The following is a 113539-nucleotide window of genomic DNA, read 5'->3' on the forward strand; positions in this document are numbered from 1 at the left end:
CAGGCAACTCCCCTTCACCGAACAGACCTTGTTGGGTCTGCTCACCCTCGTCTCCAACCGTCGTAGCGTCCATGCAATGCTCAACGGTTCAGGGGCGCATTTCGTTCACACGTTCTGAGCCGCCCCCCGCCCGCGCCATCCGCCCGCCGGCGTCCCTTCTCTTCCGCGACACGGAGACACACGATGCCCCCGACCCGCAGCCAGACCCTGCCCTCCCTGACGAATGGCGCTCCCGGTGAGCGCCCGGCCGCTCCCATGCCGCGCTGGATGCGCGGTGTGTTGCCGCTGCTGCAGCGTCTGCAGCACGGCCAGCTCGAACTGCACCTGCCCGACGGCCGGGTGCTGCACTGTGGCCGCACCCAGGCCCAGGCCGAGGCGTCCGGCGGCACGGCCCCGGCCCCGGCCTGGGCGCCGGCGCACGCGGTGCTGCGGCTGCAGGACTGGCAGGTCGTCGGTGACGTGCTGCGCGCGGGCGACATCGGCCTGGCCGAGGCCTGGATCGACGGCCGCTGGAGCACGCCGGACCTGCCCGCCCTGCTCAAGCTGCTGCTGGCCAACCGGGACGCGCTCGAACGCCTGGTCTACGGCAGCTGGTGGGGCAGCCTGATGCACCGCGTCCGGCACTGGCTCAACCGCAACGACCGACGGGGCAGCGAGCGCAACATCCACGCCCACTACGATCTGGGCAACGCCTTCTACCGCCTGTGGCTCGATCCGACGATGAGCTATTCCTGTGCCTGGTTCGACGGCCGCCAGGACCTGCCGATGGCCCAGGCCCAGCAGGCCAAGATCGCGCGGGCCCTGCGGGCCTGCGGCCTGCAGCCCGGGCAGGGCAGCCGGCGCGTGCTCGAGATCGGTTGCGGCTGGGGCGCGCTGGCCGAGGTCGCGGCGCGCGACTTCGATGCGCGCGTCAACGGCGTGACGCTGTCGCACGAACAGCTGGCCTGGGCCCGCGAGCGCATCGACCGCGCCGGTCTGGCCGACCGTGTCGACCTGCGCTACCAGGACTACCGCGACATCGCCGACGGTCCCTACGACGCCATCGTCTCGATCGAGATGATCGAAGCCGTCGGGCGCGAGTGGTGGCCGACCTACTTCTCGACCCTCAAGCGTCTGCTGGCGCCGGGTGGCCGTGCCTGCGTCCAGTCGATCGTGATCCAGGATCAGCTGTTCGAGCGTTATGCCGCCGGCACCGACTTCATCCAGCAGTACGTGTTCCCCGGCGGGATGCTGCCCTGTCCGGCCGAGGTGCGGGCGCAGGCCGCGCGCGCCGGGCTGACGGTGGTCGACGAGCTGTGCTTCGGCCGGGACTATGCCGAGACGCTGCGCCGCTGGCGGGCGGACTTCCTGCAGCGCCAGACGGACGTGCGCGCACTGGGCTTCGACACCCGCTTCCTGCGCATCTGGGACTTCTATCTGGCCTATTGCGAGGCGGCCTTCGATGCCGGCAACACCGATGTCGTGCAGTACACGTTCGCCCATGCCTGAGCGCACGACCGTGACCGCCGCGCCCGGGCGGCGCGGTGTGCTGCGCCGTGGTGCGGGACTGCTGGCGCTGAGCGCGGCCGCGGTGGCGGGCTACCGTCCCGCGGCGGTGCGGGCGCAGGCCGACGGGGCGGGGCGTGGCGCGTCAGCGGCGGTGGCTGCTGCTGTTGCGTCAGCGGCGCCGCCCGAGGTCATCGAAGCCCTGCCCGCGGCCCGCCTGCAGGGCCAGGGCAGCCTGCGCATGCTCGGCCTGCGCATCTTCGATGCCCGGCTGTGGCTGGACGCGCCCTGGCGCGGCGAGGCGCCGGCGCAGCCGCTGGCGCTCGAACTGCGCTATGCCCGGGCCCTGTCCGGCGCCCGCATCGCCACGCGCTCGATCCAGGAGATGCGCGGCATCGGCGCCTTCGACGACGCCCAGGCCGCGCGCTGGGAGCTGGCGCTGCGGCGGCTGTTCCCGGACGTGGAGGCCGGCCAGCGCCTGACCGGCGTCTGGCGGCCCGGCGCCGCCACCCGCTTCGCCCATGACGGGCGCTGGTTGGGGCAGGTCGACGATGAGGCGTTCGGGCCGCTGTTCTTCGGCATCTGGCTGGCGGCCCGCAGCAGCGAGCCGGCGCTGCGCGATCGTCTGCTGGGGCGCGCTGGTGGCTGATCCGGCGCATCGCGGGCCCGGCCCGGCTGCTGGCCCGGCCGCTCGCCCGGTGTCGCCGGCGATGGCCGGTGCGGCATCCGCGTCTGCCGCGGCCGCTGCATCCGCACCCCAGGTTGCGGCGGGGACGCCACGCACGCACCTGGATGCCTCGGCCACGCCCGGCGCCGGCGCGCTGGCCACCTACGGCCTGTTCGGTGCGCCGCTGGCGCTGGCCGCCCTGCCGCTGTACGTGCAACTGCCCGCGCACTGGTCGGCGCAGCTGCAGGCGCCGCTGGCCGGGCTCGGGCTGGTGCTGCTGGCCTGCCGGGCCACCGACGCGTTCGTCGACCCCTGGCTGGGCCGCTGGGCCGATGGCCTGTTGCAGGGCGCGCGTGGCCCGGCCCTGCGCCGCTGGGTGCCGGCCCTGCTGCTGCTGGTCGTGGGCCTGGGCGCGCTGTTCCTGCTGCCCGCCGCCTGGGTGACGGACTGGAGCACGGCCACACGGCTGGCCTGGTGCGCGGTTGGCGTGCTGGCGGCCAGCCTGGGCTACAGCGCGCTGGCCATCGCCCACCAGGCCTGGGGCCTGCGGCTGGGCGGTGGCGCAGCGTCCCAGGCCCGCTGGGCCGCCGCACGCGAAGGGGCGGCGCTGGCCGGTGTGGTCGGCGGCAGCGTGCTGCCGGTGGCCATCGGCATGCCGGCGACGCTGGCGGTCTGGCTGCCGCTGCTGCTGCTCGGCGTGGTTCTGCTGGCCTGGCGGGCCCCGTGGCCGGCGGCCGTCGTCGGTGGCACGGGCCCGAGCACGGCGGCGATGGTGGGGGCTGCGGCTACAGCGCCGGCCGCGGCGTCCGCTGGCCTCGCGGCGCCGTCCCGCGGCGCGCTGGCGGACGGTGAGGCCGGTGAGGCCGGTGAGGCCGGTGAGGCCGGCGCGGCGGTCTCGTCCTGGCGGCCCTGGCGGCGTGCCGACTTCCGCGCGCTGTACGCCGTCCATGTGCTCAACGGCGTGGCGGCGGCCGTGCCGGCCACCCTGCTGCTGTTCTATGTGCGCGACGGCCTGCAACTGGGGCCCGTCTGGGAGGCCGGACTGCTCGGCCTGTATTTCCTCGCGGCGGCGGCCGGTCTGCCGCTGTGGGTCGCTCTGGTGCGGCGCCACGGCGCGCGGCGGGCCTGGGCGGCCGGCATGCTGCTGGCGCTGCTGGCCTTTGCGCTCGTGCCCTGGCTGCCGGTGGGCGCCGGACCCGCCTTCGCGCTGGTCTGTGCGCTCAGCGGTCTGGCGTTGGGGGCCGATCTGGTCGCGCCTCCGGTGCTGCTGGAGCGCCTGCTGCACACCGGCGACGGCGCCGAGCGGCAGCACGCCGCCTTGTACTGCGGCTGGTGGGCGGCCGCGGCCAAGCTGAACCTGGCGCTGGCCGCCGGCCTGGCCCTGCCGCTGCTGCAATGGGCCGGTTATGCGCCCGGCGTGCGCACGGCGGCCGCCGTCCAGGCCCTGGTCTGGAGCTATGCCGGCCTGCCCTGGCTGCTCAAGCTGCTCGCGCTCGGCGTGCTGGTCCGGGCCGGGCGCCGTCATCCCGGCTTGCGCGACCGGGCCCTGGCGGCCCAGGCGGCGGATGCCCGTCAGTCGCCGCCGGGCGCCGCATCCGCCATCACCCACCGGTCCGTCGGGCAGCCGTCGCCCGGTCAGCCTGGAGTCCACCGATGAACCGTCTCCTCGATTCCCGCCGGCCGCGCCGACACTGGCTGGCTCGGGCCGGCCTCCTGCTGGGGGCGGCTGCGCTCGGAGGCTGTGCCTCGCCCTCGGTCGACGATCTGGCCGACCAGCGCCCGGCGCTCGATCTGCGCGCCTACTTCAACGGCCGCTTGCGCGGGCACGGCATCGTCACCGACCGTGACGGCGCGGTGATCCAGCGCTTCACCGTCGAGATGGTCGGCCGCTGGGACGGCGAGCGCGGCACGCTGGAGGAGGACTTCCTGCACCACGACGGCCGGCGCGAGCGCCGCGTCTGGCAGCTCGAACACCTGGGCGCCGGCCGTTGGCGCGGGCGTGCCGGCGACGTGATCGGTGAAGCGCTCGGCCGCACCGCGGGCAATGCCCTGCACTGGAACTACACGCTGCGCGTGACCACCGACGGCGGCCGCCAGTGGGATCTGCAGCTGGAGGACTGGATGTTCCTGGTCGATGACCAGGTGCTCCTCAACCGCGCTGTCATGCGCAAGTTCGGTCTGCGCGTCGGCGAGGTGCTGCTGTCGATGCGGCGCCTGGACGTCGGCGAGCGCTGAGCCCGCCCCCACCGGAGGTCAAGACCATGGCTCTGAATGCCCCGTTGCGAGACTGGAGCGGCCGCACCGTCTGGCTGATCGGTGCGTCCACCGGCATCGGCCGTGCGACGGCGCTGCGCCTGCATGCGGCCGGCGCCCGCGTCTGCGTGTCGGCCCGCAACCCGACGACGCTGCAGACCCTGGCCGAGGCAGCACCCGGCCTGCAGATCCTGCCGCTGGACGTGACCGACGCCGCGGCGGTGCAGGCCGCCACGCGCACGCTGCTGGCGCGCCACGGCGCCATCGATTTCGCGCTGTACTGTGCCGGCCACTACCGGGCGATGCGGGCCACCGCCTTCGACCTGGCCGAGGCGCAGCGCCACGTCGACATCAACTACCGCGGCGCACTGCACCTGCTCGACGCGCTGCTGCCCGTGCTGCTGCGCCAGGCCGCCAGCGGACGCGGCGCGCACCTCAGTCTGGTGGCCAGCGTGGCGGGCTACCGGGCACTGCCGCAGGCGCTGGCCTACGGTCCGACCAAGGCCGCGCTGATCCATCTGGCCGAGGGCCTGTACCTGGACCTGCACACGCGCGGCATCGGCGTCTCGGTGGTCAATCCCGGCTTCGTCGAGACCCGGCTGACGGCGGCCAACCGCTTCCGCATGCCGGCGCTGATCAGCCCCGAGCAGGCCGCCGAGGCCATGCTGCAGGGCTGGGCCGAGGGCCGTTTCGAGATCGCGTTCCCGCGCCGCTTCACCGGCGTGCTCAAGGCGATGCGGCCGCTGCCCGACAGCCTGTACTTCCGGGCGGTCAGCCGTGTCACCGGGCTCTGACGGGGGATCCCCGGTGCCGGTCGGCCGCCCCGACGCCCACCCCACCGCGGCGGCCTTGCCCCTGGCCGACGTGGCGGCTGGGCACCGCGGCGATCTCGTCAATCTCGCCGATGCCGCCGATGCCCGCGCCGTGGCCGCCGGACTCGACCGCCTGCTCGACTGGTACGCCGGCCTCACGCCGGCACGGCTGGCCGAGGTCGACCGCCACTACCACCCGCAGGCGCGCTTCCGTGACCCGTTCAACGACGTGTGCGGCACGGCGGCCATCGCCGGCATCTTCCGCCACATGTTCGAGACCGTGCGCGAGCCGCGCTTCGTCATCATCGAGCGTCTGCTCGACGGCCGACGGGCCTTCATCCGCTGGGACTTCCACCTGCGCCGCGACGACGGCCGCGCGCTGACCATCCACGGCGGCAGCCTGCTGCATTTCGAGCCCGATGGCCGGGTGCGCGAGCACATCGACTACTGGGACGCCGCCGGCGAGCTCTACGCCCAGCTGCCGCTGCTGGGGGCGCTGATGCGGTGGCTGAAGCGCCGCCTGGCGGCGCCATCGCCGCGGGGCGGCGGATCAGCCTGAGCGTCGCGGTCGACACCCCACGCGGCCGAGCGCCTCAATCCTGGCCTTCGGTCAGCGTGTCGAGCTGGAAGCGGCCGCCCTTGTGCACCAGCCAGACGTCGACGTACTGCGTGGGCCCGATCTGGCGCGGCGCGGGAAACGGTGCCGCACGCCGGATCATCTGCTGGATCCAGGGCGCGACCTCGGGCGCGGCCGGCGGGCGCTTGAAGCGCACGTCGGTGACCTGCCCCTCGGCGTCGACATCGACCTCGACGACCGCCACCCCGTGCAGCAACGGCGGCAGCCGGCCTTTCCAGACCTGCATCGGGTAGCTGGCGTACAGATGGCGGGCCGCGTCCTGGCGGTAGGCCTGACCGCTGGCGGCTGCGCTGGGCTCACCGGTGCCGGGCAGGGCGGGGGGCGTGGAGCGGAACTGTGCGTTGGCCGGCGCCGCCGCCAGCAGACCGGCCAGGGCCAGCCCGCTGCCGACGCGGCCGAGGGCGGCCGTGCAGCGCCGCCCGCACCGACGGCCGGGCGGGCGCAGCGGCCCGGTGGTGACCGGCGGGACCGGGACGGTCGATGCCGCGGGAATCGCGGAGAAGCTCGGGACGCGCATCGCGGCAGGCCCGCCGGCGGGCGGGCATCGGGTCAAGGACGATGCAGTGCAGCCTAGCACCGCCCTGTGGCCGACGCATCATCAGGACGCCCGGGGTTCGGCCCTTGTTCGCGCCCATCGCGGGCGCGGTGGCGCTTCAGCGCATCCAGCCCTTGCGGCGGAAGTACAGCAGCGGCGCTGCCACCGAGCACACCATCAGGCCGAGCGCGAACGGGTAGCCCCAGGGCTGCTGCAGCTCGGGCATGTGCGCGAAGTTCATGCCGTAGACGCTGGCGATCAGCGTCGGCGGCAGCAGCGCCACCGAGGCCACCGAGAAGATCTTGATGATCTTGTTCTGGTTGATGTTGATGAAGCCGACGGTGGCATCCATCAGGAAGTTGATCTTGTCGAACAGGAAGGCGGTGTGGCTGTCCAGCGAGTCGATGTCGCGCAGGATCTGCCGCGCCTCCTCGAACTGGTCGGCGCTCAGCATGCGGCTGCGCATCATGAAGCTGACCGCGCGCCGGGTGTCCATCACGTTGCGGCGGATGCGACCGTTCAGGTCCTCCTCCTTGGCGATGGCCGACAGCGCGGCGCTGGCCGCCTGGTCGTCGACATCCTGCTTGAGCACGCGGGCGCTGACCTTCTCCAGCGCGTCGTAGATGCCCTCGAGCGCGTCGGCCGAGTACTCGGCGTCGGCGTCGTAGAGCTTGAGCAGCACGTCCTTGGCGTCCTCGATCAGCGCCGGGATCCGGCGTGCGCGCAGACGCAGCAGGCGGAACACCGGCAGGTCCTCGGCATGGATCGAGAACAGCACACCGTCCTTCAGGATGAAGGCCACGCGCACGTTGCGCGGCGTGACGTCGTCGTCGATCAGGAAGTCCGAGCGGATGTGCAGCTCACCGTTGTCCTCCTCGTAGAAACGGGCGGACTCTTCCAGATCGTCATCGACGATGTCGTTGGGAATGCTCAGGCCGAAACGGGACGCGATCCAGCCCTTTTCCATGGCCGTCGGCGCTTCCAGGTCGACCCACACCGGCGTCGCGCGCGCCAGCGCCTCGGGGTTGTCGATCTCTTCCTGCACCAGCCGGCCGTTGGCCAGTGCGAACACGTTCAGCATCGATGCCAGCTCCAGCAGGTCGTCCGCGCGGCGCAGCGCAGTGCGGCAACCGGGACGATCGGGCGATCAGGGGGGAAGGGGCAGACCGTCCCGCTCCGCCCGGCCCGGCGGTCGACGCTCGACCGGCGATCAGGCGGTGCCGGAGCGGACGGTCACCGAGGGTGACTCTGGTCCAAGGGCAGGCTCCCGAGTGAGGGAAAAGAACGATTATGGCACCCGTGTCCGGGCCGGCGACGGCCGCGGCTCAGCCCGGACCGAGCAGGCGCTCCAGGGTCTCGACGAGCTGCAGCGGGCTGAACGGCTTGATCAGATAGGCGTCGGCACCGGCCCGGTTGCCGGCCTCCAGATCCTGGCTCTGGCCACGGGCGGTCAGCAGCACGACGCGGGTGCTGGCCAGGGCCGGCAACTCACGCACCCGGGCACAGACCTGCAGGCCGTCGAGGCGGCCCGGCATCATCACGTCCAGCAGCATCAGATCGGGCTGCAGCGCCTGTGCGAGGGCCAGCCCTTCGTCGCCGCAGGCGGCCTCGTGGATCTCGTAGGGTTCGAATTCCAGCGTCATCCGGATCAGCATCCGGATGTCGGCCTGGTCCTCGACGATCAGCACGCGCGTCATGGTGTCATTCCCGGACGAGGCGCTCGCGGCCCCGTGACCGACCCGCGGTCCACCCCTGTGCGGGTCGTCCGGTGCCGTGGCCGGATTGTCGTGTCTGCGGGCGGACGGGACCTTGTCTCCGGCTTCGGCCGATCGACGGCGAGGTTCAGGCGGGCTGGGCCGTGCCCACCAGCTCGATCGGCAGCCAGCCGAGTGCGGCCAGGCCGCTGCGCACATGCTGCTCCAGTGCGTCGAACGGGACGGGCTTGTTGTAGACCCGCACCGCCGCGGGCAGACCGCCGCGCTCGGCGATGTTCGCGCTGTCCAGTGCCGTGACGACGATGATCTCCATGTCGTCGCAGCCCTGGCCTGAACGGCACAGCGCATCGATCATCCGGAAGCCGTCCATGCCCGGCATGTTGAGGTCGGTCAGCAGCATGTGCGGACGCTGGCGTCCGATCGACAGCAGGGCTTCGAAGCCGTCGCTGGCGGTGCTGACGTCGATCGGCAGCTCCCAGCGCTCGATCACCAGGAGGAACAGGCGCCGCAGTTCGGGTTCGTCCTCGACGACGAGCAGGCGGAGCCGGCGGGGGGCATCGCTGGCGCTGGACGCCGGGTCCTCGGCCGGCACGGCGCCGCCATTGAGGGCGGCCTGTCGCTGTTCGAGCAGCTTCTCGACCGCCTGGCGCGAGATGCGGCGGTGGCCGCCGGCGGTCTTCCAGGCGGGCAGCACGCCGTTCTCGACCCACAGCTGCACCGTGCGCAGCGCGACGCCGAGGCGTTCCGCGGCTTCGCGGGTGGACAGGACGTCGTCGTTGGCGGCGCTCTTGCGCATGGTGATCCGGTGATGCGATGCAGGTGTGCGCACGGTGCCGATCCTGGTGTGTCCCCGGACTTTGCGACCTAGCGCAGTTTTTGCACTTTACCGCGTTTTCGCCCTGTAAAAGTTCGTATCCCTAGGACGGGTAGGCGGGGCCTCCCCTGCTTGCGCGGGACCCTTCCGGCGCATCGAGAGATCCCCACCCGACCCAGGGCAGAGAAACCCTGCCGGACTTGCTGCAACGGACTTGTCATGGCCGCGCTTTCGGGCGCACACTGGACTCGGACAGCGCGTCTGCCGGTGCCTCGAAAAGGCCGGCCGGTCAGCGGTCCTGCCAGGGCGGCCTGCCTTCCTGGCAGCCCTGGCGGGCGGCAGACCTCCACTGCCTTTCGACAGTCTCTCTCGCTTGAAAGGAAGCCCTGATGAACCTGACGATCAGCGGTCACCACCTCGACGTCACGCCTGCGCTGCGTGAATACGTGCTGAACAAGCTCGAGCGTGTCACGCGCCACTTCGACCAGGTGGTCGATGTCAGCGTGCTGCTCACCGTGGAGAAGCTCAAGGAGAAGGAGCGGCGCCAGAAGGCCGAAGTCACCTTGCACGTCAAGGGCAAGGACATCTTCGTCGAACAGTCCCATGAGGACCTGTACGCCGCGATCGACCAGCTGATGGACAAGCTCGACCGACAGGTCTGCCGCCACAAGGACAAGCTGCAGGATCACCACCACGAATCGGCCAAGAGACTGGCCGCGGCGGAGGCCTGAACCGGGTGCGCCGCAGGGCCGCCCATCGCGCCGGACGCCGCCACCTGCGGGTGTCGTGTGCGTCCTGGTGCGAGCACGGGGCGACGGGTCCGCTGACCTGTCGCCGATGACGGACCGGGGTGACGCCCCATGATCGCGACGGCCCTTCGAGGGCCGTTGTCGTTTCCGGGCATCGCGGTGCTGGCGTGTGCCGACGCAACGTGACAACATCCTTGCAGACCGGAACGGCCGGATGGCCGGAGCCCGTGTCGGGGATTTCTATAATTGCCGCTCGTTTACTAGGCCCGAAGTAGCGCCGGTGTCTGCTGTCGTCCGGGGGTCCACGCCATGAACCGTCTCGCCGCGATCCTCCCGGCCAGCAATGTGCTGGTCGATGTGGAGGCCACCAGCAAGAAGCGCGTCTTCGAGCATGCCGGTCTCGTCTTCGAGAACCAGCATGCGATCGCACGTGCCACCGTCACCGACAACCTCTTCGCCCGCGAACGTCTGGGTTCGACCGGCCTCGGGCATGGCGTGGCCATCCCGCACGGCCGGATCAAGGGGCTGAAGAATCCGCTGGCGGCGGTCATCCGCACGGGGCAGCCCCTGCCTTTCGATGCGCCTGACGACGAGCCGGTGGGTCTGCTGATCTTCCTGCTGGTGCCCGAGGCCGCGACTCAACGCCACCTCGAGATCCTGTCCGAGATCGCCGAGATGCTGTCCGACCGCGGCCTGCGTGAGCAGCTCAAGACCGCGCCTGACGCCGCCGCGCTGCACAAGCTGATCTCCGACTGGGCGCCGCTGCGTTCGGTGGCCTGATGCAGCGCCTGCACGGATGAAGCCGACCTCGATCAGCGCCGAGGCCCTGTTCGAGGCCCAGCGCACGACGCTGCACTGGGAGTGGATCGCTGGCCATGCGCATCCGGAACGCCGCTTCGATGACGCCGCCGTGCGCGATGCGCAATCGGCGGCCGACCTCGTCGGCTACCTGAACTACATCCACCCCTACCGGGTGCAGATCGTCGGCAGGCGCGAAGTCGCCTACCTGCAGTCCTCGCACCCCGAGGACCAGGAGCGCCGCATCCAGCGCATCGTCACGCTGGAGCCCCCGGTGCTGATCGTCGCCGATGGCGTGACGCCGCCGGACCGGCTGGTGGCGATGTGCGACCGGGCCGAGATCCCGCTGTTCGTCACCGGCGAGTCCGCTGGCCAGGTCATCGACATCGTGCGCGCCCATGTCGCGCAGCTGTTCGCCGACCGCATCAGCCGCCACGGCGTGTTCATGGACATTCTCGGCCTGGGCGTGCTGCTGACCGGTGAGTCCGGCCTCGGCAAGAGCGAGCTCGGGCTGGAGCTGATCAGCCGCGGCCACGGTCTGGTGGCCGACGACGCGGTCGATCTCTACAAGGTCAGCCAGAGCGCGCTCGAGGGCCGCTGCCCCGAACTGCTGCAGAACCTGCTCGAGGTGCGCGGCATCGGCCTGCTCGACATCAAGGCCATCTTCGGCGAGACGGCCGTGCGCCGGAAGATGCGGCTGAAGCTGATCGTGCACCTGGTGCGGCGCGAGACCATGGAGCGCGACTTCGAGCGCCTGCCCTACGAGCCGCTGTACGAGGAGATCCTCGGCATCCGCGTGCGCAAGGTGGTGATCCAGGTCGACGCCGGCCGCAACCTGGCGGTGCTGGTGGAGGCCGCGGTGCGCAACTCGATCCTGCAGCTGCGCGGCATCGACACCTACCAGGAGTTCATCCAGCGCCACCAGCGGGCGATGGAAATGCCGCAGGACGACTGAAAGGCGGCCGGCGGGGCCGGCACGCCGCAGCGCAGGCCTTACTTGCTGCCCCGGTGCGGGCAGGCCGGCTTGTTGCAGACGGCGTACAGCGCCAACGCATGGTCCTGCAGGTCGAAGCCGTGGCGCTGGGCGACCTCGCGCTGGCGGCGCTCGATCTCGGGATCGAAGAACTCCTCGACGTGGCCGCAGGTCAGGCACACCAGATGGTCGTGGTGTTGGCCCTCGTTGAGCTCGAACACCGATTTGCCCGACTCGAAGTGGTTGCGCGACAGCAGGCCGGCCTGCTCGAACTGCATCAGCACACGGTAGACGGTGGCCAGGCCGATGTCGGAGTCTTCGGCCAGCAGCACCTTGTAGACGTCCTCGGCCGTCATGTGGCGCTGCGTGGCGCGCTGGAACACCTCGAGGATCTTGATTCTCGGCAGGGTGGCCTTCAGGCCGCTGCTCTTGAGTTCCTCGGCGTTCGTCGTGGGGGAGGGGGCCGAATGGGGCATGGTCGTCTCGCTAGAATCGGCAAATCATATCCAGCCCGCCGTCCTTCGGGGCCCGGGCGTCTACAGCGTCCTGATCGCATGGCTGGCCATTCGCGTTTTCTGGTTCGAGGCTGGGCGGTGGTCGCCCTGGTCTTGTTGCTGCCCGCCTGCAGCTCCACCCGTCTGGATGCCGCCTCGTCCTATGGCTGGATGCCCTCGTGGCTGCGGCCCTACCGCATGGACATCGTGCAGGGCACCGTGATCACCCGCGAGCAGGTGCAGCAGCTCAAGACCGGCCAGACGCGCCCGCAGGTGCGCGAGATCCTGGGCTCGCCGCTGCTGGCCGATCCCTTCCACGCCGCCCGCTGGGACTACGTCTTCACGATCGACCGCCCGGGCTTGCCGCCGCAGCGCCGCAGCGTGGTCGTGCATTTCGATGGCGAGCGGCTGGACCGGGTCGAGGCCAGCGATCTGCCGTCGGAGCGCGAGTTCATCGCCGCCATCAGCCGTCCCGCCCCTGACCGGGCGCCGCCGGCCCTCGTGCTGACGCCCGAGCAGCTGCAGGCCCTGCCGCGGCCGGCCGCCTCCGCGGCATCGGCCACCGCGGCCACCGTGCCCGGCGTGCCGCCGCGCGTCTATCCCCCTCTGGAGCCGTCTTGACCTCTGAATCGAACACCGCCGGCCAGCCCCTGCGCATCGCGATCGCCGGCGCATCCGGCCGCATGGGCCGCATGCTGATCGAGGCCGTGCTGGCCGCGCCCGACTGCGCGCTGGCCGGTGCCCTCGACCTGCCGACCAGCCCCGCGCTGGGCCAGGATGCCGGCGCCTTCGCCGGTCGCGAGACCGGCGTGCCCATCACGGCCGATCTCGACGCCGGCCTGTCCGGCGCCGACGTGCTGATCGACTTCACCCGCCCCGAGGGCACGCTGGCCCACCTGGCGGCCTGCCGCCGCCACGGCGTCAAGGCCGTCATCGGCACCACCGGCTTCACGCCGGAGCAGAAGGCCGAGATCGCCGCCCACGCGCAGTCGGTGGCCGCCGTGCTGGCGCCGAACATGAGCGTCGGCGTCAACGTCGTGCTCAAGCTGCTGGAGGCGGCCACGCGCGCGCTGTCCACCGGCTACGACATCGAGGTCATCGAGGCCCACCACCGCCACAAGATCGACGCGCCCAGCGGCACCGCGCTGAAGATGGGCGAGGTCATCGCCCAGGCCCTGGGCCAGGACCTCAAGGACTGCGCCGTCTACGCCCGCGAGGGCGTGACCGGCCCGCGCGATCCGTCGACGATCGGCTTCGCCACCATCCGCGGCGGCGACATCATCGGCGACCACACCGTGCTGTACGCCGGCGAGGGCGAGCGCATCGAGATCAGCCACAAGAGCTCCAGCCGCGCCGGCTATGCCCAGGGCAGCCTGCGCGCCGCGCGCTTCCTGGCCACGCAGGCCACCGGCCTGTACGACATGGACCAGGTGCTGGGTCTGGCCTGAGGCCGCCCGCGCCGAACCGGACACCGCAGGCAGGCGATGGGCGAGTTCTGGGAGCAGACCGACGCGGTCGGCCGCGCCGTGGCACTGGCACTGCTGGCGATGTCGGTGGCGGCCTGGGTCGTCATCCTCTGGAAGACCTGGTTGTTGCGCCGCGTGCGCGCCGACATCGGCCGCGCGTTGCCGGCCTTCTGGGACGCGGCCGGCTGGTCGGCCGGCGCGCAGCGCGTGCAGGCGCTCGACCGTGAGCAGCTGCTGACGCCGCTGGTGCATGCGGCCGCACCGGATGCGCAGGCGGCCCGTGGCACGCTGGCGGCCGTCGCCGAGCCCGAGGCCCGGCTCACCCGCGCCCTGCGCGATGCGCTGCACCAGGGCCTGGCCCGCCTGCAGCAGGGCCAGGTGCTGCTGGCCTCGATCGGCTCGACGGCGCCCTTCATCGGCCTGTTCGGCACCGTCTGGGGCATCTACCACGCGCTGGCCGGCATCGCCGGCGAGGGCGCGCTGAGCATCGACCGCGTCGCCGGCCCGGTCGGCGAGGCGCTGATCATGACCGCCGCCGGCCTGGCCGTGGCCATTCCCGCGGTGCTGGTCTACAACCTGCACGGCCAGTGGGTGTCGGCCTGCGAGGCCGAGCTGGAGGGCTGGGCGCACGATCTGCGGGCCTTGGCGCTCGGGCCGCGGGCGGGCGATCGGGCCGAGGCGCACCTCGGTGCCGGTGCCGGTGCCGATGTCGGTGCCGGTGCGGCCGCACGCGGGGCCGTGGCCCCGGGTGCCTGACGCGGCACCGCAGGCCGCTGGAGCGACCCGGATCATGGCCTTCGGACGCCTGGAACGCCACCGGCCCGCCCCGCCGATCGGCGAGATCAACATGACGCCGCTGATCGACGTCATGCTGGTGCTGCTGGTGATCTTCATCATCACCGCACCGCTGATGGCCAGCCGGCTGGCGCTGGACCTGCCCAAGGCCGACGGCGCGCAGCCGGCCACCGAGGCCGTCGTGCCGCTGGTGCTGGCGCTGGATGCCGACGGGCGCCTGCACTGGGGCGACGAGCCCGTGGCCGAGGACGAGGCCCAGCGCCGGCTGCTGGCCGCCGCCACCCGCGATCCGGCCACCGAGGTGCAGTTGCGCGCCGATGCCCGCGTGCCCTATGGCCGCGTGGCCGCGCTGCTCGACCAGATCCAGCAGGCCGGCCTGAGCCGCATCGGCTTCGTCACCGCGCCGGCTGCGGCCGCGCGCTGAACGGTCCGGCGGACGCGGGCCGCCAGCCCCCGGCCGCGGCCGCATCGCCGTCACCGAGCCCCCCGCGTCCTCCGCTCCCGAGGCCGGCGCCGCCGCGCCGGACCCCCCCTCCTACAATCACCGCCATGAACGAGAAATACAGCCCCGCCGAGGTCGAATCCGCCGCCCATGCCCACTGGACGGCCTCCGATGCCTACCGTGTGCACGAGGACGCGCGCGACGCCGCCGGCCAGCTGCGCCCCAAGTTCTACGCCTGCTCGATGCTGCCGTACCCGAGCGGCAAGCTGCACATGGGCCATGTGCGCAACTACACCATCAACGACATGCTGGCGCGCCAGCTGCGCATGAAGGGCTGGAACGTCCTGATGCCGATGGGCTGGGACGCCTTCGGCCTGCCGGCCGAGAACGCGGCGATGAAGAACCAGGTGCCGCCGGCGGCCTGGACCTACTCGAACATCGCCCACATGAAGGGCCAGATGCAGGCCATGGGCCTGGCCATCGACTGGTCGCGCGAGGTCGCCACCTGCAAGCCCGACTACTACAAGTGGAACCAGTGGCTGTTCCTGAAGATGCTGGAAAAGGGCATCGCCGAGCGCCGCACCCAGGTCGTCAACTGGGACCCGGTGGACCAGACCGTGCTGGCCAACGAGCAGGTCATCGACGGCCGCGGCTGGCGCTCGGGCGCGCCGGTGGAAAAGCGCGAGATCCCCGGCTACTACCTGAAGATCACCGACTACGCCGAGGAGCTGCTGTCGGCCGTCGCGAACCCCGAGGATCCGCATTACCTCAGCGGCTGGCCCGAGCGCGTGCGGCTGATGCAGGAGAACTGGATCGGCAAGAGCGCGGGCGTGCGCTTCGCCTTCCCGCACCAGATCCGCGAGGCCTCCGGCACGCTGATCCAGGACGGCAAGCTGTTCGTCTTCACGACCCGTGCCGACACCATCATGGGCGTGACCTTCTGCGCCGTGGCGCCGGAGCACCCGCTGGCCGCGCACGCCGCCGCCAGCCAGCCCGAGGTGGCGGCCTTCATCGCCGAGTGCGCCCAGGGCGGCACCACCGAGGCCGAGATCGCCACGCAGGAGAAGAAGGGCGTCCGCACGAACCTGCTCGTCACCCACCCGCTGACCGGCGCCCAGGTGCCGGTGTGGGTCGGCAACTACGTGCTGATGAGCTATGGCGACGGCGCGGTGATGGGCGTGCCGGCGCATGACGAGCGCGACTTCGCCTTCGCGCTGAAGTACGGCATCGAGATCAAGCAGGTCGTCGCCGTCGAGGGCGAGACCTTCAGCACCGCCGCCTGGGCCGACAGCTACGGCGACAAGCAGCGCGGCGTGTGTGTCCACAGCGGCGTGCTCGACGGCCTGTCGCACAAGGCCGCCGTCGACCAGGTCGCCGAGCTGCTGGCAGCGAAAGGCCTGGGCGAGAAGAAGACCACCTGGCGCCTGCGCGACTGGGGCGTCAGCCGCCAGCGCTACTGGGGCACGCCGATCCCGATCATCCACTGCGAGGCCTGCGGCCCGGTGCCGGTGCCCGAGAAGGATCTGCCGGTGGTGCTGCCCGAGGACTGCATCCCCGACGGCAGCGGCAACCCGCTGAACAAGTCGGCCGCCTTCCTGAACGTGGACTGCCCCTGCTGCGGCAAGCCGGCCCGCCGCGAGACCGACACGATGGACACCTTCGTGGACAGCTCGTGGTACTACATGCGCTACTGCGACCCGACCAACCCCGAGGCGATGGTGGCCGGCGGCACGCAGTACTGGATGGGCGCAGGTTCGGAAGGCCGGGCCGGCACGCCCGGCATGGACCAGTACATCGGCGGCATCGAGCACGCGATCCTGCACCTGCTCTACGCCCGCTTCTGGACCAAGGTGATGCGCGACCTGGGCCTGGTCACGATCAGCGAGCCCTTCACCCGGCTGCTGACCCAGGGCATGGTGCTCAACCACATCTACAGCCGCCGCACCGACAAGGGCGGCATCGAGTACTTCTGGCCGCACGAGGTCGAGAACGTGCTGGATGCCGGCGGCAAGACCATCGGCGCCACGCTCAAGAGCGACGGCTCGGCCGTCGACTACGGCGGCATCGGCACGATGTCGAAGTCCAAGAACAACGGCATCGATCCGCAGGCCCTGATCGACCAGTACGGCGCCGACACCGCCCGTCTGTTCGTGATGTTCGCCAGCCCGCCCGAGCAGACGCTGGAGTGGAACGACGCGGCCGTCGAAGGCGCGCACCGCTTCCTCAAGCGCGTCTGGGGCTTCGGCGCCAAGCACCGCGAGGCGCTGCAGCGCGCCACCGCTGGCGACCTGTCGCAGGCCGCGCTGCGTGCCGATGCCAAGGCCCTGCGCCGCGAGGTCCATCTGGTGCTGCGCCAGATGAGCCACGACTACGAGCGCATGCAGTACAACACCGTGGTGTCGGGCTGCATGAAGCTGCTCAACGCGCTCGAAGGCCACAAGCCCGACGGCAGCGAGGGCGATGCCGCCGTGCTGTGCGAAGGCTTCTCGGTGCTGCTGCGCGCGCTGTACCCGGCCTGCCCGCACATCACCCACGGCCTGTGGGCCGACCTCGGCTTCGCCGCCGCGGTGGGCGATCTGCTGGACGCGCCCTGGCCGGCCGTCGACGAGGCCGCGCTGGTGCAAGACGAGATCGAACTCGTGCTGCAGATCAGTGGCAAGACCCGCGGCGCCGTCAAGGTGCCCGCCGGTGCCGACAAGGCGGCGATCGAGGCCGCGGCGCTGGCCTCGGCCGAGTTCGCCAAGTTCAGCGAGGGCAAGCCGGCGAAGAAGGTCATCGTCGTGCCGGGCCGCCTCGTCAACGTTGTCGTCTGAGCGTGACGGGCGACACTGGCGCGGCCGTCGACGGCGTCCCGGGCCGCCGGGCGCTGCTGTGTGCGCTGGCGCTGTCGGTCGCCGGGCTCGGCGCCTGCGGCTTCACGCCGCGGCGGCCGGCCGCGCTGTCCTTCCAGCGGCTGCAGCTGCAGGGGCTGGACGCCCGTTCGCCGATGGGCCGGCAGCTGCGGCTGCAGCTGCTGGAGGCCGGCGTGCAGGTGGTCGAGACGCCGCTGTCCGCCGAGGTCGTGCTGCACACGCTGACCGACCGGCGCGAGCGCATCGTCGCCGCGTCGACCTCGGCCGGCCAGGTGCGCGAGCTGACGCTGCGCGCCCGCTACCGCTTCCGCCTGGCCACCCCCGACGGCCGCGAGCTGCAGCCGCCGGCCGAGCTGCAGAGCCAGCGCACCCTGACCTACAACGAGACCCAGGCCCTGGCCAAGGCGCAGGAAGAGGCCGAGCTGTTCGCCGCGCTGGAGGCCGATCTGGCCCACCAGGTGCTGCGCCGGCTGGCCAGCGTCAGCCTGGCCCCGGCACCGCGTTGAGGCCCGAGCGGCCGCACCCGCCATGCAACTGACCTCCGATCGCCTCGACGCCCATCTGGCGCGCGGCCTGCAGCGCATCTACACCGTGCACGGCGACGAGCCGCTGCTGCTGCAGGAGGCCACCGACGCGATCCGCGCCGCCGGCCGCGCCGCCGGCTACACCGAGCGCCAGGTCTTCGTCGTCAGCGGCGCGCATTTCGACTGGTCGGGCGTGCTGGGGGCGGCGCAGGAGATGAGCCTGTTCGCCGACCGCCAGATCATCGAGATCCGCATCCCCTCGGGCAAGCCCGGCAAGGACGGCGGCGAAGCGCTGCAGCGCTATGCGCAGCTGGTCAGCGAGGACGTGCTGACCATCGTCCACCTGCCGCGGCTCGACCGTCAGCAGCTGCAGAGCGCCTGGTTCACCGCGCTGGACGGCGCCGGGGTGTCGGTCGCGCTGCAGCCGGTCGACCGCGGGGCGCTGCCGCAGTGGCTGGCGCGCCGGCTGGCGGCCCAGGGCCAGCAGGTGGCGCCGGGCGAGGCCGGCGAACAGACGCTGGCCTTCTTCGCCGACCGGGTCGAGGGCCATCTGCTGGCCGCCCACCAGGAGCTGCAGAAGCTCGCGCTGCTGCACCCGCCGGGCGAACTCAGCTACGAGCAGGTCGAGGCCGCGGTGCTCAATGTCGCCCGCTACGACGTGACCAAGCTGGTCGAGGCGGTGATGATGGGCCACGTGCCGCGCCTGCTGCGCGTGCTCGACGGCCTGCAGGCCGAGGGCGAGGCGACGGTGATGGTGCTGTGGCATCTGTCGGACACCATCGGCGCGCTGCGCCGTCTGCGGCGCGCGATCGACGCCGGACGGCCGATGCCGGTGGCCTTCAACGAGGCCCGCGTCTGGGGCCCGCGTCAGCGCCAGTTCGAGCGCGTGCTGCCACTGTTCGACGAGGCCGCGCTGGCGCGGCTGCTGGTGGCGGCCAGCCACTGCGACGGCATCGTCAAGGGCCTGAAGCAGCCGGACTGGCCGCTCGACCCCTGGCTGGCGCTGCGCCGCCTGGCCCTGCTGCTGGTGCAGCCGATGGCCGAGGCGCGCCTGGCCGCGGCGGCCGCCCAGCGGGGCGCCCGCGGCCGTGGCGCGGCGCGGCGCCTGGCGCCGCTGGCGCTGTCGGCGCACTGACGCGGCGGCTGTCTCGCCTTGTCCGGCCCGGCCCGGCCCTGTCCGGCCGCGGCCGGACCGTGGCTCAGTAGCCGCGCCCGCGGTCGACGGTGTGGCGCAGCGGCCGTCCGGCCAGCGCGTCGGCGATCTGCTCGGCGGCGATCCGTGAGGCGCTGCGCGGATCGGTCTGCGCCGCCGCATGCGGCAGCACCGTGATCCGCGGGTGGCGCCACCAGGGGTGGTCCGCAGGCAGCGGTTCCTGATGGAAGACGTCGAGCACGGCGCGGCTCAGGCGGCCGCTGTCGAGCGCGGCCTGCAGGTCGGCATCGACCACATGGGCGCCGCGCGCGAGGTTCACCACGCTGGCACCGTCGGGCAGCGCGGCCAGCAGGCGGGCGTCGATCAGGCCGCGGGTCTCGGGTGTCAGCGGCAGCAGGTTGACGACGATGCGCGCACCGGCGCAGGCGGCCATCAGCGCCGGCCGGCCGTCGATGCGGCGCGGTGCGGGGGCCTGGGCGGTCCCGGGCGCTGCGGCGGTCCAGGGCGTGGCTGGCGCCGCGGGCATCGTGGAGGGCTCTGCCGGGCCTGCGTCGGCGCAGGCCTCGTGCATCGCGGCCGTCGTCTTTTCCTCTGCCGCGGGTGCGGCCTGTGTCCCCGCCGCACGCCCCCAGACCGTCACCGGATAGCCGAGCGCCATCAGCTGGCGGGCGGTGGTCAGGCCCATCTGGCCGGCACCGAGCACCAGCACCGGCACCTCGTCGGCGCGGCACTGTGGCAGCGGCTGCCAGCGGCCGGCGGCCTGCTGGGCCTGGTAGTCGAAGAAGCCGCGGTGCAGGCCGAGCACGGCCCAGCAGGCGGTCTCGGCCATCGCCGCGTTCATCGCCGGATCGACCATGCGGGCCACCGGCACGCCGGCCGGCAGGTCCGGGTCGGCCAGCAGGCGGTCGACGCCGGCCCACAGGCTCTGGATCAGGCGCAGCCCGGGCAGCCCGTGCAGGCTGCCGGGCGGCGGATTGGCCGCGATCACCACCGCGATGTCCTGCGGCCGGGGCGCGGCCTCCCGCTGGGTGATCAGCCGGGCCTGCGGCAGCGCCGCGGCCAGCGCCGGCTGCAACTCGGCCTGCCAGCGCGCGGCCTCCGCGGCATCGGTCCATTGGCCGGCGAGCAGGATGTACAGGGGATCGGTCGGCATGGGCGGATTCCGGCGGGTTCGGACGTGCGGCGCTGGGCTGGGCGACCGCTCAGCGTGGCGCCGGCAGCGACAGCGCGTGCAGCGCCAGCTCGCCCGGCTGCGGCGCGGTGGCCAGCTCCAGCAGGCCCCGCAGGGCCAGCGCGACGGTGGCCGAGCGCACGGCCGCGCGGTCGCCCGGCAACTGCACCTGCTGGGCCGCGACCTGTGGCGTGCCGCCCGCGCCCAGCCAGGACCAGGCCAGCCAGACCGTGCCCACCGGTTTGTCGGCGCTGCCGCCGCCGGGGCCGGCCACGCCGGTCACGCCGACGGCCAGGTCGACCCGTGCGTGGGCCAGGGCGCCGAGCGCCATCGCGCAGGCCACCGGCTCGCTGACCGCGCCGTGGTGGGCGATCAGCGGTGCCGGCACGCCCAGCAGCTCGTTCTTGGCCGCGTTGCTGTAGCTGACGTAGCCGCGCTCGAACCAGTCGCTGCTGCCGGCCAGATCGGTGCAGTGGGCGGCGATCAGGCCGCCGGTGCAGCTCTCGGCGGTGGCCAGGCGCCAGCCGCGCGCGCGCAGGGCGTCGGCCAGACGGCTGACGAGCAGGGCCGCGTCATCGGCGCGGGTGGGCAGGGTCTCGGGGGTGTGCATGGGCGGCCTGTGGACGGAGAGCGGTCAGGGGCGGTCTTGAGGGGCGCGCGCCGGTCGCGGCGCCTTGGGTCCGGGGGCGTCCTGCGCGCATCCCGCTGCAGATGGCGTTCCTGGGCGGCGCTTCAAGCCACCTGTCGCCACAGCGCCATCAGCAGCAGCGTGCAGCCGGCGGCCACCAGATCGTCGACCAGGATGCCCAGGCCCTGGCGCCAGCCGATGGCCTCGCCCGGGCGCAGCTTGTAGCGGCGGTCGGCCCAGCCCACGGGCCCGGGCTTGACCGCATCGAAGAAGCGGAACAGCGCGAAGGCGGCGGCCTGCTCGCCCAGGCCCGACGGGGTGACCAGCCACAGCACCAGCCAGAAGGCGACCACCTCGTCCCAGACGATGGCGCCGGGGTCGGCGGTGCGCAGGTGCTGGGCGGTGCGGGTGCAGGCCCACCAGCCCACGGCCAGGCTGATGGCGATCAGCAGGCCCCAGCCGCGCTCGTCCAGCCAGATGCTGCCGACGATGAAGGCCAGCCAGGCCCACAGCGTGCCGGCCGTGCCCGGCGCCACCGGCGACAGACCGGAGCCGAAGCCCAGCGCCAGCCAGCGGGCCGGGTGGGCCAGCATGAACAGCGCGGTGGGGCGGCGCGGCGGCAGGGCGGCCGCGGCCGGATCCACCCGGCCGGGCGTCTCGGGCCCTGCCGACGACGGGGCAGGGGTGTCCGCCGCCGGGGGGCACGGCGGGGAGGGCGGCGCGCTGGTGGGCGTATCGGTGGGCATCGCGGACAGCCCTTCCGCCGGGCTGTCGGGCCGGGGGATGGCGTCGGCGCTCATGTCGCCGCTCCGCTGAAATGGTCCCAGGCGCGGGCGGTCAGCGGTGCGCAGCGGCCGTCGGCCTCCTGCAGGCGCAGACCCGGCTCGGCGTCGATGCGGCCGATGCGGCGGCAGCCCAGGCCGAGCGTGTCGGCCAGGCGCTGCACCTGGGCGTGGGTGGCCGCGTCGTCGGCGGTGCAGAACAGCAGCTCGTAGTCGTCGCCGCCGTGCAGCAGCGCGCAGCGCTGCCAGGCCTCGGTCTGTGCGGCCAGCACCGGGCTGCGCGGCAGGGCGGCGGCCTCGATCGTCGCGCCGACGCCGCTGCGCGTCAGCACATGGCCGAGGTCGCCGGCCAGGCCGTCGCTGAGGTCGATCGCCGCGGTGGCCAGGCCGCGCAGGCCGCGGCCCAGCACCACGCGCGGCTGCGGCCATTCCATCGCCCGGCGCACGCGCGCGAAGTCCTCGCCCGGCAGGCTCAAGGTGCCGCGGAAGACCTCCAGCGCCAGCCGGGCATCGCCGATGCCGCCGTCTGCCGGGTGGCTGACCCACAGCGCATCACCGGGCCGCGCGCCGTCGCGCCGCAGCGCCTGGCCGGCGGGCACCTCGCCCATCACCGTCAGCGTCAGCGCCAGCGGCCCGCCGGTGGTGTCGCCGCCGACCAGCTCGATGCCGTGCGCATCGGCCAGCGTGTACAGCCCGTCGGCCAGGGCCTGCACCCAGGGCAGGTCGATGTGCGGCAGCGTCAGCGCCAGCGTGCAGGCCACCGGCTCGGCGCCGCAGGCGGCCAGATCGCTCAGGTTGACCGCCAGCGCCTTGTGGCCGAGCGCGGCCGGCGCGACGGTCGACAGGAAGTGGCGGCCCTCGACCAGCGTGTCGGTCGAGACGGCCCAGTGGTGGCCGGCGCGCGGCGCGAGCAGCGCACAGTCGTCGCCGCCGCCGAGCACCGCGCGCGGGGTCGGGCGGCTGAAGCAGGTCGCGATCAGGTCGAATTCACCGAGGGCCATGGGGGGATTGTCGCCCGCGGGCCGTCGGGATCGATGGGGGCCGGGTCGCCGTGCGACCGGGGCGGGCGGCCGGCCGGCGGCCCCGTCCGCCACCGCCCGATGCCGGGCGCCACCGGGCGCGCTCAGCGCTGGGCTTCGCGCAGCAGGTTGGCCAGCTCGACGGCCGAGCGCACGCCCATCTTGTCGAAGACCCGCGCGCGGTGGACCTCGACCGTGCGCACGCTGATGTCCAGCGCGTCGGCGATCTGCTTGTTGGCCAGGCCGTCGATCACGCGGTCCATCACCTCGCGCTCGCGGTCGGTCAGCTCCGCCAGCAGGCGGCGCAGGCCGTGTTGCTGCTGGCGGGCACGGATGGCCGCGGCGCTGACCTCCAGCGCACGTTCGACGCGGTCGACCAGCGCGTTGTCGGAGAACGGCTTCTCGACGAAGTCGAAGGCGCCGCGCTTGACGGCGGCCACCGCCATCGGCACGTCGCCGTGGCCGGTCAGGAAGATCACCGGCATGCGCGCGGTCAGGCCGCGCTCGACCAGGCGTTCGAACAGCACCAGGCCGCTGGTGCCGGGCATGCGCACGTCCAGCAGCACGCAGCAGGGCGCGTCGGGCCAGGCGCCGTCGAGGTCGCGCGTGGCCAGCCAGGCCTCGAAGGCCTCGGCATGGGCATAGCCCTCGGACAGCAGCCGGCGCGAGCGCAGCAGCCAGGCCAGCGCGTCGCGCACCACCGGTTCGTCGTCGACCAGATGCACCACCGGCAGACCGAGCGGCGGCAGATGCGGGGTGGCGGGGCTGGCGGTGCTCATGGGGGCCGGATTGTCAGTCATGACCGGGCTCCGGTGGACGGACGGATGCCGCACGGCGCGGGGTCTCGACCAGCGGCAGCGTGAAGCGGAAGACCGTGCCGTGGGGCGCGGCAGGTGTGGGCGCGGACGTGCCGGCCAGTGGATCGGCCGCGGGCGCGACGCTGGATTCGCCCGTGGCCGGCACCGGCAGGGCGCCGGGCTCGGCCGGCGGCGCACCGCCGGCCGCATCGCGGGTGCGGAAATCCAGCGCGCCGCCGTGCTGCTCGATGACGGTGCGGCACAGCGACAGGCCCAGCCCCATGCCCTCGATCTTGGTCGTGAAGAACGGCGTGAACAGCTGGGCCGCGACCTCGGCCGGGATGCCGTGGCCGGCGTCCTCGACCTCGAAGGCGGCCCAGGGGCCGGGGCCGCGCAGCACGCGCAGCGTCAGCTCGCGGGCGGCCAGCGGGGTGTCGGCCTCCATCGCCTGCAGGCCGTTGCGCGCCAGGTTCAGCAGCACCTGTTCGAGCATCGTGCGGTCGACGCGGATGCGCGGCGCCGGCTGGGCGATGTCCAGCGTGATGCGCGCGCCGCACTTGCGCGCCTGCAGCCGCACCAGCGGCAGCACCGATTCGACCAGCACGTCGGCGCCGATGATCTCGTGCGCCTGGTGCCGGCGGCGCACGAAGTCGTGCACGCTCTTGATCACGCGGCCGGCGCGCTCGGCCTGCTCGGCGATGCGTTCGAGCGCGTGGCGCAGCAGGCCGGGCAGCTCGGGGTCCCAGGCCGCGGGGGGCTCGCCCGGAGCCGGCGCCGGCCCCATCAGGTTCAGCGAGCCGGTCGCGTAGCTGGCAATGGCCGCCAGGGGCTGGTTCAGCTCGTGGCTGAGCAGCGAGGCCATCTCGCCGACGCTGGCCAGGCGGGCGCTGGCCTGCAGCTTCTCCTGCTGCTGGCGGGACAGGTCCTCGACCCGGCGCTGGGCCGAGAGGTCGAGCACCGCGCCCATCCAGCCGGTGTGCCGGCCCTGGCCGTCGACCAGCGGCGCCTCGTAGACCATGACCGGGAAGCGCTCGCCGTTCTTGCGCACGAACTCCGTCTCGTAGCCCTCGCGCGAGGGCGCGCCGGCGGCGCCGAGCGCCAGCCGCTCGGTCTGGCGCTGCAGGTAGATCGGGGCCTGGTCGGGCGGCCAGTACGGGGGCTGGCTGGCCGCCATCAGCTCGGCCGCGTCCCAGCCGGTCATCGCGCAGAAGGCCGGGTTGACGTAGACGATGCGGCCGTCGCGGTCGCGCGCGCGCAGCCCGGTCAGCAGCGAGTCCTCCATCGCCTTGCGGAAGGCCAGCGACTCGGCCAGCGCGGCCTCGGCGCGGGCGCGCCGGCGTCCGTCGCGCGCCAGCAGCGCGACCACGCCCGCCAGCGCCAGCGACAGGCCCAGCACCAGGGCGGTGGCCAGGTTGGGGATCAGGCTGGGCCGGCGCTCGGCGGCGTCCAGCCGCAGCTGCAGCGTCAACCCGGGCAGACTGACCAGGCGATCGGTGACGTAGACACCGGCGCCGCGCACCGAGCCGGCGCGCGCCAGCCGCGTGCCGTCGGGCTCGACGAAGGACATCTCGTGGCTGCGGCCCAGCGTGCTGTTGCTGAGCTCGTCGAGCAGGCCCGACAGCAGCACGGTGGCCACCGTGTAGCCGACCAGGCGGCCGTAGCGCTGGGTCGGCACGCAGACGTCGACGACCTCGGCACCGCGGCCGTCGGCCAGCGGCACGAACTGGCTGCGCGAGAAGCTGGGCAGCAGGCCGTGCTGGGCGGTGTTGCAGGCCAGGCCGGTCTCGGTCTGCATCTGCTCGCGCGGCCAGCGGGCGTACAGGCCCGGCCACAGGGCCCAGTCCTGGGCGCGGCGCAGGTGCAGGTTCTCGTCGCGCCACTCGATGCGGCCGACCTCGGGATGGCGGCGCATCAGCGCCGTCGCGTCACGGCCCCAGTGCGTGGTGTCGTTGCCGTTGTCCTGCAGGGTCTGCAGTTCGAGCAGGCCCTGCAGCAACTGCTGCACGCGGCGGCGGATCTCGGCCTGGGCCAGCTGGGCGGCGTCGTCGGTGCGCTCCTGCGCCCGGGCGTCCTCATGGCGCACGGTCAGCACCACGAGCAGGCTCTGCGCGATCATCAGCAGCGCGATCAACGCGCCCCACAGCAGCGGTCGCCCCAGCCGGCGGCGCGGGGCGGGGATCGGCGGTGGCGGCCCCAGCGTGGACGCTGCGGGCGCGGGCGTGGGGGGCGACGGAGTCACGGCAGGCGGAGCGCCACGCGGGCGCCAGAAAAATCAGGGCAAGGGCAGGATCCGCCCGCGGTGAGCGCGGGCAGCCCGGCGTCCGGGACGATCGTGGCGCGCAGTATCGGCACAGGCGATCGGTGGCCGGTACGCAGTTTCGCGCATGACAGGGCCGGGGCCCCGGCGCAGACTGCGGCATCCGGCCAAGGTCATGCGCGCTGTGCATGACCGCATGCGCCACCGGGATCACGGGTCCGGCCCCCCCTGCCTAGAATGACCGGCTCATTCCTGCGCAAGTTTCGTGTCAGCCTGATGGCGGGTCGTCGACGGAACTCGCTGCGGGGCCGGAACTCCGGAACCTGTCGCCGGCGCGTCATGCGGTCCCGGCGGGGCGCGCCACCCTTGGTCCGCCCTGATGGCCGGCATCGCTGTCGCGTCCTACCGTGCGGACGGCCTCTCCCCTTTCCCCCCTGACGGCCTGCCTGACAGGCCCTGCCCTCGATGAACACTGCGGAAGAAAAGCGCGCCCAGCTGCGCCTGGCGGCCCTTGAGTACCACGAGTTCCCGACGCCGGGCAAGGTGGCCATCGCCCCGACCAAGCAGCTGGTCAACCAGCGCGATCTGGCGCTGGCGTACTCGCCGGGCGTGGCCCATGCCTGCGAGGAGATCGTCGCCGACCCGGCCAACGCCTTCCGCTACACCAGCCGCGGCAATCTGGTGGCCGTGGTCACCAACGGCACGGCCGTGCTGGGTCTGGGCGACATCGGCCCGCTGGCCTCCAAGCCGGTGATGGAGGGCAAGGGCGTCCTGTTCAAGAAGTTCGCCGGCATCGACGTCTTCGACCTCGAGATCAACGAGAAGGACCTCGACAAGCTCGTCGACATCATCGCCGCGCTCGAACCCACCTTCGGCGGCATCAACCTCGAGGACATCAAGGCGCCCGACTGCTTCTACGTCGAGCGCAAGCTGCGCGAGCGGCTGAACATCCCCGTCTTCCACGATGACCAGCACGGCACGGCCATCGTCGTCGGCGCGGCGCTGCTCAACGGCCTGAAGGTCGTCGGCAAGAAGATCGACGAGGTCAAGCTGGTGACCTCGGGCGCCGGCGCCGCGGCGCTGGCCTGCATCAACCTGCTGGTCAAGCTGGGCCTGCCGAAGAAGAACATCTTCGTGACCGATCTGGCCGGCGTGGTCTGGCAGGGCCGCACCGAGCTGATGGACCCGGACAAGGCCGAGTTCGCGCAGGAGACGCCGCACCGCACGCTGCGCGAGGTGATCGCCGGCGCCGACGTGTTCCTGGGCCTGTCGGCCGGCGGCGTGCTGAAGGCCGACATGGTCGCCAGCATGGCCGCGCGCCCGCTGATCTTCGCGCTGGCCAACCCGACGCCGGAGATCATGCCCGAGGAGGTCAAGGCGGTGCGCGACGACGCCATCATGGCCACCGGCCGCACCGACTACCCGAACCAGGTCAACAACGTCCTGTGCTTCCCGTACATCTTCCGGGGCGCGCTGGACTGCGGGGCGACGACGATCACCGACGCGATGGAGATCGCCGCCGTCCACGCCATCGCCGAGCTGGCCCAGGCCGAGCAGAACGACGTCGTGGCCGCCGCCTATGCCGGCGCGACGCTGAACTTCGGCCCTGAGTACCTGATCCCCAAGCCGTTCGACCCGCGGCTGATGATGAAGATCGCGCCGGCGGTGGCCCGGGCCGCCGTGGCCGCCGGCGTGGCCTCGCGCCCGATCGCCGACTACGAGGCCTACGAGGAGAAGCTGCAGAGCTTCGTCTACGCCTCGGGCAACACGATGAAGCCGATCTTCGGCGTCGCCAAGCGCGCGACCCGCAAGAACGTGGCCTTCGCCGAGGGCGAGGACCGCCGCGTGCTGCGCGCCGTGCAGATCGTGGTCGATGAAGGCCTGGCCCGGCCGTGGCTGCTGGGCCGCGCCAGCGTGATCGCCGCGCGCATCGAGAAGCTGGGCCTGCGCCTGCAGGCCGGCCGCGACTACGAGGTCGTCAACGTCGATGACGATCCGCGCTACCGCGACTACTGGCAGACCTACCACCGCCTGACCGAGCGCAAGGGCGTGACGGAGCAGTTCGCCAAGATCGAGATGCGCCGCCGCCTGACGCTGATCGCCTCGATGCTGCTGCACAAGGGCGAGGTCGACGGCATGATCTGCGGCACCTGGGGTTCGACCGCACAGCACCTGAACCACATCGACCAGATCGTCGGCCGCCGTGCGGGCGTCAACACCTACGCCTGCATGAACGGGCTGATCCTGCCGAACCGGCAGATCTTCCTGGTCGACACCCACATCAACTACGACCCGACGGCCGAGCAGCTGGCCGAGATCACCATCCTGGCCGCCGAGGAGATGCTGCGCTTCGGCGTCGCGCCGAAGGCGGCGCTGCTCTCGCACAGCAACTTCGGCTCGTCGAACCAGCCGTCGGCGGTGAAGATGCGCGAGGCCCTGGCCCTGATCCAGCAGCGTGCGCCGTGGCTGGAGATCGACGGCGAGATGCACGGCGACGCCGCGCTCGACGCCGCCTACCGTGCCGAGCTGATGCCGCGCAGCACGCTGACCGGCGAGGCCAACCTGCTGGTGCTGCCCAACATCGACGCCGCCAACATCAGCTACAACCTGCTGAAGACGGCCGCCGGCGGCGGCATCGCCATCGGCCCGGTGCTGCTGGGCGCGGCCAAGCCGGCGCACATCCTGACCCCGTCCGCCACGGTGCGCCGCATCGTCAACATGGCGGCGGTCACGGTGGCCGACGCCAACGCCGCACGCTGACCGGTCCACGGCCGGTGCGCGCTCGGTCGCGCGCCGGCCGTCGCCCCGCGGGTGCGGCGGACACCTCGGTGTGTCCGTCCGCCGGGGCCTCGCCGCCTCGGCCGGCGTGGGCCCGTCACGGGCGACGCGCCGCATCGCCCTGGCTTGGGGCCGCTCCGCCCGGTGCCGGGCTGCAAGGCAACTTGGCATCCGGTGGTCACTCGGTTGTCAGTCCGGTCCGATTCCTGTGTCGGGCCGCGTCGGCGTGCTGCATTGCAAGATTTTTGATCAGCCCCCCTTGACACGCCTGGAAACTCTGAAAAATCAATCACTTGCGATGATGTGAGCGCCTACTCGTTCGTTGGTGGACGGGGGCTCTCCGGGCATGGTCTTGAAAGATAGGGGGGGTTCCGCTAACATTTGTGGCTCAGATTTCAGGGCCCATTCCGTGAAACCCGAGCAACCCGTGAAACCTGCGCGCACTCCTGTGGTGCGTCCGCGGCGGCGGCAAGACTCGGCTGCGGCGCGGTCCCGCTCCTGGATCAGCGTCGTGGCGCTGCTGGTCACGGTCGGTGCCGCGGCGCTGTCCAATCCGGCGCTGCTGGCGCGCTCACCGTGGTCCGGCGGCGATGATGCTCCGGCCGCGGTCTCCGGCCAGCCTGCCGGTGGTCGTTCCACCGAGCCGGTTGCACTGCAGTCGCTGCCGACCGAGGCCAGAAGTACCCATCGGTTGATCCTGTCCGGTGGTCCGTTTCCCTACGACAAGGACGGCACGGTGTTCGGCAATCGCGAACGTCTGCTGCCGCGTCAGGATCGGGGCTATTACCGCGAGTACACGGTGCCCACGCCCGGTTCGCGTGACCGGGGCGCCCGCCGCATCGTTTGCGGTGGTGCCCAGCGGACGCAACCGGACGCCTGTTTCTACACCGCCGACCATTACGCGAGCTTCGTGCGTTACGCGTGGTGATCGGCACGGAACCTCTCATCACAGAGCCACTCTGGAGGAACGTGACCATGCAACTGCAATCCGTCCGTCCGAACATCGTCCAGGCCATCCGCGCGTACCGCGTGGAGGATCTGATGCGTGCGGCCGAAGCCGCCGGACAGCACTTCCTGTACGCGGACCTGACCGACGCCGAGTCGAAGCAGGACGTGCTCGACAAGATCGCCGAGTCCTTCCTGTTCCCTGCGCATTTCGGCAAGAACATGGATGCGTTGTACGACTGCATGACCGACCTCGTGCACCGTGCCGGTTCGCAGCCGGGCTTCGTCGTCGTGCTGGAGCAACTGCCGGACCACATCCGTTTCGACCGTGAGGCGCGCGAGCAACTGCTCGACGTCTTCCGCGACACGGCCGACTTCTGGGCCGAGCGCCGCGTGCCCTTCCGCTGTTTCTACTCGTTCGCCGTGGCCCGCAACAGCGAAGCCACCGCCTGGGACCGCGTCAAGGAAGCCGCCGAAGCCGCGCAGAAGACGCCGCCCAAGGCCCCGCCCAAGAACGGCATCAACCCGAACTTCGGCGTCAACATGCCGATGATGAGCAGCGCCTTCGACACGGCGATGTGGGTCAACGTGGGCTGAGCCCCGGCCGCCCGCGCCACCTGTCCGTGCGCGGCGGGCGGCACCCACGATGAAGGCGACCTGCGGGTCGCCTTTTCGTTTTCCGGTCGCGAGGAGGCCGGTGCCGTGCGGCCGGCCCCGGCCCCCGGGCCATGGCCGGCGGTCTCAGGCGGCGGGTGCGGCGTCAGCCGTCTGGGCCAGCGCCTGCGCCAGCGCGACGAACTCGGCCACCGGCACCTCCTCGGCCCGGCGTTGCAGGTCGAAGGCGGCGGCTGCCGCCGGCAGCGGCTGCGGCCGCTCCTCCATCCAGCGGCCCAGGCCATGGCGCAGCAGCTTGCGCCGTTGCGAGAACGCGGCGGCCACCAGCGCGCCCAGCAGCGTCTCGTCGACCGCTGGCGGTGCCGCCAGCGGCACCATGCGCACCACGGCCGAATCCACCCGCGGCGGCGGATCGAAGGACGCCGGCGGCACGTCCAGGATGGACTCGATGCGGTAGCGCCATTGCAGCATCACCGACAGCCGGCCGTAGTCCTTGCCGCCGGGGCCGGCGGCCATGCGGTCGATCACCTCTTTCTGCAGCATGAAGTGCTGGTCCTGCACCCGGTGGGCCCAGGGCAGCAGGTGGAAGAGGATCGGCGTCGAGATGTTGTAGGGCAGGTTGCCGACCAGGCGCAGCGGGCGGCCGGCGCGGGCCGGCTCGTCGGCCAGCGCACCGAAGTCCACCTTCAGCACGTCGGATTCGACCACCGTCACGCCCTGGCGCGCGCGCCAGCGCTCGGCCAGATCGCGGTCGATCTCGACCACCGTCAGCCCGCCGGTGCGTTCCAGCAGCGGCTGGGTGATGGCGCCGAGGCCGGGGCCGATCTCGACCAGGGCATCGCCCGGGCGCGGGCCGACCGCGCGCACGATGCCGCCGATGATGGCCTCGTCGGTGAGGAAGTGCTGACCGAAGCGCTTGCGCGCCTGGTGGCCGCCGCCGGCCGGGCCGGACAGCAGATGGGGGGCGGGACGACGACTCACGGGCGCTTTCATTGCGGGGTCTCGCGCAGCTCGACGTAGGCGCGCAGCCGCAGCTCCTTGACCCAGTCGAGGTAGGCCTGCTCGTACTTGCGTTCGCGCAGCTGGTTGCGGGCCTGTTCGCGGATGGCCTTGGGCTCGGGCGTGACGTCACGCCGCTCGTCGACGCGGATCAGGTGGACGCCGAAGCGGGTGCGTACCGGCGCCGAGACGGTGCCGGTGCCCAGGCGGTCCATCGCCTGCTCGAACTCGGGCACGAAGGTGCCCGGGTCGGTCCAGCCCAGGTCGCCGCCGGACTCGGCGCTGCCGTCTTCCGACACCTCGCGGGCCACGGCCTCGAAGCTGCGGCGGCCGCTGTCGATCTGCGTGCGCAGATCGGCCATGCGGCGCAGCACGGCCTCGGCCTGATCGGCCTCGCTGACGCGCAGCAGGATGTGGCGGGCATGGGTCTGGGTCACGCGGAAGGCCGCGCTGTCCTGGCGCTCGACCAGCTTGAGCACGTGCAGGCCGGCGCCGCTGCGCACGGCCGCCGGGGCGAGCTGGCCCGGCTGCAGCGGGCGCACCGCGTCGACGAACAGGTCGGGCAGGCGGTCGGGGGTGCGCAGGCCGAGCGCGCCGCCGCTGTCCTTCTTCGGATCGTCGCTGAGCTCGCGGGCGACCCGCTCGAAGGCCTCACCGGCCCGCAGCCGGGCCAGCACCGCATCGACCCGGGCCTGGGCGCGGGCCAGCTCAGCCGCCGAGGCGTTCTCGGGCAGGCTGATCAGGATCTGGGCGATGTTGATCGGGGCCTGGGCGGCGCCCTTGATCTTCCACTCGTCGATCAGCGTGTCGATCTCGGCATCGCTGATGCGGATGCGGGCGGCCACCTCGCGCTCGCGCACCCGCTCGACCAGCAGCTGGTCGCGCAGGTTGCTGCGGAAGCGCGGCTCGTCCATGCCGTCGGCCCGCAGGCGCTCGCGCAGCTGGGCCACGCTGAGCTGGTTCTGGGCAGCGATGTTGGCCACCGCGCGGTCGAGCTCGGCCTCGTCGACCTTGGCGCCGAGCTCGCGGGCGTAGGTGATCAGCACCCGCTCGTCGATCAGGCTGTCGAGCACCTGCTGGCGCACCGTCTGTTCGTCGGGCTTGCTGCCGCCGGCGCGCCGCAGTTCGGCCTCGGCGCGCTCCAGGCGCTGCTGCAGCTCGACCTGGGTCACCAGCTCGGTGTTGACGACGGCGACGATCCAGTCGCCGCTGCGCAGGTCGCGGCCCAGCGTGCTGCCGGCGATGCGGGCCGTCGGGGCGGCGCTGGCGCTGCCGGCCGCCTGTGCGTGCGCCGTCGTCCAGGGCTGCAGCGCGGCGAGGGCCAGCGCGGCGGCGGCACAGGCGTGCACGGCGCGGCGGGGGGCGGGGCGGCGGGGCGGAACAGGGCTCATCGGGGCGGCGCCCTGGCGACAGGGCGGTCGGGCGGAATCAGGTCGGGACAGGGGCGGCGGGCCGGCCAGTCGGCCGTACGGCCAAGGCAGCGCCGCCGCGGCGTTCAGCGGTAGGACTCGTCGGCCTCGCGCAGCAGCTGGTAGCCCGGCACATTGTCCTTCAAGGTCTGCAACGGGCTGGAGCCGATGCGCGACAGGCCGGTGAACTCCAGCTGCCACATCAGTGCGGTGGTGGCCTGGTCGCTGCCGGTGGACTGGCGGCGCAGCGCGACGCGGCCGATCCAGCAGCCGGCGTCGTACTCGACCCCCAGCAGTGCGTCGGTGGCGCGCGCCTCGCGCAGGCTGTAGTTGATGCGGCCGACCGCGTAGACGGTGCCGCCGCAGCCGTCGGCCGCTCCCAGCGGGCGGGCGCTGCCACGCCACACCGGCCACTGCCAGCCGGCCTGCAGCTGCTCGGAGGCGGCGCGCGTCATCGAGTAGCCCATGCTCAGCGTGCGGTAGGGGCCGGGCTGGTAGCGCACCTGGGCCACGCTGCGCACGATGCTGTTCTGGTCCGGGCTGTACTGCAGCGTCAGCTCCTGGTGCCAGGGCTTGAACAGCGAGGTCGCCCCTTCGAGCAGCACGTCGGAGAAGCGCTGGGTCAGCGGCTCGCCGCTGAGGGTCGTGCGCTGGTCGGCGAAGCGCAGGCGCTGGGCGGCGCCCAGGCGCAGGGTCTCGGCGCCGCTGGCCACGTCGACCCAGCGCAGCGTGGTGCCCAGCGTCAGCATCTGCGCGTCGGCCACGCGGTCGCCGCCCAGATACGGGTTGGTGGCGAACAGCGAGACGAGGTTGAAGTCGCGCTCGGCGGTGTCGAACAGCGGCAGGCCGCTCTGGTCGACGCGCGGGGTGTGGACGTAGAGCAGCCGCGGCTCCAGCGAGACCTGCTGATCCAGGCCGAAGTAGCGGCCCTGGTGGTCGAAGGCCAGGCCGCCCTCGATGCTGGCCGTCGGAATGATGCGTTGGGCGTGGCGCAGTGCGGGGCTGCCGTCGGCATCGAGCTCGTAGCGGGTGAGCTGGGTCTGCAGGCGGGGCGTCAGCCAGGCGCCGGAGTGACCGAAGCGGCGCTCCAGCGCCAGCGAGGCGCGGGCCCGCCAGCCCTGCGGATGGCTGCTGTCGGGGGCCAGCCCGTCGGCGCGCTGGAAGCGGTCGAGTTCGCCGCCGGCCTGCAGGCGCAGGCCCATCGGCAGTGCCGGCGCCAGGGCCATGCCCAGCTGCGGGGCGCGCTCGTAGGGCACGTCGATGCGGTCGGCCGCGAGCGCGGTCTGCAGCACCTGCCAGCGCTGGACGGCGGCCCAGGCCTGGCCCTCACCCCAGGCGGCCGGCAACTGCCATTCGACGCGGCCGGACTGGTTGAGCAGGCGCGGCGTGCGGCTGTCGAGCGCGCCGGAGAAGTCCTTCCAGTAGTCGTCGTCGGAGGCGCGCAGCCAGTCCAGCGTGTAGCGCCAGCCGCCGTCGCGCGTGCCGTCCAGGCGCAGGCGCTCGTGGTGGCGGTCGGTGCCGGCCACGCGGTCGTGCGGCAGCCAGGCGCCGTCGAACTGGCCCTCGTCGCGCGGGCGCAGCCAGCGGGCTTCGCCCTGCAGGCCCAGGCCGAGCCGGCTGTAGAACACCGGTGTCAGCGTCGCGTCGTGGTCGGGCGCGATGTTCCAGTAGTAGGGTGCGCCGATGGTCAGGCCGTTGCGCGAGTTGACCGGCACCAGCGTCGGCGGCAGCCAGCCGGACTTGCGCTCGTCGCCGAGCGGAAAGCTCAGCACCGGCGCGCCGAGGATGGGCACGCCGAGGAATTCGAGCACCGCGCCGCGGGCCACGCCCTCCTGCGCCGCCAGATCGAAGCTGACCGAATCGGCCCGCAGCAGCCAGTCCGGCTGCAGGCCGCTGCCGCGCGGGCAGCTGGAATAGCGCGCGCCCTCGACCTGCAGCTGCTCGCGGCCCTGCAGGTCCAGCCGGCGGGCGCTGCCGCCGGCGCCGAGGGCCGTCAGCTCGAACTCGGGGGCCAGCACATGGCCCTGCAGCCGGCTGACCTGCATCTGCAGCGACTGGCCACGCACCCGGGCGGCCGGCGATTCCAGCTCGACCGGACCCTGCACCTGCACCGTGTCGCGCACCGCGTCGTAGTCGAGCTGCTCGGCGCGGATGCGGGTCGCGCCCTGGCGCAGGTCGACGCCGCCGGCGGCCTGGGCGGCGATGTCGGGGCGCAGCGTCAGCTGGCCGGCACTGAGGAACAGCGGCCGCTGGCGGTCGTCACCGGTGCCGGCCGGGGCCAGTGCCGGATCGCTGCACAGGCGCAGGCCCGGACCGGCGACGGTGGGCGCGGGGGCCGCGTCCGCGGACGCGCCGCCGGACGCAGGCGTTGCGGGATCGGTCGTGGTGGTCGTGGCCGTCGCCGCGCCGGCCGGTGCCGCGACGGTCGCCAGACCGAGCAGGGTGGCCAGGGTCGCGACCGCCTGTCGGACCGGCGTGGCCCGCGCCGGATGCAGGCGCCGCCCGCGGGCCTCGGCCACGGTGCTGCGGGTGTCGGACGGCGGGCGCTCGGGGGCGGTCTGGGCGGCGGAGGACGACACGGGCTCGGAGGCGGACGGTGGACAGGCGTGGCGGCCGCCGCGCGGCGCCATGCTCAGCCCGGCGCGGTGCGCTCCCTAGAATCCGGGGATTATCCATGAGGCCTGTCGCGGGCCGGCCCTGCGCCCGGGGCGTTCCCGGGCCGTGGCCGGCGTGCGTCAGGCCGGCGCGGCCGTGGTGCCCGAGCGGTGTGCGGCCCTGGCCGGGCACGCCGTTCCCGCCCCTGTCCGTGTCCACGCCCCGGCGCGGCCTCGTCCGCCCTGTCCGGCCCTTCGCCGTCCCGCAACCCCGGCCACCATGACCGCATCCTCCGCCCCGTCCGCCTCCCCGTCGCCGATCCTCTGGGCCGATCCGGCGCGCGAGGCCGCCTTCGACGCCTGGCTCGCGCCCTTGCTCGACGTCCACGGCCTGCGCCGCGAGACGCTGGTCGCCGCCTCGGCCGACGCCAGCTTCCGCCGTTATTTCCGCATCACGGCGCTCGATGGCGGCAGCCGCATCGTGATGGACGCGCCGCCGCCGCTGGAGGACGTGCGCCCCTTCGTCGACATCGCCGCGCGCATCGGCCGGGCCGGTCTGTGCGGACCGCAGGTGCTGGCCGCCGACGTGGACCAGGGCTTCCTGCTGCTCGATGATCTCGGTCGCCAGCTCTACCTGGCGGAGCTGAAGGCGGCCGCGCCCGAGCGCGCCGACACGCTGATGCGCGGCGCGATCGGCGCGCTGGTGCAGTGGCAGCAGCGCATGGACGCCACCGGCCTGCCAGCCTATGACGAGGCGCTGCTGCGCCGCGAGCTGGGCCTGTTCCCCGAATGGTGCGTGCAGCGCGAGTTCGGCATCACCTGGACCGAGGCCCAGCGCAAGACCTGGGACACGCTGTGCGACCGCCTGGTGGCCAGCGCGCTCGACCAGCCGCGCGTGGTCGTGCACCGCGACTGGATGCCGCGCAACCTGATGGTCCGGCCCGAGGCCGCCGGCCCCGGCCCGGCCATCCTCGACTTCCAGGACGCCGTGCTCGGCCCGGTCACCTACGACATCGCCTCTCAACTGCGCGATGCCTTCATCAGCTGGGACGAGGCGCAGGAGATCGACTGGGCCGTGCGCTGGTGGCAGCAGGCCCGCGCGGCCGGCGTGCTGGGCGATCCGGAAGGCCCGTACGCGACCGACTTCGGCCACTGCTGGCGCGCGCTGGAGTGGATGGGCCTGCAGCGCCACCTGAAGGTGCTGGGCATCTTCTGCCGCCTCAAGCACCGTGACGGCAAGCCGGCCTATGCCGCCGATCTGCCGCGTTTCTTCGCCTATGCGGCGCGGGTGGCGCTGCGCTATGTCGAGCTCAAGCCGCTGGTCGCGCTGATCGAGCCGATGAGCGGGCCGCTGACCTCCACCGGCTTTTCGCTGCGCTGAGCGACCCGCCGCCTGACGCGGCGGCCGCGGTCCACCTGACGGGCCACCTGACGGGCCACCGGAGGCCTCGCCTGACCGCCCGTCTCAGGGGCAGGCGGCGATCACCTGCGCCACCGCGGCGGTCAGCCGCCGGGCGTAGTCGATGTGCAGGAACTCGTTCGGGCCGTGGGCATTGCTCTTCGGGCCGAGCACGCCGCAGACCATCATCTGCGCCTGCGGGAAGCCCCGCTGCAGCAGCCCCATCAGCGGGATGGTGCCGCCCTGGCCGATGTAGGCCAGCGGTGCGCCGTACTGGGCCTGCGAGGCGTCCTCCAGCGCGCGCTCCAGCCAGGGCGCCAGCGTCGGTGCGTTCCAGCCATCGGCGCCGAGCGCGCCGGCGCGGCCGTCGGGCGCGAAGGTGACGCACGCGTTGTAGGGCGCGTTGTCCTCCAGCAGCGTCTTGAGCTGCTGCGAGGCGAGGTGGGCATCGGCCGTCGGCGGCAGGCGCAGGCTGAGCTTGAACGCGGTGTGGGGCCGCAGCACGTTGCCGGCACTGCCCAGCGGCGGCAGGCCGTCGACGCCGGTGACCGACAGCGTGGGCCGCCAGGTGCGGCGCAGCAGGGCCTCGGTCGGGTCGGTCGTCGTCGGCAGCGTGGGCGTGCCGTCGGCCCCGCAGGCCCAGGGGAAGTTGCGCCAGGCGGCCTCGCCCAGGATGGCCGCGGCCTGGCGCGCCTGTTCGACGCGCTCGACCGGGATCTCGACATGGAAGCCGCGCGGCAGCAGCTCGCCGGTGGCGCTGTCCTCCAGCCGGTCGAGCACCTGGCGCAGGATGCGGAAGCTCGACGGCACGACGCCCGAGGCATCGCCCGAGTGCACGCCCTCGCTCAGGATCTCGACCTTCAGCTGGCCCGAGACCATGCCGCGCAGGCTGGTCGTCAGCCACAGCTGGTCGTAGTTGCCTGCGCCCGAGTCCAGGCAGACGACGAGGCCGACATCTCCGAGGCGCGCGCGCAGCGCGTCGAGGTGGACCGGCAGATCGCCCGAGCCGCTTTCCTCGCCGGTCTCGATCAGGCCGACGATGCGCGGGTGCGGCAGGCCCTGGGCCTTGAGCGCCTCGACCGCGGTGATCGCCGCATAGGCGGCATAGCCGTCGTCGGCGCCGCCGCGGCCGTAGAGCAGGCCGCCGTCGATTTTCGGTGTCCAGGGGCCGAGATCGGCGCGCCAGCCGGAGAACTCGGGCTGCTTGTCCAGGTGGCCGTACATCAGCACGGTCTGGGTGCTGCCGGCGCGGGTGGCGTCGATCTCGAAGCACAGCAGCGGCGTGCGGCCGGGCTGGCGGATCACCTCCAGCCGCAGACCCGGCACGCGACGGGCCTCGATCCAGGCGGCGGCGTCCGTCACCACGCGGTCGAGCAGGCCGTGCGCCTGCCAGTCGGCGTCGAACAGCGGGCTCTTGGCGGGGATGGCGATGTAGTCGGTCAGCGCCGGCACGATGGCCTCGTCCCAGCGCTGGCGGCTGTAGGCGGCCAGGGCCTGGGCGGCGTCGTCGGACAGCGGGGGCAGCGGGTCGCGGGCGTTCATCGGTCGGGCCTGTGGTGGAGGACGGGGGGGCGGTCGGGCCGAGGCGGTGATCCGCCCGGGCGGCGCCGGTGGCCCGCGGCCATCGACCACGGCGCGGCGGCGCGCCACCGCGGACGCAGTGTGCCTGCTCGCCGGGCCTGCGCCTACACTGCCACGTCATGAGCCTGAGCGTGCCTGGGTCTGTGCGCCTTCCGCGTCGGCGTCCGCGTCGGCGGTCGGCTGGCGTGTGCCGCGGCGCCTCCTGGCGGATGCTGGCCCTGGCGGCGGTCGTCGGGACGGCCGGCTGTGCCGGCACCGCGCCGGTGGCGCCGTCGCCCGCCGCGGCGATGGTGCGCCATGCCGGGCCGGCCGCCGGCCAGCCCTCCGCGCAACTGCTGTGGCGGGCCGACGTCGCCCCGGGCGACCGCCTGCTGCTGCTGCGTGCCGTCGATGCCGAGCGCTGCGCGCCGATGGAATGGCTGCAGGCCGGTGTCGGGCCGCAGCAGCCCGGCCTGGCCGGTGCGGCGGCCGTGCCGCCGGCCGCCGCGCCATCGGCGCCGGGCCCGCGCGCCGACGCGTCGCCGCCGCGCGTGGTCGCTGGCGTGCCCACCACGCTGGAGTTCCGCCTGCAGCGCGCCGACCGCAGCGGGTGTGCCGCGGTCTTCACCTACACGCCGCAGGCCGGCCACCGCTATCTGGTGCAGGCCGCCAGCGTCGGTGCCGGCTGCCGGGTGCAGCTGCTGGACATCACCCGGCCGGAGCAGGCCCGCCCGCCCGATGACCTGCTGCAGCGCAGCGTGGACAACCAGCGCTGCGTGCCGCTGGCGCAGGCCCGCGGCGTCGGCGGTGGGCCGTCGGTGGGCGGGGGTCAGCTCGATGGCGAGCCGGTGCTCGATCCGCGGGCCACCGATGCGCCGCTGCGCGGGTTGATCGTCCGATGAGCGGGCTGCGCCGTCCTCCCCGTCGCGTGGCGCCCGGGCTGCTCGCCGCCTGCGGTGCCCTCGCCCTGGCGCTGACGGCCGTGCCGCGTCCGGCCGGGGCGCAGACGCGGGGGGCCGTGCAGGTGCCGGCACAGGGGCGGGATCCGGTGCGTGAGGCGGCGCGTGAGCCGCAGCCCGCGGGCGACGCCGGCCCGGCGCTGAGCCCGGCCCAGGTCTACGCCCGGGTCGCGCCCTCGGTCTGGCGCGTGCAGTCGCTCGATGCGCAGGGCCTGCCGCTGGGCCAGGGCAGCGGCGTGGTCATCGCCCGCGGCCGGGTCGTCACCAACTGCCATGTGCTGGCCCACGCGCGCCGGGTGCAGCTGCGGCGCGACGGCCCGGAGCCCGGCATCGCCGCCCGGCTCGAGGCCTGGGATCCGCCGCGCGACCTGTGTCTGCTCGACGCCCCCGGCATCGCCGATGCCCCGGCGGTCGAGCGGGTGCCCACCACCGGCGTCGTCGTCGGCCAGACCGCCTACGCGATCGGCCATCCCAAGGGCCTGGACCTGACGATGAGCGCCGGGCTCGTCTCGTCGCTGCGCCGCAACACGGCCGGCCAGCTGGTGCTGGTGCAGACCTCGGCGGCGATCTCCGGCGGCAACTCGGGCGGCGGCCTGTTCGACGAGCGCGGCCGCCTGATCGGCCTGACGACGATGGTGCTGGTGGCCGCCGATGCGCAGAACCTGAACTTCGCGATCCCGGCGGACTGGATCGGCGAGCTGCCGCGGCGCCATGCGCAGCGGCAGGCGGCGGCCCCATCGGTGCCGCCGGCCGCGCCGACGCCCGTGCCCACGCCCGCGCGCTGACCTGCCCGGCGACTTCAGGCGCCGTTGCCGCCCTGGGTGATGTGGAACACCGCCACGCTGGCCAGCAGGTTCGGCCACTGGCGCACGCTGCGGCCCTCGTGCAGGCCGAAGGCATCGACGATGGCCAGGCCGTTGCGCCGCGCCAGCACCTCGAAGTCGGTGAAGGTGCCGACGCGGATGTTGGGCGTGTCGTACCACTGGTAGGGCAGGGCGCGCGTGACCGGCATGCGCCCGCGCAGCACGGCCAGGCGGTTCGGCCAGTGGGCGAAGTTGGGGAAGCTGACGACGCCGCTGCGGCCCACGCGCGCCGTCTCCTGCAGCATGCGCTCGGTGTTGCGCAGGTGTTGCAGCGTCTGCAGCTGCAGCACGACGTCGAAGCTGTGGTCGGCGAACAGCGCCAGGCCCTCTTCCAGGTTCAGCTGGATCACCGGCACGCCGCGGGCCGCGCAGGCCAGCAGTTTGGCGTCGTCGATCTCGATGCCGTAGCCGGTGCAGCCCTTGTGGTCGCGCAGCCAGGCCATCAGCTCGCCGTGGCCACAGCCCAGGTCCAGCACGCGCGAGCCGGCGGGCACCAGCGCGGCGATGGCCGCCAGATCGTCCGGCGGCGTGGCGCTGGACGGGGCGGCCGGGGCCGCTGGCGCCGTCAGGCGCGGGCCGGCCGCCCCGACCGCACCGGCCGGCCGCCGCGGATCCTGCGCCAGCGCGCCGGCCGTGTCCGTGGTGCGGCCGCGGCCCAGGCCGAGCTCGCCGGCGATGCGCTCGAAGGTCGCGCGCAGCAGGCCGTGGTAGCGCGAGTCCTCCAGCAGGAAGGCGTCGTGGCCGTGCGGCGCGTCGATCTCGGCGTAGCTGCAGGGGATGCGGTTGTCGACCAGCGCCTTGACGATCTCGCGGCTGCGCGCCGGCGAGAAACGCCAGTCGGTGGTGAAGCTGGCGATCGTGAATCGCTTGCCGCGCGCGGCGGCGAAGGCGGCCGACAGGTCGCCGCCGTGCTCGCGCGCGGGGTCGAAGTAGTCGAGCGCGCGTGTGATCAGCAGATAGGTGTTGGCGTCGAAGTACTCGCTGAACTTGTCGCCCTGGTAGCGCAGGTAGCTCTCGATCTGGAACTCGATGTCCTGCGTCGTGTAGCCGAGCTCGGCGGCGCGCAGCTCGCGGCCGAACTTGGCCTCCATCGCGTCGTCGCTGAGGTAGGTGATGTGGCCGATCATGCGCGCCACGCGCAGGCCGCGCCGCGGCAGCACGCCGTGGGCGTAGAAGTGGCCGCCGTGGAAGTCCGGATCGGTGACGATGGCGCGCCGCGCGACCTCGTTGAAGGCGATGTTCTGCGCCGACAGGTTGGGCGCGGTGGCGATCGCGATGCACTCGCGCAGGCGCTGCGGGTGGCGCAGCGACCAGCTCAGCGCCTGCATGCCGCCCAGGCTGCCGCCGATGACGGCGGCCAGCTGCTCGATGCCGAGCGCGTCCAGCACCTGCGCCTGGGCGTCGACCCAGTCCTCGACCGTGACGACGGGGAAGTCCGCGCCCCAGGGCCGCCCGGTGGCCGGGTTGAGGTGCATCGGCCCGGTCGAACCGAAGCAGCTGCCCAGGTTGTTGACGCCGATGACGAAGAAGCGGTCGGTGTCCAGCGGCTTGCCCGGGCCGACCAGGTTGTCCCACCAGCCTTCGCTGCGGGGCTTGCCCTCGTGGGTGCCGGCCACATGGTGGCTGGCGTTGAGCGCGTGGCAGACCAGCACCGCGTTGCTGCGCTCGGCATTGAGCGTGCCGTAGGTCTCGTAGACCAGATCGTAGGACGACAGGGTCGCGCCGCTGCGCAGCGTCAGCGGGGTGTCGACATGCAGGGTCTGCGGGGTGACGTGGCCGAGGGAGCCCATGAAGCAAAAAACCGGTGGCCGCCATGACGGACACCGGTTGTGCTGGAGTCCTGGTTTAGCGGCATTTGTTGAAAGCGCCCGCAATCGGGATCAAATCGGCGCTGTTGGGCGCGGAGTATAGCCAGAGCCTTCCCGGCCGGTCCGCGGCGGTGGCGGGCCGCCGGTTCGCAGGGGTGGCGAGGCCGTGAGCGGGGGGATGTGCGGGGCCGCACCGTCCCGTCATCATCGGGTGACGGACCGGGCCCGGCGAGGGTCAGGATCCCCGTGCCGGAGCCGCTGGACGCAAGACCCTGCCGGCCCCCCGGGCAGGGGCTGTTGGTCGCTCATCGGCTGATGCATGATTGCCGAGCTTGTGGATTTTTATCATTCCTTGGCGGGCAGATGAGGCGTGTGGTGCTGGCCGGCGAAGACCCGGCGTTGTTGGGCAACTGGGCCCGGATGTTGGGCGACGATCCGCGCTGGCGGGTGCTGGCCGAGCACACGATGATCGGTGCGCTGCGCGAGGCGGTCGAGCGCGAGCGGCCGGACGTGATGGTCTGCGGCATGGGCCTGGCCGATGCGCTGCTCACCGATGCCCTGACCCAGGTGCGCCGTCTGGGCTGCTGGGTGCAGGTGCTGGTGGTGGCCCCCGGCGGTGACCAGCCGCTGCTGCTGGACGCGCTGCTGGCCGGGGCCGACAGCGTCTGGGTGCCCGATCAGCCGGATGCGCCGCCCTTGGGTGACGCCATGGCCGAGCTGCAGGCGGGCGGCGGGCGCATCACGCCCTGGATGGCGCAACACGTGCTGTCGCACTTCGGCCTCGGCAAGCTCGAGGTGCCGCGCCACCAGGTCGAGGACCTGTGCAACCCGCTGGCGCTGACCTCGCTCGAGATCCACGTGCTGCAGCGCCTGGCCGGCGGACAGTCGCTGGGCGTGCTTGCGTCGGAGCTGGGCCAGAGCGTGCCGGCGATGATCGACCGCCTGCGCGGCGTCTGCCGCAAGCTGCAGTGGTCGCGGCGCGCCGGGGAACTGGCGCTGGCCTGAGCCTGCGCCCAGGCCGCGGCCGCCGGGCGGCGGCCGGCCCCGGACGATCAGGCGTCGGCCGGCGGCAGGGTGTCGACGAAGCTCGGGCGGGTGGCCAGCTTGGCGGCCAGCCGGGCCAGGTTCGGATGGGTGCCGCGCCAGTCCAGGCTGGCGAAGCGGAAGTCCAGATAGCCGAGCGCGCAGCCGACGGCGATGTCGGCCAGCGACAGGTGGTTGCCGCAGCACCAGGGTTTGTCGCCCAGGCCGTGGCTCATCGCGGCCAGCGCGCTGTCGACGCGCGACATCTGGCGGTCGATCCAGGCCGGGCTGCGGGCGCCTTCGCGCGGCGCCCAGACGGCCTCCATGCGGGCGGCCACCAGCGCGTCGCAGACGCCATCGGCCAGCGCTTCCCAGGTGCGCACCTCGACGCGCTCACGGCCCGAGGCCGGGATCAGCTTGCCCACCGGCGACAGCGTCTCCACGTACTCGGTGATCACGCGCGAATCGAACACCGCCTCGCCGCCTTCCATCACCAGGCAGGGAATGCGGCCGAGCGGGTTGGACTGCAGGATCGCGTCCTGGCCCCAGACGTCCTCCAGCACGAACTGGTACTCCAGCTTCTTTTCAGCCATCACGATCCGCACCTTGCGGACGTAGGGGCTGGTCAGGGAACCGATGAGTTTCATGCGTGGTCGGGGGGAACGGCGGGACGGGGTGGAGCGGTGCGGTGGCGACCGCCGCGGGCACGGGCGTGGCGCCCGGCTCCAGGGGCAAGCAGCATGCATGCCCGGCGCGGCCCGGACATCGGCCGGGCCCTGTGCGGCGGATTCTAGCCATGCGTCCCGCCCGCGGCGGGGGGCTGCGGCGCCGGGTCGGTGACCGGATGCGGGGGGCCGGCCGCACAGGCGGCGGCGGCCCGGTCGCGCCACGCCGCCGGCAGGAAGGCCGCCCGGGCCGCCGCCACGCCCATGGCCTGCAGATCGGCGCGGCTGAAGCCGTGGCGCCGCAGCGCCAGCGCCTCGTCGCTGTGGCGGGTGCGCGAGATCAGCCGGTTGTCGGTGTGGAAGGACAGGCTGAGGCCGGCGCGCCACAGTGCATGGATCGGGTGCGTGGCCAGATCGCGTGCCGCGCCGGTGTGCAGATTGCTGGTCGGGCAGATCTCCAGGTGCACGCCGTCGGCGCGCAGCCGCGCCAGCGCGTCGGCATGCGCCGGGGCGTCCAGCAGCTCGGCCAGCCGCACGCCGTGGCCGATGCGCCGCGCGCCGAGCGCGGCGGCCTCCAGCACCCGCGTGCCGGCATCGGCCTCGCCGGCGTGCAGCGTCAGGCCGAGACCGGCGTCGCGCACGCGGCGCAGCAGCGCGGCATGGGGCGCGGCCGGCCAGCCGGCTTCCGGGCCGGCCAGATCGAAGCCGACCACGCCGCGGCCCTGCCAGCGCAGTGCCAGATCGGCCGCCGCGGCGATGCGTGCCGGTGCCTCCTGGCGCATCGCGCAGACGATCAGGCCGCTGGGCAGCGGGCTGCGCGCCAGGCCGGCCAGCAGGGCCTCGACGGCCGCGTCGCCGTCCACGCCCCAGGGCTCGAACAGCAGCGGTGCGATGCGGAACTCGGCCAGCACCACGCCGTCGGCGCGGGCGTCCTCGGCCGCCTCGACGGCCACGCGCTCCAGCGCGGCGGGCGAGGCCATCGCGGCCACCGTCAGCGCGAAGCCGCGCAGGTACTCCTCCAGCGAGCCGGCGTGGGCGCGGGCGTCGAACCAGGCGTCGAGGCCGGCCACGTCGGCGGCCGGTGCGGGCAGGTTGCGCGCACGCAGCAGATCCATCAGCGTGGTGGTGCGCAGGCCGCCGTCCAGGTGCTCGTGCAGCAGCACCTTGGGACAGCGGCGGGCCCAGGCGGCGTCATCGTCATCGGCCGTGACGTGGGCCGCCGCCTGGCGTGGCGGCGCCGCGGCCTGTGCGGGGGCTGGGATGTCGCTCATCGGCCGATGTTGCGCCGGCGCAGGTGCGGGCGCAACCCGGCTGGGCGCAGGGTCCGACTCTTGCTATCCTGACCGGACGATCCACTTGCGCCCCATGCCGCCATGATGTCTTCTGCCCGTCACGCCCTGTCGCCGCTGCTGGTGGCCCTGTCGGTCTGTTCGCTGATGGCCGCACCGGCCGCCCGTGCCGAGCCCGGCGTCGTCTACGACATGGGCGGCAAGTTCGACAAGTCCTTCAACGAGGCCGCGTACAACGGCATGGAGAAGTACAAGAAGGACACCGGCAAGGGCTACGTCGACTTCGAGATCGCCAACGAGAGCCAGCGCGAGCAGGCGATGCGCCGCATGGCGCAGAAGGGCGTCAGCCCGATCATCGGCGTGGGCTTCTCGCAGGCCAGCGCGATCGAGAAGACGGCCAAGGAATTCCCCAAGCTGCAGTTCGGCATCATCGACATGGTGGTCAAGGCGCCCAACGTCGAAAGCGTGGTGTTCAAGGAGCAGGAGGGCAGCTTCCTGGTCGGCATGATCGCCGCGCTGTCCAGCAAGACCGGCAAGGTCGGCTTCATCGGCGGCATGGACATCCCGCTGATCCGCAAGTTCCAGTGCGGCTACGAGCAGGGCGCCAGGTACGCCAACCCCAAGGTCGAGGTGACGGGCAACATGACCGGCACCACGCCGGCGGCCTGGGGCGACCCGACGCGCGGCGGTGAGCTGGCCAAGGCCCAGTTCGCCAAGGGCGTGGACGTGATCTTCGCGGCGGCCGGCGGCACCGGCATCGGCGTCTACCAGGCGGCCAAGGACGCCGGCAAGTACGCGATCGGCGTCGACAGCAACCAGAACCACCTGCATCCGGGCACCATGCTGACCAGCATGGTCAAGCGGGTGGACGTGGCGGTGCTCAACCTGAGCCAGAAGACCACGCCGGGCATCACCGTGCTGGGCCTGAAGGAAGGCGGCGTCGACTACGCGATGGACACCCACAACGCCAAGCTGATCGGCGCCGACCTGAAGAAGAAGGTCGACGCGGCCAAGGCCGACATCATCGCGGGCAAGATCAAGGTGGCCGACTACATGGCCGACAACGCCTGCAAGTATTGAGGGCCCCCGGCGTCTGGCGCCGGCCCCCGAGGGGCTGATCCGGCCCGACCGGGGGACCCGGATCGGGCCGGACGCTTCGTTCGGCGGGGCGCCCCCTGGCCTGCGGCCGGTCCCCCTCCGGGGGGCTTCCCTTCGGTGCTGATCCGGGTCGGGCACGGCTGTCCTGTCGCCTGGCCCGGCGCGCTTCCATCGTTTCCATCATCACCGGCACGGGGCGTGCCGACGCTGTCATGACCCTGGCTGTCGAGATGAAGGGCATCTGCAAGCGCTTCGGCGCGGTGCAGGCCAACCGTGCGGTGGACCTGCGGGTCGCGCGGGCGACGGTGCACGGCATCGTCGGCGAGAACGGCGCGGGCAAGTCCACGCTGATGTCCATCCTCTACGGCTTCTACCAGGCCGACGAGGGCGAGATCCGCATCGAGGGCCGTGCCGTGCGCATCGACGGCGCGCGTGCGGCGATGGGCCACGGCATCGGCATGGTGCACCAGCACTTCATGCTGGTCGACAACCTGAGTGCCCTCGACAACGTGATGCTGGGCGCCGAGCCGGACTGGCGGCTGGGCCCGGCCCGCGAGCGCGTGCGCGCCGACCTGGAGCGGCTGATGGCCGACACCGGGCTGCAGGTGCGGCTGGACCAGCCGGTCGAGGCGCTGCCGGTGGGCGAATGCCAGCGGCTGGAGATCCTCAAGGCGCTCTACCGCGGGGCGCGCATCCTGATCCTGGACGAGCCGACCGCGGTGCTGACGCCGCAGGAGACCGAGCAGCTGTTCGCCACCTTGCGCCGCCTGCGTGCGGCCGGCACCACGCTGCTGCTGATCACGCACAAGCTCAAGGAGATCATGGCGCTGTGCGACCAGGTCACCGTGATGCGCCAGGGCGCGGTGGTGCTGGACTGCCCGATCGGCCAGACCAGCCTCGACGGCCTGGCCCAGGCCATGGTCGGCCGCCAGGTGCAGCTCGGCCGCCAGGATGCGCCGCCGGTCGCCGCCGCGTCCGCGGGCGCGCCGCTGCTGCGCGCCGAAGGTCTGGGCTGGCGTGATGCGCAGGGCGTGCCGCGGCTCGACGGCGTGTCGCTGGCGCTGCATCCGGGCGAGATCGTCGGCATCGCCGGCGTCTCCGGCAACGGCCAGAGCGAGCTGCTGGAGGTGCTGGCCGGGCTGTGCGCGCCGCAGGCCGGCACGCTGGATCTCGGCGGCCGGCGCTTCACGGCCGGTGGCCGCTGGCTGGATCCGCAGACCGCCCGCGCGCTGCGCCTGGCCCATGTGCCGGAAGACCGCCACCGCCTGGGCCTGGTGCTGCCCTTCGCGGCCTGGGAGTCGGCCGTGCTCGGCCATGAGCGGCGCGCGCGCTACAGCGGCCCGCTGGGCTGGCTGCGCCGCACCGTGATGCGCGAGGACACGCGCCGCATGATGGAGGACTGGGACGTGCGCCCGCGCGACCCGCAGCTGCGCAGCGCGAAGTTCTCCGGCGGCAACCAGCAGAAGCTGGTGCTGGCCCGCGAGGCGATGGCGCCGGAGCAGCCGCCGCAGCTGCTGCTGGTGGGCCAGCCCACGCGCGGCGTGGACATCGGCGCCATCGAGTTCATCCACGGCCGCTTGCGCGCGATGCGGGCGGCCGGCGGCGCGGTGCTGCTGGTGTCCTCCGAGCTCGACGAGATCCTGGCCCTGGCCGACCGCGTGATCGTGATGGACCGCGGCCGCATCGCCGGCGAGCTGCCGATCACCGACTGCACCGAGACCGCGCTGGGCCGCCTGATGGCCGGCGCCAGCGCCCACGAGGGTCCGTCCCCGAGCCCACACCCGAGCCCGACATGAGCCTGCTGCATTTCCTTCCGGCGCGCCTGCGGCGCGCCGCCGCTGCCGCTGTCGGGGCCCGCATCCGATGAGCCGTCCCGTCGAACTGCCGCGCTGGCTGGAGCTGGGCGTGCTGCCGCTGCTCAATCTCGCGCTGGCGCTGGCCGTCAGTGGCGTGGTGGTGGCCGCCATCGGCCTCGATCCCCGACAGGTCATCACGCTGCTGGTGCAGGGCGCCTTCGGCTCGGCCGCCGGCCTGAGCTACACGCTGTACTACGCGACCACCTTCGTCTTCACCGGGCTGGCGGTGGCGGTGGCCTTCCACGGCGGGCTGTTCAACATCGGCGGCGAGGGCCAGGCCATGGTCGGCGGGCTGTGCGCGGCGCTGGCGGCCCTGGCCTGCGACCGCGTGCTGCCGGCCGGCCTGATGCTGCCGCTGATGGTGGTGGCCGGTGCCTTCGGCGGCATGGCCTGGGCCGCGGTGCCGGCCGCGCTGCAGGCCTGGCGCGGCAGCCACATCGTGATCACCACCATCATGTTCAACTTCATCGCCTCGGCGCTGCTGGCCTGGCTGCTGGTCAACGTGCTGCGCGAGCCGGGTTCGATGTCGGTGGAGTCGCGCGGCTTCGCCGAGTCGGCCCACATGCCGGGCGTGCACGAGCTGCTGGCGCGGCTGGGCATCGAGTGGCCGAGCACGCCCCTCAATCTCAGCGTGCTGCTGGCCGTGGCGGCGGCCGTCGGTGTCTGGCTGTTCCTGTGGCGCACGCGCGCCGGCTATGCGCTGCGGGCGGTCGGCCATGCCCCGCAGGCCGCGCATTACGCCGGCATCGCACCGCGCTGGCAGCTGATGCGCGCGATGATGATCGCCGGTGCGCTGGCCGGCTGCGTCGGCATCAACGAGCTGGCCGGCGTGCAGCACCGGCTGCTGCTGGACTTCGTCGTCGGTGCCGGCTTCACCGGCATCGCCGTCAGCCTGATCGGGCGCAACCATCCGGTGGGCATCGTGCTGGCGGCGCTGCTGTTCGGCGCGCTGTACCAGGGCGGCGCCGAGCTGAGCTTCGAGATCCCGGCCTTCAGCCGCGACATGGTGACCACGCTGCAGGGCTTCATCGTGCTGTTCTCGGGCGCGATGGCGATGGTGCTGGCGCCCACGCTGGCGCGGTTGCACGGCTGGTGGCGGCGGCGCGGCGCGGCCGCGGGCGTCGCCGGGGAGGCCGGCCATGGCTGACACCCTGTGGCTGGATCCGGTGTTCTGGGGCGGGCTGCTGGGCTCGACGCTGCGCGTGTCGGTGCCGCTGGTGCTGTGCGCGCTGGCGGCCACGCTCAGCGAGCGCGCGGGCGTGATCGACCTCGGGCTCGAAGGCAAGATGCTGCTGTGCGCGTTCACCGCCGGGGCGGTGGGTGCGCTCGGCGGCTCGATGGCGCTGGCGCTGCTGGCGGCGCTGGCCGTGGGCATCGTGCTGTCGATGGTGCATGGCTACGGCTGCGTCAGCCACACCGGGGACCAGGTCGTGATGGGCATGGCCATCACCATGATCGCCGCCGGGCTGACGGTGGTGCTGGGCATCGCCGGCTTCCATCAGGGCGGCCAGACCCCGCCGCTCAGCGATGCGGTGCGGCTGGCGCCGCTGGGCGGCGGGCTGCGCACGGCGCTGGCCGGCGTGCCGGGCCTCGGGCCGCTGGTGGGCGATGCGCTGCTGGGCCACAACGCGCTGGTCTATCTGGCCTTCGCGCTGGTGCCGGCGGTCTGGTGGCTGCTGTTCCGCACCCGCTACGGCCTGCGCCTGCGGGCCACCGGCGACAACCCGGCGATGGTGGATGCCGCCGGCCTGAGCGTGCGCGGCCTGCGCTACTCGGCGCTGGCGCTCAACGGCGGGCTGTGCGCGTTGGCCGGCAGTTATCTGGTGCTGGCGCAGAACGCCAACTTCGTGCCGCACATGACGGCCGGCCGCGGCTACATGGCGCTGGCGGCGATGATCTTCGGCAAGTGGCATCCGGTGGGGGCGCTGTGGGCCTGCCTGCTGTTCGGCTTTCTCGATGCGCTGGCGATCCGGCTGCAGGGCGTGGCGCTGCCGGCGGCCCTCGGCGGTGGCGCGGTGCCGGTGCAGGCCATCCAGGCCCTGCCTTATGTGCTGACGGTGGTGCTGCTGGCCGGCTTCATCGGCCGCGCCCGTGCGCCGGCGGCCCTCGGTGTGCCCTACGTGAAGGAGCGTTGACGATGCGGCCCGATCCCATGGACGCCACGCCGTGGCAGACGGTGGCCGATTCGCCGCTGCTGCGCCCGGGGGACGATGCGGCGCTCGTCGAGCGCCTGCTGCAGGCCGCGCGCGATGTGCGGCGCCGTGCCTGGGCCCCTTATTCGGGCTTCCAGGTCGGCGCCGCGCTGCTGGACGAGCACGGCCGCATCCACGCCGGCTGCAACGTCGAGAACGCGGCCTATCCGCAGAGCCAGTGCGCCGAGGCCACGGCCATCGGCGCACTGGTGGTGGCCGGCGGGCGGCGCATCGTCGCCGCGGCGGTGGTCGGCGTCGCGCCGCAGCCGGTCAGCCCCTGTGGCGGCTGCCGCCAGCGCCTGCGCGAGTTCGCTGCCGACACGGTGCCGATCTGGCTGGCCGACGAGCAGCGTCTGCGCGTGCGCCACACCCTCGGCGAGCTGCTGCCGGCCAGCTTCGGGCCCGATCACCTGGCGGTGCGGCCATGACGGACGACGGCGCGCAGCCGGGTGCCGGCCGACCCGGCGCGGCGCTGGGCCCTGACCGCCCGTCGGTCGTGGCGTCACCGCGGGCGGTGGGCGCCGATGGCGGCGGTGAAGATGCGGGCGGCGGTGCGGGTGATGCCTGCGGCGAGGCCGTGCCGCTGCCGCGGCGCATCGACGCCAGCCTGGCGCGGCTGCGGGCGGCCGGTGTCGGCCCGGGCGCGGCCACACCGTTTCCGGCCGTGGCCGTGGTCGCCGGCTCGGGCTGGGATGCGCTGGCGCCGCTGCTGGAGGATCCTCAGGACATCGCCTATGCCGAGCTGCCGGCCTTTCCGCGCCCCGGCGTGCATGGCCATGCCGCGCTGCTGCGCCTGGGCCGGTTGACGGCGGCTGACGGCACGGCCGTGCCGCTGGCCCTGCTGCGCGGCCGCGCCCATGCCTACGAGCACGGCGACGCGGCCGCGATGAAGGGCGCCATCCGCACGCTGGCGGCCGCCGGCTGCCGCACGCTGGTGCTGACGAATGCCGCCGGCAGCCTGGATCCGGCGCTGCCGCCGGGCCGGCTGATGCTGCTGGCCGACCATCTGAACCTGGTGCAGCGCACGCCGCTGCACGTGGTGCCGGCCGATGATCCGCCCGGGCTCGATCGCTTCGTCAGCCTGGTCGACGCCTATGACCCGGCCCTGCGCGCGCTGGCCCGGGCCGCTGCCGCCGAGGCCGGCCTGCCGCTGCGCGAGGGCGTCTATGCCTGGATGCTGGGCCCGCAGTTCGAGACCCCGGCCGAGATCCGCATGCTGCAGCGCCTGGGCGCCGACGCGGTGGGCATGAGCACCGTGCCCGAGACCATCCTGGCGCGCCAGGCCGGCCTGCGCGTGCTGGGCCTGTCGATGATCACCAACCTGGGCGCCGGGCTCGACGATCAGGCCCTCAGCCATGCCCACACGCTGGCCCAGGCGCAGGCCGGCGCGGCCGACGCGCTGCGCCTGCTGCGTGCGTTGCTGCCGCGGCTGGTGGTCGAGGCGCAGGCACAGGCACAGGGCGCAGGCGGTCCCGAGGCCGGATGCGGGTCGCGGCCACCGCAGCCACCGCTGGCGCAACCCGTCCGCGATCCGGCCCCCGAGCCCTGAGCCCGTTCGTCCGCTCGCCGCGTCCGGCTCCCGGCCGCAGCCGCCCCCCGCCCCTTGCCGTCCATCCGTTTCCTGACTGTCCGAACGAGGAGTGCGTCGATGTCCGTTCCGCAAGCCGGCCGCAGGCCGTTTCCTTCCGTGGCGCTGCCGCTGGCCGCCGTCGGCGCACTGCTGCTCGCCGGCTGTGCCGGCCTGCGCACGCCGCCCGCACCGCTGAAGCTGACGGTGCTGCACACCAACGACCACCACGGCCGCTTCTGGGCGAATGCCGATGGCGAGTACGGTCTGGCCGCGCGCAAGACGCTGATCGACCAGGTGCGCGCCGAGGTGGCGGCCGCCGGTGGCCAGCTGCTGCTGCTCGACGGCGGTGACGTCAACACCGGCGTGCCCGAGAGCGATCTGCAGCAGGCCGAGCCCGACTTCAAGGGCATGGCCGCCATCGGCTATGACGCGATGGCCGTCGGCAACCACGAGTTCGACAAGCCGCCTGCGGTGCTGCAGCGCCAGCGCCAGTGGGCCGGCTTCCCGCTGCTGTCGGCCAACATCCGCGATGCGGCCAGTGGCCAGCGCGTGTTCGAGCCCTACCGCATCTTCGAGCGCGGCGGCCGGCGCATCGCCGTCATCGGTCTGACCACCGACGACACGCCGCGCCTGGTGATGCCCGCCAACGTCGCCGGCCTGCGCTTCAGCCGCCCGGCCGACGAGGCGCGGTCCCTGGTCGGCGAGCTGCGCGGCCAGGTCGACATGGTGATCGCGGCCACCCACATGGGCCATTACGTGGACGGCAAGGCCGGCGTCAACGCCCCGGGCGATGTCGAACTGGCGCGCGCGGTGCCGGGGCTGGACCTGATCGTCGGCGGTCACAGCCAGAACCCGGTGTGCATGCTGGCCGAGAACCGCCGCAACGAGGCCTACAAGCCCGGCGAGCCCTGCGCGCCCGACCGTCAGAATGGCGCCTGGATCGTGCAGGCCCATGAATGGGGCAAGTACGTCGGCCGGGCCGATTTCGTCATCGACGGCGGCAAGGTCGAGCTGCAGCGCTACCAGCTGCTGCCGGTCAACCTCAAGGTCAAGGCGGCCGATGGCAAGAAGGTGAACGCCACGGCGCTGATCGCCGAGGACCCGGCCCTGCGTGCGCTGCTGGAGCCCTTCCAGCAGGCCGGCCAGCGCCAGCTCGGCGTGGCCGTCGGCCAGAGCGACGGCGTGCTCGATGGCGACCGCACGCGGGTGCGCGCGCAGCCGACCACGCTCGGTGGCTTCATCGCCTCGGCGATGATGGCGCGCACCGGCGCCGATCTGGCGGTGATGAACTCGGGCGGCGTGCGCGACAGCCTGCCGGCCGGCGTCATCAGCTACCGCGACATCCTGAAGGTGCAGCCCTTCGCCAACACCGTCTGCACGGTCGACTTGAGCGGCGCCGAGCTGCAGACCTGGCTGGCCGCCGCGGCGAAGATGACCCCCGGCAGCGGCGCCTTCCCGCAGACCGCCGGTCTGCGCCTGCGCATCGCCGGCGGCGTGATCGAGTCGCTGAGCATCGGTGGCCAGCCCGTCGATCCGCAGCGCCGCTACCGGCTGGCGATCAACAACTTCATGGCCGCCGGCGGTGACGGTTATCCGCGCCTCGACCAGCATCCGGGCTTCGTCAACACCGGCTTCAACGATGCCGAGGTGCTGCGCGGCTACCTCGCCGAGCGCAGCCCGCTGCGCGTGGCCGATTTCGAGCCCGGTGATGCCGTCCAGCGGCGCTGAGCACGGCCGGACGGGCTGGCCGGCCGCATCGGCCGCCGGCCCGCTCGGCCACCCGGCCCGGATCTCCGCGGCCCCGGTCGCCGGGCCTGCGACCTGCCGATCCCGCCGAATGTCCCGCGGCCCCGTTTCCGTCCTGACCCACCGATGAACGCCTCCGCCTGCCCCGACCTGACCGATCCCGTCACCCTGGCCCGGCTGGCCCTGTCCTGCCTGGACCTGACCAGCCTGGGCGACGATGACGATGCCGCGCGCATCGACGCCCTGATCGCCCGCGCCGCGGCCGCGCCGCTGCCGCCGGCCGCGTTGTGCGTGTGGCCGCGTTTCGTCGGGCAGGTGCGTGCCCGCGTGCGCCCCGGCGTGGCCGTGGCCGCGGTGGCCAACTTCCCCGCGGGCAGTACCGACATCGCCCGCGTGCTCGACGAGGTGCGCACCATCGTCGCGGCCGGCGGCGACGAGGTCGACCTCGTGCTGCCCTGGCGCGCGCTGCGCGAGGGCCGGGCCGACGAGGCGGCGGCCCTCGTGCGGGCGGTGCGCGCGGCCTGCCCCGGCCGCGGCCTGAAGCTGATCCTGGAAAGCGGTGAGCTGGGCGCGGGCGAGGTGCTGGATGCGGCCTGCCGCATCGGCCTGGACGCCGGCGTCGACTGGCTCAAGACCTCGACCGGCAAGGTGGCGGTGGGCGCCACGCCGCAGGCCGCCGACGTGATGCTGGCCGCCATCGCCGCCCATCCGCGCGGCGCGGCGGTCGGCTTCAAGGCCTCGGGCGGGGTGCGCACGCTGGCCGACGTGGCCGTCTATGCGCAGCGCGTGCAGGCCGTGCTCGGCGCGGACGCGCTGGGGCCGCGGCGCCTGCGCTTCGGCGCCAGCGGCCTGCTCGACGCGATCGAGGCGGTGCTCGGCGGTGATGCCGCCGCGGTGGCGCCCACGGCCGGATACTGATCCGCACCGCAGCACCGCAGCACCGCAGCACCGCAGCACCGCAGCACCGCGTGCCGCCGTGGGCACCTGCACCGGTCCGTCCGCCGGCCTGACGTCCGTCTCTCCGAACGACTCCAGCGCCGCCGCGCTTCCGACCATGGATGACGACCTTCCCGCCGGCCGCCCGGCCGACACCGCCACGGCCCGTACGGACCCGCTGACCACGGCCGCAGCCGCCGCGACCGCAACGACAACTGCAACCGCGACCGCGACCGCGACCGCGACCGCGACCGCGACCGCGACCGCGACCGCGGCGCCAGCCCTGCTGCCCGCCGAGATCATCCGCCGCAAGCGCGACGGCCAGGCGCTGGATGACGGCCAGATCCAGGCCTTCGTCGACGGCCTGGTCGCCGCGCCCGGCACCGCCGGCCACTGGGGCGATGCCCAGGTCGGTGCGCTGGCCATGGCCACCGTGCTGCGCGGCATGGCGCCGGCCGAGACCGTCGCGCTGACGCGCGCGATGACCCGCTCGGGCCGGGTGCTGGACTGGTCGGACGCGGCGCTGGCGCGCGCCGTCGGCGACCGCGGCCCGGTGCTGGACAAGCACTCGACCGGCGGCATCGGCGACAAGGTCAGCCTGGTGCTGGCGCCGCTGGTGGCCGCCTGCGGCGGCTGCGTGCCGATGATCAGCGGCCGCGGCCTGGGCCACACCGGCGGCACGCTGGACAAGCTGGAGGCGCTGCCCGGCTACGCGGTCGATGCCGCGCCCGCGCGCTGGCAGGCGGCGCTGCGCGAGGCCGGCTGCGCGATCATCGGCGCCGGGGCCGATCTGGCGCCGGCCGACCGCCGGCTCTACGCGATCCGCGACGTCACCGCCACCGTCGAATCGCTGCCGCTGATCACCGCCAGCATCCTCAGCAAGAAGCTGGCGGCCGGCCTGCAGGGCCTGGTGATGGACGTCAAGACCGGCAACGGCGCCTTCATGGCCCGTGCCGAGGATGCCCGGGCACTGGCCCGCACGCTGGTGCAGGTGGCCGCCGGCGCCGGCCTGCGCTGCGAGGCCCGGGTCAGCGACATGTCGCAGCCGCTGGGCTGGACCGCCGGCAACGCGCTGGAGGTGGCCGAATGCCTGGACCTGCTGTGCGGCCGCGCCGCCGAGCCGCGCCTGCGCGCGCTGACGCTGGCGCTGTCGGCCCGCCTGCTGTGCATCGGCGGGCTGGCGGCCGACGAGGCCGATGCGCAGGCCCGTCTCGCGCGGGCGCTGGACAGCGGCGCCGCGGCCGAGCGCTTCGCCCGCATGGTGCGCTCGCTCGGCGGGCCGGCCGACGTGCTGCGCGATCCGCAGCTGGCGGCCGCGCCGGTGGTGCGTGACGTGCCGGCGCCGCACGACGGCGTGCTGGCGGCCATCGACACCCGGGCGGTCGGTCTGGTCGTGGTGGCGCTCGGTGGGGGCCGGGCGCGGGCCGGGCAGGCGATCGACGGCCGGGTGGGGCTCTCGGCCTGGCGGCCACTGGGCGCCGGGCTGGCGCGCGGCGAGCCGCTGTGCCGCGTCCATGCGGCGGACGCGGCGGCGGCGCAGGCCGCGGTCGCCGCGTTGCAGGCCGCCTGCACGCTGGCACCGGTCGGCACGCCGGTGGTGTTGCCGCCGGACGGGGACTGGGTGAACGCGTGAGGCCCGGCCCGCCCCGCGCCGCCCCCTAATCTCCATCCGGCGCGGACAGCTAGACTGCGGGCCGTGCGCGTCCGTCCCGGTGACGCGGGAAAGAGGTGTGGGTGTGAGTCGCGAGTCCCGTGCGCAACGGCCGATGTCCGTGCCGTCCGTCGCGCTGGCCACCCGGCTGACCGTGGCCTTCGAGGGCCGGCCGCTGGATTACGCGCTGCTGTGGTGGCGTGGGGCGCTGCTGACCTTGCTCAGCCTCGGCCTGTACCTGCCCTGGGCCTGGCAGAGCTGCCGCCGGTGGCGGCTGGCCCACACCCGCATCGGCGGCCATGCGCTGGACTGCACGCTGGCCCCGCGCCAGCTGCTGCCGCTGGTCGTCGCGCTGCAGTTGCAGGGGCTGCTGACCTGGCAGTCCTGGGCGCTGTGGGGCGGGCCCGGGCTGCTGGGGGGCCTGCTGCTGCTGCTGTCGAGCCTGCCCGGGCTGCAGTGGCGGTTCTGGCGCCTGAGCTGGGGCCATCTGTGCTGGCGCGGCCGGCCGCTGAGCTTCGATGGCCCGCTGCGCCGGGCCTGGTGGATGCTGGGGCCCTTGCCCTGGCTGGGCGCCGTCGGCCTGACCCTGCCCTGGCTGACCTCGCAGGTCGCGCTGCACGCACCGGCCCAGCTGCCACCGCTGCTGTCGGCGCTGCTGCTGGGGGCGCTGCCGGTGGCCTTGCTGCTGTGGCCCTGGCTGTTGTGGCGTCGCCAGCGCTGGCTGGCCTGTCACCTGTCGTACGCCGGTGAGCGCCTGCACTGCGGCCTCGAGGCCGCCGAGGTCTATGCGCTGTGCCTGGACCTGGCGCGCGGGCCCTTCCTGCTGCTGTCGGCGCTGCTGCTGGGGGCCGCGCTGCTGTGGCCGTGGGCCGGGGCCCTGCCGCCCTTGCTGGCCGGCGGGCTCGACGGCCTGGGCCTGGCCGGCGCGGACTGGGTCGCCCGCGGGCTGCGCATCGGGGGGCCGACGCTGGTCCTGACCGCCGCTCTGCTGTTGCTGCCGCTGGGCTGGCCCTTGGCCGCCGGCCTGCAGGACCTGACGCTGTCGAAGGTCCGCACCGACCGGTTGCAGATGCACAGCCAGACCCGCACCCCCCGGCTCGCGCGCATGGCCTGGCAGGAGCTGGCGGCCGTGGCCTGCAGCGCCGGCCTGTGGTGGCCGCTGGCCCAGCTGCGCTGGTGGCGCCGGCGCATCGCCGGGGTCAGCGTGCTGGTCCAGGGCGACCCGGCGCGCTGGCACCTGCCGCAGGCGCTGCCCGCGCCGGGGCCCCGTCCGCGCGGTCGTGCACGCGGTGTGCGACCGGTGGCCGAGGCCGCAGCCTAAAATCCCGCGCTTCCCCCTCCACCGAACGCCCGGACCGGCGCGCCTGATCCTTCGTCGGGTGCCTGCCGGCTGCCATCGCCATGCCCTTCAGCACCCCGACCCCCCTGACCGCTCTTTCTCCGCTGGACGGCCGCTATGCCGGCAAGGTCGCCACGCTGCGCCCGCTGATGTCGGAGTTCGGCCTGATGCACCGCCGCGTGCAGGTCGAGGTCGAGTGGTTCATCGCGCTGTCGGATGCCGGCTTCGCCGAGTTCGCCCCGCTGTCCGAGGCCTCGCGCGGCTATCTGCGCGGCGTCGTCACCCGCTTCGGCGAGGCCGATGCCCAGGCCATCAAGGACATCGAGCGCACGACCAACCACGACGTCAAGGCGGTCGAGTACTGGCTCAAGGGCAATGCCAAGCTGGGCGTCAAGGGCGTCTTCGACGGCCATCCCGAGCTGATCGCCGCCGGTGAGTTCGTCCACTTCGCCTGCACCAGCGAGGACATCAACAACACCAGCCACGCGCTGATGCTCAAGGCCGCCCGCGAGCAGGTGCTGCTGCCCGCGCTCGACAAGGTCATCGACAAGCTGCGTGCGATGGCCCATGCCCAGGCCGGCCAGCCCATGCTCAGCCGCACCCACGGCCAGACCGCCAGCCCGACCACCGTCGGCAAGGAGATCGCCAACGTCGTGGCCCGTCTGGCGGCCGCCCGTGCGCGCATCGCCGACGTGAAGCTGCTGGGCAAGATGAACGGCGCGGTCGGCAACTACAACGCCCACCTGGCCGCCTGGCCCGCGCACGACTGGGAAGGCTTCGCCCGCACCGTGGTCGAGGAGCGCCTGGGCCTGAGCTTCAACCCGTACACGATCCAGATCGAGCCGCACGACTACATGGCCGAGCTGTTCGACGCCGTGACCCGCGCCGACACCATCCTGATCGACTTCAGCCGCGACGTCTGGGGCTACATCAGCCTGGGCTACTTCAAGCAGCGCCTGAAGGACGGCGAGGTCGGCTCGTCGACCATGCCGCACAAGGTCAACCCGATCGACTTCGAGAATGCCGAGGGCAACTTCGGCCTGGCCAGCGCGCTGCTGACCCACCTCAGCCAGAAGCTGCCGATCAGCCGCTGGCAGCGCGACCTGACCGACTCCACCGTGCTGCGCAACATGGGCGTGGCCCTCGGCTACGCGGTGCTGGGCCTGGACGCGCTGGCCCGCGGCCTGGACAAGCTGGAGATCAACCCCGCCGCGCTGGCCGCCGACCTGGACAGCGCCTGGGAGGTGCTGGGCGAGGCGATCCAGACGGTGATGCGCCGCCACGGCCTGCCCGAGCCCTACGAGCAGCTCAAGGCCTTCACCCGCGGCCAGCCGATGACGGCCGAACTGATGCGCGGCTTCGTCGCCGGTCTGGCGCTGCCGGAGGCCGACAAGGCCCGCCTGCTGGCCATGACCCCGGCCAGCTACACCGGTGCCGCCGAGGCGCTGGCGCGCCGCATCTGAGCCCCGTCCGATCCAGACCCTGACCGCCGAGGCCGACGCGATGCGCTTCACCGACATGCTCCAGGCCGCCAGCGTGCGCGCCGACTCGATGCTCTGCGTGGGGCTGGACCCCGAGCCCTCGAAGTTCCCCGCCGCCTGGAAGGGCGATGCCACGCGCATCGCCGACTTCTGCTGCGGCATCGTCGACGCCACCAAGGACCTGGTCGGCAGCTACAAGCCGCAGATCGCCTACTTCGCCGCCCACCGCGCCGAGGACCAGCTCGAACGCGTGATGGCCCACATCCGGCGCGTGGCACCGGGCGTGCCGGTGATCCTCGATGCCAAGCGCGGCGACATCGGCTCGACCGCGGCCCAGTACGCCCGCGAGGCCTTCGAGCGCTACCAGGCCGACGCGGTCACGCTGTCGCCCTACATGGGCTTCGACTCGATCGAGCCCTACCTGAAGTACGACGGCAAGGGCCTGATCCTGCTGTGCCGCACCAGCAACCCCGGTGGCTCGGACCTGCAGGCCCAGCGCCTGGCCGACGGCAGCCTGCTCTACGAGCAGGTGGCCCGCATGGCCGCCGGTGACTGGAACCGCAACGGCCAGCTCGGCCTGGTCGTGGGCGCGACCTTCCCGGCCGAGATCGCCCGCGTGCGCGAGCTGGCGCCGACGCTGCCGCTGCTGATCCCGGGCGTCGGCGCCCAGGGCGGTGATGCCGAGGCCACGGTGCGCGCCGGCTGGCGCGGCGCGGCCGCCGGCGACCTGTCGGGCACCACCGGCGCCATCATGGTCAACTCCTCGCGCGCGGTGCTCTATGCCAGTGCCGGCGAGGACTGGGCCAGCGCCGCACGCGCGGCCGCCATCGCCACGCGCGATCTGCTGCGCCGGGCCGGCCGCGCGGCCTGAGTCCGTGCGCCCGGGCGCGCCCCGGCGTCCGCAACAAGGCGTAAAGATCGCGTCCGGACCTACGGCCGGATGCCGGCCCGTTTCGGGGCCGCGCCGGGCCTGAACCGCGGTTTCCAGGCTGCGCCAGCGCGATCGCTCATCGATGGAGCCTGTGCCATCGGTCACGCCGGGGTCGTGCGGCAGGGTCGCCGATCCACGGGGGACCTGCCTGCCGTGCGGGGGGTGCCAAGGTGATACTGACCGCGACCGATCCTCCGTCGGCGGCTGCTCCGGCCGTGACGTCGCGGACCGGCTGCACCGAGTCGCCTCCGTGGACACCCCCTTGTTCGCCCCTCCGAGTTCCAGCGCCGCGTTCGACGCCCTGCGTCACCGCGTGCTGCAGGCCTACTGCCGCGCGGTCGCGGTGATCTCGGGGCTGGGCCTGCTGACCTGGCTGGCGCTCGGCGAGCTGGACTCGCTGGCCGCGCGCTGGCCCCTGCTGCTGGCCTATGGCGCGATCGCCCTGCTGGCGGCCGCCTGTGCCCGGCTGGAGCCGGCACAGGCCGAGCAGGCCCTGCTGCCGGTGGCGCTCGGCAGCGTGGTCTCGATCGCCGCCGGGGCGCTCTACAGCCCCTGGTCGCTGGACACGCCGGGCCTCGTCTTCTACTGCCTGCAGATCGTCGTCGTCTGGGCCGTGGGCAGCGGCGGCACGGCCTGGACCGTCACGCTGGCCTCGCTGGCGGCCGTCGGCGCACTGGCCGTCAGCGACTGGCTGCAGGTGCTGCCGCAGCAGCCGCCCACCCCGGCCACGCTGCAGGCCTGGGGGCTGCGGCTGGCGGCCTGGCTGCTGTCGCTGTTGTTCGGGGTGTCGATCGGCCGTGCGCTGGCCCGCTTGATGGACCACCAGGTGCAGACCGTCTCCAGCCGCGAGCGGCGCTTCCACGCGCTGCTGGACATCGCCTCCGTCGCCTACTGGGAGACCGATGCCAAGCTGCGGCTGCGGCGCGTGGTCTACCGCAGCGGCGCGGGTTCGCTGGCCCATCTGACCGAGGCCGAAGGACGCCTGCCCTGGGCCTGGACCGCCCTGCAGTTCGAGCCCGATGCGCTGGATGCGCTGCGCGCCGACATGGAAGGCCGCGAGGCGGTGCGCGAGGTCACCGCCCGCCTGGCGCGGCCCGACGGGCGTGGCTTCACGCTGCTCGTCAGCGGTCAGCCCCGGCGCGATGCCCAGGGGCGCTTCATCGGCTACTGGGGCGTGGCGCGTGACGTCAGCACCGAGCACCGGGCGCGCGCCGCGCTGCAGGCCACCGAACGCCGCTACCACGACCTGTTCGTGCGTCTGCCCACGCCCTTGCTGCTGCACCGGCGCGGCCAGATCATCGACGCCAATCCGGCGGCGGCGCAGTTGCTGGGTTATGCGTCGGTCGCCCGCATGCTGGGCCACGATCTGCTGGCCGAGCACATGGACGAGGGCGGCCGGGTGCAGGCCCGCACCCGGCTCGACCATCTGGAGCAGCAGCCGCTGGGGGCCGCGCTGCCGCCGCAGCCCTTCCGCCTGCTGACCCACCAGGGCACCGAGCTGCAGGTGCGCGCCTCGGCCGCGCGGGTCGAGGACGCCCAGCTGCCGGCCGTGCTGTCCATCCTGCTCGACGAGACGGCCTCGGTGGCCGCCGCGCGCGCGCAGCAGCGCACCGAGGTGCTGTTCGCCCAGGTGCTGGCCACCAGCCCCGACGTCATCGCGCTGATCGATCTGGCCAGCGGCCAGCTGCTGGTGGTCAACGAGGCCTTCTGCCGCCTGACCGGCTGGAGCGTCGAGGAGGTCGCCGGCCGCAGCGCCGCCGATCTCGGCCTGTGGCGCGAACCGGCCGAGTACGAGCGCCTGCTGGCGCTGCTGCAGCAGCGCGGCGGCACGGTGCGCGATGTCACCGTCCATCTGCAGACCCGCCATGGCCAGGGCGTGGCGCTGCTGGTCTCGGCCTCGCGCTTCGAGCGCGACGGTCGCGAGCGGCTGGTGCTCAATGCCCGCGACGTCAGCGATGTGGACCGGCTGCGCCTGGAGCGCGAGGCCATCCTGGACAACGCCTCGGTGGGCATCGCCTTCGCCCGCGATGGCCGCTTCGAGCTGGTCAATCCGCAGTTCGAGCAGATCTACGGCTGGCCGGCGGGCGAGCTGGCCGGCCGGCCGACCGCGGCCATCTGGTCCGGCGCCCAGGAAGATGCCGCCCTGGCCGAGGAGCTGGGCGCCGCCCTGCGCCGCGGCGAGGCGGTCGAGCTCGAACGCCTGGGCACGCGCCACGACGGCGGGCTGTTCCTCGTGCGGCTGCGGGCCAAGGCCATCGACGCCCTGCACCCGGCCGAGCACGGCACGATCTGGATCGCCGAGGACGTCACCCGCCAGCGCCGCGACGAGCAGGCCCTGGCCCGCGCCCGCGACGAGGCAGAGGCCGCCAGCCGGGCCAAGAGCGCCTTCCTGGCCAACACCAGCCACGAGATCCGCACCCCGCTCAACGGCCTGCTGGGGCTGGCGCGCCTGGCCCGTCAGCCCGGCGTGCCGGCGGCCCGTCAGCGCGAGTACCTGGACCAGATCGCCGAGAGCGCCGAGGCGCTGTCGATGATCATCTCCGACATCCTCGACCTGTCGAAGATCGAGGCCGGCCGGCTGGAGATCGAGTCGGTGGCCTTCGACCTGCGCGAGCTGCTGCATGCGCTGCAGCAGGGCTATGCCGCGCTGGCCGCCGCCCACGGCCTGGCCTTCTCGGTCGAGGTCGACCGCGGCCTGCCCGCGCGACTGGCGGGCGATCCGCTGCGGGTGCGCCAGATCCTGGCCAACTTCCTGCACAACGCGCTGAAGTTCACCGCGGCCGGCAGCATCCGTCTGGTCGCCCAGTGGCGCGCCGACGAGGGCGTGCGCTTCGAGGTCCACGACACCGGCCCCGGCATCGACGAGCCGACCCAGCAGCGCCTGTTCAAGCCCTTCACCCAGGGCGACGACTCGACCAGCCGGCGCTATGGCGGCACCGGTCTGGGCCTGTCGATCAGCCGCGAGCTGGCCCAGCTGATGGGCGGCCGCATCGGCGTGATCAGCGCGCCGGGCCGGGGCAGCAACTTCTGGGCCGAGCTGCCGCTGCCGCCGGCGCCCGAGCCCCCGCCCGACACCGTGCCCGATGCCCAGGACGATCTGGTGCTGCGCGGCGCCCGCGTGCTGCTGGCCGAGGACAACCCGGTCAACCAGATGATCGCGGTGGCCATGCTCGAACAGTGGGGGCTGGTGGTGACGGCGGTCGACGACGGCACGCAGGCGCTGACGGCCGTCGAGCAGGCGGACGCGGCCGGCCGGCCCCTGGACCTGGTGCTGATGGACGTGCAGATGCCCGGCCTCAGCGGGCACGAGGTCACCGAGCGCCTGCGCCACACCCACGATCCGCGCCGTCTGCCGGTGATCGCGCTGACCGCCGCGGCCCTGGTCTCCGAGCGCGAGCGCGCGCTGGCCGTCGGCATGAACGACTTCGTCACCAAGCCGATCGATCCGCCGCGGCTGCGCCGCGCGCTGGTCAGGGCCCTGCGCGCGCGGCGCTGAAGGCGCCGGCCACGTCCGGTGGCTGCCACGCCGGGGCCCGTGCCGCACCCGACCGCAGGGTCGGCGTCAACGCTGTCAGCGCCGTCAACGCCGCCAGCGGCGGGGCGCCGCGCAGCGACAGCGCCCGCGGCCGCCAGTCGCCCTGTGCGGGCGCCTGCAGCGCCGCCGCCGGGACCTGGGTGTTGCCGGCCAGCGCCGCCGTCTCGGGCAGTTGCCAGCGGCCCGTGCCGACCTGCAGGTTGTTGAGCACCTGCACCGCCACCGTCGGCGGTGCCGGCGCACGGCCATCGCTGACCCGCAGCCAGACGGCGTCATCGCCCGACCGTTCGTTGACCAGGGTGTTGTGCACCAGGTCCAGCCGGTGGGCGGGGCCCTGCAGGCCTTCGGCGCCGTAGGACACCAGCACCGGATTGCGCGTGGCCGGGCCCTGGCGGATCAGGTTGCCGAGGGCCCGCACCTGGCCGCCGTTCGGGAACTCCAGCTCGTAGCTCGCGCTGCCGCCGTCGTCGCTCAGGCGGTTGCCGATCACGTCGCTGACGTGGGCGCGCGACTTCAGCAGATGGCCGACGCGCACGCCACCGAAGTGGCAGCCGAGGACCGTCAGCCGCGCGATCGCGCCGACATAGAGGTGATGGGTGCGGCCGTCGCCAGCGCCGTTGCGGTCGAAATGGCAGTCCTGCAGCCACAGCTCGGAGACGCCGTCATTGCCGCTGAGCAGGCCGTTCTCGCAGTCCTCGAAGCGGCAGTCCTGCAGCGCCAGCGTGCCGCCCTCGAAGCGGATGCCGGCGCCGTTGCGGTCGGCCACGCGCACGCCACTGAAGGCCAGGCCGCGCAGGCGCAGCGTGCTGCCGCGCACCACCCACAGCGCCTTGCCCTCGGCGGCCTGGCCGTGGGCGGGCAGCCGGGTGCCCGGTCCGCGGGCACGCACGGTCAGCGCGCGCCGGCCCTCGATGAGCAGCGGCTCGGCCGGATGGTCGCCGGGATCGAGCTCGATCAGCGCACCGTCGGGCGCGGCCTGCAGGGCCTGGCCCAGCCGCGTGAGGCGGCGGCCCGGACCGACCTGCAGCACCGCGCTCCAGCCGCCGGGGGGCGGGGCGTCGAGGTCGACGCCGAGGCTGGACGGCGCGGCCCGCGCGGACGTGGCCCAGCCTGCTGGGCCCACGCCCATGCCCACACCCACGCCAAGGCCCACCAGCGCGAGCAGCGCCTGGCGCCGGCCGGGATCGTGCGCCGGACCGGGGTCTGGCCGTCGGGCGGGCGGCAGGGGCGGCTGTGGTGGCTGTGGCCGCGGGTCCGGGCTGCGGGTGGGGGGCATCGCCAGGTCTCCAGACCGGGTCACCGGTCGGTGGTCGGTGGGGCGGATCGCTCAGCGGGCGGCGGCCGGGCGCGGCGCCTGCAGCGCGACGGCCGTCAGCAGGCCCAGCAGCAGCGCGATGCGCGGCATGTCCAGCAGGCTGTCGATGGCGCCGACGGCCTGCACCGCCACCAGCGCGGCCAGCAGGGGCGCGGCCAGCGGCCAGGCGGGCGCACCGGTCGGGCGGCGCAGCGCGCGGGCGGCCATCCACAGTGCGCCCAGCAGGCCCGCCAGCCAGGCGCCCAGACCGATCAGGCCCTGCTCGTACAGCAGGTGCACGGCCAGGTTCTTGGCATGCCAGGGCATGTGGTGCTTGTCGCTGCTGAAGAACCAGGCGGCGCCTTCCGCGCCGAAGTCGCCGTTGCGCAGCAGGGGGCGGCCGCTGGCGTCGCTCAGCGTGATCTCGCGCAGGTCGACCGCCACGCCGGCGGCCTCGGTGGCCAGCGACAGCACGCGCTGGCCGGGCCAGGGCGAGCGTCCTTCCGCGGGCTCGCCCGGGCGCCAGTCGACGGTGAGCGTCTGCCAGGCGCCGGGAACGTCGGTCGGCCGCAGCGGCACGCTGATGCTGTTGCAGCCCCCGTCGTAGATCAGGTGGCGGTCGCACAGCTCGACGATCAGCGGTGTCGTGCCCGCGGTGCGCAGCGTCAGACCCAGCTGCAGCGGGCCGGGTGCGGGCCGCGTGCGCAGGCGCTGCGACAGGCGCAGCAGCTCGCCGTGGCCCATCACGTGCTGGCCGGCGACCAGCCGCATCGTGGCGCGGCCGTCGCTCGGGTCGTGCAGCAGGCGGATGTCGCCGGGCCGGGTGCCGGGCGCGGCCTCCAGCGCCCAGCGGTCGACGAAGCGGCCGCTGCCCACGCCGCTCAGCAGCCGGCCCTCGGTGCGCAGGCGCTGCACGATGTCGCCCCAGTGGCGACCGCGCAGGTCCTCGTCGCCGCCGGTCTGGCCGATGCGGTCGCTGAAGTACGTGCCACCGCCGAAGCTGCCGACCAGCAGCGCCAGCCCGGTCAGCGCGGTGGCGGCGCCGGTCTGCCAGCGCAGGCCGCCGGGCCACGGGGCCCGGCGTGTGTGCAGGGGCCGGCTGCCGCGGGGGGCGGTGCGGACGCCGGGCGCGCCCTCGGGCATCGCACGGGAGGGGCCTGCCGCCGGTCCTGACGTGCCGCGCGTTGCCGTTGCCGCCGCCGCCGCCGCCCGGCTCAGCGCCCAGGCGCCGAGACCGGCCGGCAGCAGCGCCACCAGCGCGCCGCGCAGGCCAGCGTCCGGCCCACCCCAGTGCAGTGCGACCCAGGGCAGCGTGGCCAGCAGCAGCCACCAGCCGCTCCAGGCGAGGGCGGGTGACCGCCGGCCGGCGCGGGCGGGCGGTCGGGTGGGCGGACGGGCCGCCGCCGCCAGTCCGGCCAGGCACAGCAGGCCTGCACCGGCGGCCGCCAGATAGGGCCCCTTGGGCAGCAGCAGGCCGATGGCGGCCAGCACCGGCGCGCCGGTCAGCAGGCCGGCCGTCAGCGGCCGCGCCAGGCCGGTGGCGGAGGGCTGCGGTGGTGCGGCCACCGGCAGCAGCAGGGTCAGCAGCGCCAGCAGCAGCAGCAGGCCGCGCCAGCCGGCGAGCGGGAACAGGGCCCCGCCGGCCAGCACCAGCAGCAGCGCCAGCAGCGTGCCGGCGGCCCACGGTGACAGCCACGGGCGCGGGTCCGCGGCCCGGGCGGGCGGTTCCACCGCCGGGCCGGGGCTGGCGATGGGCGGGTGGCCGGGGCGCGCGCCGGATGCGGGGGCCTGGGCGCGCTCGTCCGGTGTCGCGTCCAGCCAGGCGCACAGCAGCAGGCCCAGCGGCAGCGTCAGCAGCACGATGCGCGAGAACGTCGTCAGCCCGGCATAGATCCCCAGCGCCATCACGCCGCCCCACAGGGCCAGCGCCGGCAGGCCGCGCGCATGGCGCAGGCGCTGCAGCGCGAACGGCGCGGTGACGGCCAGCCAGGCGTCGAGCGCGGCGCCGCCGACGTGCATCTCCCAGAACGGGCCGGTGGTGCGGTAGTCGCTGGAGAAGTCCAGCAGGCCGGGATAGGCCAGCCGCTCCAGCAGGCAGCTGGCACTGACGACGGCAAAGCCGCACGCCAGGCCGCCGCCCAGCGCCAGGGCGGCGGCGCGCGGCTGTGCGGCCTGCTCGCGCCGCCACAGCGGCACCAGCCACAGCAGCAGCAGCGCCGGCTTGAGCAGGCGCAGCACGTTGGCCGCGCCCCGGTAGCCGTCGTACCAGGTCCAGGGCTGGGGCCAGCCGCCGGCGTCCTGCCCGCCGCGCCAGGCCGCCAGCGCCTGCACGGCCAGCCAGGGCAGACCGACCAGCAGCAGCGGGACGAGCGGTGCCGCGGTGGCGCCGCGTCCGCCGTGACCGGCCGCCACGCCCCCCGCGCCGGCCTGTGGCCACAGCGCATGGCGGGCCCAGGCGCCGGCGGCCAGGGCGGCCAGCAGCAGATCGGATTCCTCCAGCGTCAGCCAGCCGGTCCAGGGGGCCAGGCCGGCCAGCGGCAGCAGGGCCGGCCACAGCCACAGCCAGGCGCGCGGTGCGGCGCCCGCGGCCAGGGCCAGCACGGCGGTGGCCACCAGCGCCACGGTCGGCGACAGCGGATGCAGCGCCGCGATGGCGCCGGCGACCGCCAGTGCGGACAGCGCGGCCACGGCCGCGCGCAGACGGGCCGCGGGGCGGCGAGGATCGGACATCAGGGACAACTCCGGGAGGACCGCGTCAGCGCAGCGGCAGCATCAGCTTGAACAGCCCGCGCAGCGTGATCAGCTGGTCGGGGCTGCGGGTTTCGTCCAGCACCTCGGCCATGCGGCGGCGGATGCCGGGGCTGCGGCGGGCGCGCCAGATCAGCAGGTCGGCCAGCCAGGGCCGGGCGCTGATGCGGTCGGCCTTGCGGTAGAGCGCGAAGCGTGGCTGCAGCGCCTGCAGGCGCTGCGCATAGTCCTGCAGCAGCCCGGCGTCCGCCGCGGCCGATGCCGATGCCCGATCGTGCGGTGCGGCCAGGGCCCCGTGCAGGGCCGCGGCCGCCAGCAGGCCGGTCTCCATCGCCTTGCCGATGCCCTCGCCGGTGAAGGCATAGGTGCTGCCGACGGCCTCGCCGGTGGCCAGCAGGCCGGGGCGACCCCAGCGCGCGCCATCGAGCGAGCAGCGCAGCGGGGCGCCCTTGAGCGGCGCGACGACCTCGCCCTCGCGCAGCAGGCGGCCGGCGTCGGCATGCACCTCGCCGAAGATCTGCATCACGTCGCGCAGGTTGACGTCGGCCATGCGGGCGCGGCCCTGCGCGTCGATCGAATGGCTGCCCGACAGGCCGACGCCGACGTTGAACAGATCGTCCGGCCCCGGGAACACCCAGCCGTAGCCGCCGCGCAGCCGCGGGTGCCAGACCACCTGCAGTGTCCGCAGCCGGCCGGCGAGCTCCGGATGGCGGACATGGGTGCGCACGGCCATCGCGCTCGGTGTCTGGCGCTCGCACAGGCCGGCGGCCAGCATCGCGCGCGGACGGGCGCCGGTGGCCAGCACGGTCCAGCGCGCCGGCAGCTCGATGCTGCGCCCCCCCTGGCTCAACCGCGCGCCGCACACGCGGCCCGCCTCGTCCAGCAGCGGCCCATCCCAGCGCCAGGGCGCCGCGAAGCGGGCACCGGCCCGCACGGCGGCCCGGCACAGGATGTCGTCGAGCACCCGCCGGGGCAGCACGGCCAGCTGGCCCGGTACATCGACCTGCCCGCCACGCGGTGCGATGCAGGTGACGGCCTGCAGCCGGCGGGCCCGGGCCATCACCTCCTCGTGCACGCCCAGATGGTGCAGGGCGGCATGGGCATCGGGGATGAGGCCGTCGCCGCAGACCTTGTCCCGCGGGAAGGCCTGCTCGTCGATCAGCAGCACATCGTGCCCGCGGCGGGCCAGGGCCTGGGCGCAGGCGCTGCCGGCCGGGCCGGCGCCGACCACCAGCACCTCGCAGGAGGGCGGCAGGGCCGTCGGTGGCGGATCGCCCGGCCCGGCGTGCGGGCCGTGGCCAGCGGCCGGTGCAGGGGGGAGGAGAGGCGCGGCGGGCGAGGCGGAGGTCATCGGCGGCGGTGCGGTCGGCCATCCTGCGGGGCCGCCGGGTGGGGCGACTCGAAGCATTTCATTGTAGGCAGCCCCCGGCCGGCCCCCGGCGCGCACGCCGCTGGCCGCATGCCCCCGGGTGTGTGCCCCCGCACGCTTGACACGGCTCAAACAGGCCCGGCCGCCACAGTGCCACGATGGGCCCAAGGAGAACGCGATGACCCCCTCGAGCCCCGCCCCCCTGGACCCTGAACAACGGCGTTGGCTGCACGAGACCCTGCAGCAGCGTCGCCTGGAGCTGCAGCACGCGCAGCAGGCCCATCTGGGCGGTGGCAGCCGTGCCGAGCATGCCCGCGAGGTGCTGCTGCAGGACGGCGACGACGCCACCCAGCGCGATGCCGAGCGCGAGCTCGACCTGGCGCTGACCGACCGCGAGGTGGTCGCGCTGGCCGATGTCGATGCCGCGCTGCGGCGGCTGGAGACCGGTCGCGCCGGCCAGTGCGAGGCCTGTGGCGAGCCGATCGCCTGGCCCCGCCTGCGCCTGCAGCCGACCGCCACGCACTGCATCGACTGCGCGAGCGGACTCGAACGCGGCCGGCCACGACCGGCCACGCTCTGAGCCGGCGCGGCCGCCTCACCCACCCGGTCACGACGCCGCCGCGGCGCCTGACCTCCCACCCCCAACCGGAGATCCCATGACCCTGTTCCACGCCGTCGTCACCGTCGACCACCATCAGGCCCAGGTGCTGCAGTTCGATGCCGAACATGTGCTTGCCCAGAAGGTCAAGAGCCACAGCCACCACACCAAGCAGCATGGCAACACGGTGCGCACCGAGCACGAGTTCTATGCCGACGTCTGCGATGCACTGGCCGGCATTCCCGAAGTGCTGGTCACCGGTTCGCGCAACGCGATGGCCGACTTCCGCCACTACGTCGAGAAGCACCGCGCGCCGCTGGCCGCCCACATCGTCGGTTGGGAGACCATCGATCATCCGACCGAAGGCCAGCTGATCGCCTTCGCGCGCCAGTACTTCGTCAAGTACGACCGCATGGCCGGCACGCCGATCCCGAGCTGATCCCGAGCGGATCCCGGCCCCGCGGTTCCGGCGTCAGGAGCCCGCCGCCCGGCGTCCGGTCAGGCCGCCGGCAGCGTGAGGCGGAAACAGCTGCCGACGCCCGGCTCGGAGCGCGCATCCAGCCGGCCGCCCATGGCTTCGGCCAGGCCGCGCGCGATGCTCAGGCCCAGGCCGGTGCCGCCCACCGCCGTGCGTTCGGCACCGAGCCGGTTGAAGGGCTCGAACAGGTGTTCGAGCTGCGCTTCGTCGAGCCCGATGCCGCCGTCGGCGATCTCGATCCAGACCCGGCCGGCCGCGGTGTCGCGGCCGCAGCGGGCCTCGACCCAGCTGTCGCGCCGGTTGTACTTGATCGCGTTGCTGACGAGGTTGGTCAGCACCTCCCAGATGCGGCGGCCGTCGCCGCGGGCCAGCACCTCGTCCGGCGCGGCGGCGCCGTCTTCGGTCCCGTCCTGCGGGGTCGGCCCGGCCACCCGCAGACGCAGACCCAGCGCCGTGGCCGCGGCCTCCTGCAGCTGCATCACGTCGCGCACCGTCTGCCGCAGTGGCACGGCTTCCTCCTGCAGCTGCAGCGCGCCGCATTCGAGCCGCTGCAGCTCCAGCACCTCGTTGACCAGGCCCAGCAGGTGTTCGCTCGCCTGGCGCATCAGGCTCAGCCGGCGCTGGCCCTCGCTGCTGCACACGTCGCCCTGCAGCTGCAGCAGATGGGTGAAGCCGATGACGGCGTTCAGCGGCGTGCGCAGCTCATGGCTCAGGCGCGACAGCAGCTTGGACTTGGCGCGGCTGGCGGCCTCGGCCAGGGCCTGCTCCTGCTGGGCCCGCAGCGCGGCCTGGTGGGCCTGCTGGGCCTCGACCCGCGCCGTGCGGTCATTGAACAGGCACAGGAACAGCCCGGCCGGCGGGCCGTCGCGCCGCGCGAGGGTCGCCCCCGGTGCGACCAGCCCCTCGCGCAGCGGCAGGCGGCACAGCCGCAGATCGGCCCAGCGGCGGCGGCGGTCGAAGGTCAGCACGGCCATGTCGTCGAGGGCGACGCTGACGCCCTCGTCACGGCAGCGCAGCAGGGCCAGCGCCAGTTCGCGTTCGGCCTCGGGCTGCACCAGCAGCCGGCGCAAGGGCAGCGGCATGCTGCGCAGCGCGCCGGCCAGCGCGTAATCCTCGGTCGCCCGGGCATTGGCGTCGACGATCACGCCATGTTCGTCGATCAGCAGCGCCGGCTGCGGCAGCAGGCGGAACAGCGTGCTGAACCAGTCCAGCGTGCGCGACATCCGCAGCTGGGTCTCCTCCAGCTGCTGGTTGCGGGTCTCGAGTTCGAGCTGGTAGAGGCGGAAGACCTGCTCCAGCGGCGCGCTCAGGCGGGCATCGGTGCCGAGCAGGGTCTGGGCCGCGACCGTCTCGCCGGCGCGCAGGTGGTCGAGCGCCGTCTGCAGCAGATCCTGCAAGGCGTCGTGGCGGTGAGGGCCGGGGCCGGGCCCGTCCTCGATCGTGACCCGGCTGTCGGCCAGTGGCGCGACGGGCCGCGTGGCGGGCAGGTACGACGACGGACCGGGCAGGGTGTTCATGGTCGATCAGGTCCGGAGTCTGCATCCAGGGCCGCGGCGGATGCCGGCGACGGACGGTACCAGCGGGTGATGTCCAGGTGCGAGACCACCGCACCGCTTCCCTCGCCGTGGGCCGCGCCGTCCAGCGGCAGGGCCTGCAGCGCGAACCAGCGGGGCTCGTCCGGGGCATCACAGGGATAGATCAGCTCGACGCGGTCGCGCTGGCCGGCCAGCAGCTGCTGCAGCTGCAGCAGCACCTGCCCGGCGTCCGGGGTCGTCGAGCGGGCGACCACGCCGAGGTAGTTGACGCCGATCTCGGTGTGGGCCTCCAGCGGCCGGCCTTCAGCGTCGCAGGCGGCATTGGCCTGCGCGAACGCGCGCCAGGCGCGGTTGACCTGGGTGATCGTGCCCAGGCGGTCGAGCACCGCGATGTGCTGCGGCAGCGAGTCGATCAGCCGCTGCAGCCGGCGCGCGTCGTGCAGCCGGGAGACGTCGACCAGGCTGAGCACCGCCCGTCGCCGTGCGCCGCCCTCGGCGTAGCCGACCACGCGGGCCAGGTGGCGCTGGCCCTGTGGGCCCATGAGCTCGCGCTCGATCAGCGACTCGCCGGCCAGGGCACGGGTCAGGTCGCCGACCAGCTCGGGGTAGTCGATCTGGCAGTTGAAGTCGCCGATGTGGCGGCCGACGTCCTCGCGCCGCAGGCGGAACAGCGGCTGCGCCTCGGGCGTGAAGCGCACCAGGGCGAGCGCCGGATCGACGAACAGCGTGGCGATGCCGGTGGCCTGCGACATGCCTTCCAGGTCGGCGTTCAGCGCGTTGACCAGGTCGAGCTTGGCGTTGTATTCGGCATTGACGGTGTAGAGCTCCTCGTTGACCGACTGCAGTTCCTCGTTGGTCGACTGCAGCTCCTCGTTCGAGGACATCAGCTCCTCGTTGGCGGCCTGCAGCTCCTCGTTGGCCGCCTCCAGCTCCTCGATGCTGCCCTGCAGCGTCAGCCGGGTGTCCGACAGCTCGCGCTCCAGCCCGGCCAGACGGTCGAGTTCGGCGCTGTCGAGTGGCCGCTCGTGGGCGCGCGGGCCGTCGTCGTCGGGCAGCGTCTCGATGCTGGCCAGCACGCAGCCCTGGCCTTCCTCGCTGGCGGGCAGCGGCCGCGCGACGACGCGCACGCGCAGCTCGCGGCCGTCGAGCTCCATCCACAGCGGTGGCGCGGTGCAGGGCTGGCGTTCGCGCAGCGCGCGCTGCACCGCATTGCCCACCACCGCGCCCAGGCGCGGCGGCAGCAGGCGGATCGCGTCCAGGTTCGGCTGGCCGCCGGACACGCGCAGGAAGCGCTCGGCCGGGCCCCAGGCATGCAGCAGCTGGCGCTGCGCGGTGATCAGCAGCGAGACCGGCACATAGGCCTGCATCAGCGCCTGCTGGGCGAGATCGACCGCCGTGGCGCCGCTGCCCACGCGTGCGGTGCGCTCACCGCTGCCACGCAGGCGCGGCGGCAGGCCGCGCGGGCCGGCCGGTGCCTGGCGCGGGCCGAACTCGCGCAGCGTCTGGGTGATCAGCACCGGCCGCATCAGGCGGTAGAGCTTGTGCAGGCCGTCGACGACCTGGAAGTCCGGCTGCAGCGCGCCCAGCGATTCGCTCGAACCCAGCATCAGCAGCCCGCCCGGGTTCAGCGCGTACTGCAGGCGGCGCATCACGTGTTCCTGGGCATCGGCCTGGAAGTAGATCAGCGTGTTGCGGCAGACCACCAGGTCCATGCGCGTGAACGGCGCGTCCTCCATCAGGTTGTGGCGCGCGAACAGCACCATCTGCCGCAGCTCGGGCCGCACCGTGATGCGCTCGTCCTGACGCACGAAATGCTGGGCCAGACGCGGCGCGCTGAGCCCGTCGCCCGCGCCGGCCGGATAGCTGCCGCTGCCGGCCTGGGCCAGCGAGCGGGTGTCCACGTCGCTGGCGAAGACCTTGATGCCGGGCCAGCGCTGCTCGGCCTGGCAGGCCTCCAGCGCGAGCATGGCCAGCGTGTAGGCCTCCTCGCCGGTCGCGCAGCCGGCGCTCCAGATGCGCAGCGGCGCGTTGTCGGCCCGCTGGCGCAGCAGCTGGCGCAGCGCATCGGACAGCGCCTCCCAGGCCGTCGCATCGCGGAAGAAGCTGGTGACCGGGATCAGCAGCTCCTGGCGCAGGGCCTCGCACTCCTCGATCGAGCCCTGCACCCGGTCGGCATAGTCCGACATCGAGGCCAGCGCCAGCGCCGCCATGCGCCGCTCGATGCGCCGCATCATCGTCGGCAGCTTGTAGTGCGAGAAATCGATGCCGCAGTGGCCCCGCAGGGTGTCGAACAGGCGCTGCAGCGCCGGCCGCGTCGATGGCGCGTCGATCAGCCCGCCATCGCCCAGGCGGCCGCATTCGCCGCGGGTGATGCGCAGCGTGCGGTCGGCCAGTTCGGTCGGCGGCAGCACCGCATCGATGCGGGTGGCGGCGATCGCGTTGCGCGGCATGCTGTCGAAGCGCGCGGTGTCGGGCTGCTGCGCCATCACGTAGCCGCCGCTGTCGCGCAGCACGCGTGCGCCCTGGCTGCCGTCGGAGCCCGAGCCCGACAGGATGACGGCCAGGGTACGCGGCGCCAGCGCGGCATCCAGCGTCGACAGGAACTGGTCGATCGGCAGCGAGACGCCGTGGCGTGGCCGCGGTGCGAAGGCCAGTTGCTCGCGCTCCAGCGTCATCAGCACGCCCGGCGGCATCAGGTAGACCCGGTCGGCCAGCAGGCCTTCACCGGCCTCCGCCTGGTGCACCGGCAGGCAGCAGTGGCGCGACAGCAGCTCGGGCATCATCGAGCGGTGGTCGGGTGCCAGGTGCTGGATGATGACGAAGGCCGCCTGCGTCGGCGGCGTGATCGCCTCGAAGTAGCGCTGCAGCGCCTCCAGCCCGCCGGCCGAGGCGCCGACGACGACGATCCAGGGCATGGCCGTGGCGGCTTCCTCGGTCGCTCCGTCGTCGGCCATCGCCGATGGCCCGTGCCGCGTCACGGCAGGGTCGGCGTACGTGGTCAGGGGCGGGGCTTCCGCGGTGGGGTCGAGGTCGGAATCCGGGTGCAAGGTGTCGCTTTCAGCGCGACCCCTCGGCAATCGGACGTGCGGGCCGGGTGGGCCGGTGCACGCGGGACGGACGGTGTCTGCGGCGGCGCCCTGATGCCGGCCTGCCGCAGGATGACCATCACGGAATCGGGGTCAGACGGACAGCATAGCGCCGTCCGTCGAATCGTCCTGTAAGGGACTCTTTGCCGGGCTGTCAGGAGATCTTGTGCGGCGGGTCGTCGCCGGGCCCGTCGGACAGGGCGGACGCGCCGGACCGGACCCGACACCGAGGTCGGCCGGCCCGGTCGCTCATCCCCTCAGCCTCAGCCCGCCTTGACCTTCAGCCGCCACGCATGCAGCAGCGGCTCGGTGTAGCCGCTGGGCTGGGCCTTGCCCTGGAACACCAGGTCGAGCGCGGCCTGATACGCCGCACCTTGCGGGTTGGCCACCAGGCTCCTGTAGGCGGCGTCACCGGCGTTCTGAGCGTCCACCTTGGCGGCCATGCGGGCGAAGGACGCGCGCACCTGCTCTTCGGTCACCACGCCGTGGTGCAGCCAGTTGGCCACGTGCTGGCTGGAGATGCGCAGCGTGGCGCGGTCTTCCATCAGGCCGATGTCGTTGATGTCGGGCACCTTGGAGCAGCCCACGCCCTGATCGACCCAGCGCACCACGTAGCCCAGGATGCCCTGGATGTTGTTGTCGATCTCCTGCTGCTTCTCGGCGTCGCTCCACGTGGCTTCGGCCACCACGGGGATGGTCAGCAGGTCGGTCAGCAGCTTGTCGGTGATGGCGGGGTTCTCGGCGTCACCGCTGGCCTCGATCTGCTTCTGGATGTCCGACACCAGCACCTCGTGGTAGTGCAGCGCGTGCAGCGTGGCGGCGGTGGGCGAGGGGGTCCAGGCGGTGTTGGCGCCGGCCTTGGGGTGGCCGATCTTCTGCTTGAGCATCTCGGCCATCAGGTCGGGCATGGCCCACATGCCCTTGCCGATCTGGGCGCGGCCGCGCAGGCCGCAGGCCAGTCCGATCAGCACGTTGCGGCGCTCGTAGGCGGCGATCCAGGCGCTGGTCTTGATGTCGCCCTTGCGCATCATCGGGCCGGCCCGCATGGCGGTGTGCATCTCGTCGCCGGTGCGGTCCAGGAAGCCGGTGTTGATGAAGGCCACGCGGCTGGCGGCGGCGGCGATGCAGGCCTTGAGGTTGACGCTGGTGCGGCGCTCCTCGTCCATGATGCCCAGCTTGACGGTCGAGTCGGCCAGACCCAGCAGCTGCTCGACGCGGCCGAACAGCTCGCTGGCGAAGGCCACCTCATCGGGGCCGTGCATCTTGGGCTTGACGATGTAGACCGAGCCCGTGCGGCTGTTGCGGATGCCCGGCGTGCCCAGACCCTTCAGGTCGTGCAGCGCGATGGTGGTGGTGACCACCGCATCCAGGATGCCCTCGGGGATCTCCGAGCCGTCGCCCAGCAGGATGGCCGGGTTGGTCATCAGGTGACCGACGTTGCGCACGAACATCAGGCTGCGGCCGTGCAGGCGCACCTCGCCCTGGCCGTTGGGGGCGTGGTAGACGCGGTCGGCGTTCAGGCCGCGCGTCATCACCGTGCCGCCCTTGGTGAAGGACTCGGTCAGCGTGCCGCGCAGGATGCCCAGCCAGTTGCGGTAGCCGACCAGCTTGTCCTCGGCGTCCACGGCGGCCACCGAGTCCTCGAGGTCGAGGATGGTCGACAGCGCGGATTCGAGCACCAGGTCGGCGACGCCGGCCGGGTCGCTGCGGCCGATGGCCGTCGAGCGGTCGATGCGCAGGTCCAGGTGCAGGCCGTGGTGCTGCAGCAGCACCGAGGTCGGCGCCGCGGCATCGCCCTGGAAGCCGACGAACTGCGACGCATCGGCCAGACCGACGACGTGGCCGTTGGCCAGGCGCACCTGCAGCGCGCCGTGCTGCACGGTGTAGGCGGTGGCGTCGGCATGGCGGGTGCCTTCGGCCAGCGGGGCGGCCTGGTCCAGCACCGCGCGTGCGCGGGCGATCACCAGCGCGCCGCGCACCGGGTTGTAGGCCCGGCCCTTCTCGGCGCCGCCGGTCTCGGCGATGGCGTCGGTGCCGTACAGCGCGTCGTACAGGCTGCCCCAGCGGGCGTTGGCGGCGTTCAGCGCGTAGCGGGCGTTGAGGATGGGCACCACCAGCTGCGGGCCGGCCTGCACGGCCAGCTCGGCGTCGACGTTGGCGGTGGTCGTCTGCACCTGGGCCGGCACCGGCTTCAGGTAGCCGATCTTCTCCAGGAAGGCGCGGTAGGCCTGCATGTCGGCGATCGGACCGGGATTCGCGCCGTGCCAGCCGTCGATCTCGGTCTGCAGGCGGTCGCGTTCGGCCAGCAGGGCCTTGTTCTTCGGCGCCAGATCGTGGGCGATGGCGTCGAAGCCGGCCCAGAAGGCCTCGGCACTGACGCCGGTGCCGGGCAGCACCTCGGTGTCGATGAAGCGGGCCAGTTCGGCGTCCACCTGCAGGCGGTGGATGGGGGTGCGGGTGCGGCTCATGGTGTGGTCCTCCGGATGTCGCGGGTGGGATGCGGGAAAGGCAAGGCGAGGGGATCAGGCGGCGGTGCGGCGCGCGGGGGCGTCGCCCGCCGGGGCGGGAAAGGCGTCGAGCACGTCGCGCAGGCTGTGGCCGCTGCGCGTCGGGCGGGTGTCCAGCGGGTCCAGCGGCAGGCCCTGGCGGTCGACCCACAGCGTGGTGTAGCCGAACCAGGTGGCGCCGATCGCGTCCCAGCCGTTGGCCGAGACGAACAGGATGCGGCGCGCCGGCAGGCGCAGGTGATCGCAGCCCAGCTGGTAGACGGCCGGATCGGTCTTGTAGCGCTGCACCGCATGGGCCGACAGCACGCAGCCCAGCAGATCCTGGAAGCCGGCCGAGCGCACCGAGACCTCCAGCATGGCCGGGTCGCCGTTGCTCAGGATGCCGGTGGGCACGCCGCGCGCGCGCAGCGCCTGCAGCACGCCGAGGGCCTCGGGGAAGGGCGACAGGTGGCGGTACTCGTTCATCAGCGCGGCCTCGGCCGCGTCGTCCAGCGCCAGGCCGAGCTGGGCGCAGCCCTGGCGCAGCGCGGCGCGGGTCAGGTCCCAGAAGGGCTGGTAGCGGCCGCTCATCGACACCAGACGGGTGTAGCTGATCTGCCGCTCCCGCCAGGCGGTCGACAGCGCCTGGCCCTGGCCCGGCCAGCGCTGCTCGGCCGCCAGCGCCACGCTGTGGACGTCGAACAGCGTGCCGTAGGCATCGAACAGCACGGCCGCCGGCGCGGCCGGGCCGCGGGCCGGGGCGGGCGGGGTGCTGGAGCGCGAGGGCAGGTGGGCCATGGTGCTTCGCATCGTATTGCGAACCGATGCGGCCATTGATTGCGAGAAAGTCGATTGATTGGTGACCGAAACGTACGTAATCTGCCGGCCATGGATCGCCTGAAACAGATCGAGTCCTTCGTCGCCGTGGCGGCCAAGGGCAGCCTGACGGCCGCTGCCGTGGCCGAGGGCATCGCGCCGGCCGTCATCGGGCGGCGCATCGACGCGCTGGAGGAGCGCCTGGGCGTGAAGCTGCTGCTGCGCACCACGCGCCGGCTGTCGCTGACGCACGAGGGCGCGGCCTTCCTGGAGGACTGCCAGCGCATCCTGGGCGACATCGCCAATGCCGAGGCCAGCGTGACGGCCGGCGGGGTCAAGGCCAGCGGCCATCTGCGCATCACCGCGCCGGCGGGCTTCGGCCGCCGCCACGTGGCGCCGCTGGTGCCGGCCTTCACCGCCCGCCATCCCGAGGTCAGCCTGTCGCTGAACCTGTCGGACCGCGTGGTCGACATCGTCAACGAGGGCTATGACGTGGCGGTGCGCGTCGGCGACATGCCCGATTCCAGCCTGGTCAGCGTGCGCCTGGCCGACAACCGCCGGCTGTGCGTGGCCACGCCGGCCTATCTGGCGCGCGCCGGCGAGCCGCGCCACCCGTCGGAGCTGGCCCGCCATGCCTGCCTGACGCTGTCATCGGATGCCAGCCAGACCCGCGGCTGGGCCTTCGTCGTCGACGGCCAGGTGCAGCATGTGCGGCCGCAGGGCCGGCTGGACTGCAGCGACGGCCAGGTGCTGCACACCTGGTGTCTGGCCGGCCTGGGCCTGGCCTGGCGCAGCACCTGGGAGGTCGAGCACGATCTGGCCGCGGGCCGTCTGCAGGCCGTGCTGCAGGATCACGCCGCGCCGCCCAACGGGATCTTCGCCGTCGTGCCCCAGCGCAAGCATCTGCCCTTGCGGGTGCGGCTGTGGATCGATTTTCTGAAGCACCATTACGGGGACGCCGCCTACTGGCGTGCGCCCCCTGCCCTCTGAGCGGCCCGGCCGCCACCGTCCCCATGATTCCTGCTGACTGGCTGCCCTGGACCGACGCCCTGCTGACCTGGCTGCACCTGAGCGCGGTGCTGGGCTGGGCGGTGTTCATGACCAGCTGCACCGCGCTGCTGCGGCCGGACTGGCTCAATGGATCGGCCCTGCAGCGCCTGCAGCTGACGCAGCGCCTGGCCACCGGTGCCGGCGCGGCGACGCTGCTGACCGGCGTGCTCAAGGCGCTGCTGGGCGCCAAGGGCGCGGCGTGGCTGCTGGGCCAGCCGCTGCTGGGCTTCAAGCTGCTGGCCGCCCTCGCGATGGTGGTGGTGTGCTGGCGGGCCGGCACGCCGCTGCGGCGCTGGCTGGCGCGCTGGCGCAGCGAGGCGCGCCTGCCGCCGGCCGGTGAGGTCGACCGCCTGCGCCAGCGCCTGCTGCGGGCCGCGCACGGCATGCTGTGGGTGACGGCGGCCGGCGTGCTGCTGTCGCGCGGCCTGCTGGCACTCTGAGGCGGCCCGGGGCGGCCGGCGGACCGGGATCGGTCCCGGCCGGCGCCTTCAGTGGACCCGCATCGGCTGCTGGGCGAGCCCGCTGTAGCCGGCGATGTAGGCGTCCAGCGCCTCGGGCGTCGGATCGCTGTCGGCCAGCGCATCGACCCCGGCGCGGAACTGCTCGGCCAGCGCGCCCTCGATGAAGATCTCCTTGCGCGCGGACTTGTCGACGATCTCGTAGCCGCCGCGGTGCAGGGCCGGGGCGGCGGCATCCTCGGCCGGCAGCTCGATGGCGACGACGACGAAGCTGTCCGAGTTGTAGAGCATCTGCATGGCGAACTCTCCTTGGCGAGGACGTGAGGCCGCGGGCGGGCTTTTCAAGCCGGCGGGCACCGGCCGGCCGCCGCACCGCTGCGGACAGGGCCAGCTTGCCATGCACGGGGCGTGCCGTGATCCGCCGATCGCCGGGAGCGTGCAGATGCCGCACCGTGGCGCCCCCGGCCTGCGGGGGGCGGCCGGGCGCAGGCCCTGGTGTGGCGTGGGGGCGCGCGTTAGCGTCAGGGGGTGCGCTTTGTCCGCCCTTTGCCACGCCCCTGCGAACGCTCCTGCGACCGCCTGCCATGACCGCTGCCCTGTCGTCACCGCCCCCGTCCGCGCCGCGCCGTGCCGCGCGGGTGTCGGCGTCCGTGCTGGCCTGTCTGCTGGCGGGCCTGCCGTCGGCGGCCGGGGCGGTGCCGGACACGGCCGGGCGGATGTGGGTGACCGCACAAGTGATCGGGCAGGTGACTGGGCAGGTGACCGCCCCGGTGACCGCGCTGGCCGGCGCCAGCTGGTCGGAGGCGGCGCAGGCGGGCACCCGCGCGCCGGCCGATCCGGCGGCCACCCTGACCGCGACGGTGAGCGTGCCCGATGCGTCGGATGCACCGGATGCGTCAGCAGAGCCACCGGATGCCCCGACGGCCCGTCTGGCGGCCCCTGCGCCGGCCAGCGCCGGGCGTGCGCTGCTGGCCAGCGTCGCCGGCGGCCTGGTGCTGTGCGTGCTGGGCTGGCGGCACGCGCGCGCGCCGCGTCGCGGCGGCGTCCGCCCGCGCTGAGCCCCGGGCGCAGGCGCGCGTCGGGCCTGCCGCGGCGCTGGGCGCCCGGCGCTCAGCCCCCAGCGCTCCGCTCTTCGCGTTCCGCGCTCCGCGCTCCGGCTGCGACCGACGCCAGCCTCACGGCCCCGGTGCGCCGGCCGCGAACCAGCGGCCGAGCAGCGCGCGTTCGTCCTCGGTGATGCCGGTGGCGTTGTTCAGCGGCATGGTGCGCGCCTGCACCGCCTGCTGCTGGATGGCCGCGGCCTGGCGCTGGATCAGCTCCGGCGTGTGCAGGGCCACGCCCTTGTTCGCCAGCTGGGCGTTGTGGCAGAGCACGCAGCGCTGCTGCACCACCGCCTGCACGGCGGCGAAGGCGGCCGGTGCGGCCGTCGCGGCGTCGGCCGCCGGCCGCGGCGCCGGGCGCAGCGCCACCACCAGCCCGATCAGCAGCACCACGCCGCAGGCCGCCGCCCACCACGGCGCCGGCCGGCCCTGCACCTGCGCCGCATGGCGCATCGCGAAGCTGTGGCGGATCAGCGCGCCGGCGGCCATCAGCACCACCAGCACGGCCCAGGCGTGGCGGCCCTCATGCAGCCAGCCGTAGTGGTTGGACAGCATCGCCACCAGCACCGGCAGCGTGAAATACGTGTTGTGCAGGCTGCGCTGCTTGCCGCGCTGGCCGTGCACCGGATCGGGCGCCTGCCCGGCGCGCAACTGGCCCACCACCGTGCGCTGGCCGGGGATGATCCAGAAGAACACGTTGGCGCTCATGGCCGTGGCCAGCATCGCGCCGACCAGCAGGAAGGCCGCGCGGCCCGGAAACCACCGGCAGGCCAGCCAGGACGCGCCGACCACCAGCGCGGCCACGCCCAGGCCCACCCAGCGGTCACCGTGGCGGCGCTGGCCGAGGCCGCGGCAGATCAGGTCATAGGCCAGCCAGAACACGGCCAGGAAGCCGAGCGCCGCCGCCACCGCCGTGCCCGCGCTCCAGTCCTGCAGCCGGCGGTCGACCAGATAGGTGCCGGCGTTGAACAGGTAGAGCGTGGTGAACAGGCCGAAGCCGGTCAGCCAGGTCGAATAGCTCTCCCAGAACGACCAGTGCAGCGCGCGCATGCGCCCCGGCGCCGGCCGCCCGTCCTCGGCCGGCAGGCCGATCCAGCGCGGCGCCACACGGTACTTGGTCGCGTGATAGAAGCCGCCGCCGTGCACCGACCACAGCTCGCCGTCGACCCCGCGGTCCTTGAGTTGGGCGTCCTCGGGCGGCGTCAGGCTGTTGTCCAGCATGACGAAGTGGAAGGACGCGCCGATCCACGCGATCGCGGTGATCACGTGGGCCCAGCGCAGCAGCAGATTGGCCCAGTCGAGCAGGTAGGCGGTGTCCATCGTGGCGTGCGGGCTTCGGGGCGATGCGGCTCAGGATCCGCGGTAGGTCGAATGCGACCAGGGCGTGCACAGCAGCGGCACGTGGTAGTGGCCGGCCGCGTCGGCGATGCCGAAGTCCAGCGTCACCACGTCGAGAAAGGGCGGCTCGGGCAACTCGACGCCGCAGCCACGGAAGTAGTCGGCGACGTGGAAGCGCAACTGCCAGCGGCCGCGCGCCATCGTCGTGGCATCCAGCAGCGGGCCGCCGGGCGCGCGGCCGTCGGCGTTCAGCTGCAGGTCGCGCACGGGCTGCGGCGTGCCGTCATCGGCCAGCCGCCACAGCGTGACCCGCAGGCCCGCGGCCGGGCGGCCGTGCATGGTGTCGAGGACATGGGTGCTCAGGTGGCCCATCGGTGCGGACTCCGCGTTGGCATGGCGGGATGATCGCCCATCGGGGCCGGCATGCCGGTCCGGGCGGGGCAGCACGGGTCTTGCTGGGACCCGGCCGACTGCCGGGTTGCAAGCCGCGTGCGCGGCTGCATACTCGTGCAGGACAGCGGGCCGACCCGGTCGGGACGGCCCTGACCGGGCCGGTCCAGGCCCGTGATGCACCAAGATGATGCCTGATCTGCCCGTCCCGAACGCCCCATCCTCGCCCGCCTATCCCCGTGACCTGCGCGGCCATGGCCGCTGCCCGCCGCCGGCCGACTGGCCGGGCGGTGCCCGGGTGGCCGTGCAGTTCGTGCTGAACTACGAGGAGGGCGGCGAGAACTCCGTGCTGCATGGCGACGCCGGCAGCGAGCAGTTCCTGTCCGAGATGGCCAGCCCGGCCAGCTACCCGGCCCGGCACCTCAGCATGGAGGGCATCTACGAGTACGGCAGCCGCGTCGGCGTCTGGCGCATCCTGCGCGAGTTCGAGCGCCGCGGCCTGCCGCTGACGGTCTTCGGCGTCGGCATGGCGCTCGAACGCTGCCCCGAGGTGACGGCCGCCTTCGTCGCGCTCGGCCACGAGATCGCCAGCCACGGCTGGCGCTGGATCCACTACCAGAACGCCGACGAGGACACCGAGCGCGAGCACCTGCGCCTGGCGATGGAGGCCATCGCCCGCCTGACCGGCGACCACGGCCAGCAGCTGCACGGCGCCGGCTGGTACACCGGCCGCGACAGCCCGAACACCCGCCGCCTGGTGGCCGACTGGGGCCAGCGGCACACCGCCTTCACCTACGACAGCGACTACTACGGCGACGACCTGCCGTTCTGGCTGCAGGTGCGGCGCACCGATGGCAGCCTGGCGCCGCACCTGGTGGTGCCCTACACGCTGGACTGCAACGACATGCGCTTCGCGCTGCCGCAGGGCTACAGCCACGGCGACCCGTTCTTCCAGTACCTGAAGGACGCCTTCGACGTGCATTACGCCGAGGGTGAGGAGCGCCCGAGCATGATGAGCATCGGCATGCACTGCCGGCTGCTGGGCCGGCCCGGGCGCATGCGCGCGCTGCAGCGTTTCCTGGATCACGTCCAGGGCCACGACCGGGTCTGGATCACGCGGCGCATCGACATCGCCCGCCACTGGCAGACGCGCCATCCCTTCGATCCGGCCACCGCCTTCGTCTGGGCCTGAGGCACGCGCACCCTGATGACGACCGTGATGACCCCTTCCGCTGCCGCCGGGCCCGAGGCCCGCGCCCCCTCCGGCCCCACCGTGGCCGCACTCGCCGCGCAGCAGCGCGCGCCCCGGCCCGACGCGCTGACGCTGGCCCGGTTGCATGCCGCCGATGTCGAGGGTTTCGTCCGCCTGCTCGACGGCATCTACGAGCACTCGCCGTGGATCGCCGAGCGGGCCGCCGCGCGGCGCCCGTTCGCCAGCCTGGCCGCGCTGCACCGCGCGCTGGTCGAGGTCGTGCGCGAGGCCGGCGAGGACGTCCAGCGCACGCTGATCCGCGCCCATCCCGAGCTGGCCGGCAAGGCCATGGTCGCCCGCACGCTGACGGCCGAGAGCACGCACGAGCAGGGCCGTGCCGGCCTGAGCGACTGCACACCCGAGGAGTTCGCGACCCTGCAGCGGCTGAACGCCGACTACAACGCGACCTTCGGCTTTCCCTTCATCCTGGCCGTGCGCGGGCCGCGCGGTGACGGTCTGCACCGCACGCGCATCATCGAGACCTTCGCGCGCCGGCTGCAGGCCACGCCCGAGGCCGAGTTCGCCGAGTGCCTGCGCCAGATCCACCGCATCGCCGGCATCCGCCTGGCCGAGCGCTTCGACCAGCCGCCGCTGGCCGGCCGCGGCGTCTGGGACCGTGCCGAGGCGCTGGCCGCCCACAGCGAGCCGCCGTGGGCCGAGCGCGGCGAGCTCACCGCCACCTACCTGAGCGACGCCCACCGCGCCGCCGCGCAGGACCTGCTGCGCTGGATGCGCGAGGACGGCTTCGACGAGGTCGGGCTCGATGCGGTCGGCAACGTGGTCGGCGTCTACCGGGCGGACCCGGCCGTGGCCGCGCCGCGCCGGCTGCTGACCGGCAGCCACTACGACACCGTGCGCAATGCCGGCAAGTACGACGGCCGGCTCGGCATCCTGGTGCCGATGGCGCTCGTCGGCGCGCTGCACCGTGCCGGCCTGCGCCTGCCCTTCGACCTGGAGGTCGTCGGCTTCGCGGAAGAGGAGGGCCAGCGCTACCAGGCCACCTTCCTCGGCTCGGGCGCGCTGGTCGGCGCCTTCGATCCGGCCTGGCTGGAGCAGCGCGACGCCCAGGGCGTGACGATGCGCGAGGCGATGCACGCCGCCGGCCTGCCCGGCACGCGGGAGGCGATCGCCGCGCTGGCGCGCGACCCGGCCCGCTACCTCGGCTTCGTCGAGGTCCACATCGAGCAGGGCCCGGTGCTCGACGACCTGGACCTGCCGCTGGGCGTGGTCTCGTCGATCAACGGCAGCGCGCGCTACCTGGGCCGTTATGTGGGTGTCGCCAGCCATGCCGGCACGACGCCGATGGACCGCCGCCGTGACGCCGCCGCCGCCGCCGCCGAGCTGCTGCTGGCGGCCGAGCGGCGGGCCGGTGCCGATGCCGATTCGGTGGCCACCGTCGGTCTGCTGACGGTGCCCGGCGGCTCGCTGAACGTGGTGCCCGGCCGCTGCGACTTCAGCCTCGACCTGCGCGCGCCCACCGATGCCCAGCGCGACGCGATGGTGACCGACGTGCTGGCCGGTGCCCAGGCCATCGCCGCGCGCCGGCGCGTGCAGCTGACGCTGGAGCGCACGCTGCTGGCCGCCGCCGCGCCGTCCGATGCCGCGCTGTGCGGGCGTTGGGCGCAGGCGGTGCAGGCGCTCGGGCTGCCCGTCTTCCGCCTGCCCAGCGGCGCCGGCCACGACGCGATGAAGCTGCACGAGCGGCTGCCGCAGGCCATGCTGTTCGTGCGCGGCGGCAACGCCGGCATCAGCCACAACCCGCTGGAGACGGTCAGCGACGCCGATGTCGAGCTGTGCCTGCAGGCCTTCGCGTGGCTGCTCGACGGGCTGGCCCACGACCTCCTGCCGGTGCCTGCCGGCCGCTGACCGCTGACCGCACGTCCTGTCCCGCGCCTTTCCTTCCTTGTCCTGTCTGCCTGATGCCCGCGGTCTTCCGGATCGACGGGCCCCTCCGATGACCTCCGCTGACGCTTCCGCCCTGCCCGACGACCTCCACACCGCGCTCGACGCCTGGATCGACGCCCACTTCGATGACGAGGTGCGCTTCCTGCAGGCCCTGGTGCAGGTGCCCACCGACACGCCGCCCGGTGACAACGCGCCCCATGCGGTGCGCACCGCGCGCCTGCTGGCCGACATGGGGCTGGCGGCCGAGGCCCATCCGGTGCCCGCCGATCAGGTGCAGGCCCAGGGCATGGTGTCGATCACCAACCTCGTCGTGCGCCGTCCGTATGCGGCCGGTGGCCCGGTGATCGCCCTCAATGCCCACGGCGACGTGGTGCCGCCGGGCGAGGGCTGGACCCAGGACCCGTATGGCGGCGCGGTGGTCGACGGCTGCCTCTACGGCCGTGCCGCGGCCGTCAGCAAGAGCGATTTCGCGACCTACACCTACGCGCTGCGTGCGCTGGAGGCGGTGGCGGCCGCGCGCGGCCGGGCGCTGCGCGGTGGCGTCGAGCTGCATTTCACCTATGACGAGGAGTTCGGCGGCGAGCTGGGCCCGGGCTGGCTGCTGCGCCAGGGGCTGACGCGGCCCGATCTGCTGCTGGCCGCCGGCTTCAGCTGGCAGGTGGTGACCGCGCACAACGGCTGCCTGCAGATGGAGGTGACGGTGCACGGCCGCATGGCGCACGCCGCCTACCCGGACACCGGCGTCGATGCGCTGCAGGCCGCGGTCGCGATCCTGAACGTGCTGTATGCGCAGAACGCGCGTTACCGCGCCGAGCTGCGTTCACGGGTGCCGGGCATCGACCATCCGTACCTGAACGTCGGCCGCATCGAGGGCGGCACCAACACCAACGTGGTGCCGGGCAAGGTCGCCTTCAAGCTCGACCGCCGCATGATCCCGGAGGAGGACGTGGCGCAGGTCGAGGCCGATGTGCGCGCGCTGATCGCCGAGGCCGCCGCGGCCTGCCCGGGCATCACGGTCGACGTGCGGCGCCTGCTGCTGGCCCACAGCCTGCAGCCGCAGCCGGGCAACGCGGCGCTGGTGGCCGCGCTGCAGCGCCATGGCGAGGCGGTGTTCGGTGAGCCGATCCCCGTCAGCGGCACGCCGCTCTACACCGACGTGCGCCTGTACGGCGCGGCCGGCGTGCCGGCGGCGATCTACGGCGCCGGCCCGCGCACGGTGCTGGAGAGCGGCGCCAAGCGGGCCGACGAGCACCTGCGGCTGTCTGACCTGCGCGGCGCGACCAAGGTGGTCGCGCGCACGCTGGCCGATCTGCTGCGCGCGGACTGAGCCGCGCCGCCCGGCCCGGCCCGGCCCCGCCCTGCCCTGCCCTGCCCGGCCCCGCCTTGCCCGGCGCGCCCCTGACGGCCACGGGACGCGGCCTCAGCCGCTGAGCTGGCAGGCCGCGCGGCGCTCGGACTCGAAGCGGTCGAGCAGGTCGCGCAGCGGCTCGGGCCGGTGCAGCAGCCAGCCCTGGGCGGCATCGACGCCGAGGGCCTGCAGGCGCTCCAGCACCTCCGAGCGCTCGACGAACTCGGCCACCGTGCGCAGGCCCATCACCCGGGCCACCTCGGTGAAGCAGCGCACGGCGGCCTCGTCGAGCGGGCTGTCGGTGAGCTGGCGGATGTACTGGCCGTCGATCTTCAGGCAGTCGACCGTCATCGTCTTCAGGTAGCCGAAGGACGAGGCCCCGGCGCCGAAATCGTCGAGGGCCACCCGCACGCCGGCCGAGCGCACCTGGCGGATGAAGGTCTCGGCATCGGCCACGTGGGTGACGGCGGCGGTCTCGGTGATCTCCAGGCACAGGCGGGCGCAGATGTCGGGGCCGGCGGTGGCCAGCTGGTCGACGGCCCAGGCGTGGAAGCTGCGGTCGCCGATCGACTGGCCCGACAGGTTGATGTTCAGGCAGTCGGGCCGGCGCAGCGGGCCCAGGCCGGCCAGCGCCTGCAGGCCGCGCGCCATCACCCAGCGGTCGATGCGCGAGGCGAGGTGGAAGCGCTCGGCCGCCGGCAGGAAGGCGCCGGGCGCCACCAGGCTGCCGTCCTCGGCCACCAGGCGCAGCAGCAGCTCGGCGCAGCAGTCCTGCGGCGGCTGGCCCGGGCGTGCGGGATGCAGGCTGCGGATGCGCTGGGCGTACAGCACGAAGCGGTCTTCGTCGAGGGCCCGCGCCAGCCGCGCGGCCCACTGGGTCTGGCCGTGGCGGGCATGCAGCGTGGCGTCGGCGTCCTGCCACAGCTGGACCCGGTTGCGCCCCGCCTCCTTCGCGGCATAACAGGCGGCATCGGCTGCCTGCAGCACGGCCGAGGGCGTCGGCCAGCGGCTGTCGATCGGCACCAGGCCGATGCTGGCGCCGACCGCGAAGCGCTGGCCCTGGTGCGTGTAGCGGTAGCGCTCGACGCGGTCGCACAGGTTCTGCGCGATCTGCTGCGCCTGCTCGGCGGTGCAGTGTTCGAGGATCAGGCCGAACTCGTCGCCGCCCAGGCGGGCCAGCGTGTCGCGGCTGCGCACGCCGTCGGCCAGCAGGCGCGCGACCTGGCGCAGCAGCTCGTCGCCGGCGGCATGGCCGCAGCTGTCGTTGACCAGCTTGAACTGGTCGAGGTCCAGGTAGAGCAAGGCATGGCGATGGCCGCGCTCCAGCGCATCGTCCAGGCTGCGCGCCAGGCGCTGCTCGAACTCGCTGCGGTTGACGAGATCGGTCAGCGGATCGTGGGTGGCGCGGTGGCGCATCTCGGCGCTCAGCCGCCGCTGTTCGGTCACGTCGCGCAGCACCAGCACGGCGCCCAGCACCTGGCCGGTGTGGCCGCGGATCGGGGCGGTGGTCTCCTCGATGCCGTGTTCCCGGCCGTCGCGTGCGATCAGCACCGCCGGTGGGCGACGGCGGCCGGGGCGGCCGCGCAGGCAGGCCTCCACCGGGTTGTGCAGCGGGGCGTGGGTGCGTTCGTCGTGCAGGCTGAGCACCTGCTGCAGCGGGCGGCCCAGGGCCTCGGCCAGCGGCCAGGCGATCAGGCGTTCGGCGGCTGGATTCATCCAGCTCAGCAGGCCGAGTGCGTCGGTGGTCAGCACCGCATCGCCGATGGACTGCAGCGTCACGCGCAGCCGTTCGTGCTGCTCGGCCAGCTCGCTGGCCAGGCGGCGCGATTCGGTCACGTCCCAGACCGTGCCGCGCAGATGCGCCGTGCCGTCACGGCCGGCATCGGGGCGGCCCACCAGCTGCAGGTGGCGCAGCTGGCCGTCGGGCCAGCGCACGCGGAACTCGGTGTGCACCGGTTGCTGCTCGCGCTGGGCCTGGCGCAGGGCCAGCGCCAGCGGGGCGCGGTCGTCCACGTGCACGCCCTCGCGCCACAGGTTGAGCGTCAGGGGCCGCAGATCCCCGTGGCCGGTGTCCGGTGCGCGACCGGCGACGGCGCTGCCCGCGTCGGCCGGGGCAGCGGCCGGCCGGGCGGCCGGCGGCCGGCCCCACAGGGTGCAGACCTGGTCGTCGGCGTGGAAGACGTCGGCGTCGATCGTCCAGTCCCACAGCCCGATGCCGCTGTGGGTGGTGGCCAGGCGCAGCGTGTCCTCGGCGCTGCGCTGCGGGGTCTCGTCCTCCAGCGTGCACAGCCAGTGCAGGGGCTGCTGCAGTTCGTCGCGTTCGAGGACGGTGGCAAAGCGCAGGTGGTGCCAGCCGCCGATGGCGTCCTGCACGCGCAGCGGCTGGCGGGCGCAGGCGTCGGCCTGGTGGGCCGTGCGCAGCACCGCCTCCAGCACGCCCCGCCGCTGGGCCCGCGGCAGCAGGCGCAGCGCACGGCGGCCGACCAGGGCCGCGCGCGGCCGCTGCAGCAGCGCCTGCAGGCGCCCGTTGGCCTGGCGGATGCGGCCGCGCAGGTCGAGCACCAGCATCATCACCGGCATCGCGTCGAACAGCCGCAGCAGGCGCTGGCGGGTGGCGTCGGCCACGTGGGGGGACGTGGCGACGGGGGCGATGGGGGCCCTCGCGCTCAGGGTGACGTCTTCATCGGGGCGCAGGGGAACAGCGGGCATCGGACGCGGCGGCTACGGCAGTGCGTCAGTCTTCGGCTGCCCACCGCCGGACTTGAGGGGCCGGGCGGCGGCCGTCCGGGGCCGCCGGTGGCGCCGCGGCGCGCGCCGGCCCGTGCCCGCTGCGGCGTCCCTTCAGCGCAGCGAGGACGCGCTCTCGGCCAGCAGGTCGTCCACCACCTCGACCCAGTGGCGCACCGGCGTGGCGGTGCCGGCCTGCAGATGGCTGATGCAGCCGATGTTGGCCGAGACGATGGCCGGCGCGCCGGTGGCCCCCAGCTGCTCCAGCTTGCGGCCGCGCAGCTGCTTGGACAGCTCGGGCTGCAGCACGCTGTAGGTGCCCGCCGAGCCGCAGCACAGATGGCTGTCGCAGGCGGCCAGCGAGACCTCGAAGCCGATCTCGCGCAGCGCCGCCTCGACGCCGCCGCGCAGCTTCAGCCCGTGCTGCAGCGTGCACGGCGGATGGAAGGCCACGTGCACCGGCCGCAGGCCGCCGCCGGGCAGCAGCTGCGGGCTGGCCGCGGCACGCGCGCCGGCCGGCGGGGCCTTGGGCGGCTTGCGGTCGGCCACGCCATCGGGCACCACGCGGGCGGCGGCGGCCTCGGCACGTACCTGCAGCACCGGCTGCAGGCGGCGCTTGAGCGTGGGCAGCAGTTCGGGCAGCAGCTCGCTCAGGTCATGCGTCAGCGCGCTGATGCGCGCGGCCTTCTCGGCATAGGCCGGATCGTGGCGCAGCGCGTGGCCGTACTCGCGCGTCATCAGGCTGCAGCCGCTGGCGTTGACGATGATGCCCTCGACCTTGCCGGTGGCGATGTGCGGCCACCAGGCGTCGATGTTGCGGCGCATGTCGGCCAGGCCGCCGTCGTGGTCGCCCAGGTGGTCGCGGATGGCGCCGCAGCAGCCGGCGGTCTCCTCGACCAGCAGCTGGATGCCGCAGGCGTCGAGCACGCGGGCGGTGGCGCTGTTGATGTTGGGCGCCATCGCCGGCTGCACGCAGCCGGTCAGCAGCAGCATCTTGCGCGTGTGCGGGCGCTGCGGCCACTGGTGGGCGCGTGGTGGCGTCTCGCCGGCCGGCAGCTTGTCGGCGAGGGCGGCGGGCACCAGCGGCCGTGCCGCCTGGCCGAGCGCCAGCGCGGTCTTGAACAGCGGGCTGGTCAGCCCTTCCTTCAGCGCCCAGCGCTGCAGCTTCTCGCCGGTGGGCCGCGGCACCTTGGCATCGACCACGCGGCGGCCGATCTCGACCAGCTGGCCGTAGGGCACGCCGGACGGGCAGGTGCTCTCGCAGTTGCGGCAGGTCAGGCAGCGGTCCAGGTGCGACTGGGTGGCGCGGGTGGGCGTGGCGCCCTCCATCACCTGCTTGATCAGGTAGATGCGGCCGCGCGGGCCGTCGAGTTCGTCGCCCAGCAGCTGGTAGGTCGGGCAGGTGGCGGTACAGAAGCCGCAGTGCACGCACTTGCGCAGGATGGCTTCGGCGCTCTCGCCATCGGGCGTGCCCTGGAATTCGGGTGCGAGTCGGGTCTGCATGGCTCAGGGCTGGCAGGAGCGGGGCGGCGGCGGCGGCGCGGAGACGGCCGGCCGCGTCCGCTCACAGGTCGGGGTAGAGGCGGCCGGGGTTGAACAGGCCGTCGGGATCGAATTCGGCCTTCAGGCGGCGCTGGATCTCGGCCTGCGGGCCGGGCAGCGGGGCGAAGACGCCGGGCTCGCGCTGGCCGCGGAAGGCGGTGGCATGGCCGCGCAGGCGCTGCGCGATCTCGCGCACCTTGGTGGCCGGGGCGGTGGTCACGCACCAGCGCTGCGCGCCGCCCCATTCGATCAGGTGCTCGCCCGGCAGCTCGGCCGCGGGCGCGCTCTGCGGCACCGACAGCCGCCACAGCGTGGCCCCGACGGCGATCGCCTGCTGGGCGTTGATGAAGAACTCGTCGCGCTGGTCGCGCAGGCCCTGCCAGAAGTCGCGTGCCAGCGGGGCATCGACCTCCTCGCCGCCGAACTGCGCGCGCGCGGCCTCGACCGCGGCCACCGCACCGGCCAGGCGCACGACCAGCATGCCGTTCCACCAGGCGCTGGCCGACACCGGCAGCGGCTGCGTGCCCCAGCGCTGCAGGCGCTTGAGCGACGCCAGCTCGTCGAGCTCGAAGCGCAGCGTGCAGCTGGCCGGCGGCATCGGCAGCACCTTCAGCGAGACCTCGCAGATCACGCCCAGCACGCCGAGGCTGCCCGGCAGCAGGCGGGCGATGTCGTAGCCGGCCACGTTCTTCATCACCTGGCCGCCGAAGCTCAGCAGCTGGCCGCGGCCGTTGAGCACCGAGGCGCCCAGCACGTAGTCGCGCACGCCGCCGGCCGTCGCCCGGGCCGGGCCCGCCAGGCCCGCGGCGACCATGCCGCCGACCGTGCCCTGGCGCGGATCGACGCCGTAGTGCGGCGGCTCGAAGGGCAGCCACTGGCCATGGGCGGCGAGGGTGGCCTCCAGCTCGGCCAGCGAGGTGCCGGCGCGCACGGTGACCACCAGCTCGGTCGGCTCATGGCGGCTGATGCCGCGCAGGCCGCGCACGTCCAGCGGTCGCAGGTCCGGGCGCGGGGTCTCGCCGTAGAAGGCCTTGCTGCCGCCGCCGCAGATCTGCAGCGGCTGGCGGTCGGCCTGGGCGGCGCGCACCTGGGCGACCAGGTCGGCGAGGGCCGGATCCTCGGCGATCGCGGGGGGCGTGGCGGTGGTGCTCATCGGGGGGCGGGGCTGGGTCGGTCGGAGGTCGCTGCGGTCGCGTCAGCAGGCCGGGGGCGCACGGGCGTCGGAGGCGTCAGGGGCGGGTTCAGAAGCGTTCGAGCGCGGGGAAGGGCAGCAGGCCCTTGCGCACGTGCATGCGGCCGTATTCTGCGCAACGGTGCAGCGTGGGGATCACCTTGCCCGGATTGAGCACGCCGGCGGGGTCGAAGGCGCGCTTGACGGCGAACATCGCCTCGCGCTCCTCCGGGCTGAACTGCACGCACATGCTGGAGAGCTTCTCGATGCCCACGCCGTGCTCGCCGGTGACGGTGCCGCCCATGGCCACCGAGGTCTCCAGGATGTCGGCGCCGAACAGCTCGCAGCGGCGCATCTGGTCCGGATCGGCGGCATCGAACAGGATCAGCGGATGCAGGTTGCCGTCGCCGGCATGGAAGACGTTGCAGCAGCGCAGCTGGTACTTCTTCTCCATCTCGGCGATGGCCAGCAGGATGTCGGCCAGGCGCTTGCGCGGGATGGTCGAGTCCATGCACATGTAGTCGGGGCTGATGCGGCCCGAGGCGGGGAAGGCGTTCTTGCGGCCGGACCAGAAGCGCAGGCGCTGGGCCTCGTTCTCGCTGACCTCCAGCCGGGTCGCGCCGCAGCCCTGCAGCACGGCCAGCATGCGGCCGATCTCCTCGGCCACCTCCGCGGCCGTGCCGTCGCTCTCGCACAGCAGGATGGCCTCGGCGTCGAGGTCGTAGCCGGCGTGGACGAAGTCCTCGACCGCGGCGGTCATCGGCTTGTCCATCATCTCGAGCCCGGCCGGGATGATGCCGGCGGCGATCACCGCGGCCACCGCGTCGCCGGCCTTCCGTACGTCGTCGAAGCTGGCCATGATGCAGCGCGCCAGCTGCGGCCTGGGCGTCAGCCGCACCACCACCTCGGTGACGACGGCCAGCATGCCCTCGCTGCCGACGACCAGCGGCAGCAGGTCCAGGCCCGGGGCGTCGAGCGCCTCGCCGCCGAAGGTGATGGCCTGGCCGTCGGCCGTGTAGCCGCGCACCTGCAGCACGTTGTGCAGCGTCAGGCCGTACTTCAGGCAGTGCACGCCGCCGGAGTTCTCGGCGATGTTGCCGCCGATGGTGCAGGCGATCTGGCTGCTGGGGTCGGGTGCGTAATACAGACCGTGGGCGGCCGCCGCCTCGCTGATGGCCAGGTTGCGCACGCCGCACTGCACGGTGGCGCTGTGGCCGGCGAGGTCGATGCCGACGATGCGGTTGAACTTGGCCAGGCTGAGCGTGACGCCGAGGGCGTGCGGCATCGCGCCACCCGACAGCCCGGTGCCCGCGCCGCGCGCGACCACCGGCACCTGCAGGCCGTGGCAGGCGCGCAGCACGGCGGCCACCTGTTCCTCGGTCTCGGGCAGTGCCACCAGCAGCGGGCGCTGGCGGTAGGCGCTCAGGCCGTCGCACTCGTAGGGGGTGGTGTCCTCGTCCTGCCACAGCAGGGCGTGGGCCGGCAGCAGCGGACGCAGCAGGGCCAGCACCTCGGCGCGGCGGGCGGTGCGGGTGGCGGCGTCCGGGGCGGCTTCGGTGGCCGCCAGGGGGGCGTTCATCACGGGTCTCCGGGGGCAGAGGGCCGTGCCGGGCGCCGTCCCGCAGCGGGCGGCGCGACGGCCGGCGCCTGCGGTTCTACGATCGAGGGCGGCGGGCGGTGTGCGCGAGACGCCTACTGTAGCGACCCTGGCGCCTGCGCGGCCGCCCGTCGGCCCTGCGCGGGGTCAGGACAGTCCTGCCCGCGATGCATGCAATCGCGGTGCAGCCGGCCGTGGCACCGGCGCCGCGGCCGCCGGACGGTCCGCAAGCCCGGGGTCCGCGGCCCGGGGCCGGCCACCGGCCTGCCGCAAGGTCAGTGGATGACCATCAACGTGAACGGCCAGACATAGGCCTGCATCGTCACGAACAGGCCGACCAGGCAGGCCAGCGCGATCGAGTGGAAGAACACGTAGCGCAGGATGTCGCCTTCATGGTTGAACCAGCGCGTGGCGGTCGAGGCCACGACGATGGACTGCGCGTCGATCATCTTGCCCATCACGCCACCTGAGGAGTTGGCCGCACCCATCAGGTTGGGCGACAGGCCCAGCTGCTCGGCCGCCACCTTCTGCATGCCGCCGAACAGCACGTTGGAGGCCGTGTCCGAGCCGGTCAGCGCGACGCCCATCCAGCCCATCAGCGTGCCGAAGAACGGGTAGAGCACGCCGGTGTTGGCGAAGGCCAGGCCCAGCGTGGTGTCGGTGCCGGCATAGCGCGTCAGCGTGCCCAGGGCCAGCATCAGCACGATCGTCAGCAGCGAGTAGCGCACCAGCCACAGCGTGCGGAAGAACTGCACCGCCAGCTGCACCGGGTTGTAGCGCATCACCAGGCCGCCGACGATGGCCGCCAGGAAGATGCCGGTGCCGGTGGCCGACAGCAGGCTCAGGGTGTAGACCGCGTGCTCCTTGGTCGGCGTGGCCACCACCGGGGGCATCTTCTCGACCATGCCGTCCAGACCGACGATCGGGAAGGCCGGGGCCCAGACGCCGTTCCAGAACTTCTTGACCTCCGGCAGGCCCCAGATGAAGACGAAGACCGTCAGGATGGCCCACGGCGTCCAGGCGCGGATCACGGCGCCCAGCGGGTGCTTCTTCGGCGGCACCGGCTCGCTGGCCTGGCCACCGTCGGTTTCGTGGCCGCGCAGGCTGGTCGAGGTCCAGATGCGCTTCGGGCGCCAGACGCGCAGGAAGCCGACCAGCGCGACCATCGAGCAGATGGCGGCGATCACGTCGACCAGCTCGGGGCCGATGTAGTTCGAGACGTAGAACTGCGCGCCGGCGAAGCTCAGGCCGGTGACCAGGATGGCCGGCCAGATCTCCATCATCGCCTTGCGGCCGGCGAAGGCCCAGATCAGCCAGAACGGCACCAGCAGGCTGAAGAACGGCAGCTGGCGGCCGATCATCGCGCTGACCTCCATCAGGTCGTAGCCGTGCACCTTGGCCAGCGTGATGACCGGCGTGCCGAGCGCACCGTAGGCCACCGGCGCGGTGTTGGCGATCAGGCTCAGGCCCGAGGCGGCCAGCGGGCTGAAGCCCAGGCCGATCAGGATGGCCGCCGTCACCGCCACCGGCGTGCCGAAGCCGGCCGCGCCCTCGAAGAAGGCGCCGAAGCTGAACGAGATCAGCAGCAGCTGCAGCCGGCGGTCCTGGGTGATGCCGGCGATCGAGTCCTGCAGCACCTTGAATGAGCCGTTGTGCTCGGTCAGCTGGTGCAGGAAGATGATGTTGAGCACGATCCAGCCGATCGGCATCAGGCCGACCAGGCCGCCGTACAGCGCGGCGTTGCCCGCCAGCTGCGCCGGCATGCCGTAGACGAAGACCGCCACGCCGATGGCCGCGATCAGGCCCAGGCCCGCGGCGATGTGGGCCTTGATGTGCAGGAAGCCGAGGGCCACCAGCATCACGACGACGGGAATGGCCGCCAGCAGCGTGGACAGCATCATGCTGCCCATCGGGTCGTACACCTGTTGCCAAGTCATGGCGCGAGTCTCCTCACGACGCGCGTCATGCGGGCCGTGTCTGATGGATGGGATCGGGGTGGGTGGGGGTCCGCGGCGGCGGTCCGCGGGCCACCGTGGGGCGGTGGCCCGGCACCGTCGGGTGACGGTGGGGTGGCCGGACTGGCCGCGGCTCGGGGCGGACTGTAGAAAGCGCGGCCCCGCTGCCGCTTGAAAGCTGCCCGCTGCCGGCGTGAAGGCTTTTCAATCCGGGCGCCGGAGGCCCGGATCGGTGGCAAGATCAAGGGTTAACCCTTATCCGGAGCGATCATCAGGGTCCGCTCAGGACACGGCCCCGCCGTCGACGCACGGGCGATCCGGGCGGTCCGGCAGGCCGCGGCGGCCTCAGACCGCCTGGCGCAGCCAGTCGACGAAGGCCGCGACTTCCCAGCGCGCCAGTGCGCCGGGCTTCCAGGCCAGGTCGTGGTGGTGGGGCGACTCCACCGAGTGCTCGGACAGCCGCACCAGGCGGCCGTCGTCCAGCCAGGCCGCGCCCAGGCGCAGCCGCATCAGCGCGACGCCGAAGCCGGCCACGGCCGCGTCCAGCACCAGGCCGGCATCGTTGACCTGGGCGCCGTCGGCCGGCTCGCGCAGGCTCAGGCCGTGGGCGACGAACCAGGTGCGCCAGGGCTCCAGCGGGCTGCGGATCAGCTGGGCGCGGGCCACCTCGGCATCGCGCATGAAGCCGTCGAAGGGCCCGGCCTCGGCCAGATAGCCGGGGCTGCAGACCGGGCAGACGCGGTCGCCGAGCAGGCGCACCGATTCGCGGTCGGCATACGGGCCGCCGGCGCCGAAGCGCACCTCGACGTCGGCCTCCTCGCCGAAGACGTGCAGCAGCGGGATCGAGACCTGCAGCACGAGGTCGATGTCCGGCCAGGCCTGGCGGAACAGCGCCAGCCGCGGCAGCAGGATCTGGCGCGAGAAGGTCGGCGGCACGGCCACGCGCAGCCGCACGCGGCCGCTGGAGGCGGCGTCCGGGCCGGCGGCGTCGGCCAGCAGCGCCAACGCCTCGCGCACCCGGGCCAGGTAGCCGGCGCCTTCGGCCGAGAGCTGGAAGTCGTGGCGCGCGAACAGGCGCAGGCCGAGCTGGGTCTCCAGCTGGCGCATGCGGTGGCTGACGGCGCTCGGCGTCACGGCCAGCTCGTCGGCCGCCAGCGTGACGCTGCGCAGCCGCGCCAGCGCCTCGAAGGCCTGCAGGCAGTGGATGGGCGGGATGCGGGGCGGGGCCACCGGCGCCGTCCTCAGCCGGCGGCGCCGGCCGACGCGTCGTCGTCGTCGTCCAGGCCGGGGTGGAACACCGACAGCACGCCGGTGTAGCCGTAGAGGTGATGGAAGGCGATCTCGCCGGCGGCGAAGAAGCCGGCCAGCGGCAGCTCGCCGAGCGCGCGCTGCACCGTCAGCAGCTCGGCCGAGGGGCCGCCGAAATGCGGCCCGCCGCGGCCCGAGCAGGAGATGAAGATCGCCCCCGGCAGTTGTCCCGGCAGCCCGCCGGCGGGCCCGCCCGGATCGGCCGCGGTGGTGGCGGTCGGCTCCGGCAGATCGGCCGGCTCCAGGGCTTCGCGCAGCTCGGTGGCCACGCGCACCAGGTCGCGCTGGGCGGCGCTGCGGTCGCGGCGGCAGAAGGTCAGCTGCGTGCCGGGTTCGACCACCTCGGCCAGCGCCACGCCGCCGTGCGTGGGCTCGACGCCCACCAGGTGCCGCACCTCGGTGTCGGGGCCGAACTGGCCGGGATGGTCGAGCGCCCGCCCGTCGGCCCGGGTCAGTCCGGCCAGGGTGTGGCGCAGCGCCTGCAGGGCGCGTTCGGGCGCCGCGTCGAGATCGACGCCGAGCTCGGCCAGCAGCTGCGGCAGGGCCGGCGCGCCGTCGAGTTCCTGCACCAGGTTGTCCTGGCAGCGGGTGATCGTGCGGGCGCGGCCGATCGGCTGGCAGCCCTGGGTCACGCGCGAGAGCAGGCCGACGGCCGCATCGAAGGCCACGCCCGACAGCCCGCCCTCGTGCACGCCGTCGGCGATGTGCAGCGCCCGGTTGCGCGCCGAGCTCAGGCCGCCGAACAGGTAGTTGCCGCGGGTGCGCTCGGCCAGTTCCTGGATCAGCTCGTCGAGGTCGGGCGTGCCCGGGGCGGCATGCACCAGGGCGCTGTGCCAGCGGCCGGGCTCCAGCGGCGCCCGGCCGTGGAACAGCGCGTAGAGCGCGCGCGGCAGATCGGTCATCAGCAGCACCAGCGCGGGCTCTTCCAGGTACTCGACGCCGGTGGCCGCCACGCCCCAGGCCGCGCAGCCGACCCAGTCGGTGCCTGGCCAGCGGGCCCGCAGTTCGTCCAGCAGGGCCTCGGCCTGCGGGGCGCAGGCTTCCGTCAGGTAGACGATGCACAGCGTCGGCTGCCAGGGTTCGCCGGCATCGGCCAGGCTGTGCCGCTGGGCCTCGATCTGGGCCGCGGCCAGGGCCAGGCCCAGCCGGGGATCGGGGTGGGTGGCATGGCCCAGCAGGCAACGGGGCACGACGGCGGACAGCGGGGCGTCGGACATCTGGATCTCGGGGACGGTGGGCGGAGAGGAGCCGCTGGGGCCGGCGGCTCAGGTCTGGGGGCGGGTCTTGGCGGGCGGGCGCGGCGCGGTGCGGGAGGACTTGGCCGCGGCCTTGCGCGGGGCGGCCGCCTGGCGGGCGGTGCCGGCGGCGGACGGCGCCGCGGTGGCGCCCGGCGCGTGGGGGCTGGCTGCGGTGGCCGGGCCGCCACCCGCCGGGCTGCCAGCCGGGCCGCCCGGCGCGGTCGCGGCCGGGCTGGCCTGGGCGGCCTGGGCCGCGCTGGCCGCGACCTGACCGGCCGCCGCGGCTGCCGCCTGGAAGGCGGCCTGCGTGGCCTGGGTGGCCTCACCGGCGGCCTGCAGACCGCGCTGCAGCAGGTCCTCGGGCATGCGGGCCTCGGCCACGGCCTGGCTGGCGATGTCGGTGAACTGGCGGGTCAGCGCGTTCCACCACTGCATCGGGTCGATCACGCCGGGGCGTGGCGGCTCGTCGCTGGCGGCCGCCTGGGCCGGGGCGGCACCCTCCGCGGCGGGCGGTGGGGTGGCACCGGCCGGGCTGGCTGCCGGTGGCGGGGGGGTACCGGCAGCCGCCGCCGCCGCAGCAGCAGCAGCCGATGGCGGCACGCCCCAGGGGCCGGCGGCGGGGGCGGTCGGCGTGGCCGTGGCGGCCGGCGGGGGGCTGTCCGCCGATGGCGGCTGGCCCATGAAGCCGGGCCAGGTGAACGGGGGGCGCGGGCCCGCTGCGGGCTCCGGCGCCGATGCCGGCGGCGCGGTCGGTGCGGGGCGGGCGGCCGAGGGGGCGGTGTGGGCCGCGGCGGCCGGGTCGGGCACACGCACCTTCAGCGCCTCGGCCAGATCGCCCATCGACACGTTCATCGCCTGCAGCGTGCCCAGCGTCATGCGCTGCACCTCCAGCGCCTGGATGGTGGCGCCGATCAGGCGCGCGTTCTGCTCCAGCCAGTACTGGACGGTGCGCAGCTCGGTGATGCGCTTGTCGAGCTCGGCCGGGTCCAGCGTGGGGGCCACCCAGCTGTTGAAGCCGGGCATCGCCGCGCCGGCGCCCTTGACCAGCTGCTGCAGGAAGTCGAAGCCCGGCATCAGGCGGGCGAACGGCGGTGGGGTGTCGGCGGCCATGGTCTGTTGTCTCCTGTCGTGCGGACCATGGTAAGCGCAGCGGACCCGGCGCGCGCCGCCGGGTCCGGCGTCCGGCGGGACGTCCGTCAGGGCATCGGTCCGGGGCGGGGCGCGGGGCCGGATGTCAGGGGGTTGTCGGCGAGGGCGTCCGCCGAGGCGTCAGCGGGTGCAGCTGCCAGCCCCGCTGACGCAGCTGGGCCGGCAGGCCGTGGGGGCCGGCCAGGTGCAGGGCGTCGATGGCCACCAGCCACGGCCCGCCGTCGTCCTGCAGCCGTGCGTCGATGCGCGCGGCCCAGCGGGCCTGGCGGGCGTCGAGCCGGCGCTGCCAGAGGGCGGCGGTGGTCGGCGTGTCGGCGCAGCCGCACCACTGGCGCCAGTCGGCCAGCGTGTCGAGGTGGCCGTCGGACCAGGCCTGCATCAGCCGGCGCTGGACCGCGGGCCAGGTCGGGTCGTCGAGCTGGTCGAGCAGGTCGGCGATCAGGGCCGGCCCGTCGGCGGCGTCGGCCGGCCACAGTGCGGCGACCTGTTCCTCCGGCGTGTCCAGGCCCTGGATCGGCAGACCGGCGGCCTGCGCATGGCCGCGCAGCACCTCCGCCTGGGACCAGCCGGCATCCCAGCCCGCGCGGCGGGCCCGGGCCTCGGCCAGCGCGGCCAGCTGCAGCAGGGCGGGCCGCGTGCGGTCGGCGGCGTCCAGACAGGCCGCATCCGCCGCCTGCGCCAGCCGCCGGCCCAGCGCCGCCGGCCAGGGATGCGCCTGGCGCGCGGCCTGCTCGGCCTGCTGCAGCGCGGCCTCGGTCGGGCGCAGCGCGCTGGCCTCGCCCGGGAGGCCGACCGCGCGCTCCAGCACCAGCCCGCGTGCGGCCTGCATCACCTCGCGCAGCTGCGGTCCCGGGGCCGCGCTGGCCAGGGTGCCCTGGGGGACCGTGCCGTAGAGCCAGCCCTGGCGCGGCGGCTGGCCGGCACGCGCCGGTCGTTCGATCCGCCACAGCGGGCCATGGTCGCGGGCCACGCGCAGCGCCGCCTGCAGCCGTGCCGTGGAGGGCACGGTGGCCGGTGGTGGCGGGCAGTCCGGACCGTCCGCGCCGGGACCTGCCGCGCCATCGGACGTGCTGCCCGGCCCCGCGGCCAGCGCCGAGGCCGCCAGCAGCAGGCCGGCCAGGCCGATGCGGCGGCGCGGGGCCTTCCGGTGGGGCGTGGACGGCGCAGCGCTCATGGGGTTCGCGTGGTGCACGGTGTGCGCGGGCGGGCTCAAGGCGCGCGCGCGGGCTGGCTGATCCGCAGCTCCTGGCCCTGTTGCACCAGCCGCAGCCGCGACAGCACGTCCATGCCCAGCAGCGGTGTGCCCAGGCCGGGCAGCACCATGAAGCGGTGCTCGGGCAGCTCCGGGCCATGGCTCAGCCGCAGCTCGGCATGGCTGATCCAGCCGCGTGCCGGGCCGGCGGCGGTGTGGGTCTGGATCGTGTCCCCGCGCGGCAGGCCCAGGCGCTCGGCCAGCTCGGCCGGCAGGGCGCTGCCGGTGGCGCCGGTGTCGATCAGGAAATCGACGCTCTGGCCAGCGACCGTCGCCGGCCAGTGGTAGTGGCCGTCGGCGGCGCGCCGCAGCACCAGCTCGCCGTCCATCTGTCGCGGTGCCGGTCGCGCGCGCTCGGCCTGCCAGGCCTGCACGCCGAGAAAGACGGCGGTGGCCAGCACCAGCCAGGCGGTGACGTGCTTGAGGGCGCGGGGGAAGTCCTGCATCGGGGTGGGGCGGCGGGGGCGGGCGGTCAGCGGTGCGGGGTGGGGCTGCGGCGGGGCGCTGCCGGGCGTGCGGGACGGGGGGCCGGATCGGCGCCACCGGCCGGGACGGCGGTCTGCGTCTGCGCTCCGGCCTCCGCCGACAGGGCCGCGTCGCGCGGCGTGCCCGCGGCGCGGTCCTTCGCGTCGGCGGTGTCTTCGGCGTGTTCGGCGTCCGTGACGAGGCCGTCGGTCAGCCCGTCGATCCCGGCACCGGCACCGTCGCCGGCCGCGGCGTCGTCGTCGGCCATGCCGGCCACACGCACGCGCAGGTCCAGGCTGCCGCACAGGCTGGCGCCCTGTGGGTCGAGCAGGTCCAGCCGCAGCCGGTCACCGGGCTGCAGCGGCTCGGCCGAGCCCAGCGCCTCGACGGCCAGACCGAGCAGCGCGCCGGCGGCCAGCGGCCGTGTCAGCGCGGCGTCGGCGATCCACTGGCCGAGGTGGCGCGCAGGCCAGGCCTCGAGCGGGCGCTGACGGCTGCGCTGCTGGTTCAGCTGCCAGCGCAGCAGGCCGTGCAGCCGGCCACCGCGCCAGGCCGCGCCGAGCTCGTCGGGCGTCACCGCCACCGGTGAGCAGGCGCTCGCCAGCCAGGCCGCGTGGGCCAGGGCCGGGCCGCCGGGCGGCCGGCGCAGCCCGGCGTCGGCACACAGCATCAGCAGCCGCAGCGCGTCCAGGCCCTGGGCGGGATCGGCCCCGGGCTCCAGATCGCCGCAGATCGCGCACAGGCTGGCGTCGAGCTGCACGCCCCAGGCCGCATGGCCCGGGCGCAGGTCGTCGCAGGGCCCCAGCAGGGGCTGGGCCGGGCACGGGATCAGCGCCTGGGGCGGGCAGCCGGTGGCCGCCCCGGCGTCGCGGGCCGCGGTGTCGGATGCGGTGCCGGCCGCGGTCTCCGGCGGAGGCGCCGGCCCGTCGGCCGCGGCGGGCGGCGGCGTGGTGCCGCCCGGCCGCGCAGCCTGCAGCCGGGTGCCGGCGCGCGGCAGCGGTGCCATGCATTGGCGGGGTTCGAAGGGGAAGGCGTGGCGGGCCTTGCCCTGGTTCAGCGTCTGGTAGAGGTCATCGAGCTGCGGGGCGATGAACGGCCAGTCGTCCAGCGCCTGTTGCAGCCGCGTGGCGATGCCGGTCGCGTAATGGGCCAGGCCGAGGTCGCGCGAGACGACGACCAGCTGGCCGTCGCGCGAGCCGTCGCGGTAGGTGGCGAGCTTCATGGCGGGCATTGTCGGGCTTGCTGGCCCGGTGGCCCGGCCAGGGGGGGCGGGTGCGGATCATGTGGTGGCGATGTGGCGGCGGTGTGGCGGCACATGGCGGCACGTATGGAGGCACACGGCGGCACATGGCGGCACATATGGCGGCACATATGGCGGCACACGGCGGCCCGGGCGACCACGTGGCGGCCCGGGCGGGCGGCCGTGGTGTGCCCGGTGGTGGCAGCATGCGGATCCGATGTCCGCCCGCGCACCGTCTCCTGCCCTGCTCCGTGACCGCCCGGTGCCCCGGTCCGGCCGGGCCTCGGGCGGGCGGCGCGGGGGCTGTTCTCCGGCGGGGGGCGTGCCCGCCGGGCGCAGCCCCACGGGCGCGCTGGTCGGCCTGACCGTGCTGGTCGCCGCCGTGCATCTGCTGCTGCTCGGCTTCGGCCCGGCGATCGATCTGGCGCCGCGGCCGCCGGCGCCGGCCGCGGCGGCAGCGGCCGTGGCGCATCTGGCGGCCGTCGACGAAGGCCGGGGCCTGCGACCGCTGGTGCTGCGGCCTGCGGTCCGCCTGCGGCCGGAGCCGGTTGCGGCCGTCGGGGCGGGGGCGGGGGCGGGGGCGGCGGGGCTGGCCGGTGCGGGGGGCTCCGCGCTGGCGGCCGGCGAGGCGGACGAGGCGGTGGGGGTGGCGCCGGCGTCGGCCCACACCCCGACGGCGACCGCCGTGCCGCCGGGCATGGACCCTCCGGTACCACGGTCGGCCGCCTTGGCGGCCCCGCGCTCCTCTGTCTTCCCCGTCTCCCCGGCCGCAATGACCGCCATGACGGCGGGGCCCGCGGCGGCGCCCGTCCCGCGCACCGAGGCCATGCCCGCGGCGCAGCGCTCGGCTGCGTTCGCATCTGCGCCCGCACCCGCACCCGCACCTGCACCTGCACCTGCAGCGGCCCATCCCGTCGGGTCCTCCGGAGCCTCGGGCCCGGCGGCGGCCGTCCGCGCATCCGCCGCCGATCGCACGGCTGAGGGCACCGCCGCCCCCGCCTCGACCGACCTCTCGGCCACCGCCACCGCCACCGCCACCGACGCCCTCGACGGTATCGCCCGCGGTCAGGCCGAGGGCCCGGGCGATCCCCCGGTCGACGGGCCGGCCGCGGCGGCCCGGGCCGTGCCGCCGCCGCTCTACGCCACCCAGGTGCCCGCCCCGCTGCAGCTGCGCTACCGGGCCCAGGCGGGTTCGCGTGGCGGCTGGGCCGAGCTGCGCTGGCAGCCGGCGGTCACGGACCCGCCGCCCGCCGACAAGGGCCTGCAGCCGCCGGGCGCCGCCGATCCGGCCGCCGATGCCCCGGCGGGCCGGCCCCGCTACCGGATGCAGCTGGCGGTGCGCGGCACCGACGGCACGCCGTGGCTGGAGCTCGACAGCCGCGGCCTGCTCGATGCCACCGGCGTCGCGCCCCGGCGCTTGCTCGAGCGGCGGGCCGGCCGGGCCTGGCGCGCCGTGCACTGGCGGCCGGAGCTGGCGGCCATCAGCTTTTCCGGGCCGCGGCACGCGCTGCCGGCCTGGCCGGGGACGCAGGACCGTCTCTCGTGGATCGCCCAGCTGGCCGCGGTGCTGCAGGCCGCGCCCTTGCCGCCGCCGCGCGTCGAGCTGCGCGTGGTCGATGCCCGCGGCGCGTCGGCGACCTGGCGGCTGACGGCGGTCGATGCGGCCGATGCGGCCGATCCGCAGGCGGCGGCCGCCTCGACCGTGCCCGGCACGTCCGTCTGGCACGCCTGGCGCCATGAGCCCGAAGGGCCGGACGATCTGCGGGTGCAGGTCTGGACCGATCCGGCCCTCGGCCACTGGCCGCAGCGCCTGCGCTACAGCACGCTGCGCGGCGTCGAGGTGCTGGACCTGCGGCTGGAGCCGTTGCTCGGACGTTGAGCGGCCACGGCAGCGGGGTCTGGGTCTGGGTCGGCTGACGGCTGACGGCTGACGGTCGCCGTGCGCAGGCCATCCGGTCGCCTCGGCAGGCGGTGCCCGGTGGTGCCGGGCGATGGGATCTGGACGCGTCGCGTGACGGTTATCATGCGGAGCCTCATGTGCCCGACTTCGCTGATCGACCCTGGTGCCGGTCACGGCCCGCTGTCCGCCTTCCCGATCGCCCGGCGCTGGCTGCCGCGCCATCCCGAGCGCCTGCAGCTGTACTCGCTGCCCACGCCGTCGGGCGTCAAGGTCTCGATCCTGCTGGAAGCGCTGGAGCAGCCCTACGAGGCCCATCGCGTCAGCTTCGAGGGCCTGCAGCAGCTCAGCGCCGAGTTCCTGGCCGCCAGCCCCAACCCCAAGATACCGGTGATCCTCGATCCCCACGGCCCGCAGGGCCGGCCGCTGCTGCTGTGCGAGAGCGCGGCCATCCTGCAGTACCTGGCCGAGCGGGCGGGGCGCCTGCTCGATGCCGAGGCCGGTGTCGGGCCCGAGCAGGCCCGCTGGCAGACGCTGCAGTGGCTGGCCTTCTGCACCGGCAACCTGAGGCCGGCGGTCTCGCAGCTCGGCTACTGGCTGCGCCTGGCCGGCCATCGGCGCAGCGAGTCGGCGCATCTGGCGCAGCTGATCTCCGACATGCGGCGCACGCTGGCCGTGCTGGAGCGCCAGCTCGATGGCCGGCGCTGGATCACCGGCCCGTGCTGGACCATCGCCGACATCGCGCTGTGGAGCTGGGTGCGCGCGCTGGTGCGTTTCTACGATGCGGCACGCAGCATCGGCTGGGACGACTTTCCGCAGGTGCAGCGGGTGCTGGCCGCCTTCGAGGCCGAGCCGGCGGTGCGGCGCGGGCTGCAGGTGCCGCAGTGAGGCGTTGAGGCACTGAGGCGCCGGATCCGGGATCCGGCGCCGGGTCCGGCGACGGTGCGGTGTCCGCCGCGTGCCGCCGTTCGTGAGGGAGCGCCACCCGCGCGCCGCGCGCCGGGCAGCGGTGCGCCCGCCGCGGCCGGAGCCTGTCCGGCCGGCCGGCTGGCCACGCGGTCCTCGCGGTCCGCGCCGCGCAGGTGACAGGCTGCTGACACCCCGTTGGCAGCAGCCGGTCCGCACCATGGCGGCTCCCATCCACCCCGACAGCCCGCACGCGGGCCACCGACCATGACCGCCGTCACCCCCGCCCTGTCCGACGCCACCCCCACCTCCACCGCCCCCGCCGGCTCGTCCGCCCTCAGCTGGTTCGAGATCCCGGTGGCCGACCTCGACCGTGCCGAGCGCTTCTACACCGCCGTGCTGCAGGCGCCGCTGCGGCGCCAGGTGATGGGCCCGTGCACGCTGGCCGTGCTGCCCTATGCCCGACCGGGCACCGGCGGCGCGCTGTTCCTGGGGCCGGCGCTGCAGCCGTCGGCCCGCGGCAGCCTGGTCTATCTGAGCGTCGGTCCCGACCTGGACAGCGCCACCGCCCGGGCGCTGGCCGCCGGGGCGCAGCTGCTGCAGCCGCGCGTCGATCTGCCCGAGGGCATGGGCAGCTTCGTCCACCTGAGCGACAGCGAAGGCAACCGCATCGGCCTGCACGCGCTGCGTTAACCTGCGGCCGCCCCCACCGTCACCCTGGCAAGGACAACCAACATGCAACTGGCCTGGACCATCGTCTACGTGGCCGATGTCGCGGCATCGCTCGACTACTTCGAGCGGGCCTTCGGCCTGGCGCGCGGCATGCTGTCGCCCGATGGTGGCTTCGGCACCCTGTGCACCGGATCGACCACGCTGGCCTTCTGCGACCACGCCACGGCACGCGACAGCGTGGGCTGCGACTACGTGGTCGCAGCCGACAGCCCGCGCCCGCTGGGCATGGAGATCGGCCTGGCCACCGAGGACGTGGCCGCCGCGCTGGCCCGTGCGCTGGCCGTCGGCGGCACGCTGCTGGCGCAGCCGGTGACCAAGCCCTGGGGCCAGACCGTCGCCTATCTGCGCGCGCCGGACGGCACGCTGGTCGAGCTGTGCACGCCGATGGCGGCCTGAGCCCGGCGCGGCCCTGGCGCGGCCTGGCGCCGGGCTGAGCCATGCGCCGTGCCGACCGTCTGTTCCAGCTGGTGCAGCTGATCCGCGGCCGGCGGCTGAGCACGGCCGCCTGGCTGGCGGAGCGGCTGCAGGTCTCGCTGCGCACCGTCTACCGCGACGTGGCCGCGCTGCAGGCGCGCGGCGTGGCCATCGAGGGCGAGGCCGGGGTCGGCTACCGCTTCGGCGCTGGCCAGGCGCTGCCGCCGCTGATGTTCCCGCGCGGCGAGGCCCAGGCGCTGGTCGCCGCCGTGCGGCTGGCCGGCCCGCGGCTGGATCCGGCGCTGGCCGCGCAGGCCGAGGCCGCGCTGGCGCGCATCATGGCCGTGCTGCCCGGCGAGGTGCGCACGGCCGCCGAGCGCCTGCTCGTCTACAGCCCCGATGCCGGCCAGGACGCGCAGGCGCTGGACCGGCTGCAGGCGTTGCGCGAGGCCGCTGACCAGCGGCGCTGGGTGGCCTTCGACTACCGCGACGAATCCGGCCGCGCCAGCCGCCGCCGCGTGCGGCCGCTGGCCTGCCTGCACTGGGGTCAGGTCTGGACGCTGGCGGCCTGGTGCGCGCTGCGCGAGGACTTCCGCAGCTTCCGCCTCGACCGCATCGACGCGCTGCAGGTGGAGGACGCGCGCTTTCGTGACGAGCCGGGGCGCACCCTGGCCGATCTGCAGCGGCGGGTGGCGGCCGAGTCCGGTGGCCGGCTGGCTTGAGGCCGCGGCGGGGCCGGACCTCCGGTGCAACAGGCCGGGCGTGCCGGGCGGCGCCGTTCGCCGTGCTTCAGTCGACGAACTGCGCGCGCACCGGCTTCCAGCTCTGTTCGCCGCTGTCGGTGCGGCTGCAGCCCAGCGGCTCGGCCTCGGCGCCCGGGCGCAGCTCGCTGCGCGAGCGGTCGCCGGTGGGCCGGCCCATGTGCCAGCGCTCCAGCCAGACGCGCAGCGTGCGCGTCGGATGGGCGTTGCGCACCAGGATCTGCACGCCCCGGCGGTTCACGCAGTTGGCGCTGAAGTCGCGCTCCCAGCGCAGCTGGGCCAGCGGATCGTCGTCGGATGCGGATGCGGATGCGGATGCGGATGCGGATGCGGATGCGGATGCGGATGCGGCGGGGCCGTCCTGCGCGGGCGCGCGGCTCTGCGCGTCGGCCGGCAGGGCGATGGTGGACAGCAGCGCCAGCAGCAGGATCGGTGCGCCCGCACCGGCCCGTGACAGGGTCGGTCGACGCCCGGACGGCGCAGCGGCAAGGACAGGATTTCGCATCGCGGACGGCGGACGGACTCGGGGGTCCGATCTTGCCCGGCGTCGCCCTCTGGCAGACTGCGCGCCCATGCATGGTTTGTCCGGATGCCGTGCGGTGCCGTCGGGTGCCGCCCCGGCCGCGTCGTCCGCGGCGGCCCGGCTGTGCCTGCTGCCCGGCCTGGGCTGTGATGCCGCGCTGTTCGAGCCGCTGCGGCCCTGGCTGGCGCGGCCGTCGGATGCGCCGGCCTGGCTGGCGCAGGTCCACCACCAGGAGGCCGATCTGCCGGCGATGGCCGCGCGGCTGCTGCGCGAGCTCGCCGGTCCGCTGCGCCTGGTCGGCGTCTCGATGGGCGGCATGCTGGCCCTCGAAGTCTGGCGTCAGGCGCCGCAGCGCATCCAGGGGCTGGCCCTGCTGGGCACCTCGGCGCGGCCGGACGCGCCGGCGCAGCGCGCGCTGCGGCTGCAGGCCGCCGATCTGCTGGCCGCCGGCCAGGGCGATGACCTGCTGCGTGCCAATGCACTGTTCGCCTTCCATCCGCGCCAGCGCGCGGTCTGGCGCGAGGCCCACCGCGCGATGATGGACCGCGCCGGCGCGGCGCAGCTGGCGCGCCAGAACCGCGCGGTGGCCCTGCGCGAGGACCTGCGGCCGCTGCTGGCCGCCGTCGCCTGCCCGACCCTGGTCGTCGGTGCGGCCGACGACCGGCTCACGCCGCCGGCCTGCAGCCAGGAGCTGGCGGCGCTGATCCCCGATGCCGAGCTGCAGCTGCTGCCCGATTGCGGCCACATGCTGACCTGGGAGCAGCCGGCCGTCGTCGGCCGCCTGCTGCAGCGCTGGATGGCGCGCTGTGATGCGCGCCTGGCGTCGGCCGGGCTGGTCGCGCGCGACGCGCTGCGGGCCGGCTGAAGACGAACGCCCGCCGGCCGTGTCAGGCCCGCTGCGGACCGCCGGAGCGGGGCGGGCGGGCGGGCGCGCCGCCCGCCGGCGCCTTGCGGCCGCGCCGCCGCGGCGCCTCGGGCGTCAGCAGCGGCGCCTCGGGCACCACGCCCGGCAGCGGCTCGGCCTGCGCGATCACGCCGCCGCCCAGGCAGATCTCGCCGTCGTAGAGCACGGCCGACTGCCCCGGTGTCACCGCCCACTGCGGCTGCTCGAAGGCCAGGCGCCAGCGCGCGGCGCGCGGATCGTCGTGGCCGGCCGGCTGGCCGAGGGCCTGCAGCCGCGCCGGCGCATCGGCCTGGCGGTAGCGCGTCTTGGCCGCCAGCGGGCCGTCGGGCGGCGGCTCGCCGGCCACCCAGCTGACGTCGTCGAAGGCCAGCGCCGGCTGCTGCAGCCAGGGGTGCTCATGGCCCTGCACCGCGATCAGCCGGTTGTGCACCAGGTCCTTGGCGGCGACGAACCAGGGCGCGTGCTCGCCACCGCCCGGGCGCGCGCCGCTGTCCTTCACGCCGCCGATGCCCAGGCCCTGGCGCTGGCCCAGCGTGTAGAAGCTCAGTCCGACATGGGCGCCCCGCCGGCGGCCCTGCTCGTCGACGATGTCGCCCGGCGCGTGGCTCAGGTAGCGGTTGAGGAAGTCGCGGAACGGGCGCTCGCCGATGAAGCAGATGCCGGTCGAGTCCTTCTTCTTCGCGTTGGGCAGACCGATCTCGGTGGCGATGCGGCGCACCTCGGTCTTGGGCAGCTCGCCGACCGGGAACATCGTCTTGCCCAGCTGCGCCTGGTTCAGCCGGTGCAGGAAGTAGCTCTGGTCCTTCAGCGGGTCCAGCCCCTTGAGCAGCTCGAAGCGCTCGCCGCCCGCGCGTCGCGCGTCGGCCACCGCCCGCACCCGGGCGTAGTGGCCGGTGGCGATCTTCTCGGCGCCCAGGCGCATCGCGTGGTCGAGAAAGGCCTTGAACTTGATCTCGGCGTTGCACAGCACGTCCGGATTGGGCGTGCGGCCGGCCTGGTACTCGCGCAGGAACTCGGCGAACACGCGGTCCTTGTACTCGGCCGCGAAGTTCACGTGCTCCAGGTCGATGCCGATGACGTCGGCCACGCTGGCCGCATCCAGGAAGTCCTGCCGCGACGAGCAGAACTCGCTGTCGTCGTCGTCTTCCCAGTTCTTCATGAAGATGCCGATCACCTCATGGCCCTGCTGCTTGAGCAGCCAGGCCGAGACGGCTGAATCGACGCCGCCGGACAGCCCGACGACCACACGGTGTTTGCGCATGTCCGGATTGTCCCCCGGACGCCGCCGACCCCGGATCGCCCGGGGCCGCATCGAGCATGACGGGAGCGCGTCCCGCATGGCGGAATGGCCTCAGGTCGGTGCCTGTTTGTGCAGCAGGTGCACGCTGTCGTGGGTGTGCAGCAGTGCCAGCGCATGGCGCACGCCTGCAGCGTGGTCCGTGATGCACTGCAGCAGCATCGGGCTGCGGTGGCGTCCGGGGCAGGCGCGCAGCTCGTCCGGGCTCATCCACAGCGTGCGTTCGACGGGCGCGTCATAGGCCCGTCCGGGCAGCTCGTCACCGACCGTGCCGCAGACCGCGAAGCGCAGGTAGGTGATGTCCTCGCCGGTGGCCGGATGGACCATTCTTCCCAGGTAGACGCCGACCACGGCCTCGGGCACGAAGACGCGCGCGGTCTCCTCCAGCGTCTCGCGCACGACGCCTTCGAGCACGCCCTCGCCGGGGTCGAGATGGCCGGCCGGGTTGTTCAGCCGCAGGCCGTCGGCGGTGCGCTCCTCGACCAGCAGATAACGGCCGTCACGCTCGATGACGGCGGCCACGGTGACGCTCGGTTTCCAGCGCTGCATGGCGTCATGTTAGAGCGGCTTCCTGACGGCTGGAGCAGCAGTTAAGCTGTGCCGCGACATCCCGGGTCCGGAGGAGCCGGCGCAGCGGCGCGCCGGAAGCGGACATCCGGGACATCAGCCGTCGAGGAGGCAGCAGGCATATGGCGTTGTGGATCGGGGTTCCGAGGGAACGGGCGGCGGGCGAGAAGCGCGTGGCCACCGTGCCCGAGGTGGTGGCCAAGCTGGTGAAGCTGGGCTTTCGCGTGGCGATCGAATCCGGTGCGGGGGACGCGGCGAACTTCGCCGACGAGACCTACGTCGCCGCCGGCGCCGAGGTGATGCCGGATGCGGCCGCGCTGTATGCGCGTGCCGACATCGTCTTCCGGGTCCGGCCGCCGACGCTGGCCGAGGTGGCGCAGCTGCGCGAGGGCGCCACGCTGATCGGCTTCATCTGGCCGGCGCAGAACCCCGAGCTGATGGCCGCGCTGCAGGCGAGGAAGGTCACCGCGCTGGCCATCGACTGCCTGCCACGCCAGTTGAGCCGTGCGCAGAAGATGGACGCGCTGACCTCGATGGCCGGCGTCAGCGGCTACCGCGCGGTGGTCGAGGCGGCCAACGCCTTCGGCCGCTTCTTCAACGGCCAGATCACGGCCGCGGGCAAGGTGCCGCCGGCCAAGGTCTTCATCGCCGGTGCCGGCGTGGCCGGTCTGGCCGCCATCGGCACCGCGGCCAATCTCGGCGCCATCGTGCGCGCCAACGACACGCGGGCCGAGGTCGCCGACCAGGTCAAGTCGCTGGGCGGCGAGTTCGTCAAGGTCGACTACGAGGAAGAGGGCTCGGGCGGTGGCGGCTATGCCAAGGTGATGAGCGAGGGCTTCCAGGCCGCCCAACGCGCGATGTACGCGCAGCAGGCCGCCGAGGTCGACATCATCATCACCACCGCGCTGATCCCCGGCAAGCCGGCGCCCAAGCTGATCACGGCCGAGATGGTGCGCACGATGAAGCCGGGTTCGGTCATCGTCGACATGGCCGCCGAGCAGGGCGGCAACTGCGAGCTGACGGTGCCGGGTGAGGCGGTGGTGCGCCATGGCGTGACCATCGTCGGCTACACCGATCTGGCCAGCCGCCTGGCGCGGCAGAGCTCGACGCTCTACAGCACCAACCTGCTGCGCCTGACCGAGGAGCTGTGCAAGACCAAGGACGGCGTCATCCACGTCAACTTCGACGATGACGCGATCCGCGGCCTGACGGTCATCAAGGACGGCGAGCTGAGCTGGCCGGCCCCGCCGCCGAAGCTGCCGCCGGCCGCGGCCAAGCCGGCCGCCGCGGCCGCCGCCGTGCCCAAGGCCCCGGCCCACGGCCATGGCCCGGGCGAGCCGATGAAGGGCCGCACGCTGGCCATCGTCTTCGGCGTCGGCGCGCTGCTGTTCACGCTGGTCGGGCTGTACGCGCCGGCGGCCTTCCTGTCGCACTTCACCGTCTTCGTGCTGGCCTGCTTCATCGGCTACATGGTGGTGTGGAACGTCACGCCCAGCCTGCACACGCCGTTGATGAGCGTGACCAACGCGATCAGCTCGATCATCGCCATCGGCGCGCTGGTGCAGGTGGCGCCGCCGCTGGACGCCAGCGGCGCGGCCGACCGGCCCAACGGGCTGATCCTGGGTCTGGCCGTCTTCGCGCTGGTGCTCACGGCCATCAACATGTTCGGCGGCTTCGCCGTCACGCGCCGCATGCTGGCCATGTTCCGCAAGTGATGCACAACGACAAGAACACGGAGCGGAATCCATGAGCAGCAGTCTGGCCACGGTCGCCTACATCGGGGCGACCATCCTCTTCATCCTCAGCCTCGGCGGGCTGAGCAACCCCGAGACCGCCCGCCGCGGCAACCTGTTCGGCATGGTCGGCATGGCGCTGGCCGTGCTGGCCACGATCCTCGGTCCGCGCGTCACGGCAGCCGGCGTGCCGTACATCGTGCTGGCCCTGGTGGTGGGTGGCGCCGTCGGCGTCATCGCCGCCAGGAAGGTGCAGATGACGCAGATGCCCGAGCTGGTGGCGCTGATGCACAGCCTGGTGGGTCTCGCGGCCTGCCTGGTGGGCTTCGCCAGCTACGTCGACACCTCGACCGTCTTCCCGACGGCGGCCGAGAAGGCCATCCACGAGGTCGAGATCTACGTCGGCATCCTGATCGGCGCGGTCACCTTCAGCGGCTCCATCGTCGCCTTCGGCAAGTTGAGCGGCAAGATCGGCGGCAAGCCGCTGCTGCTGCCGGGCCGTCACGGCCTGAACCTGGCCGCGCTGCTGGTGGTGCTGTGGTTCGGCGGGCGCTTCCTGGGCGCGCACGACATCGCCGACGGCATGCTGCCGCTGGCGGTGATGACCGGCATCGCGCTGCTGTTCGGCATCCACATGGTGATGGCCATCGGCGGGGCCGACATGCCGGTGGTGGTGTCGATGCTCAACAGCTACTCGGGCTGGGCGGCCGCGGCCACCGGCTTCATGCTGAGCAACGACCTGCTGATCGTCACCGGCGCGCTGGTGGGCAGCTCGGGCGCGATCCTGAGCTACATCATGTGCCGCGCGATGAACCGCAACTTCCTCAGCGTGATCGCCGGCGGCTTCGGCGGTGGCGCGCCGGTCAAGAAGGCCGAGGGTGGCCCGGCCGAGCCGCAGGGCGAGGTGGTGCCGGTCAGCGCGGTCGAGACGGCCGAGCTGCTGCGCGAGGCCAAGAGCGTGATCATCGTGCCGGGCTACGGCATGGCGGTGGCCCAGGCCCAGCACACGGTCAACGAGATCACCCGCCTGCTGCGCGGCAAGGGCGTGGACGTGCGCTTCGCCATCCACCCGGTGGCCGGCCGCATGCCGGGGCACATGAACGTGCTGCTGGCCGAGGCCAAGGTGCCCTACGACATCGTGATGGAGATGGACGAGATCAACGCCGACTTCCCTGAAGCCGACGTCAGCATGGTGATCGGCGCCAACGACATCGTGAACCCGGCCGCCCAGGACGACCCGTCCAGCCCGATCGCCGGCATGCCGGTGCTGGAGGTCTGGAAGGCGCGCACCAGCATCGTGATGAAGCGCAGCATGGCCTCGGGCTATGCCGGCGTCGACAACCCGCTGTTCTACAAGGAGAACAACCGGATGCTGTTCGGCGACGCGAAGAAGATGCTCGACGAGGTGCTGTCGGCGCTCAAGGGCTGACGCCGGCGATCCGCCTTCGCCCGGCAGCCGGCCGTCCGCGGTCGGCCGCAGGGACCGACGGCCCGGCACCGGATCGGCTCCGGTGCCGGGCCGTCGCCGTCTTCAGGGCCGGCAGGCCTGGGTGATCTGCGCCAGGCTGACGCCGACCGAGCGCAGCCGGGTCTTCAGCGCGTCGCTGCACAGATCGGCAGCGGCGGCCGGGGCTGCGGCAGCCGCCGCCGGGGCGGCGATCGACGGCGGGGTGGCGATGCCGGTGGCGGCCGTCAGGCCGGCGCCGCTGCTGGTGGCGACGGTGGCCGCGGTCGTGGTCGCGGTCGATGCGGGGATGCCCGTGCCGGCTGCCGTCGCCGCGGTCACCGGCAGGGTCGGCCGCGGGCAGCCGGCGCGCAGATGGGCCTCGACCGTCGCCAGACCCGTCAGAT

At 73.8% G+C, this 113539-nt stretch carries 94 protein-coding genes and 2 pseudogenes (1 of these 96 cut by a window edge); 52 read left to right on the plus strand and 44 right to left on the minus strand.

Going from position 1 to position 113539, the window contains the following annotated elements; all coding sequences use genetic code 11:
- Window positions 1-183: 183 nt before the first annotated feature.
- The 6 genes from AACH11_RS10090 to AACH11_RS10115 are packed head-to-tail and all read left to right on the plus strand — an operon-like array spanning window position 184 to window position 5776.
- Window positions 184-1488, plus strand: coding sequence for a class I SAM-dependent methyltransferase (locus AACH11_RS10090; protein WP_423228725.1), 1305 nt, complete (start codon window positions 184-186; stop codon window positions 1486-1488).
- A complete protein-coding gene (locus tag AACH11_RS10095) occupies window positions 1481-2134 on the plus strand; it encodes a chalcone isomerase family protein (RefSeq protein ID WP_341374094.1) in 654 nt (217 codons plus the stop codon). Before AACH11_RS10090 ends, AACH11_RS10095 begins: the two co-directional genes overlap by 8 nt.
- A 49-nt stretch (window positions 2135-2183) precedes the next feature.
- Complete coding sequence (locus AACH11_RS10100) at window positions 2184-3809, plus strand: MFS transporter (protein WP_341374095.1); 1626 nt, start codon at window positions 2184-2186, stop codon at window positions 3807-3809.
- Entirely contained in the window at window positions 3806-4387 is a 582-nt protein-coding gene (locus AACH11_RS10105) for a DUF3833 domain-containing protein (protein WP_341374096.1), read from the plus strand. Before AACH11_RS10100 ends, AACH11_RS10105 begins: the two co-directional genes overlap by 4 nt.
- Before the next feature lie 26 nt (window positions 4388-4413).
- Complete coding sequence (locus tag AACH11_RS10110) at window positions 4414-5199, plus strand: SDR family NAD(P)-dependent oxidoreductase (protein WP_341374097.1); 786 nt, start codon at window positions 4414-4416, stop codon at window positions 5197-5199.
- A gap of 13 nt (window positions 5200-5212) precedes the next feature.
- Entirely contained in the window at window positions 5213-5776 is a 564-nt protein-coding gene (locus tag AACH11_RS10115; protein WP_341374098.1) for a nuclear transport factor 2 family protein, read from the plus strand.
- A 34-nt stretch (window positions 5777-5810) separates the two neighbouring features.
- On the opposite strand, the gene AACH11_RS10120 is transcribed toward AACH11_RS10115, so the two are convergent.
- From AACH11_RS10120 to AACH11_RS10135, 4 genes are all read right to left on the minus strand, one after another.
- Window positions 5811-6371 (minus strand): hypothetical protein, encoded by a 561-nt coding sequence (locus AACH11_RS10120; protein ID WP_341374099.1) that lies wholly within the window; start codon window positions 6369-6371, stop codon window positions 5811-5813.
- Between the two features lie 136 nt (window positions 6372-6507).
- Window positions 6508-7470 carry a magnesium/cobalt transporter CorA gene (gene corA / locus AACH11_RS10125; RefSeq protein WP_341374100.1) on the minus strand — a complete coding sequence of 321 codons (963 nt, stop codon included), beginning with the start codon at window positions 7468-7470 and terminating at the stop codon, window positions 6508-6510.
- Between the two features lie 244 nt (window positions 7471-7714).
- Complete coding sequence (locus AACH11_RS10130; protein ID WP_341374101.1) at window positions 7715-8086, minus strand: response regulator transcription factor; 372 nt, start codon at window positions 8084-8086, stop codon at window positions 7715-7717.
- 145 nt (window positions 8087-8231) lie between these two features.
- Complete coding sequence (locus AACH11_RS10135; protein ID WP_341374102.1) at window positions 8232-8900, minus strand: response regulator; 669 nt, start codon at window positions 8898-8900, stop codon at window positions 8232-8234.
- A 407-nt stretch (window positions 8901-9307) separates the two neighbouring features.
- On the opposite strand from AACH11_RS10135, the gene hpf reads away from it, so the two are divergent.
- From hpf to hprK, 3 genes are all read left to right on the plus strand, one after another.
- Entirely contained in the window at window positions 9308-9649 is a 342-nt protein-coding gene (gene hpf, locus AACH11_RS10140; RefSeq protein WP_341374103.1) for a ribosome hibernation-promoting factor, HPF/YfiA family, read from the plus strand.
- Between the two features lie 327 nt (window positions 9650-9976).
- Complete coding sequence (gene ptsN / locus AACH11_RS10145) at window positions 9977-10447, plus strand: PTS IIA-like nitrogen regulatory protein PtsN (RefSeq protein ID WP_341374104.1); 471 nt, start codon at window positions 9977-9979, stop codon at window positions 10445-10447.
- Between the two features lie 16 nt (window positions 10448-10463).
- Window positions 10464-11420 carry an HPr(Ser) kinase/phosphatase gene (hprK, locus tag AACH11_RS10150; RefSeq protein WP_341374105.1) on the plus strand — a complete coding sequence of 319 codons (957 nt, stop codon included), beginning with the start codon at window positions 10464-10466 and terminating at the stop codon, window positions 11418-11420.
- Window positions 11421-11458: 38 nt separating this feature from the next.
- Here hprK and fur read toward each other — a convergent pair whose 3' ends face one another.
- Window positions 11459-11914, minus strand: a complete 456-nt coding sequence (gene fur / locus AACH11_RS10155) for a ferric iron uptake transcriptional regulator (RefSeq protein ID WP_341374106.1) — start codon at window positions 11912-11914, stop codon at window positions 11459-11461.
- Between the two features lie 117 nt (window positions 11915-12031).
- Here fur and AACH11_RS10160 point away from each other — a divergent pair, with 117 nt between their 5' ends.
- From AACH11_RS10160 to holA, 7 genes are all read left to right on the plus strand, one after another.
- Window positions 12032-12553, plus strand: a complete 522-nt coding sequence (locus tag AACH11_RS10160) for an outer membrane protein assembly factor BamE (RefSeq protein WP_341374107.1) — start codon at window positions 12032-12034, stop codon at window positions 12551-12553.
- Window positions 12550-13380: a 4-hydroxy-tetrahydrodipicolinate reductase gene (dapB, locus tag AACH11_RS10165; protein ID WP_341374108.1), complete on the plus strand. Its 831-nt coding sequence runs from the start codon at window positions 12550-12552 to the stop codon at window positions 13378-13380. The genes AACH11_RS10160 and dapB overlap by 4 nt, the downstream gene beginning before the upstream one ends.
- Before the next feature lie 36 nt (window positions 13381-13416).
- Window positions 13417-14154: a MotA/TolQ/ExbB proton channel family protein gene (locus AACH11_RS10170; RefSeq protein WP_341374109.1), complete on the plus strand. Its 738-nt coding sequence runs from the start codon at window positions 13417-13419 to the stop codon at window positions 14152-14154.
- A 34-nt stretch (window positions 14155-14188) separates the two neighbouring features.
- The gene (locus AACH11_RS10175) at window positions 14189-14617 is read left to right on the plus strand and encodes an ExbD/TolR family protein (protein ID WP_341374110.1); all 429 of its coding nucleotides are present in this window, start codon (window positions 14189-14191) and stop codon (window positions 14615-14617) included.
- 125 nt (window positions 14618-14742) lie between these two features.
- A complete protein-coding gene (gene leuS / locus AACH11_RS10180) occupies window positions 14743-17448 on the plus strand; it encodes a leucine--tRNA ligase (protein WP_341374111.1) in 2706 nt (901 codons plus the stop codon).
- A 2-nt stretch (window positions 17449-17450) separates the two neighbouring features.
- Entirely contained in the window at window positions 17451-17993 is a 543-nt protein-coding gene (locus AACH11_RS10185) for an LPS-assembly lipoprotein LptE (RefSeq protein WP_341374112.1), read from the plus strand.
- Window positions 17994-18015: 22 nt separating this feature from the next.
- A complete protein-coding gene (gene holA / locus AACH11_RS10190; protein ID WP_341374113.1) occupies window positions 18016-19146 on the plus strand; it encodes a DNA polymerase III subunit delta in 1131 nt (376 codons plus the stop codon).
- 64 nt (window positions 19147-19210) lie between these two features.
- Here holA and AACH11_RS10195 read toward each other — a convergent pair whose 3' ends face one another.
- The 6 genes from AACH11_RS10195 to AACH11_RS10220 all read right to left on the minus strand — a co-directional run bounded on the left by AACH11_RS10195 (window position 19211) and on the right by AACH11_RS10220 (window position 25800).
- Window positions 19211-20317: a 2-hydroxyacid dehydrogenase gene (locus AACH11_RS10195; protein ID WP_341374114.1), complete on the minus strand. Its 1107-nt coding sequence runs from the start codon at window positions 20315-20317 to the stop codon at window positions 19211-19213.
- A 49-nt stretch (window positions 20318-20366) separates the two neighbouring features.
- On the minus strand, window positions 20367-20945 hold the full coding sequence (locus AACH11_RS10200) for a CinA family protein (RefSeq protein ID WP_341374115.1): 579 nt from the start codon (window positions 20943-20945) through the stop codon (window positions 20367-20369).
- Between the two features lie 122 nt (window positions 20946-21067).
- Window positions 21068-21709, minus strand: a complete 642-nt coding sequence (locus AACH11_RS10205; RefSeq protein ID WP_423228730.1) for a phosphatidylglycerophosphatase A family protein — start codon at window positions 21707-21709, stop codon at window positions 21068-21070.
- Between the two features lie 50 nt (window positions 21710-21759).
- On the minus strand, window positions 21760-22746 hold the full coding sequence (thiL, locus tag AACH11_RS10210) for a thiamine-phosphate kinase (protein ID WP_341374116.1): 987 nt from the start codon (window positions 22744-22746) through the stop codon (window positions 21760-21762).
- 122 nt (window positions 22747-22868) lie between these two features.
- Window positions 22869-23543: a response regulator transcription factor gene (locus AACH11_RS10215; protein WP_341374117.1), complete on the minus strand. Its 675-nt coding sequence runs from the start codon at window positions 23541-23543 to the stop codon at window positions 22869-22871.
- Between the two features lie 13 nt (window positions 23544-23556).
- Window positions 23557-25800, minus strand: a complete 2244-nt coding sequence (locus tag AACH11_RS10220) for a sensor histidine kinase (protein WP_341374118.1) — start codon at window positions 25798-25800, stop codon at window positions 23557-23559.
- A gap of 483 nt (window positions 25801-26283) precedes the next feature.
- On the opposite strand from AACH11_RS10220, the gene AACH11_RS10225 reads away from it, so the two are divergent.
- From AACH11_RS10225 to AACH11_RS10235, 3 genes and pseudogenes are all read left to right on the plus strand, one after another.
- Entirely contained in the window at window positions 26284-28578 is a 2295-nt protein-coding gene (locus AACH11_RS10225) for an NADP-dependent malic enzyme (RefSeq protein ID WP_341374119.1), read from the plus strand.
- Window positions 28579-29107: 529 nt separating this feature from the next.
- Entirely contained in the window at window positions 29108-29524 is a 417-nt protein-coding gene (locus AACH11_RS10230; RefSeq protein ID WP_341374120.1) for a guanyl-specific ribonuclease, read from the plus strand.
- A 47-nt stretch (window positions 29525-29571) separates the two neighbouring features.
- A pseudogene (locus tag AACH11_RS10235) lies at window positions 29572-29961 on the plus strand (barstar family protein); the annotation flags it as partial.
- A 321-nt stretch (window positions 29962-30282) separates the two neighbouring features.
- Here AACH11_RS10235 and rsmA read toward each other — a convergent pair.
- The 3 genes from rsmA to AACH11_RS10250 form a co-directional block, all read right to left on the minus strand.
- Window positions 30283-31149 (minus strand): 16S rRNA (adenine(1518)-N(6)/adenine(1519)-N(6))-dimethyltransferase RsmA, encoded by an 867-nt coding sequence (gene rsmA, locus AACH11_RS10240; RefSeq protein WP_423228726.1) that lies wholly within the window; start codon window positions 31147-31149, stop codon window positions 30283-30285.
- Window positions 31146-32504 carry a peptidylprolyl isomerase gene (locus AACH11_RS10245; RefSeq protein ID WP_341374122.1) on the minus strand — a complete coding sequence of 453 codons (1359 nt, stop codon included), beginning with the start codon at window positions 32502-32504 and terminating at the stop codon, window positions 31146-31148. Before AACH11_RS10245 ends, rsmA begins: the two co-directional genes overlap by 4 nt.
- A gap of 146 nt (window positions 32505-32650) precedes the next feature.
- A complete protein-coding gene (locus AACH11_RS10250) occupies window positions 32651-35143 on the minus strand; it encodes an LPS-assembly protein LptD (protein ID WP_341374123.1) in 2493 nt (830 codons plus the stop codon).
- Window positions 35144-35438: 295 nt separating this feature from the next.
- Here AACH11_RS10250 and AACH11_RS10255 point away from each other — a divergent pair, with 295 nt between their 5' ends.
- Window positions 35439-36539 carry an aminoglycoside phosphotransferase family protein gene (locus AACH11_RS10255; RefSeq protein ID WP_341374124.1) on the plus strand — a complete coding sequence of 367 codons (1101 nt, stop codon included), beginning with the start codon at window positions 35439-35441 and terminating at the stop codon, window positions 36537-36539.
- A gap of 84 nt (window positions 36540-36623) precedes the next feature.
- On the opposite strand, the gene AACH11_RS10260 is transcribed toward AACH11_RS10255, so the two are convergent.
- Window positions 36624-38099: a M20/M25/M40 family metallo-hydrolase gene (locus tag AACH11_RS10260; RefSeq protein ID WP_341374125.1), complete on the minus strand. Its 1476-nt coding sequence runs from the start codon at window positions 38097-38099 to the stop codon at window positions 36624-36626.
- A gap of 248 nt (window positions 38100-38347) precedes the next feature.
- Between AACH11_RS10260 and AACH11_RS10265 the strand changes: the two genes are divergently transcribed.
- Both AACH11_RS10265 and AACH11_RS10270 read left to right on the plus strand, forming a co-directional pair.
- Complete coding sequence (locus AACH11_RS10265) at window positions 38348-39019, plus strand: hypothetical protein (RefSeq protein ID WP_341374126.1); 672 nt, start codon at window positions 38348-38350, stop codon at window positions 39017-39019.
- A complete protein-coding gene (locus AACH11_RS10270; RefSeq protein WP_341374127.1) occupies window positions 39016-39861 on the plus strand; it encodes a S1C family serine protease in 846 nt (281 codons plus the stop codon). The genes AACH11_RS10265 and AACH11_RS10270 overlap by 4 nt, the downstream gene beginning before the upstream one ends.
- A 14-nt stretch (window positions 39862-39875) precedes the next feature.
- Here AACH11_RS10270 and metW read toward each other — a convergent pair whose 3' ends face one another.
- Window positions 39876-40616, minus strand: a complete 741-nt coding sequence (metW, locus tag AACH11_RS10275) for a methionine biosynthesis protein MetW (protein WP_341374331.1) — start codon at window positions 40614-40616, stop codon at window positions 39876-39878.
- A pseudogene (gene metX, locus AACH11_RS10280) lies at window positions 40602-41729 on the minus strand (homoserine O-succinyltransferase MetX); the annotation flags it as partial. The pseudogene metX and the gene metW, both read right to left, overlap by 15 nt.
- 381 nt (window positions 41730-42110) lie before the next feature.
- Between metX and AACH11_RS10285 the strand changes: the two are divergent.
- Entirely contained in the window at window positions 42111-42752 is a 642-nt protein-coding gene (locus AACH11_RS10285) for a hypothetical protein (RefSeq protein ID WP_341374128.1), read from the plus strand.
- 47 nt (window positions 42753-42799) lie between these two features.
- Here the strand turns inward: AACH11_RS10285 and AACH11_RS10290 are convergent, their stop codons facing one another.
- Together AACH11_RS10290 and AACH11_RS10295 are read right to left on the minus strand one after the other, a co-directional pair.
- Entirely contained in the window at window positions 42800-43417 is a 618-nt protein-coding gene (locus AACH11_RS10290) for a glutathione S-transferase family protein (protein WP_341374129.1), read from the minus strand.
- A gap of 143 nt (window positions 43418-43560) precedes the next feature.
- Window positions 43561-44706, minus strand: a complete 1146-nt coding sequence (locus tag AACH11_RS10295; RefSeq protein WP_341374130.1) for an adenosine deaminase family protein — start codon at window positions 44704-44706, stop codon at window positions 43561-43563.
- 105 nt (window positions 44707-44811) lie between these two features.
- On the opposite strand from AACH11_RS10295, the gene AACH11_RS10300 reads away from it, so the two are divergent.
- The 13 genes from AACH11_RS10300 (at window position 44812) to AACH11_RS10360 (ending at window position 63020) form a co-directional block, all read left to right on the plus strand.
- Window positions 44812-45804, plus strand: a complete 993-nt coding sequence (locus tag AACH11_RS10300) for a BMP family lipoprotein (RefSeq protein WP_341374131.1) — start codon at window positions 44812-44814, stop codon at window positions 45802-45804.
- Between the two features lie 230 nt (window positions 45805-46034).
- Entirely contained in the window at window positions 46035-47618 is a 1584-nt protein-coding gene (locus AACH11_RS10305) for an ABC transporter ATP-binding protein (protein ID WP_341374132.1), read from the plus strand.
- 67 nt (window positions 47619-47685) lie between these two features.
- Complete coding sequence (locus AACH11_RS10310; protein WP_341374133.1) at window positions 47686-48825, plus strand: ABC transporter permease; 1140 nt, start codon at window positions 47686-47688, stop codon at window positions 48823-48825.
- Window positions 48818-49813 carry an ABC transporter permease gene (locus AACH11_RS10315; protein ID WP_341374134.1) on the plus strand — a complete coding sequence of 332 codons (996 nt, stop codon included), beginning with the start codon at window positions 48818-48820 and terminating at the stop codon, window positions 49811-49813. Before AACH11_RS10310 ends, AACH11_RS10315 begins: the two co-directional genes overlap by 8 nt.
- A 2-nt stretch (window positions 49814-49815) precedes the next feature.
- Entirely contained in the window at window positions 49816-50298 is a 483-nt protein-coding gene (locus AACH11_RS10320; RefSeq protein WP_341374135.1) for a cytidine deaminase, read from the plus strand.
- The gene (locus AACH11_RS10325; RefSeq protein WP_341374136.1) at window positions 50295-51419 is read left to right on the plus strand and encodes a purine-nucleoside phosphorylase; all 1125 of its coding nucleotides are present in this window, start codon (window positions 50295-50297) and stop codon (window positions 51417-51419) included. Before AACH11_RS10320 ends, AACH11_RS10325 begins: the two co-directional genes overlap by 4 nt.
- Before the next feature lie 99 nt (window positions 51420-51518).
- A complete protein-coding gene (ushA, locus tag AACH11_RS10330; RefSeq protein ID WP_341374137.1) occupies window positions 51519-53168 on the plus strand; it encodes a bifunctional UDP-sugar hydrolase/5'-nucleotidase UshA in 1650 nt (549 codons plus the stop codon).
- A 144-nt stretch (window positions 53169-53312) separates the two neighbouring features.
- The gene (gene deoC, locus AACH11_RS10335) at window positions 53313-54104 is read left to right on the plus strand and encodes a deoxyribose-phosphate aldolase (RefSeq protein WP_341374138.1); all 792 of its coding nucleotides are present in this window, start codon (window positions 53313-53315) and stop codon (window positions 54102-54104) included.
- Window positions 54105-54240: 136 nt separating this feature from the next.
- Window positions 54241-55755: a thymidine phosphorylase gene (locus tag AACH11_RS10340; RefSeq protein WP_341374139.1), complete on the plus strand. Its 1515-nt coding sequence runs from the start codon at window positions 54241-54243 to the stop codon at window positions 55753-55755.
- Window positions 55756-55888: 133 nt separating this feature from the next.
- Window positions 55889-57094, plus strand: coding sequence for a DUF898 family protein (locus AACH11_RS10345; RefSeq protein ID WP_341374140.1), 1206 nt, complete (start codon window positions 55889-55891; stop codon window positions 57092-57094).
- An 80-nt stretch (window positions 57095-57174) separates the two neighbouring features.
- Window positions 57175-58575: an adenylosuccinate lyase gene (gene purB / locus AACH11_RS10350; RefSeq protein WP_341374141.1), complete on the plus strand. Its 1401-nt coding sequence runs from the start codon at window positions 57175-57177 to the stop codon at window positions 58573-58575.
- A gap of 40 nt (window positions 58576-58615) precedes the next feature.
- Window positions 58616-59464 carry an orotidine-5'-phosphate decarboxylase gene (pyrF, locus tag AACH11_RS10355; protein ID WP_341374142.1) on the plus strand — a complete coding sequence of 283 codons (849 nt, stop codon included), beginning with the start codon at window positions 58616-58618 and terminating at the stop codon, window positions 59462-59464.
- A gap of 310 nt (window positions 59465-59774) precedes the next feature.
- The gene (locus tag AACH11_RS10360; RefSeq protein WP_341374143.1) at window positions 59775-63020 is read left to right on the plus strand and encodes a PAS domain-containing hybrid sensor histidine kinase/response regulator; all 3246 of its coding nucleotides are present in this window, start codon (window positions 59775-59777) and stop codon (window positions 63018-63020) included.
- Here the strand turns inward: AACH11_RS10360 and AACH11_RS10365 are convergent.
- From AACH11_RS10365 to AACH11_RS10375, 3 genes are read right to left on the minus strand one after another with little or no spacing between them, the layout of a single operon-like run.
- A complete protein-coding gene (locus tag AACH11_RS10365; RefSeq protein WP_341374144.1) occupies window positions 62995-64335 on the minus strand; it encodes a right-handed parallel beta-helix repeat-containing protein in 1341 nt (446 codons plus the stop codon). The two genes, AACH11_RS10360 and AACH11_RS10365, sit on opposite strands and share 26 nt — an antisense overlap.
- A 51-nt stretch (window positions 64336-64386) precedes the next feature.
- Window positions 64387-67083, minus strand: a complete 2697-nt coding sequence (locus AACH11_RS10370) for a hypothetical protein (RefSeq protein ID WP_341374145.1) — start codon at window positions 67081-67083, stop codon at window positions 64387-64389.
- Between the two features lie 25 nt (window positions 67084-67108).
- A complete protein-coding gene (locus AACH11_RS10375) occupies window positions 67109-68452 on the minus strand; it encodes an NAD(P)/FAD-dependent oxidoreductase (protein WP_341374146.1) in 1344 nt (447 codons plus the stop codon).
- A 196-nt stretch (window positions 68453-68648) separates the two neighbouring features.
- Here AACH11_RS10375 and AACH11_RS10380 point away from each other — a divergent pair, with 196 nt between their 5' ends.
- Both AACH11_RS10380 and AACH11_RS10385 read left to right on the plus strand, forming a co-directional pair.
- Window positions 68649-69050, plus strand: a complete 402-nt coding sequence (locus tag AACH11_RS10380; protein WP_341374147.1) for a TraR/DksA family transcriptional regulator — start codon at window positions 68649-68651, stop codon at window positions 69048-69050.
- A 76-nt stretch (window positions 69051-69126) separates the two neighbouring features.
- Window positions 69127-69507 (plus strand): hypothetical protein, encoded by a 381-nt coding sequence (locus tag AACH11_RS10385; protein ID WP_341374148.1) that lies wholly within the window; start codon window positions 69127-69129, stop codon window positions 69505-69507.
- A 59-nt stretch (window positions 69508-69566) separates the two neighbouring features.
- Here the strand turns inward: AACH11_RS10385 and AACH11_RS10390 are convergent, their stop codons facing one another.
- From AACH11_RS10390 to AACH11_RS10405, 4 genes are all read right to left on the minus strand, one after another.
- Window positions 69567-71063 (minus strand): sensor histidine kinase, encoded by a 1497-nt coding sequence (locus AACH11_RS10390; protein ID WP_341374149.1) that lies wholly within the window; start codon window positions 71061-71063, stop codon window positions 69567-69569.
- Window positions 71060-74035: a CheR family methyltransferase gene (locus AACH11_RS10395; protein ID WP_341374150.1), complete on the minus strand. Its 2976-nt coding sequence runs from the start codon at window positions 74033-74035 to the stop codon at window positions 71060-71062. Before AACH11_RS10395 ends, AACH11_RS10390 begins: the two co-directional genes overlap by 4 nt.
- 395 nt (window positions 74036-74430) lie before the next feature.
- Window positions 74431-76635: a malate synthase G gene (locus AACH11_RS10400; RefSeq protein WP_341374151.1), complete on the minus strand. Its 2205-nt coding sequence runs from the start codon at window positions 76633-76635 to the stop codon at window positions 74431-74433.
- 54 nt (window positions 76636-76689) lie between these two features.
- A complete protein-coding gene (locus tag AACH11_RS10405; RefSeq protein WP_341374152.1) occupies window positions 76690-77451 on the minus strand; it encodes a haloacid dehalogenase type II in 762 nt (253 codons plus the stop codon).
- Between the two features lie 90 nt (window positions 77452-77541).
- Between AACH11_RS10405 and AACH11_RS10410 the strand changes: the two genes are divergently transcribed.
- Together AACH11_RS10410 and AACH11_RS10415 are read left to right on the plus strand one after the other, a co-directional pair.
- Entirely contained in the window at window positions 77542-78459 is a 918-nt protein-coding gene (locus AACH11_RS10410) for a LysR family transcriptional regulator (RefSeq protein WP_341374153.1), read from the plus strand.
- Window positions 78460-78482: 23 nt separating this feature from the next.
- Entirely contained in the window at window positions 78483-78959 is a 477-nt protein-coding gene (locus tag AACH11_RS10415; RefSeq protein WP_341374154.1) for a DUF2214 family protein, read from the plus strand.
- Between the two features lie 48 nt (window positions 78960-79007).
- Here the strand turns inward: AACH11_RS10415 and AACH11_RS10420 are convergent, their stop codons facing one another.
- The gene (locus tag AACH11_RS10420) at window positions 79008-79274 is read right to left on the minus strand and encodes a BTH_I0359 family protein (RefSeq protein WP_341374155.1); all 267 of its coding nucleotides are present in this window, start codon (window positions 79272-79274) and stop codon (window positions 79008-79010) included.
- 287 nt (window positions 79275-79561) lie between these two features.
- On the opposite strand from AACH11_RS10420, the gene AACH11_RS10425 reads away from it, so the two are divergent.
- Window positions 79562-80035, plus strand: coding sequence for a hypothetical protein (locus AACH11_RS10425; protein WP_341374156.1), 474 nt, complete (start codon window positions 79562-79564; stop codon window positions 80033-80035).
- A 117-nt stretch (window positions 80036-80152) separates the two neighbouring features.
- On the opposite strand, the gene AACH11_RS10430 is transcribed toward AACH11_RS10425, so the two are convergent.
- Window positions 80153-81397 (minus strand): urate hydroxylase PuuD, encoded by a 1245-nt coding sequence (locus AACH11_RS10430; protein ID WP_341374157.1) that lies wholly within the window; start codon window positions 81395-81397, stop codon window positions 80153-80155.
- Window positions 81398-81427: 30 nt separating this feature from the next.
- A complete protein-coding gene (gene uraH / locus AACH11_RS10435) occupies window positions 81428-81787 on the minus strand; it encodes a hydroxyisourate hydrolase (RefSeq protein ID WP_341374158.1) in 360 nt (119 codons plus the stop codon).
- Window positions 81788-81995: 208 nt separating this feature from the next.
- Here uraH and puuE point away from each other — a divergent pair, with 208 nt between their 5' ends.
- The 3 genes from puuE (at window position 81996) to AACH11_RS10450 (ending at window position 86289) form a co-directional block, all read left to right on the plus strand.
- On the plus strand, window positions 81996-82997 hold the full coding sequence (puuE, locus tag AACH11_RS10440) for an allantoinase PuuE (protein WP_341374159.1): 1002 nt from the start codon (window positions 81996-81998) through the stop codon (window positions 82995-82997).
- Between the two features lie 27 nt (window positions 82998-83024).
- Window positions 83025-84923: a 2-oxo-4-hydroxy-4-carboxy-5-ureidoimidazoline decarboxylase gene (gene uraD, locus AACH11_RS10445; RefSeq protein WP_341374160.1), complete on the plus strand. Its 1899-nt coding sequence runs from the start codon at window positions 83025-83027 to the stop codon at window positions 84921-84923.
- 88 nt (window positions 84924-85011) lie between these two features.
- A complete protein-coding gene (locus tag AACH11_RS10450; RefSeq protein WP_341374161.1) occupies window positions 85012-86289 on the plus strand; it encodes a M20/M25/M40 family metallo-hydrolase in 1278 nt (425 codons plus the stop codon).
- Window positions 86290-86382: 93 nt separating this feature from the next.
- Here AACH11_RS10450 and AACH11_RS10455 read toward each other — a convergent pair whose 3' ends face one another.
- The 11 genes from AACH11_RS10455 to AACH11_RS10505 all read right to left on the minus strand — a co-directional run bounded on the left by AACH11_RS10455 (window position 86383) and on the right by AACH11_RS10505 (window position 101936).
- A complete protein-coding gene (locus tag AACH11_RS10455; protein ID WP_341374162.1) occupies window positions 86383-89019 on the minus strand; it encodes an EAL domain-containing protein in 2637 nt (878 codons plus the stop codon).
- Between the two features lie 132 nt (window positions 89020-89151).
- Window positions 89152-90540 carry a glycolate oxidase subunit GlcF gene (glcF, locus tag AACH11_RS10460; RefSeq protein WP_341374163.1) on the minus strand — a complete coding sequence of 463 codons (1389 nt, stop codon included), beginning with the start codon at window positions 90538-90540 and terminating at the stop codon, window positions 89152-89154.
- 61 nt (window positions 90541-90601) lie between these two features.
- Window positions 90602-91705 carry a glycolate oxidase subunit GlcE gene (gene glcE / locus AACH11_RS10465; protein ID WP_423228731.1) on the minus strand — a complete coding sequence of 368 codons (1104 nt, stop codon included), beginning with the start codon at window positions 91703-91705 and terminating at the stop codon, window positions 90602-90604.
- A 115-nt stretch (window positions 91706-91820) separates the two neighbouring features.
- Window positions 91821-93329, minus strand: coding sequence for an FAD-linked oxidase C-terminal domain-containing protein (locus AACH11_RS10470; protein WP_341374165.1), 1509 nt, complete (start codon window positions 93327-93329; stop codon window positions 91821-91823).
- Between the two features lie 293 nt (window positions 93330-93622).
- Entirely contained in the window at window positions 93623-95284 is a 1662-nt protein-coding gene (locus tag AACH11_RS10475; protein WP_341374166.1) for an L-lactate permease, read from the minus strand.
- A gap of 363 nt (window positions 95285-95647) precedes the next feature.
- Complete coding sequence (locus AACH11_RS10480) at window positions 95648-96532, minus strand: LysR substrate-binding domain-containing protein (RefSeq protein WP_341374167.1); 885 nt, start codon at window positions 96530-96532, stop codon at window positions 95648-95650.
- Between the two features lie 11 nt (window positions 96533-96543).
- Window positions 96544-97827, minus strand: a complete 1284-nt coding sequence (locus AACH11_RS10485; RefSeq protein WP_341374168.1) for an FIST signal transduction protein — start codon at window positions 97825-97827, stop codon at window positions 96544-96546.
- Window positions 97828-97875: 48 nt separating this feature from the next.
- On the minus strand, window positions 97876-98958 hold the full coding sequence (locus tag AACH11_RS10490) for a PhaM family polyhydroxyalkanoate granule multifunctional regulatory protein (RefSeq protein ID WP_341374169.1): 1083 nt from the start codon (window positions 98956-98958) through the stop codon (window positions 97876-97878).
- A 124-nt stretch (window positions 98959-99082) separates the two neighbouring features.
- Entirely contained in the window at window positions 99083-100171 is a 1089-nt protein-coding gene (locus AACH11_RS10495; RefSeq protein ID WP_341374170.1) for a TraB/GumN family protein, read from the minus strand.
- A gap of 35 nt (window positions 100172-100206) precedes the next feature.
- Window positions 100207-100695 (minus strand): retropepsin-like aspartic protease family protein, encoded by a 489-nt coding sequence (locus AACH11_RS10500; protein WP_341374171.1) that lies wholly within the window; start codon window positions 100693-100695, stop codon window positions 100207-100209.
- Between the two features lie 26 nt (window positions 100696-100721).
- Window positions 100722-101936: a fumarylacetoacetate hydrolase gene (locus tag AACH11_RS10505; RefSeq protein ID WP_341374172.1), complete on the minus strand. Its 1215-nt coding sequence runs from the start codon at window positions 101934-101936 to the stop codon at window positions 100722-100724.
- Between the two features lie 340 nt (window positions 101937-102276).
- Between AACH11_RS10505 and AACH11_RS10510 the strand changes: the two genes are divergently transcribed.
- The 5 genes from AACH11_RS10510 (at window position 102277) to AACH11_RS10530 (ending at window position 106625) form a co-directional block, all read left to right on the plus strand.
- Complete coding sequence (locus tag AACH11_RS10510; protein ID WP_341374173.1) at window positions 102277-103833, plus strand: hypothetical protein; 1557 nt, start codon at window positions 102277-102279, stop codon at window positions 103831-103833.
- Window positions 103834-103989: 156 nt separating this feature from the next.
- Window positions 103990-104739 (plus strand): glutathione S-transferase family protein, encoded by a 750-nt coding sequence (locus AACH11_RS10515; protein WP_341374174.1) that lies wholly within the window; start codon window positions 103990-103992, stop codon window positions 104737-104739.
- Between the two features lie 285 nt (window positions 104740-105024).
- On the plus strand, window positions 105025-105450 hold the full coding sequence (locus AACH11_RS10520) for a VOC family protein (RefSeq protein WP_341374175.1): 426 nt from the start codon (window positions 105025-105027) through the stop codon (window positions 105448-105450).
- A 42-nt stretch (window positions 105451-105492) separates the two neighbouring features.
- Window positions 105493-105885, plus strand: coding sequence for a VOC family protein (locus tag AACH11_RS10525; RefSeq protein WP_341374176.1), 393 nt, complete (start codon window positions 105493-105495; stop codon window positions 105883-105885).
- Between the two features lie 41 nt (window positions 105886-105926).
- Window positions 105927-106625: a helix-turn-helix transcriptional regulator gene (locus tag AACH11_RS10530; RefSeq protein WP_341374177.1), complete on the plus strand. Its 699-nt coding sequence runs from the start codon at window positions 105927-105929 to the stop codon at window positions 106623-106625.
- Between the two features lie 67 nt (window positions 106626-106692).
- On the opposite strand, the gene AACH11_RS10535 is transcribed toward AACH11_RS10530, so the two are convergent.
- On the minus strand, window positions 106693-107169 hold the full coding sequence (locus AACH11_RS10535) for a hypothetical protein (protein ID WP_341374178.1): 477 nt from the start codon (window positions 107167-107169) through the stop codon (window positions 106693-106695).
- Between the two features lie 67 nt (window positions 107170-107236).
- Between AACH11_RS10535 and AACH11_RS10540 the strand changes: the two genes are divergently transcribed.
- Window positions 107237-108052, plus strand: coding sequence for an alpha/beta fold hydrolase (locus AACH11_RS10540; protein ID WP_341374179.1), 816 nt, complete (start codon window positions 107237-107239; stop codon window positions 108050-108052).
- A gap of 22 nt (window positions 108053-108074) precedes the next feature.
- On the opposite strand, the gene mnmA is transcribed toward AACH11_RS10540, so the two are convergent.
- Window positions 108075-109352: a tRNA 2-thiouridine(34) synthase MnmA gene (gene mnmA, locus AACH11_RS10545; protein WP_423228727.1), complete on the minus strand. Its 1278-nt coding sequence runs from the start codon at window positions 109350-109352 to the stop codon at window positions 108075-108077.
- Between the two features lie 90 nt (window positions 109353-109442).
- Entirely contained in the window at window positions 109443-109937 is a 495-nt protein-coding gene (locus tag AACH11_RS10550; protein ID WP_341374180.1) for an NUDIX domain-containing protein, read from the minus strand.
- Window positions 109938-110077: 140 nt separating this feature from the next.
- Between AACH11_RS10550 and AACH11_RS10555 the strand changes: the two genes are divergently transcribed.
- The gene (locus tag AACH11_RS10555) at window positions 110078-111670 is read left to right on the plus strand and encodes a Re/Si-specific NAD(P)(+) transhydrogenase subunit alpha (protein ID WP_341374181.1); all 1593 of its coding nucleotides are present in this window, start codon (window positions 110078-110080) and stop codon (window positions 111668-111670) included.
- 31 nt (window positions 111671-111701) lie between these two features.
- Window positions 111702-113117, plus strand: a complete 1416-nt coding sequence (pntB, locus tag AACH11_RS10560; RefSeq protein WP_341374182.1) for a Re/Si-specific NAD(P)(+) transhydrogenase subunit beta — start codon at window positions 111702-111704, stop codon at window positions 113115-113117.
- Between the two features lie 102 nt (window positions 113118-113219).
- On the opposite strand, the gene AACH11_RS10565 is transcribed toward pntB, so the two are convergent.
- Window positions 113220-113539, minus strand: the 3' portion of a protein-coding gene (locus AACH11_RS10565; protein ID WP_341374183.1) for a hypothetical protein. Its footprint extends 415 nt past the window's final position; only the last 320 of its 735 coding nucleotides appear in the window; the start codon falls outside the window, past its right edge; the stop codon is at window positions 113220-113222.

This window comes from Pseudaquabacterium rugosum (assembly GCF_038066575.1).
In the GTDB taxonomy this organism is placed as follows: Bacteria; Pseudomonadota; Gammaproteobacteria; order Burkholderiales; family Burkholderiaceae_C; genus Pseudaquabacterium; species Pseudaquabacterium rugosum.

Bases quoted from the DNA above. Each gene is read 5' to 3' on its own strand.
- AACH11_RS10345 (WP_341374140.1), top strand. From the start codon at position 55,889: ATGTCCGTGCCGTCCGTCGCGCTGGCCACCCGGCTGACCGTGGCCTTC.
- AACH11_RS10340 (WP_341374139.1), top strand. From the start codon at position 54,241: ATGGATGACGACCTTCCCGCCGGCCGCCCGGCCGACACCGCCACGGCC.
- AACH11_RS10555 (WP_341374181.1), top strand. From the start codon at position 110,078: ATGGCGTTGTGGATCGGGGTTCCGAGGGAACGGGCGGCGGGCGAGAAG.
- AACH11_RS10550 (WP_341374180.1), bottom strand. From the start codon at position 109,937: ATGCAGCGCTGGAAACCGAGCGTCACCGTGGCCGCCGTCATCGAGCGT.
- AACH11_RS10530 (WP_341374177.1), top strand. From the start codon at position 105,927: ATGCGCCGTGCCGACCGTCTGTTCCAGCTGGTGCAGCTGATCCGCGGC.
- AACH11_RS10500 (WP_341374171.1), bottom strand. From the start codon at position 100,695: ATGCAGGACTTCCCCCGCGCCCTCAAGCACGTCACCGCCTGGCTGGTG.
- AACH11_RS10420 (WP_341374155.1), bottom strand. From the start codon at position 79,274: ATGCAGATGCTCTACAACTCGGACAGCTTCGTCGTCGTCGCCATCGAG.
- leuS (WP_341374111.1), top strand. From the start codon at position 14,743: ATGAACGAGAAATACAGCCCCGCCGAGGTCGAATCCGCCGCCCATGCC.
- AACH11_RS10380 (WP_341374147.1), top strand. From the start codon at position 68,649: ATGACCCCCTCGAGCCCCGCCCCCCTGGACCCTGAACAACGGCGTTGG.
- AACH11_RS10455 (WP_341374162.1), bottom strand. From the start codon at position 89,019: ATGCCCGCTGTTCCCCTGCGCCCCGATGAAGACGTCACCCTGAGCGCG.
- AACH11_RS10300 (WP_341374131.1), top strand. From the start codon at position 44,812: ATGTCTTCTGCCCGTCACGCCCTGTCGCCGCTGCTGGTGGCCCTGTCG.
- AACH11_RS10290 (WP_341374129.1), bottom strand. From the start codon at position 43,417: ATGAAACTCATCGGTTCCCTGACCAGCCCCTACGTCCGCAAGGTGCGG.
- ushA (WP_341374137.1), top strand. From the start codon at position 51,519: ATGTCCGTTCCGCAAGCCGGCCGCAGGCCGTTTCCTTCCGTGGCGCTG.
- AACH11_RS10095 (WP_341374094.1), top strand. From the start codon at position 1,481: ATGCCTGAGCGCACGACCGTGACCGCCGCGCCCGGGCGGCGCGGTGTG.
- AACH11_RS10295 (WP_341374130.1), bottom strand. From the start codon at position 44,706: ATGAGCGACATCCCAGCCCCCGCACAGGCCGCGGCGCCGCCACGCCAG.
- AACH11_RS10120 (WP_341374099.1), bottom strand. From the start codon at position 6,371: ATGCGCGTCCCGAGCTTCTCCGCGATTCCCGCGGCATCGACCGTCCCG.
- AACH11_RS10130 (WP_341374101.1), bottom strand. From the start codon at position 8,086: ATGACGCGCGTGCTGATCGTCGAGGACCAGGCCGACATCCGGATGCTG.
- AACH11_RS10475 (WP_341374166.1), bottom strand. From the start codon at position 95,284: ATGACTTGGCAACAGGTGTACGACCCGATGGGCAGCATGATGCTGTCC.
- AACH11_RS10415 (WP_341374154.1), top strand. From the start codon at position 78,483: ATGATTCCTGCTGACTGGCTGCCCTGGACCGACGCCCTGCTGACCTGG.
- AACH11_RS10365 (WP_341374144.1), bottom strand. From the start codon at position 64,335: ATGCCCCCCACCCGCAGCCCGGACCCGCGGCCACAGCCACCACAGCCG.
- AACH11_RS10515 (WP_341374174.1), top strand. From the start codon at position 103,990: ATGTGCCCGACTTCGCTGATCGACCCTGGTGCCGGTCACGGCCCGCTG.
- AACH11_RS10135 (WP_341374102.1), bottom strand. From the start codon at position 8,900: ATGCGCAAGAGCGCCGCCAACGACGACGTCCTGTCCACCCGCGAAGCC.
- pyrF (WP_341374142.1), top strand. From the start codon at position 58,616: ATGCGCTTCACCGACATGCTCCAGGCCGCCAGCGTGCGCGCCGACTCG.
- AACH11_RS10535 (WP_341374178.1), bottom strand. From the start codon at position 107,169: ATGCGAAATCCTGTCCTTGCCGCTGCGCCGTCCGGGCGTCGACCGACC.
- AACH11_RS10430 (WP_341374157.1), bottom strand. From the start codon at position 81,397: ATGGACACCGCCTACCTGCTCGACTGGGCCAATCTGCTGCTGCGCTGG.
- AACH11_RS10310 (WP_341374133.1), top strand. From the start codon at position 47,686: ATGAGCCGTCCCGTCGAACTGCCGCGCTGGCTGGAGCTGGGCGTGCTG.
- fur (WP_341374106.1), bottom strand. From the start codon at position 11,914: ATGCCCCATTCGGCCCCCTCCCCCACGACGAACGCCGAGGAACTCAAG.
- AACH11_RS10255 (WP_341374124.1), top strand. From the start codon at position 35,439: ATGACCGCATCCTCCGCCCCGTCCGCCTCCCCGTCGCCGATCCTCTGG.
- AACH11_RS10200 (WP_341374115.1), bottom strand. From the start codon at position 20,945: ATGCACACCCCCGAGACCCTGCCCACCCGCGCCGATGACGCGGCCCTG.
- AACH11_RS10450 (WP_341374161.1), top strand. From the start codon at position 85,012: ATGACCTCCGCTGACGCTTCCGCCCTGCCCGACGACCTCCACACCGCG.
- AACH11_RS10405 (WP_341374152.1), bottom strand. From the start codon at position 77,451: ATGGCCCACCTGCCCTCGCGCTCCAGCACCCCGCCCGCCCCGGCCCGC.
- purB (WP_341374141.1), top strand. From the start codon at position 57,175: ATGCCCTTCAGCACCCCGACCCCCCTGACCGCTCTTTCTCCGCTGGAC.
- deoC (WP_341374138.1), top strand. From the start codon at position 53,313: ATGAACGCCTCCGCCTGCCCCGACCTGACCGATCCCGTCACCCTGGCC.
- AACH11_RS10315 (WP_341374134.1), top strand. From the start codon at position 48,818: ATGGCTGACACCCTGTGGCTGGATCCGGTGTTCTGGGGCGGGCTGCTG.
- glcF (WP_341374163.1), bottom strand. From the start codon at position 90,540: ATGCAGACCCGACTCGCACCCGAATTCCAGGGCACGCCCGATGGCGAG.
- rsmA (WP_423228726.1), bottom strand. From the start codon at position 31,149: ATGAAAGCGCCCGTGAGTCGTCGTCCCGCCCCCCATCTGCTGTCCGGC.
- AACH11_RS10260 (WP_341374125.1), bottom strand. From the start codon at position 38,099: ATGAACGCCCGCGACCCGCTGCCCCCGCTGTCCGACGACGCCGCCCAG.
- AACH11_RS10375 (WP_341374146.1), bottom strand. From the start codon at position 68,452: ATGACCTCCGCCTCGCCCGCCGCGCCTCTCCTCCCCCCTGCACCGGCC.
- AACH11_RS10265 (WP_341374126.1), top strand. From the start codon at position 38,348: ATGCTGGCCCTGGCGGCGGTCGTCGGGACGGCCGGCTGTGCCGGCACC.
- AACH11_RS10305 (WP_341374132.1), top strand. From the start codon at position 46,035: ATGACCCTGGCTGTCGAGATGAAGGGCATCTGCAAGCGCTTCGGCGCG.
- AACH11_RS10385 (WP_341374148.1), top strand. From the start codon at position 69,127: ATGACCCTGTTCCACGCCGTCGTCACCGTCGACCACCATCAGGCCCAG.
- AACH11_RS10215 (WP_341374117.1), bottom strand. From the start codon at position 23,543: ATGAGCACCGCCAGCCCCGCCACCCCGCATCTGCCGCCGCTCGGTCTG.
- AACH11_RS10520 (WP_341374175.1), top strand. From the start codon at position 105,025: ATGACCGCCGTCACCCCCGCCCTGTCCGACGCCACCCCCACCTCCACC.
- ptsN (WP_341374104.1), top strand. From the start codon at position 9,977: ATGAACCGTCTCGCCGCGATCCTCCCGGCCAGCAATGTGCTGGTCGAT.
- AACH11_RS10205 (WP_423228730.1), bottom strand. From the start codon at position 21,709: ATGCCCACCGATACGCCCACCAGCGCGCCGCCCTCCCCGCCGTGCCCC.
- AACH11_RS10370 (WP_341374145.1), bottom strand. From the start codon at position 67,083: ATGTCCGATCCTCGCCGCCCCGCGGCCCGTCTGCGCGCGGCCGTGGCC.
- AACH11_RS10395 (WP_341374150.1), bottom strand. From the start codon at position 74,035: ATGGCCGACGACGGAGCGACCGAGGAAGCCGCCACGGCCATGCCCTGG.
- hpf (WP_341374103.1), top strand. From the start codon at position 9,308: ATGAACCTGACGATCAGCGGTCACCACCTCGACGTCACGCCTGCGCTG.
- uraH (WP_341374158.1), bottom strand. From the start codon at position 81,787: ATGGGCCACCTGAGCACCCATGTCCTCGACACCATGCACGGCCGCCCG.
- AACH11_RS10505 (WP_341374172.1), bottom strand. From the start codon at position 101,936: ATGAAGCTCGCCACCTACCGCGACGGCTCGCGCGACGGCCAGCTGGTC.
- AACH11_RS10110 (WP_341374097.1), top strand. From the start codon at position 4,414: ATGGCTCTGAATGCCCCGTTGCGAGACTGGAGCGGCCGCACCGTCTGG.
- AACH11_RS10175 (WP_341374110.1), top strand. From the start codon at position 14,189: ATGGCCTTCGGACGCCTGGAACGCCACCGGCCCGCCCCGCCGATCGGC.
- AACH11_RS10090 (WP_423228725.1), top strand. From the start codon at position 184: ATGCCCCCGACCCGCAGCCAGACCCTGCCCTCCCTGACGAATGGCGCT.
- uraD (WP_341374160.1), top strand. From the start codon at position 83,025: ATGACCCCTTCCGCTGCCGCCGGGCCCGAGGCCCGCGCCCCCTCCGGC.
- AACH11_RS10540 (WP_341374179.1), top strand. From the start codon at position 107,237: ATGCATGGTTTGTCCGGATGCCGTGCGGTGCCGTCGGGTGCCGCCCCG.
- AACH11_RS10285 (WP_341374128.1), top strand. From the start codon at position 42,111: ATGAGGCGTGTGGTGCTGGCCGGCGAAGACCCGGCGTTGTTGGGCAAC.
- AACH11_RS10325 (WP_341374136.1), top strand. From the start codon at position 50,295: ATGACGGACGACGGCGCGCAGCCGGGTGCCGGCCGACCCGGCGCGGCG.
- AACH11_RS10195 (WP_341374114.1), bottom strand. From the start codon at position 20,317: ATGCCGACCGATCCCCTGTACATCCTGCTCGCCGGCCAATGGACCGAT.
- AACH11_RS10490 (WP_341374169.1), bottom strand. From the start codon at position 98,958: ATGGCCGCCGACACCCCACCGCCGTTCGCCCGCCTGATGCCGGGCTTC.
- AACH11_RS10400 (WP_341374151.1), bottom strand. From the start codon at position 76,635: ATGAGCCGCACCCGCACCCCCATCCACCGCCTGCAGGTGGACGCCGAA.
- holA (WP_341374113.1), top strand. From the start codon at position 18,016: ATGCAACTGACCTCCGATCGCCTCGACGCCCATCTGGCGCGCGGCCTG.
- AACH11_RS10320 (WP_341374135.1), top strand. From the start codon at position 49,816: ATGCGGCCCGATCCCATGGACGCCACGCCGTGGCAGACGGTGGCCGAT.
- corA (WP_341374100.1), bottom strand. From the start codon at position 7,470: ATGCTGAACGTGTTCGCACTGGCCAACGGCCGGCTGGTGCAGGAAGAG.
- AACH11_RS10390 (WP_341374149.1), bottom strand. From the start codon at position 71,063: ATGAACACCCTGCCCGGTCCGTCGTCGTACCTGCCCGCCACGCGGCCC.
- AACH11_RS10470 (WP_341374165.1), bottom strand. From the start codon at position 93,329: ATGAACGCCCCCCTGGCGGCCACCGAAGCCGCCCCGGACGCCGCCACC.
- puuE (WP_341374159.1), top strand. From the start codon at position 81,996: ATGCCTGATCTGCCCGTCCCGAACGCCCCATCCTCGCCCGCCTATCCC.
- AACH11_RS10170 (WP_341374109.1), top strand. From the start codon at position 13,417: ATGGGCGAGTTCTGGGAGCAGACCGACGCGGTCGGCCGCGCCGTGGCA.
- AACH11_RS10525 (WP_341374176.1), top strand. From the start codon at position 105,493: ATGCAACTGGCCTGGACCATCGTCTACGTGGCCGATGTCGCGGCATCG.
- AACH11_RS10485 (WP_341374168.1), bottom strand. From the start codon at position 97,827: ATGTCCGACGCCCCGCTGTCCGCCGTCGTGCCCCGTTGCCTGCTGGGC.
- AACH11_RS10410 (WP_341374153.1), top strand. From the start codon at position 77,542: ATGGATCGCCTGAAACAGATCGAGTCCTTCGTCGCCGTGGCGGCCAAG.
- mnmA (WP_423228727.1), bottom strand. From the start codon at position 109,352: ATGCGCAAACACCGTGTGGTCGTCGGGCTGTCCGGCGGCGTCGATTCA.
- AACH11_RS10425 (WP_341374156.1), top strand. From the start codon at position 79,562: ATGACCGCTGCCCTGTCGTCACCGCCCCCGTCCGCGCCGCGCCGTGCC.
- hprK (WP_341374105.1), top strand. From the start codon at position 10,464: ATGAAGCCGACCTCGATCAGCGCCGAGGCCCTGTTCGAGGCCCAGCGC.
- AACH11_RS10495 (WP_341374170.1), bottom strand. From the start codon at position 100,171: ATGAGCGCTGCGCCGTCCACGCCCCACCGGAAGGCCCCGCGCCGCCGC.
- pntB (WP_341374182.1), top strand. From the start codon at position 111,702: ATGAGCAGCAGTCTGGCCACGGTCGCCTACATCGGGGCGACCATCCTC.
- thiL (WP_341374116.1), bottom strand. From the start codon at position 22,746: ATGGCCCTCGGTGAATTCGACCTGATCGCGACCTGCTTCAGCCGCCCG.
- AACH11_RS10270 (WP_341374127.1), top strand. From the start codon at position 39,016: ATGAGCGGGCTGCGCCGTCCTCCCCGTCGCGTGGCGCCCGGGCTGCTC.
- AACH11_RS10225 (WP_341374119.1), top strand. From the start codon at position 26,284: ATGAACACTGCGGAAGAAAAGCGCGCCCAGCTGCGCCTGGCGGCCCTT.
- AACH11_RS10105 (WP_341374096.1), top strand. From the start codon at position 3,806: ATGAACCGTCTCCTCGATTCCCGCCGGCCGCGCCGACACTGGCTGGCT.